Genomic DNA, 112254 nt, shown 5'->3' on the forward strand with positions numbered 1-112254 from the left:
GCGCTCTCGGAGATGTCGAGCAAGGTCACGTTGAAACCGGCCAGGGCGCAGACCTGCGCAATTCCGTTACCCATGGTGCCGGCGCCGATCACGCCAATGTTTTGCAGATTCATGTTGCCGTCCTTCCGCTCAAACCCTGCGATACCTTGGCCGAGTTGGCGGCCGAAGGCGTACTATTGCCGCGAGTCTAGAGCCGGCGGGGCGGTTGTCCTATGCCGAAACTGTTCAACGGCACTGGCGTTTTTTGCCATTTCAAATGACGGGGAGAGTAGCGTTCACATGCGGGAAAAGGACTCGGTGGCCGCCTACTTCGTGCAGGCAATGATCCACGGGATGGGTGACGATCCGCAGCGCGTGCGGACCGTGCTGGAACAGGCTGGCATCGATCCGGCGCTGGTGCAACAGCCCACGGCGCGGGTGCCGGCCAATGCCTTTGCGGCGTTGTGGCTGATCCAGATCCGTGAACTGAACGACGAATTCTTCGGGCTCGACTCCCATGGCATGCCGCCAGGCGCATTCGCGCTGATATGCCGCGCGCTGATCCAGGAACCCGATCTGCACAAAGCGATGCGCCAGTGCCTGGTCAACTTCGCCCTGTTCCTGCGCGACTTTCGCGGCACGCTGACCGTGCGTGGTAAACGAGCGGTCATCAGCCTGGACAGTCAGGCGGCGAACGATGACGCCAGCCGTTTCGGCGAAGAAACGTTCCTGGTGTTGATGATCAGTTTGTTGTGCTGGCTCGGTGGCCGGCGCATTCCCATCGACCGCGCGGACTTTCGCCACGAGCGGCTGTCCCTCAGCGACGACCGCTTGTTGTGGGGACCGAACCTGACCTTCGGCGCCGAGCGCACCGAAATCGAATTCGCCAGTCACTACCTGCGACTGCCGGTGGTCCAGGATTTGGCCTCGCTCAAAGTCTTCCTGCGCACCGCACCGCAATGGCTGGTGATCCGCTTCCGCAACCAGCACGGCCTCGCATCACAAGTCCATCAGCGCTTGCGCAACAGCCATTACAGCCATTGGCCGACCTTGCAGGCCTTCGCCCTCGAACAACACCTGAGCCCCAGCACCTTCCGCCGCAAACTGGAGCGTGAAGGTTGTTCCTATCAGGAGATCAAAGACGAAGTGCGCCGCGCGGTGGCCTTCGAGCAATTACGTGAAAGCCGCGCGAGCATCAGCGACATCGCCGAGCAATTGGGCTTTCAGGAACCGAGCGCGTTTCATCGCGCGTTCAAGAAGTGGACGGGGGAGAGTCCTGGGCGGTATCGGGCGCGTTTTCAGGGGGCGCGAGTCGAGCCTTTGGCGGAGTCTGAGGCGTGAGCCTGGTTTTTGAGCGCTTCACCACGCTTCTCGACCAGGCGGGACGTGCCTTGCTGCTGGTCTGGGGCACGTCCCGTGGGTTGTTCCTCGGCCTGGTGCTGGCAACCCTGATCGCGGGGGTCCTGCCGGCGTTGGCGGCATGGCTGGGGCAGCGGATTGTCGACGCGGTGGTCTTCGCCATGCAGTTGCATGCGCAGCAGGGCAGTGCGCCGTTGTGGCCAGTGGTGCGTTACGTGTTGTTTGAGGCGGGGGTGCTGGCATTGCTGTCCGCTACCCAGCGTGCGCTGTCGGTCCAGCAGTCACTGTTGCGGGTGCAGTTGGGGCAGAAGGTCAACACGATGATTCTGGAAAAGGCCCAGACGCTATCGCTGGTGCAGTTCGAGAATTCCGAGTTCTATGACAAGCTGGTTCGGGTACGGCGTGAGGCCTCCACCCGGCCGTTGGCGCTGGTGATGAAGTCGCTGGGGCTGATCCAGAACCTGATCGTGCTGATCAGCTTCGGTGTATTGCTGGTGCATTTTTCGCCGTGGGCGCTGGTGTTGCTGGTGGTCGGTGCGCTGCCGGTATTTTTTGCCGAGGCGCACTTTTCCGGGGATGCCTTTCGCCTGTTCACCCGACGTGCACCGGAGAGCCGGCAGCAGACTTACATCGAGACGCTGCTCTCCCATGAGGGTTACATCAAGGAGGTCAAGCTGTTCGGGTTTGCGCCGCTGTTGTTGCAGCGCTATCGCGACACGTTCGCCCGACTGTATGCCGAGGACCGGCGGCTAACCTTGCGCCGCGATGGCTGGGGTTTTGTTCTGGGTCTGTTGGGCACCTCGGCTTTTTATCTGGCGTATGCGTGGGTGGTGGTCGATACGGTGCACGGCAGCATCACCCTGGGCCAGATGACCATGTACCTGGTGCTGTTCAAGCAGGGTCAGACGGCGGTGAGCAGTAGTCTCAGCGCCATCAGTGGTCTTTATGAAGATGGTCTCTACCTGTCCAGCCTCTATGAATACCTGGCCGAACCCGTGGTGGCCGACACTGGCCATCTCACCGTCGGTGCGGTTCCCGGCGATGGCCTGCGTTTCGAGAACGTCGGTTTCCGTTATCCGGGCGCCAGCCGTGCCGCGCTGGAAGGTATCGATCTGCATCTCGTGCCGGGGCACAGTGTGGCGCTGGTGGGGGAGAACGGTTCGGGCAAGACCACGCTGATCAAGCTGCTGACCCGGTTATACCGTCCCGATCAGGGGCGTATTCTGCTCGACGGCAGCGATCTGCAGGCGTGGGACGAGGACGCGTTGCGGCGGCGGATCGGCGTGATCTTCCAGGATTACATTCGCTACCAGTTTTCCGTCGGCGAAAACATCGGTGTCGGCGACACGCTGGCGTTCAACGATGAGCAGCGCTGGCAGCAAGCGGCCGGCGAAGGCATGGCCGCGCCTTTCATCGAGCGTCTGGATCGCGGATATGCCACGCAGCTGGGGCGCTGGTTTGCCGGCGGGCAGGAACTGTCCGGCGGGCAGTGGCAGAAGATCGCACTGTCCCGTGCCTATATGCGCCGCAACGCCGATATCCTGATTCTCGACGAACCGACCTCGGCGCTCGACCCGGCGGCGGAAGCGGCCGTGTTCGAGCATTTCAGCCAGCACACGCGGGACCGCATGACCCTGCTGATCTCCCATCGTTTTTCCAGCGTGCGCAATGCCGATCACATCATTGTGCTGGATCAGGGCGCGATCCTTGAGCGCGGCGATCATGACACGCTGGTCGCGGCCGGTGGGCGTTATGCGCAGTTGTTCGACTTGCAGGCGCGGGGTTATCGCTAGGCCTCAGGATTCCTGGGAACCCTGTGTGATCGTCGGCCCGGCAATCTGCGGTTTTGCCCGCATCAAGCCTTCCAGTGCCTGTCGATACTGAGTACCGCCCAGGCTCATGCTGTTGTTGTGCGTCCCGCCGGGGATCAGCAACAGGCGTTTCGGTTGGTTGGCGGCATTGAACAATTGCTGGCTGAACCGCGATGGCATGAACGGATCAGCCAGGCCATGGACCACCAGCAACGGCATGTCGATGTCGACGATCTTGTCGATGGAATCGAATTTCTGCGACAGCAACCAGCGCACCGGCAGCCAGTTCACCGGCAGGTTGTTGCCGGCCACTTCCGCCACGGCATCGCCCAGCGAGGTGAAGGTGGACTCGATCACCAGACCGCGTACGGGCACCGGGACGTGCTCCTTTTTCGCTTGCGCGGCCAGGTCTGCCGCCAGATCTATGGCCACCGCGCCACCCAATGAGTGGCCGTAGATCAAGCGTTTGCCGGCGTCCGGTTGCATCACGGTGAAACGCTCCCACGCCGCCCGGGCGTCTTCGTAGACGCTGGCTTCCGAGGGCAGATCGCCTTTGCTCTGGCCGAAGCCTCGATAGTCGATCGCCAACACCGAATAGCCCATGGCGCGTAACTGCTCGATGCGGAAGGCCTGGCCGGTGAGGTTCCAGCGCACACCGTGCAGATAGAGAATCGACGGCGCGTCTTTACGCGCGGCTGGCCACCACCAGGCATGCAGGTTCTGTCCGGCCTTGAAATCGGCAGGCTTGATGTCGAACTCCTGAACATCCTGCGGCAAGCCGCGATACCAGCCGGCCGTGCCCGGTTCGATGCGGAACAGCAACTCGCGTTCTTTGTACTTGAGCGCGCCGCAACTCACAGGCAGGCCGACAACCAGCGCGGCCATGCACAGCAGCGACAGCCAGCGTCGACGCAGGCGAGTGAGAAGGGCAGAGGGCATCGGGTGATCCATGGGCACAGACATGAAGTTCGCGTTTTAACAGATGCGTGCCGCGGGCGGGAATAATTTCGACTTGTGGGAGGCCGCTCGTCCACCGAGCATGAGGCGCTCGATAAAAAAGATTGAATATTCACACAAAATGTTATTTAAATAACAAAACAAAAACGCCAGGTCCAAGCCTGGCCAGCCGGATCAAGGTGGGAAATGCAATGAGCAAGATCGCAGTCATCGGCAGCAACATGGTCGACCTGATTACCTACATTGACCGGATGCCGGCCCAGGGCGAGACACTCGAAGCGCCGGGTTTTGCCCTCGGTTGTGGCGGCAAGGGCGCCAATCAGGCAGTGGCGGCGGCCAAGCTCGGGGCGGATGTGCTGATGCTGACCAAGGTCGGCGACGACATGTTTGCCGACAACACCCTGGCCAATTTCCAGCGCTTTGGCATCGACACCCGCCATGTGCAGCGCGTGCCCGGTGTGTCCAGTGGCGTGGCGCCGATTTTCGTCCAGGCCGACTCCCACAACAGCATCCTCATCGTCAAAGGCGCCAACGCGCATCTCGCCCCGGCAGACATCGAGGCCGCCGCACAGGCGTTGCGGGAATGCTCGCTGATCGTCCTGCAACTGGAGATCAATGTTGAAACGGTTTACTACGCCATCGAATTCGGCCGCGAGCACCAGATTCCAGTGCTGCTCAATCCGGCGCCGGCCTTGTCGGGCCTGAGCCGTGAACATCTGGCGCAGCTGGATTTCCTGGTGCCCAACGAATCCGAGCTGGCATTGATCACCGGCCAGGTCGTGGATTCGCCGGAGTCAGCGCGCAAGGCCGCGCAGACCTTGGTCAGCAGCGGCATTCGCCATGTCATCGTGACCCTCGGCCAGCAAGGTGCGCTGTATGTCGGCGAGGAAGGCGAGTTCCAGATCCCCGGTCTGCGGGTTGCTGCCCGAGACACCACCGGCGCAGGAGATGCTTTCATCGGTTGCTTCGTCCATCACTGGAGCCGTGACCGCGATATCCGCACCGCGATGACCCAGGCCGTGGCGTATTCAGCCTGCTCGGTCACAGGACTCGGCACCCAGACGTCCTACCCGGAAGCACCCGCATTCGCGCAATTCCAGCGCAGCTTCGGCGTCTCGACGTCGGAGTGATTCAACGGCTGCACTTTCCCCAAGCTCACCACGGAGAACAACAATGACAAAGCCTCCGCTCCAACAGACGCCCGACGGTTTCTACCTCAATCGCACGCCCTGGTTCGCCTTCATCCTGCTGTGCAGCATTTTCGCGCTGTGGGCGGCGGCCGCGAGCATGAACGACGTGCTGATCGCGCATTTCAAGAAAGCGTTCCTGCTCAGCGATTTCCAGACGGCATTCGTGCAGTCGGCGTTTTACCTGGGCTATTTCTTCGTGGCGATTCCGGCCGCACTGGTGGTCCGCCGTTTCAGCTACAAGACCACCATCCTGATCGGCCTGATGTTGTATATGTTCGGCTGCCTGTTGTTCTTCCCGGCGGCGTCCACCGCCAAGTACGGCATGTTCCTGCTGGCGCTGTTCGTGATCGCGGCCGGGCTGTCGTTTCTGGAAACCGCCTGCAACACCTATTCGACATTGATGGGGCCACGGGAAACCGGTACCCGTCGCCTGAACATTTCCCAGACATTCCACCCGTTTGGTGCGATGGCCGGGGTGTATGTCGGCAGCTTCGTGATGTTCAAGGACACCGACGCGACCCGCGAACAACTCACTCAAATGAGCGCTTCGGACGCAGCGATCCAGCAATTGCAAATGATCCAGTCCACGTTGCTGCCTTACAAATGGATGATCGCGGTGCTGGTGCTGATGTTCATTTTGATCGCCATCACCCGTTTCCCTGCTTGCAAAGGCAACCAGCCCGTCAGCAAGAAAACCACCAGCCTGGGTGAAAGCCTGTCGCGGTTGCGGCGCAATCCGCGTTTCACTTTCGGTGTGCTGGCGCAGTTTCTGTATGTCGGTGCCCAGGTCGGTGTGTGGAGTTTCACCATTCGCCTGGCCATGCAATTGGGTGGCATGAACGAGCGCAGCGCTTCGTGGTTCCTGCTGACTACATTCGCCGCGTACTTCGTCGGCAAACTGATCGCCAACGTACTGATGCGCAAACTGCACCCGGCCAAGGTACTCGCGGTGTACGGCGTGCTGTGCATCCTGTTGCTGGCCTACACCATCCTCGTGCCGAATATCACGGCGGTGTATGCGGCGGTGGGCGTGAGCGTGTTCCTCGGTCCGTGCTGGCCTACCATCTACGGCCTGACCATCGACGGTTTGGGCGAAGACACCGGTGTCGGCGGTTCGCTGCTGGTGATGAGCATCGTCGGTGGCGGGGTGATTCCGATCTTCCAGGGCCTGCTGTCCGACTACAGCGGCGGCAACATGCAACTGGCTTATAGCGTGCCGTTGCTGTGCTTCATCGTGATCGTGGCCTACGCGGTGCGCTGCCTCAAGCACTCCGAGAGCGAGCGGGCGCCGGTAGGTGCGGTGGTCGCCTCATGAACACGCGAATCAATCTCTATCCGTCGCTGTTTGGCGAAGCGCGCAGGACCTTGTTGGAATCCGAGGCCTTCAAGGTCAGCGCCTGGGTTTATCCCAGTGGTGTGCTGGCCGTGGAGTTGGCGAACAGTCGCGGGCATCTGGTGGTGCTGCCATATCAGGGACAGATGATCTGGTCCGCCGTGTTCGACGGTTGCGAACTGACCATGAAAAACCTGTTCAGCCAGCCCCGACCGAGCCCGACAGTGATCGGCACCTACGGTTGTTTCATGTTTCATAGCGGCCTGCTGCGCAATGGCTGTCCGGGCCCGGAAGATGATCATCCGCTGCACGGCGAGATGCCTTGCGCGGCCATGGACCGTGCCTGGCTGGAGGTGGGTGAGGACAGCGCCGGACCTTATCTGCGCCTGGGTGGCGAGTACGAATATGTGCAAGGTTTTGGCGATCGCTATCGGGCGAGCCCGAGCGTGACGTTGCGTGGCGATTCGGGGTTGTTCGACATCGACATGCAGGTAACCAACCTGGCGGCCAAACCGATGGACCTGATGTACATGGCGCACATGAATTACGCCTACGTCGAAGGTGGTCGATTCATCGAGCCTCTGGGTTTCGACCGTGTGCGCTTGCGCAGCAGTATTCCGGCGCATGTGAAGCCGACGCCGGCGTGGAGCGCTTACATGGAGCAGTTGGCGCGGGAGCCTGAACAGTTTCAGTGCCTGGACCGGCCGGAGCTTTACGATCCGGAAATCGTGTTCTTCTTCGACGGCGTACGCGCCGACGCATCCGGTCATGCGCATTTTCTGCTGAGCCGTCCGGATGGCGCGGCGTTCTACACCGGTTATCGACCCGACCAATTCCAGCATGCTGCGCGCTGGATCTTGCACAACGCCGATCAGCAGGTGGCGGCGTTCGTATTGCCCGCCACCTGTGAGCCGGAAGGCTATCGGGCGGAGTCCGCCAAGGGCCATGTGCGCTCGTTGGCGGCGGGGGACACGGCGGCGTTCAGCGTCACCACCGGTTACCTTAGCGCGACGGAGCAACAAGCCCTGGTCAGATGATCAATTGCGCACCGCTGGCGGTAATGGCGTCGCGGTAGGCCTTGGGGATTTTCTTGTCACTGACCACGTAGTGAAAGTCTTCCAGCGCCGCGAAATGCGCTGTGCGCACGGTGTCGAACTTGCTGTGATCGGCCAGCAGCAAGCGTTGCTGGGCCTGGCGCAGGACCTTCTGCTTGACCTCCACTTCATTGAAATTGAAGCAGGTCACGCCGAAGTCCTGGCTGATCCCGGCGGCCGATACAAAGGCCCAGGTCAGGCGCACGCTATCGAGAATGCCTATTTCGCTCTGGTTCTCGAATACCTGGTTCTTGCGGTGGAACGTACCGCCGCACACCACGATGTTGCAGTTGGGTTTTTGCGAGAGTTTGAGCAGCACGTTCAGGGAATTGCACACGGCGGTGAACTCCAGCTCGTCGGGAATGAAATCCACCACGAAAGGCGTGGTGGTGCCGCAATCGAAAAACACCGTGTCGCCAGGCTTGATGAAACCGGCGGCCAGTTTGCCGATCCGGCGTTTTTCCTCGACGTGCCGGGTGTCCTGTTCGGCCACGCGGTAATCGCTGGGTTCGTTGCCATCGTGGATTTTGGTGATGTAGCCGCCGAGCAGGCGCAAGTGGTTGGTGTACTTGCTCAGGTCGCGGCGCAGGGTCATCTCCGAAACGTCCAGCAAGGCTGCCATTTCGCGCAGGTGAATGGCGCTCTGGTCTTGCAGGGCTTGTTGAATAAGCTTGAGGCGCTCGGTTTTTTTACTGTCCACAGGCATTCCGGGGTTGATTGTTGATGTTAAATAAGTAACATTAATTGTGAAATAAGTAACGTTTTTGCGCGATTGATCCTCGATTGTGGCGCAGGGGCATTTGAATACACAAACAGGAGTTTTTGCGATGGCACACCTCGAACCCCAAGCCCTGGCGCAATTCATCGATCATACCTTGCTGGCGCCCGACGCTTCCCGCGAGCAAATCGCAACCCTGTGCCGTGAGGCGCAAGAGCACGGCTTCTATTCGGTCTGCGTGAACTCCGGGCAAGTACCCCATGCGGCGCAGTGCCTGGCCGGGCAAAACGTCAAGGTGGTGTCGGTGGTCGGCTTTCCCTTGGGAGCCGGGCTCAGTAACAGCAAAGCCTTCGAGGCCGAGCGGGCGATTGCCGCCGGAGCGGGGGAGATCGACATGGTGTTGAACATCGGTTGGTTAAAGGATGGCCTGTTCGATCAGGTTCACAGCGATATCGCTCTGGTCAAACAGGCCTGCGGCAGCGTGCCGCTGAAGGTCATCCTGGAAACCTGCCTGCTCAACGACGCCGAAAAAGTGAAGGCCTGCGAGATCTGCCGTGAGCTGGACGTTGCGTTCGTCAAGACCTCCACCGGTTTCAGCCGCAGCGGCGCCACCGTGGAAGATGTGGCGCTGATGCGTCGCATAGTGGGTGCCGGGGTTGGCGTGAAGGCCTCGGGTGGGGTGCGCGATTACCCGACCGCGCTGGCGATGATCGAAGCGGGTGCCACACGCTTGGGCACCAGTTCCGGCATCGCCATCATCGGCGGCGCTCAGGCGGCGGGCGACGGTTACTGAGGAACGTTCAAGACAATCTTGCCGATGTGATCGCCGGCCTCCATTCGCGTATGTGCCAGCGATGCATCGGTCAGCGGGAACACCTTGTCGATCATCGGCAGGCAGCGACCGGTCGCCAACACCGGCCATACGTGCTCGCGCAGCTGTTGCGCGATCGCGGCTTTTTCTTCGCGGGTGCGCGAGCGCAGCAGTGAGCCGGTGACGATGGCGCGTTTGGCCATGATTGCCAGCAGATCCACGTCCTTGGCCACCGCACCGCCGAGGAACCCCAGCATCACCAGCCGGCCTTCCATGCCCAATGCCGCGATATTCTGATTCAGGTACGAACCGCCCATGATGTCGAGCACGACATCGACGCCGCGCCCAGCGGTTTTTTCCGCAATGACCTGAGCGAAGTCCTGCTCGCGGTAATTGATCGCTTCGGCCCCCAGTTGGCCAATCACTGCACATTTGTCTGCGCTGCCCGCGGTTGCGAAGGCCTCGATGCCGAACTCGCGGCAGAGCATCAACGCGGTGGTGCCGATGCCGCTGGTGCCACCGTGAATCAACGCGCGCAGACCTTTACGGGCGCCGCCCATTTCAAACAGGTTGGCCCATACGGTGAAGAACGTTTCCGGAATCGCCGCAGCCTCTAGCCAGTCCATGCCTGCGGGGATCGGCAACGTCTGGCTGGCCGGAACCACGCAATACTGCGCATAACCGCCGCCATTGGTCAGCGCACAGACTTTGTCGCCAACGACAAAAGCGCTGACACCGGCGCCGACGGCCACCACTTCACCGGCCACTTCCAGTCCCGGGATCGGGTTCATGCCGGGTTTCATCGGGTATTTGCCGGCGCGTTGCAGCACATCCGGACGATTGACCCCGGCGGCGTGCACGCGGATCAGCACTTCACCGGCACCCGCCGTGGGCACGGGGACCTGACGCGGTTGCAGGACTTCGGGGGCACCGGGTTGGGTGATTTCGATCTGGGTCATGCTTTTAGGCAAACTCATTTCATATACCTCTATGCAAAGTGTTCGATAAATGGGACCGCGCCTTGGCGCGCAGAATCAAAAGATCGCAGCCTCGTTTCACTCGACAGCTCCTACATGGAGTGCGTATCCCGTAGGAGCTGCCGAAGGCTGCGATCTTTTGATCTTCAAGGGTGGCTCATCGCAATGAGTGGATTACGACGGACCGGCAAACGCACTGCCAATTCCAGCAACAGCGCCACAACAATCGCGCCCGCCGCAATCACAAACATCAAACCATGATGCCCGCCGCTGGCGTTGAACAGCGCCGAGTAGGCGAACCCGGCGATGGCCTGGAAAGTGGCGAACGATACGGTGGCGCGGCTCCAGGCGATCTGTTGTTGATGATGTTCGGAAACCAGTTCATGAACCCGGGCCAACCCCAGCGGCACGATGCCTGGCGGGAACGAGCCGAGGATCACCGCCAGCAATGCCAGCGCCGCGAAAGCGCTGCAAATCGACAGCAGGCCGAGGGCAATTGCTTGTACCAGCAGCACCAGGCGAATGCTCATCTGCGCGCCCAGTCGATCGGCCAAAAAACCGTAGCTGACCGGCCCGAGAATGGCGCCGAACCCGTACATCACCCAGATCAGGCCACCGACATGCTGCCCGGCACCGAGGCCGCGGGCCACGTAATCCACCAGGAACACCATGGCCGGCACCAGCCCGGCCGCCATGAGCGCGTATTGGGCAAACAGCAGGTAGACCTTCGGGTTGATCGATATCGGCGTGGCATCGGCGAGCGTCGTCGTTGCACGGGGCGCGGCTGACGGCCAGCCAAACCAGCTGACCGCCGTCAGGATCAACGCCAGCACGCCAAGGCCGAGCCAGGTTTGCTGCAAGCCCAGGCTCAACAGCGGCGGCACGATCGTCCCCGACCCGGCGATGCCCAGCCCGATCCCAAGAAAAATTGCACCACTGGCCAACCCTTTGCGTGAGGCCGGGACGTGTGGCAGTACGGTTGCCGCCACCAGCACCATGATCGCGCCACCGGCAATGCCGGACAGCAGGCGCCAGCCGAAAAACCAGCTCACTGACAGCGGAAAGGCACAAGCGAAAAACGCCAGGGTCGCTGCCAGCATCATCAGGCGCAATGCGGTTTTGTTGGACGTGCGCCGCGCCAATGGATGGCCGATCAGCGCACCAATCAAGTAACCCACCAGGTTGGCGGCGCCGAGGTACACCACGTCGCTGGCGGAAAACCAGTGGGCCTGGATCAGCGAGGGAATCAACGGCGTGTAGGCAAAACGCGCCAGGCCAATACTGACCAGACTGGCGCACAGGCCGGCAAAGATCGGCAGCCAGATCCCTTGGCGTGGAGTGGTCGAGGGGCTGAGCATGAATGCTCTCCTGAAGGAATTTCTCTGGCCCCCAGCTTATCCAGATCTTGCATTGCAATAACGCAGCGATTTCGCGCTATTGTGATGCGCATATGCATCACTTGGAGGACCCTATGAATTGGGATGACGCACGGGTGTTTCTCGCGGTGTGTCGCGAGTCGACGCTCAGGGGCGCGGCACGGGTGCTGGGGGTGGATCAGGCGACGGTCGGCCGGCGCATCACTGCGCTGGAAAAGTCGTTGAACGCGACGTTGTTTTTGCGCACGTCCGAGGGTTATGCGCTTACGGCTGTTGGTGAAGCGGCGTTGAAAGCCGTGGAGAAAATGGAGCATTCGGCGCTGGAGCTGGAGCGGCGTATTCAGGGGCTGGATGATCGGTTGACGGGCACCGTGCGGGTCACCACCACTGACTCACTGGCGATCGACTTCCTGATCCCGGCCATCGCCCGTCTGCATCAGCAACACCCGGACGTGCGAGTGCAACTGGACGCCTCGACGCAAATCCTCAGCCTGGCCAAGCGGGAGGCCGACATCGCGGTGCGCAATACCCGGCCGGAAAACCCGGACCTGATCGCCCGGCGGATCGCCCGTTGGCCGTTGGGTCTGTTTGCTTCGCAAGCCTACGTCGACGCGCATGGCATCCCGGAACCGGGATCGGCGTTCGATAGGCATGATCTGGTGGTGTATCAGCCATATTTGCAAAGTGGCAAGGACATGACGCTGGTCGGCGAGTCGCTGGGGCGCGGGCGGATTGTTTCGAGCCTGAGTTCCAGTTTGCTGGTGCGACGGTCGATTGCTGCGGGGATCGGGATCGGGGAGATTCCGCTGTACGTGGGGGAGAGGGACGGGCTGGTCAGGCTGTGGCCGGAACGTACGCGACCGATGCCGTATGACGTGTGGCTGGTGACCCATGCGGACCTGCGGCATACCGCGAGGGTGCGGGCGGTGATTGACGAGATTGTGGCGGGGTTTTCCGGTACTGGTGAATGAACCCTGTAGGAGCGAGCCTGCTCGCGATGGCGGTCTGTCAGCCAACATTGATGTTGACTGATCCACCGCTATCGCGAGCAGGCTCGCTCCTACAGGGTTTTTGGTGTAGCTGTTACGGCATTTCCGGCAACTCTTGCGGGCGCAAGTCGAACACCAATACTTCGGCATCCACACCGTTGCACAACGTCAGCACCTGTTCCTTGCGAACCCGCACACCATCGCCTTCCTGCAACGGCTGGCCGTTGAGCTCGACACTGCCCCGTGCCACATGCACGTAGGCGTAGCGGTCGGCGGCCAGTTCCAGGGTGGCGCTTTCCTTGCCGTCGATCAGGGCGGCATACACCCGCGCATCCTGGCGAACCTTCAGCGAACCCTTGGCGCCGTCGGGCGAGATGATCAGTTGCAGGCGACCGCGTTTTTTCTGCGTGCTGAAGTGCTCTTGCTGGTAGCGCGGTTTGGCGCCGCTGACCTCCGGTACGATCCAGATTTGCAGGAAGTGCACGGGCCGCTTGTCCGAGTGGTTGTATTCACTGTGCGCCACGCCGCTGCCGGCACTCATCAACTGCACGTCGCCGGGACGGATCACCGAGCCGGTGCCCAGGGTGTCCTTGTGTTCCAGCGCACCTTCGAGCACATAGGAAAAAATCTCCATGTCGCGGTGCGGGTGCTGGCCGAAACCTTTACCGGCGGCGACGCGGTCATCGTTGATCACCAGCAGGTCGGAAAAACCCTGTTCTTTCGGGTTGCGGTAGTTGGCGAAGGAAAAGGTGTGGAACGACTTCAACCAGCCATGGTTGGCCATGCCACGATCAGAAGCTTTGCGAAGGGTCAGCATGATGAATTCTCCTGCGGGGACGTTGATTCGTCCGAGTGAGGAGAAGGTTAATGGTTACTGGTTGGTGCAATAAGTAGATGAAAATTGAAAGACTGTCTCGATTGAGTTGACAGTTGTAGGTCACATGAACCACCGGTGTTTGCACAAAACCTGTGCGAGCGAGCTTGCTCGCGATGGCGGCTTCACATTCAATAGGTGCGTCGACTGATCCACCGCTATCGCGAGCAAGCTCGCTCCCACAGGGAACCGCGTTCGCTAAGCCTTTTGTTCAATTACTGTGATCTTTAACCCATGAAAACCGTGGCAATGGTGCTGTTCCCCAACTTCCTCCTGCTCGACATGGCCGGGCCGATGGAGGTGTTTTCCATCGCCAACCGTTACCTGAAACCCGACGATCATTATGTGCTGTCGACCATCGGCACCGAGCCCGGTGCACTGCGGGCGTCCAACGGGGTGAGCGTGCACGCTGATGTGCACATCGATCAGGCCTGCGACGGCTATGACCTGTTGCTGGTGCCCGGTGGTCCCGGTGCCTACAACGAAAACCATCCGCCGCTGCTCGACTGGCTCAGGCACAACGTCGGCCGGTCCGCCGGTTATGGCTCGATCTGCACCGGGGCCTTCGTATTGGGGCATGCGGGGTTGCTCGACGGCTATCGGGTGACGACGCACTGGCATTACACCGAGCGGCTGATCAAGGCGTTCCCGACGGCCACCGTCGAGACTGACCAGATCTTCATTCAGGACCGCAACCTGATCACCTCCGGCGGCGTCACGGCCGGGATCGACCTGGCGTTGTCGGTGGTCGCTCGGGACCATGGCAAGAAAGTCGCCCAGGACGTGGCCAAAGTGTTGTTGGTGGTGATGAAACGCCAGGGTGGCCAGGCGCAGTTCAGTCCGTTGATGGCGGCGGTGGCGCCTCACGAAACGGCGATCACCCGGGTGCAGAACCATGTGCTCGAACACCTCGACGAAACCTTCGGCATCGAACGCATGGCCGGTCTGGCCGCCATGAGCCCGCGTCACTTCGCCAGGGTCTTCGCCCGTGAAGTGGGCATGACGCCCATGGAGTTCCTGCAAAGTGCGCGCATCGATAGCGCGCGCAACCTGCTGGAAACCACGGAGCTGCCACTCAAGACCGTGGCTTTCAAAAGCGGCTTCGGCAGCGTGCGACACATGCGTTTTTTGTTCAGTGAAAAACTCGGCCTGACCCCGACCCAGTACCGCGAGCAGTTCAGCTAGCGCCCTTGGCCGTTGTGCGCACCGTTATGGCCGGTACGCTCCTCCCGTGGCAGTTGTACCGTCACCGAGGCCTGCCAAGATAGCCGAGAACTCATTGCAAGGAAGGTACGGAGCCTGGATGGACTCGCGTGCCGAGCAGGCTCCCGGCGGGTGAACGTGCATGAACAGCATTAGAGACTTACACAGCGACACGGTGCTGCGCTTCGGCCCCTACGCGTTCCACCTGAATCAGCGACTGGTTCTGGAAGGCGATCAACCGCTGCGGCTGGGTGGGCGGGCGCTGGATATCTTGCAGGTGCTGGTCGAACACGCGGGCTCGGTGGTCAGCAAAGAGGAACTGATCGCACAGGTCTGGCCGCGCTCGGTGGTCGAGGAGATCAACCTGCGGGTGCACATTGCCGCCCTGCGACGGGCCTTTCGCGACGGGCAGAACGGCCATTGCTACATCGTCAATATTCCCCAGCGCGGCTACAGCTTTGTCGCGCCGGTACAGCAGGCATCGGAGCTCACGCCGATCTCGCTTGAAAACCTGCACAAACCCCAACATAACCTGCCGGCGCGGCTGACCCCGGTCACCGGGCGTGATGCGGTAGTCGGCAGTCTCGTGCGGCAGTTGCCGGTGCGGCGCTTCATGACCCTGGTCGGGCCGTGTGGCATCGGCAAGACCACCGTCGCGCTGCGGGTCGGTGAACTGCTGTTACAGCATTATCGCGAAGGCGTGTGGCTGGTGGACCTGGCCACCATCGATGACCCCGCGCAGTTGGTCGATCACCTGACGCGAACCCTGGGATTGAACGTCGGCACCACCCTGGAGGCGCTCGGGCAATGGCATGCGTTATTGATCCTCGATAACTGCGAACATTTGCTGGAACGCTGCCGGACCCTGATCGAAGCGCTGCTGGCCTCGGCGCCACGCTTGTCGATTCTGGTCACCAGCCGCGAGCAGCTGCTGGCGAGCGGCGAAACACTCCTGCCGTTGCCGCCGCTGGTGGTGCCGCCCGTCTCGGCGTTACGCAGCATCGAGGAGTTCATGGGGTATTCGGCGGTGCAGCTGTTCGTCAGCCGTGCCCGGGCCCGTCAGCAAGGGTTTGCTCTGCGCGAACAGGACCTCAAGGCTGTACGCGAAATCTGTCGACGGCTCGATGGTTTGCCCCTGGCGATCGAGCTGGCGGCGGCGCAGATCGACGCGCTGGCGCTGGTGGGGTTGCAAGCGCAACTGGACAACTGTTTTCAACTGCTGACCCAAGGTCGGCGCACGGCCGTCCCGCGACACCAGACCCTCAAGGCCGCGCTCGACTGGAGCTACGAACGGCTGAGCCCGGCTGAGCAAACCGTGTTGCAGCGCCTGGCGGTGTTCAAGTCAGCGTTCACCCTGGACGCGGCGATGGGCGTCGTCAGTTGCGCCACATTGCTGCCAGCGAACCTGAACGGCGTGATGGACAGTCTTGTGCTCAAGTCGCTGTTGTCACTGGAGCAGGGTAACGGCGTGAGTCGATTCCGCTTCCTCAACACCACGCGCAGTTATGCCCTGGAAAAACTTGAACACAGTGGCGCGTTGCGCTCGGTCGAAATGCGCTATGCCGGTTACATCAGTCATACGCAGCAACCGTCAGACCGGCACGTCGCTCTGTAACTCGTCGAGCAAGCGTCGTACGGCCTTCAAGTCGGGCGTGGCATGACCTTCGGTGAAGCGCTGGTAGATCGGCGCCAGTAGCGTATGGGCCTGGCGGTAGCGGCCCTGACGCTGCCAAAGTCGCGCCAGCGAAGTGGCGCTGCGCAGTTCCCAGGCCAGTGCGCCCTGGGATTTCGCCACGTTGATTGCCTTGATCAGCACGGTTTCGGCGACGCAGTTTTTTACCGGGCAATCGGCAGCCAACAACCCATCGGCGCGAGCCCGCAGAATCTCTGCGGTGCTCCAGCCGGCGGCGCCGCTGTCAGCGCGTTGCAGCAGATCATCATCGACGAACGCGGTGTCCAGCGTGACCATGATTTCCTTGATCAGGCCGACACCCGGATGGCGCGGCGCAGCGGCACGATCAATGACCTGCGCGTAGTGTTGCGCCCAGTTGTAAAACAGCTGTACCGAGTGTTTCTGCGCCTGCTCCAGCAGCAACTGCAATAACTCGCGGGCAGTGCGGGTGTTGCCGTTGTAGTGGGCGATCAGGCAACCCGCGAGCGCCAGGGTGTAGCAGATCGAGGTGCCGTGGTTGATCTGCAGGGCAATGTCCAATGCCTGGCGGGCCGTGCGCCAGGCCTGTTCCGGTTGGCCCCGCAGCCAGAGGATGCGCGCGAGGATGGTCAGGGCGGCGACGCTCTGGTCGTATTGCACGCCAAAGCCGTGGGTGAAACGGTTGATATGGCCGCTGTGGGCCATGCGCTGGATTACTTCTTCGGCATTGAGCCGGGCGCGTTGCTGATCCCCGGCAAAGTGTAGGGCCAGCACCCGCAGACGATGGGTGCTCAGCGACAGCACCGGGTCGCCATGCAGGCCCAAACGGTCGAATTGCTGGCTCTGTTCCAGGGCCATTTGATAATGGCCGCAGCTGAGGTTGACCGCCATGTGCCCGGAGACGGCGCGCAACTCGCCGACCACGTCATTGCACTCTTTGGCCAGGGTTCTGGCGGTGACGAAAGCCCCGATGGTTTCAGCGCTGCCGCCCTGGGCGTGGTAGCAGGCACTGCCGAGGGCCAGTTTCAGGGACATTTTCAAACGCGGGCACGGCTCGGCGGCCGCATCGAGCAGGGCCAGGGCCTTGCGCACGTAACCACCGTGTTCGCGAAGCAAGGACAGTTCTTGCCAGAGCGGTGTGGAGGCCGCCGTCAGCTGGATCGCCAGCGCCTGCGGTCCCCGCGCATTCAAGCCCCAATCGAGGGCCGCGCGAATGTCCTCCAGGCCTCGGGCGTAACGCTCGATCCACAGCGCTGTCGGAATCAACTCCCAATCTTCTTGCGCTTGCTGCATCAGCGTCAGGCAACGCTGCGCGTGGCGTTCGCGGGTGCCGGGCAGTTCGGTGGTCTGTTCGAGTTTTTCCAGGGCATAGCTGCGGGTGGTGTCGAGCAGGCGGTAGAACACGTCTTCGTCGCCAACGTCCACGCTCAACAGGGATTTGGCCACCAGTTGCGTGATCGAACCGAACACTTCGCCGGGCTCGATGTGTTCGCCGACGATCACCGCAGCGGCTGACGCCAGGGTAAAGCCACCGCGGAACACGCCCAGTCGGCGCAAGCAAGTCTGTTCGCAGGCATTGAGCAGTTCGAAGCTCCAGTCCAGCGTGGCGTGCAGCGTTTGATGGCGGGCGAGGGTCGTCTGGCTGCTGTGGGTGAGCAGGCGAAAACTGTCTTGCAGTTGCGCGAGCAAACCGTCGAGGCCAAGGCTGGCGACTTGCGCGGCGGCCAGTTCCAGCGCCAGCGGAATTCCGTCGAGGCGCCGGCAGATATCGATCAGTAGCGGTAATTGGGCATCGTGCAGTTCGAAGTTGTCATGACTGGCCATGGCTCGCTCGACGAACAACTGCAACGCGGAAAAACTCAAGGCCTGAGCGCGATCAAGCACGGCAATCGGAGGAGGGCAGTCCAGCGATTCCAGGCGCTGGACGAATTCGCCCTCGGCCCGCAGGCTCTCGCGGCTGGTGGCTAGAATGTGCACGTGCGGCGCGCCACGCAGCAGGTTTTCACACAGCAGCGCCACGCTGTCGATCAGGTGTTCGCAGTTGTCGATGACCAGCAGCAGCTGTCGCTCGCGCAGGAACAGGGCGAGTCCACTCATCGGTTCGCTGTCGTGCAGGGACAGGCCCAGCAGCGTGGCCAAGTGGCCGCTGATCATCAACGGGTCGTTGATCGGCGCCAGGTCCAGCAGGCGAATGCCGTCGCGGTAGCGGCCGATCAGTTGTTCGGCGACGCGCAGGGCCACGGTGGTCTTGCCGATGCCACCGGGGCCGACCAGGGTGATGAAACGCTGGCGCGGCAGTTGCGTCACCAGATTGTCGACCAGCGCCTGGCGGCCGATCAGCCGGGTATGACGCACGGGCAGGTTGTGACCGTTCGATTCAATCGTGTCGCCTGCCGGGTGCTGTTCGACATGTTCCAGCGAGTAAGGCGCGACAAAGCTGTACCCGCGCTGGGCTACGGTGACGATGTAGCGCTGGCCGGCCTGGCCGTCGCCGAGGGCCTTGCGCAGGGCCGCCATGTGCACTCGCAGGTTGATTTCTTCGACTACGCTGTCAGGCCAGACTTCGGCGATCAGTTGCTGCTTGCTGACCACGTTCCCGGCGTGTTCCAGCAGGATCAACAGGATGTCCATGGCCCGTCGGCCCAGGCGCAGGGGCTGGTCGGCCTCCATCACCAGGCGTTGTCCGGGGTAGATCCTGTAGGGGCCGAAATGCACAGCCTGTTCGAGGGCAAGGGTCAACGGGTCACTCCTGGTTGCATCCGTCTAGATCGCGGTTTTCGAGCATATTCCTCAGGTTTTTTGTCGAGCGCAATGCAGTGGCCGGCTGACTGCCGGGTGTTCGCTGCGACTGCCGGTTTCCCAGCATAGTCGGTGGGTTGCGTGTTTGTTGGGCGCGGCGTCGGAAAAGCGGCAGGAAGGGCTTTTGGCGCATTGAGGAAAATTAACAACGTTTAACTCGTCGTGCGTCCGGTCCAGGCCCAAGACTCTGCTCCTACAGAAGGTTTAACCCATCGCAAGGACACCGGGATGAGCAACGTGGTGGTGATCTATCACAGTGGCTACGGGCACACCCGGGTCTTGGCCGAAGCCGTGGCCCAGGGTGTGCAACGACATCCCGGCAGCATCTGCCGGCTGATTGCGGTCGAGGATGTCGACGAACACTGGGTCCACCTGCACCACGCTGACGCGATCATTTTCGGTGCGCCGACCTACATGGGCAGTGCCTCGGCCGCCTTCAAGGCATTCATGGAAGCGACGGCGTCCATCTATCTGGCGCAACCGTGGCGCGACAAACTGGCCGCCGGTTTCACCAATTCCGGCTGCCTGTGCGGCGACAAGCTCAATACCTTGCAGCAGATGGCGGTGTTCGCCGCTCAGCATTCGATGATCTGGGTCGGGCTCGACGTGCTGCCGGCACGCTCCGCCACCGGGCTGTTCGACGGGCAAATGAACCGGCTCGGCAGCTCGCTGGGCGCCATGGCCCAGTCCAACGTCGAGCAGTCCCCCGATTTCGCCCCGCCCTTTGAGGACCGTTGCACCGCCGCGCACCTGGGCGAGCGGGTCGCGCGACTGGCCGAGCGAATGCGCCCCACAGCCGATTGATTCACCCCCCAACCCCCACGTTAAGGAGCACGTCCCATGAGCACGTTCACCACCCGCGATGGCACCGAGATTTACTACAAGGACTGGGGCACCGGTCAGCCGATTGTCTTCAGTCACGGCTGGCCGCTGAATGCCGACAGCTGGGAATCGCAGATGATCTTCCTCGCCGACCAGGGCTACCGGGTCATCGCCCACGACCGTCGCGGTCATGGCCGTTCCAGCCAACCGTGGTCGGGCAACGACATGGACCATTACGCCGACGATCTGGCGCAGTTGATCGAACGGCTCGATCTGCAAGACGCCGTGCTGTTCGGTTTCTCCACCGGTGGCGGCGAAGTGGCACGCTACATCGGTCGTCACGGCACCAGCCGAGTGGCCAAGGTCGGGCTGATTTCCGCAGTGCCGCCGCTGATGCTCAAGACCGCAGCCAACCCCGGTGGCCTGCCTGTCGAAGTATTCGACGGCATTCGCCAGGCGTCGCTGGTGGATCGCTCGCAGCTGTACATCGACCTCGCCAGCGGTCCGTTCTTCGGCTTCAACAAACCGGGCGCCAAACCGTCCCAGGGCATGATCGACTGGTTCTGGATGCAAGGCATGATGGCCGGCCACAAGAACGCCTATGACTGCATCAAGGCGTTCTCGGAAACCGACTTCACCGAAGACCTGAAAAAATTCGATATCCCCACACTGGTTGTCCATGGCGACGCCGATCAGGTGGTGCCGTACGAAGCGGCGGGCATCGCTTCGGCAGGATTGGTGAAAGGTTCTACGCTGAAGGTCTACCCCGGTGCGCCCCATGGCTTGACTGATACCCACAAGGATCAGCTCAACGCCGATCTGCTGGCGTTCCTTAAGGGTTGATGCGCTCCGGCGCGGGCGTAGATCCGCGCCGGTTTTCGCTCCTGATGAGCTGTAACCGTCGAGAACCTGACCATGAAGAAGCTGACCAACGCCACCGGCGCCCCGGTGGCCGACAACCTCAACATCCAGACCGCCGGCCCACGCGGTCCGGCGCTGTTGCAAGACATCTGGTTGCTGGAAAAACTCGCGCATTTCGACCGTGAATTGATCCCCGAACGCCGCATGCACGCCAAGGGCTCTGGCGCCTATGGCACCTTCACGGTGACCAATGACATCACGCGTTACACAAAAGCCGACATTTTCAGCTCAGTGGGCAAGCAGACCCCGCTGTTCGTGCGTTTTTCCTCGGTGGCCGGTGAACGCGGCGCCGCCGACGCCGAGCGCGACATCCGTGGTTTCGCGGTGAAGTTCTACACCGACGAAGGCAACTGGGACATCGTCGGCAACAACACCCCGGTGTTTTTCTTCCGCGACCCGCTGCGTTTTTCCGACCTCAACCATGTGGTCAAGCGCGACCCGCGCACCGGCCTGCGCAACGCCACCAGCAACTGGGATTTCTGGACCCTGCTGCCCGAGGCGCTGCACCAGGTGACGATCGTCATGAGCGATCGCGGGATTCCCACCAGTTTCCGCCACATGCACGGCTTCGGCAGTCACACCTTCAGCCTGATCGACCGCGACAACCAGCGGGTGTGGGTGAAGTTTCATTTCGTCTGCCAGCAAGGCATCGAAAACCTGTCGGACGCCGAGGCAGCGGTGGTGGTCGGCAAGGACCGTGAAAGCAACCTGCGGGATTTGTACGAGAGCATCGAGCATGGGCATTTCCCGCAATGGAAACTGTGCATCCAGGTGATGGAAGAAGCACAGGCCAGCACCTATCGGCACAACCCGTTCGACTTGACCAAGGTCTGGCCGCATGGCGAGTTCCCGCTGATCGAAGTCGGGACCATGGAGCTCAATCGCAACGCCGAGAACCACTTCGCCGAAATCGAACAAGCGGCGTTTTCTCCGGCCAACGTGGTGCCCGGTGTCAGTTTCTCGCCGGACCGCATGCTCCAGGCGCGGCTGTTTTCCTATGGCGACGCCCAGCGCTATCGCCTCGGGGTGAACTTCAATCACATCCCGGTCAACGCCCCGCGCTGTCCGCACCACAGCTATCACCGTGACGGCGCCATGCGCACCGACGGCAACCTCGGTGGCACGGCCAGTTACTTCCCAAACAGCGTCGGCGAATGGGAGGATTCCAAGGAGTTGTCCGAACCGCCGCTGCCGCTGGAAGGCTTTGCCCAGCACTACGACCATCGGCTGGAAGAGGACCACTACGAACAACCCGGCAACCTGTTCCGTTTGCTGGACCCGGCGCGCCAGCAGTTGTTGTTCGAGAACACCGCGCGGGCCATGAACGGCGTACCGCAATTGATCCGCCAGCGGCACATCGACAACTGCACCAAGGCTGACCCGGCTTATGGGCGCGGAGTGGCCGAAGCGCTGGAGCGGCTGGTGCCGTTGGGCTGAGGACTGTTCAAAGCAAGATCAAAAGATCGCAGCCTGCGGCAGCTCCTACGGGTGTACGTATTGCCTTGTAGGAGCTGCCGCAGGCTGCGATCTTTTGCTTTTTACGTCCCGCATGACCCGGCACCGCCAGGCAAACGGATTAATGCCCTCGCTGCGGGTAAACATGTGGCAGAAGTGCGCCTGATCGCAGAAGCCGCACTCCAGGCTGATTTGCGTGAGGCTCTGGTCCGTGTGCTGGATCAACAGCTTGGCGCGGGCGATACGTTGCTGGCGAATCCATTCCTGAGGCGAGAGGCCGGTGCTGGATTTGAAGGCGCGGGAGAAGTGGCTACGGGAGAGGGCGCAGGCCTGGGCCAGTTCGGTCACCTCCAGGCTGTCGCCGAGGCGTTCGAGGATCAGTTGTTTCACCAACCGTTCGCGCTGGGGGCTGAGGCCGCCGGCGCTTTTTTTTGGCGCTTCAGTGACTGTCGCGCGGGCGGCGTTTTGCTGGAAGTGAGCCATGGCGAATGTCCGTGTCGGTAGGCTTCATTCTTGAATCCGAAGGCTCTGGCATGCGAGTTAAACGTTGTTAATTCCATGGTGGGTGCGGGCAGTCTTGAGTAAAGTCAGACACAATCGTCACCCTCGCGCCTGGCTCAATACACAAGGAACCCGTGCCTATGAACCGAAACGATCTGCGCCGCGTCGACATGAACCTGCTGGTGATTTTCGAGTCGCTGATGTTCGAAAAGAACCTGACCCGCGTCGCGGAAAAACTGTTCATGGGCCAGCCGGCGGTGAGTGCCGCCCTCGGCCGGTTACGCGATCTGTTTGATGATCCATTGCTGTTGCGCAACGGCCGGGCCATGGAGCCAACGGCCCGGGCGCTGGCGATTCTCAAGGAGCTGCAACCGGCGATGGACGTGATTTCCGGTGCGGTCAGCCGGGCCAAGGAGTTCGATCCGACCAGCAGCTGCGACGTGTTTCGCATCGGGCTGTCGGACGATGCCGAGTTCGGCTTGTTTCCGCCGTTGTTGCGCCAGTTGCAGGAAGAGGCGCCGGGGATCGTGGTGGTGGTGCGTCGCGCCAACTACCTGTTGATGCCGGCGTTGCTGGCATCCGGGGAAATATCCGTGGGCGTGAGCTACACCACCGATTTGCCGGCGAATGCCAAGCGCAAAAAACTGCGCGACATTCCCTGCAAGGTGTTGCGCGGCGATACCCGACCGGGGCCGCTGACGCTGGACGAGTACTGTGAGCGGCCGCATGCGATGGTGTCGTTTTCCGGCGATCTGAGCGGCAACATCGACCTGGACCTGGCCAAGGTCGGGCGTCGCCGCCGCGTAGTGCTCGGCGTGCCGCAGTTCAGCGGCTTGCGCGCATTGCTCGCCGGGACCGAGATGATCGCCACCGTGCCGGATTATGCGGCATGTGCATTGGTCGAGGGATGCGGTTTGCGCGCTGAAGACCCGCCGTTCGAGATTGAGGCGGCGCAGTTGTCGATGGCCTGGAGCGGGGTGCACGACAATGATCCGGCGGAGCGCTGGTTGCGCTCGCGGATCAGTCAGTTCATGTCGGTGTCGCTGGATATCCCCGAGCCTGCCTGATTTGATCTTGCGGTCTACTGGGAACCACTGTGGGAGCCAGCCTGCTGGCGATGGCTATTTTTCAGGCGACCGGGAATTTTGACTGAGTACATATCCATTTCTGCGGTAACGGCTGCTTATGGTTTCGCCCTTACGGCGACTCACTTTTTTGACAAACGCCGGAATGCCGGCCCAGCTAAAAAATAAGCAAAAAAACGCTCGCCCCTTACGTACGGCCCCTCGCTAAGGCTCGGTGTTCCTTCGCTCCGGCATTCATCCGGGGGCATCGCCTCCGGTTGGCTTCGCTTCAACCTCCTCTCGATGTGTGCGGCTTCGCCGCACGGCGCTACGCGCCCACCCCCGGATAAACGCCTCCACTCAGCCTTCCGATGGGGCGGGTGGATCAAAAGCGGCAGGCGAGCTAACGCTCGGCCTGTGGAGTGGTGAAAAGCATGGGTGTACGCCGTTGCCCTGTGGGAGCCAGCCTGCTGGCGATGGCGGCCTCACTGCCAACCAGTCTCTTCCAGATGTACCCAAACCCACTGTAGGAGCGAGCCTGCTCGCGAAAAACGCCCGGACAACGCGATCATTCAGATTGGGCACGTTATCGTTGATGTCCATCGCGAGCAGGCTCGCTCCTACAGGGACTTTCGGTCGGTCTCAGGGGCATGTTTAAAAGCCTTCTGCGTATCTTCCTGAAAGCTACACCACCTTGCGTCGTTGCCTACAACTACGCCAGAATCCGCCGGCTTGTGCGCCTTGGACCCTGATTCTATCGTTGTCGGGTCGCTGCCAATTCAGCGATCGGGTTTCGCAGCCCGGATCAATCAAGGCGCTCAGCGCCACCGTTTCCTTTCAGTTGGCGCTTTTTTTCGTCTACTGCATTGCGTTATGGCGGCTGTGCGCGGGAGGCTTTCGGGTCTGCCGGGTTCCTTGATTCCCGGTCTGCGAACCTGCGTACAGCTGCCACCTTTTTCGTTTCGCAGCGATTCGTGGCGGCTCCATTAATCAAGGAGCATCACTGTGATCAAACCAACGCCAAATCCCCCACACACTGACAACGTTTCCCCCTACGATTGCGCCGACCCCAAAAAGCTTCACGAAGCCGCCGACCGTGCGCTGGATTACCATCTCAATCCCCCGAAAGACCCGAAAACCCCGCGCCAACCCAGCACGATGTTCGCCATCGTTCCCGACATCAACACTGAATCCCTGTTGGCCCACGCCTGCGAATCCCTGGCGTCGGCCAGCATCATGGCCAGTGACCTTGCGGGGTTTCTGGACAGTCCGCATCGCAATGCGCTGCTGGGTATTGCGCAGATAATCATGCTCGGCGAACTTGCGGTGAATAGGGCACTGGACAACATAGACCCGCAGTAAAAGCAGAACCCTTGTGGGAGCGAGCTTGCTCGCGATGGCGGCAGGCCAGTCACCATCTATGTTGATTGGCCTGCCGCCATCGCGAGCAGGCTCGCTCCTACAGGGATCTACGTCGTAGCCAGAACCCAATACGCACGCAAAAAAGAGCACGTACATCCAATTTTTTCTTCCCTCGCCCCGGCACTCTGAATGCTCGTTTCGCCGGAGCCTTGCGTGATGTCTGATACCAATCCACTTGAACCAACCAGCCCCGGAGCTGATGAAGTCGTGACGCTGATCGTCAAGCATCGGGTCAAGGTTGGCTTCGAAGTGCCTTACGAAGCGTGGCTGCGCAACATCGTCAAAGTCGCCGGGCAGAACGTCGGGCATTTGGGGGTGGATGTGGTGCGCGGCAAAAGCGCCGGCCTCGATATGTACACCTGCGTGCTACGCTTTTGTTCTACCGAGGCGATGCAGCGTTGGCTCGATTCACCGCAGCGTCAGGCGCTGGTCGATGAAGCTGCGCCGATGCTCGCCGATGGCGACCAGACCGAGGTCAATCCGGTCAACGAGTTCTGGTTCTCGCCCCAAGCCGAGGACGGTTCACCACCGCCGCGCTGGAAGCAGGCCGTGGTGACGCTGCTGGTGATCCTGCCGCACACGCTGCTGGTGCCGCTGATCTGGGGGCCGCTGCTGCGGCTCAATGCCTTCCTGTCCAGTTACGTGGTCGCCACGTTCCTGATCACCCTGACCATCGTGCTGTCGGTGGTGTATGTCTTCATGCCCATGGCGACGCGTCTGTTCGCGCCCTGGCTGTCCGCCTCCCATTTGCCAAAGGAAACGCGATGAACGCCGATCTGATTCTGTTCAATGGCCAATTTCATACCGTTGACCGCGAGAACCCGTTCGCCACTGCCGTGGCGATCAGCAAGGGGCGTTTCGTCGCGGTGGGGAGCGATGCCGAAGCGATGGCGTTGCGCGGCGCGAACACGCAGGTAATCGACCTCAAGGGCCGTTGCGTGATTCCCGGTCTCAACGACTCGCACCTGCACTTGATCCGTGGCGGTTTGAACTACAACCTCGAATTGCGTTGGGAAGGCGTGCCGTCGCTGGCCGATGCGCTGCGCATGCTCAAGGACCAGGCCGATCGCACGCCGACGCCGCAATGGGTGCGGGTGGTCGGTGGCTGGAACGAATTCCAGTTCGCCGAAAAGCGCATGCCGACCCTCGAAGAACTCAATCAGGCTGCACCGGACACGCCGGTGTTCGTCCTGCACTTGTACGACCGCGCCTTGCTCAACCGTGCCGCACTGCGAGTGGCCGGTTATACCCGCGATACGCCGAACCCGCCGGGCGGTGAGATTGTCCGCGATGCCAACGGCAACCCGACCGGCATGCTGGTGGCGCGTCCCAACGCGATGATTCTCTACTCGACCCTGGCAAAGGGGCCGAAGTTGCCGCTGGAGTATCAGGTCAACTCGACCCGTCAGTTCATGCGCGAACTCAATCGTCTGGGCCTGACCAGCGCCATCGATGCCGGCGGCGGTTTCCAGAATTATCCGGACGATTATCAAGTGATCGAACAGTTGGCCAAGGATGAGCAACTGACCGTGCGCATCGCCTACAACCTGTTCACCCAGAAGCCCAAGGAAGAGCTGAGCGACTTCAAGAACTGGACCGGCAGTGTGAAGTTGCATCAGGGCGACGATTACCTGCGGCACAACGGTGCCGGGGAAATGCTGGTGTTCTCGGCGGCGGATTTCGAGGACTTCCTGGAGCCGCGCCCGGACCTGCCGCAAAGCATGGAGGACGAACTGGAACCGGTGGTGCGCCATCTCGTCGAGCAGCGCTGGCCGTTCCGTTTGCACGCCACTTACAACGAATCCATCAGCCGCATGCTCGACGTGTTCGAGAAGGTCAACCGCGACATTCCGTTCAATGGCTTGCCGTGGTTTTTCGACCACGCCGAAACCATCACCCCGCAGAACATCGAGCGGGTGAGGGCGTTGGGCGGCGGCATCGCGATTCAGGATCGCATGGCGTTCCAGGGCGAGTACTTCGTCGAGCGCTATGGCGCGAAAGCCGCCGAGGCCACGCCGCCGATCAAACGCATGCTCGCCGAAGGTGTGCCGGTGGGCGCGGGCACTGATGCCACGCGGGTGTCGAGTTACAACCCGTGGACCTCGCTGTACTGGATGGTCAGTGGTCGCACCGTTGGCGGCATGGAGTTGCATGCCGAAGGCTTGTCGCGGCAAACCGCGCTGGAACTGTTCACGCATGGCAGCGCCTGGTTCTCGTCCGAGCAGGGCAAGAAGGGCCAGATCAAGGTTGGGCAACTGGCTGACGTCGCGGCGTTGAGCGCGGACTTTTTCAGTGTCGATGAAGAAGCGATCAAGTGGATCGAGTCGGTGTTGACCGTGGTCGGCGGCAAGGTGGTGTACGCCGCCGGTGACTTCGAAAAACTCGGGCCGGCCAGTGTGCCGGTGCTGCCGGACTGGTCGCCGGTGGCGAAAGTGCCGGGTCACTGGCGGCCGAACGCACCGTTGCAGGCGCAGGTTCACCAGTGCAGGGGGCCGTGCGCGGTGCATTCCCACAGCCATGAACGGGCGCGTCTGTCGAACGCGCCGGTCAGCGATTTCGCCGGTTTCTGGGGCGCCTTCGGTTGCTCGTGCTTTGCCTTCTGACGAATACAAAAAAGCGCTGGCGGTCAGCGTCAGCGCTTCAAGTCACAACCATCCACCAAGGAGTTTCACATGAGCAACGTTCCTTACAAGCGCCTGAACAAAGACGATGCAGTGGTGCTGCTGGTCGATCACCAGACTGGCCTGATCTCGCTGGTGCAGGATTTCTCGCCCAACGAATTCAAGAACAACGTGCTGGCGCTGGGCGACATCGCCAAGTTCTTCGAACTGCCGACCATCCTCACCACCAGTTTCGACAGCGGTCCGAACGGCCCGATCGTGCCGGAGCTCAAGGCGCAGTTCCCGGACGCGCCGTTCATTGCCCGTCCCGGCCAGATCAACGCCTGGGACAACGCCGACTTCGTCAAAGCGGTAAAGGCCACCGGTCGCAAGCAATTGATCATCGCCGGTGTGGTGACCGACGTATGCGTGGCATTCCCGACCCTGTCGGCGTTGGCGGAAGGTTTTGACGTGTTCGTCGTGACCGATGCTTCCGGCACCTTCAACACCACCGTGCAGCAAGCTGCATGGGCGCGTATGTCGGCGGCCGGTGCACAACTGCTGAACTGGTTCTCCGTGGCCTGCGAGCTGCAAGGCGACTGGCGCAACGACATGGAAGGCCTGGCCAACCTGTTGTCGGAACGCATTCCGAACTACCGCAACCTGATCAACAGCTACACCACGTTTACCGCCAAGTAAGTGTTCGGCTGTCGGCTTCGGCCGGCACCCTTGAAAAGATCGCAGCCTGCGGCAGCTCCTACAGGGAAACGCATTCCAAAGTAGGAGCTGCCGCAGGCTGCGATCTTTTGCTTTCCAGGATGATGGAGTGCAGAAAAGGGTAAAAACCGCTATAACGCATTTGACCGTCAACCAAGGCGTGACAATGAACCCGTTCGAAGACATGCGTATTTTTTGCCAGGTGATGGATTCCGGCAGCTTCACGGCCGCCGCCGATCAACTGGGTCTGTCCAAGCAATTCGTCAGCCGACGCCTGATGCAGCTTGAAGAGCGCCTCGGCGTGCGCTTGCTCAATCGTTCGACCCGACGCCTGGACGTCACGCCGCTCGGGCAGAGTTACTACGAATCAGCCCTGCGCCTGCTCAGCGAAGTCGAGCAAGTGGAGCAGGGCATCGCCGGCCAGACCACCGAACCGCGCGGCACCATTCGTGTGAGTGCGCCGCTGTCGTTTGCATTGGCCCATCTGGGCTGCCTGCTACCCGTTTTTTTGCAGCGCTACCGTGACGTCACCGTGGAAGTGGATTTGAGCGATCGCCCGGTGGACCTGCTCGGTGAAGGCTACGACCTTGCCTTGCGCATCGGCACGCTGGAAGACTCGACCCTCATCGCCCGCCGCATCGCTTCGATCGAACGGGTGTATTGCGCGAGCCCGGCGTATCTGGCCGAACGCGGCACACCGGTCAAACCTGAAGATTTGCTCAACCATGACTGCCTGCCGTACGGCCACGGTCGTCAGGTGCAATGGCGTTTCACGGGGCAGGGCAAGCCGCTGGCCGTCAACGTCACCGGGCGGATGCGGGTCAACAATGGTGAGTTGCTGAGAGACGCAGCTATTGCCGGGATGGGCATTACCTATTTGCCAACCTTCATCGTCGGATCGGCGCTGAGAGATGGCAGGCTGGTGCCGGTGCTGGACGCGTTTCGGCCGGAGCCGCTGACGCTGTCGGCGGTGTATCCGCAGCATCGCCAGTCATCGCGACCGGTGCAGGCGTTGATCGGGTTTTTGCGTGAGCGCCTGGATCAGGCGGAGGGCGAATCGTAGATCGGCAATTCGCACGATCCCCTGTAGGAGCAAAGCTTGCTCGCGATTGCGGTGGTCCATTCAACAGTGATGTTGACTGACACTCCGTCATCGCGAGCAAGCTTTGCTCCTACAAGGTTTAGTGCAAGTCAGTTGATGCGTTTGTCATCCCCCGGCTCACCAGCCGCATGCAGCCCGCGATCATCACCGATTTCCCCGGCGCGATGGACGCCGTGATCATCTCCAGAACGATGAACGCCATTGTCATCACCTGAGCGATGAACGCCATTGTCGTCGCCCGAACGATGGACACCATTGTCATCACCCGAACGATGTACGCCATGATCGTCACCCGGTTCGGAATGAGTGCCGCTGCGTCCGGAGTTGGAGGCTGTGCTGCCGGAGTGTCCCGAGGCATGGTCGCTGCCGCTATGACCGCTGCCAGCGCTGTTGCCGCCGTGACCACTGCCGCTGCTGCCGCCATTGCCACCGCCGCCGTTACCGCCACCACCACTGCCACCGTGACCGCCGCCGCCATTGCCGCCGCCACCACCGCCACTGCCGCCACCACCATGGCCGCCGCCGCCGCCGCCACCACCGCCGCCACCGCCGCCGTGGCCACCACCACCTCCGCCGCCGCCACTACCACCATCTCTCGCCTGAGCACTCGACACACCGGACAGGCTGTCCGGGATCAATACGGTAGACGCCGACAAGACCGCGCCAATAGCTACTGCCAGTAAAAGCTTGTTGATGTGCATGTCGTTCTCCGTCTTTTTGTTCAGCTTGGAACGTTGATGAACATTGCAACTTGCTGCTGTATTCAGTGGGTGAACACGTCAACGTCCGGCTTTATTCAGTCGAAAGTTGAAAAAACCATGCGATGGGTGCGCAAGTCTGTCCCAGAGCGGTCAGTGGATGCTTGAAGCGAGTTCGAAAATCGGGATGTACATCAGGATCACGATCACCCCGATCAGCAGGCCGATGAAGGTCATGAGCAGCGGTTCGAACAGCCGCACGAACCATTCGATCCAGCGGCTGATTTCTTCGTCGTAGAAGTCGGCGCTGCGCTCCATCATCTGTCCGAGGTTGCCGGATTGTTCGCCGGCACGCAGCAGACGCAGGGACACCGGGGTCACCAGATGATTGAGTTCCAGCGCGGTCGACAACGATTGCCCCTCGCGCACCCGTTCGCAGGCCTGGTCCAGGCGCACGCGGGAGGCGGGCGTCAGCAGGTTGCGGACCATGCCCATGGCGGTGACGAGGGGAATGCCGCCTTGCAGCAGAATCCCCAGCGAACGGTAGAAGCGCGCCAGTTCGTACATGAAGATGCGCTGGTGCACCGCCGGGAGTTTTTCGATCAGGCGATCCACGCCACGGCGGAACGACGGCTGTCGCTGGAGCAGGGCGAGGGCGACGATGATGGCCATGAAGGCGCCGAAGAATTCGCCCTGGTGGGCGTGCAGGAACATGCCGCTGGTCATCAGGATCTGCGACAGCCACGGCAGGTTCGACCCCAGCCCTTCGAACACCAGGCTGAAGCGCGGCACCACATAACCCATCAGGAACAAGACCACGCCGCCGCCCACCACCAGCAACAGCATCGGGTAGATCGAGGCGCTGACGATCTTCTGCCGAACTTCGTCCATGCGCTGGCGATAGCTGACGTAGCGACCCAGTGCTTCGCCCACGGCGCCGGTTTTCTCGCTGGACTGCACCAGCGCCACGTACAGCGGAGGGAACACCGCCGACAACTGACTCAAGGCCTGGGAGAAGGATTTGCCTTCATACAGCAGGCGCACCAGTTCGCTCAGGGTTTTGCGGGCCTGCGGCGCCGATTCTTTTTCCGCCAGGCTTTCCAGTGCATCGATCAATGGCAGCCCAGCATTGAGCAACGTCGTCAGTTCCTGGCTGAACAACACCAGGTTGAACGTCTCGCGCTGCTTGAGGCGTAACGCTCGCCAGTGCCGCTCGGCGTGCAGGCTGACCACCCGCAGGCCCTGGTCCTCGGCGATGCGCCGGGCTTCGCTGTGACCCTGTGCTTCGACGGTCATCGACACCACACCGGCCTTGCCGACTGCTTTGAGGTGAAACCGCATGGTCGCCACCGTCATTGCCAACTGGTGACTTCGGCGTTTTCGCCTTCGCCGCCGGGTTGGCCGTCCTTGCCCATCGACAACAGGTCGTACTCGCCGTTTTCGCCGGGATAGCGGTAGGCGTAATTACGACCCCACGGGTCTTGAGGCAGCTTTTTCTGCAGGTACGGGCCGGTCCAACGGGTTTCGTCGCTCGGCGCGGTGACCAGCGCCTGCAAGCCCTGTTCGGTCGACGGGTAATGGCCCACTTCCAGGCGATACAGGTCCAGGGCTTTGCCCAGGCCTTCAATTTGCGCCTTGGCCACTTTCACTTCGGACCGGCCCAGTTGCGCAAAATACTTCGGCGCCACGATACCGGCCAACAGCCCCAGCACCACCAGCACCACCAACAATTCAAGCAATGTGAACCCGCGTTGAGGACGCGGGGCGAAATGCAGTCGCTGTTTCATGATGACCTCACACAGTCGGCAGAAGGGTCGCAACAAAGGCCTATGCAATTGCCATGCAAATGCTCATCAAGCTTCTGCTGTCCTCCTGCAACCCCCGTATTACGGCCTCTCGCGCTTTCGGCACAGTGCTTGCGTATGGCTGATAAACGACCGGCCATTGGGGCATTACCCCCATTTTTCGGGGCCGGGCAGGGGAGACAGAGCTATGAAAACTCTCACCACAGGAATGCTCGGCTTGATGCTGCTGGCCGGCGTCGTTCAGGCCGATGTGTTCGTTTCCGTGGACGCCAAGGGCAACTTCGTCCTGTCCAATGTCCACCGCCCCGGTCGCCACTATGAACGGGTGATTCGTGAGGCCGAGGCGACGGTGGTCAGCCTCGACCAGCAGCCGCAAATGATCGCCGCGCGACCCTATGCCGAGCTGGTATCCAAAGCCGCCACCGACAATCAGTTGCCGGCCGCGCTGTTGCACGCGGTGATCCAGACCGAGTCCAGCTACAACGCCAGCGCCGTATCGCCCAAAGGCGCCGGTGGGTTGATGCAGTTGATGCCCGACACCGCCCGCGAGATGGGCGTGAAAGACGTCTACGACCCCAAGGCCAACATCCAGGGCGGCGCCCGCTACCTCAAACGCCTGATGACGATGTTCGACAACGACATTGCCCTCGCCGTGGCGGCCTACAACGCCGGGCCGCAAGCCGTTCTCAGCCGTGGCGGAGTGATCCCGCCGTTCGCCGAAACCCAGCGCTATGTGCCCAGCGTTTTGCGCCAATACCGGCGCTTGCAGGGGCTGGCGGCGGATGCCCCGTTGTGATCGAAACCCTGGGGCGGGTTTCCCCAACATTGGGGCATGGTGGCCCCAGGGAAAAAGTGGGGAATAAGTGGGGGATTTCCCCCGACGTGTGAAGTGCTAATCGCAAAGCATTGAAAAACAACTGAATTTTTTATGGCATGCAGATTGCTCAAAGGGTTTTGTCGAGAATTATTCCCTGTGAGCACCCACAGTGAGGCCCGTGATCATGACCGGCATTTACCACGCTCCACAAATACTCCCCTGGTTGCTGTTGGCCGCTTCGATGCTCGGCATCGAGATTGCCGAAGCAGCTGCGCGCTGTGAACGCAACCTGGTGGCCAACGTCGTGGCGCTGGATCAGCCGCTGATGTTCAACCGCCTCGGGGCGCAGAACGTCAACGGCATGATGTTCGCCCTGCGACGCGACGTGGTCGATGACCGTCAGGTCTCTCTGGAGCAGGGCGGCGCGGCAGTGCCGGGCAAAGTGTCCCTGCGGCCCGACAAGCGTCCGCGTCCGTTGGTGCTGCGGGTGGCTGCCGGTGACTGTCTGACCGTCAACCTGCAAAACCTGCTGGCCTACCAGCCCAACCCCGGCTCCCACAGCGATGGCGGTGGAGAGGAAGAGGGTGAAGAGGAAGAAGGCATCGAAATCGGTGACGGTGCGACCCAGTTCAAGGCCGACGAACAAGTGGCTGACCGTCACGTCGGCTTCCAGGTCAACGGCATGCAAGCGGTCAACAGCATCGATGACATCGCGTCCTATACCGGGCGCAACGCCAACACTTTGGTCGCCCCCGGCGCCAGCCGTTCCTACACCCTGTATGCCGAACGCGAAGGTGCGTTCGTGGTGAGCAGCCGTGGCGCAACGTTCGGTGGCGAGGGCGCGGCCGGCAACAATGCCAATGGTCTGTTCGGCCAGGTGGCGGTCATGCCCAAGGGCGGTCGCAACTACCGCAACACCATTACCGAAGAAGAAATGCGTCTGGCCAGCACCGGGCGCACACCGGCCGGTCAGCCGATCGTTGATTACCAGGCACGCTACCCGCAACGCGAGCCGTGGATCCGCGAAGGCAAGGCCGGCAAGCCGATCATCAACATGGTCGACGGCAATGAAATCATCTCCAGCGAAGCCGATGCGATCGTCATGGGCAGCAACGCCGACGGCAGTTTCCCAAGCTCCACTTATCCGCTTGAAGCCTTGGGCAAACGCAACCCGGCCATCCCCAATCGCCTTGAGCCGTTCCGCGATTTCTCCGCGCAGTTCCAGGATGAAACCGCAGTCACCCAAGCGTTCCCCGCTTATTTCGCGGACCCGGTCATGGCCCATGTGCTCGAGCCGACTCGCGACTCGTTCATGATCAACTATGGCGCTGGTGGCATGGGTGCCGAGGTGCTCGCCAACCGCTTGGGCGTGGGGCCGATGCACGATTGTCTTTCCTGCGCTTATGAAGAATTCTTCCTCAGTGCCCACACCGTCGGCGACGTGGCGATGCTGGTGGACGTACCGGCCAACGCCGGGCTGGAAGGCATCACGCCCGGCCAGACACCGAACGCCGATCAGGTCGGGGTCAAGGCGACCACCGCGCTGTATCCGTCGGAGCCTTCGAACGTCGCCCACAGCTACATCGGTGACTTCGTCAAATTCCGCAACACGCACAACGGCTACGAACACCACATCTTCCACTTGCACGGCCATCAGTGGCTGTTCAACCCTAATGACGACAACTCCGACTACGTGGATGCCCAAGGCATCGGGCCGGGCGCCGGCTACACCTATGAAATCGCCAACGGCGGTTCGGGCAACCGTAACCGGGTCGCGGGCGATGCGATTTATCACTGCCACTTCTACCCGCACTTTGCCCAGGGCATGTGGGCCATGTGGCGGGTGCACGACGTGTTTGAAGAAGGCACCAAACTCGAAGTGTCGCAACAAGGCGCCGACGGCTTCCACAGTGAACCGTATGCCTTGCGCAGCGGTAAACCGGCGGCGGATGCACGGGCCTTGCCCGATGGCGAAATCGTTGCCGGCACGCCCATTCCGGCAGTCGTTCCACTACCAGGCAAAGCCATGCCGCCGATGCCGGGCAAAGTCGCGGTCGTGCCGAAAATCGGTGAAACCTTGGTGGCTGCCAACGACGACGATGACGATGAAGCAGGCGACGATGACGGCGAGCATCACGACGGCGGTGTCACCGGAGCAATTGGCTCGCTGGCGCTGGTCGATCGCAGCGAAGCCAACCGCAACGCCGATGGCACCCTGAAAAACCCTGGCTATCCATTCTGGATCGGCGGCATGGAAAGTTCGGTCGGCCAACGCCCACCAACTCCACCGCTGGACATGCTCGATGCCGCCACGGCGCAGGCCTTGAAGGCTAGCGGTAAAGCCTTGTGGGCCAACCTCGACCCTAATCAGTCCGGCGGCTGGAACGGCGGCTTGCCGCGTCATGCCCTGGGCGGTGTGTCCGAGGGTGGTGAAGCCGAGACCATCACCACGTCGCTGGACTTCTCCAAGACTGTGACCCGGGCCAAACCGATCTACATGCCGGAAGAGGGCACGGAAGTCGAACAAGCGGCCATGGCCTTCCACGCGAAAAAAGATCACCCAAGCTTTGCCGTACTGCCAGGCAACCAGATCGTGGCGCGCAACTTCCGCACCAACGGCGCCTTGCCGGTGGCCGGTGCGCCGTACTACGAACCGTGCATGGATGACCGGCAAAAACGCCTGACCAGCAGCGCCGGCACCGGTGAGTTCATCAGTGGCGAGCGCCTCGACGGTATGTCGTTTATCGGTGCCTCGACCTTCACCGCGGATCGTCCGCGGGTCTACAAGGCGGCGAACATCCAGTTCGACGCGGTGTACAACAAGGTCGGCTACCACTTCCCGCAAGCACGCATTCTCGCCCTGTGGGAAGACGCCTGGCCGGTGATCACCAAGCAGCGTCCGCCAGAACCTCTGGTGATGCGCATGAACACCTTCGACTGCGTGCAGTACCAGCAAACCAACCTGATTCCGGCCACCTACGAGATGGACGACTATCAGGTGCGCACGCCGACCGACGTGATCGGCCAGCATATTCATCTGCCGAAGTGGGACCTGGTGTCCGCCGATGGTTCGTCCAACGGCTGGAACTACGAAGACGGCGTGCTCTCCCCAGGCGCCGTGCAGGAACGCGTCCACGCCATCCGCGAGTTCAACCAGTGCGAAGGCACCGACCCGCGTGACGGCACCCCGGCCTGCCCGAAAGCCAAGAATCACCCGTTCTTCGGTCAATACGGCCGGGCTGATTGGGTGGGCGCGCGGACAGCCATGCAGCGCTGGTTCGTCGATCCGGTGGTGAACACCTATGGCGTCGACCGTGGCCTGGGCACCATCTTTACCCACGACCACCTCGGCCCATCGACTCACCAACAGATTGGCCTGTACGCCACCGTACTGGCTGAACCGGCCGGTTCCACCTGGTTCCACGCCGAAACCGGCGAGCCGTTGTACAGCGGCGCGCGGCAGGACGGCGGGCCGACCTCGTGGCAGGCGGTGATTTCCACCGGTGACCTGGACGGCGACGGCAAGAACGACAGCTTCCGCGAGTTCTTCCTCGAATACAGCGACTTCCAGCACGCCTATGAAGCCGGTGTGTACGTCGGCGCTGGCCCGAACGGCGTGCCGAACCCGCAAGCGTTCCCGGCCACGGCCGACAGCTTCCGCTACGCGATCAACCCACCGGTGCGTGACAACACCAGCGAGTTGCTTGAAGCGGTTGTCGAGCTGCGCGGCGGGGTGAAACCGGGCTGCCCAAGCCGCCCATGCCCGCAAGCGATCTCGGTGGATGACCCTGGCATGTTCGTCGTCAACTACCGCAACGAACCGCTGGCCCTGCGGGTGTACGACCCGAACAAGGTCGGCCCGGACGGTAAGCGCGGCATGCAGGCCGATGGCCTGGGCGGCGACCTGGCGTATGCCATGCAAAGCCGTACCGACCGTGCGATCCCGGCGATGAACCTGGCGCCGAACCTGATCACCGCGGCCACCGGCCCAACCGGCGGCACCACGCTGTTCCCGCCGCACATCAACCGTGGCGGCGCCGAACCGGGTGATCCGTTCACGCCGATGCTGCGCACCTACACCGGTGACAACGTGCGGCTGCGGGTGCATGCCGGCGGTCACGAAGAAGAGCACAACGTCACCCTGCACGGCGTGAAATGGCTGCAAAGCGGTTCCGGCTTCGGCAACAGCTCCAACTCGGGCTGGCGCGCGTCGCAGATGGTCGGGATCTCCGAGCAGATGGGCTTCAATGCGCCGGTGTCGATGATCTCCAGCGCGGCGGCGACCACTGGTGACTACCTGTACACCATGGACGCGTCCATCGAGGGTTATTGGAACGGCATCTGGGGCGTGATGCGCAACTACACCGCGCAACGCAGCGACCTGTTCGCGGTGCCGAACAATCCGAAACCGACCGGCATGCGCAACACCGTGGCGTTCGACGGCATCTGCCCACGGATTGGCGTCAACCCGAACGGCATCGGCACCCGGCCAACCGTGCAGCGCAACTATGAAGTGGTCGCGGCGCTGGCCAACGACATCCTCAGCAATCCGCTGGGCCTGTCCATCGCTGACCCGGCGGGTCTCGGCCAGCATGTCGGCGGGCCGCTGAAACCGGCGGGCGGCACCCTGGTGCTGAACTCGCGGCCAGTGAGCATTCCGCAGGTCACAGTGACCGATCTTGAAGATGGCGAGACCTTCACCATCGGCGGACAAAGCGGGCCGCTGCATGACCCGACCGCAATCCTGTATGTGCGCAAAGGCGACCTCGATCCGATCACCGGCAAGTTGAAACCCGGTGTGCCTGTCGAACCGCTGATCCTGCGTGCGGCGGCCGGTGATTGCATCAACATCACCCTGGAAAACCGTCTGCCGAGCGTGATGCCGGACCTGGCCCAGACCGCGATCATGCAAGGCCTGGCCAAGCGTGACCGCAACGACGGCATGGGCTCGACCACCTTCAACAACAACCTGTTGCGGCCATCGAGCCATGTCGGCCTGCATGCGCAACTGCTGGCTTATGACATCACCAAATCGGACGGTGCCAACGTCGGCGCCAACCCGATCCAGACCGTGCCACCGCGCGTCGGCAGCATCGGTGCGTACCCGACTCGTACCTATCAGTACTACGCCGGGCACCTGGAACGTGAAGGCAAACCGATCACCCAACTGGGGCGCAACGTCGACAACATCAACGCCACGGCGGTGGAGTTCGGCGGGTTGAACTTCACCCCGGCGGACGTCATCAAGCAACCGCAAAAAGGCCTTGGCGGTGCGATGAGTGTCCTGCCGATCGGTTCCACCTGGGTTGAAGATGCCAAGCGCGCGTCGGCCACAGTGACCGCGCCGGGCCAGACCGTCTACCGCGATTTTGCGATGGTCTGGCAGCGCGCCCTGAACACTCGCTGGGCCAATGGCCGGCCGGTGGAAGGCATTGCCTCGGAAGGCAACGGTGTGCCGAACGATCCGAAGGACAACGCGAGCATGGCCATCAACTACAAGATCGAACCGATGTGGTTCCGCTTCGGTCTGGCCCCGGATGCTCCGTTCGGCCACGCCGGCAGCCCTGGCACCTACGGCGACGTGCCGAACGCGCACATGGCCTACAGCAACGCCTTGGTCGGCGGTGATCCGCAAACGCCAGTGTTCTATGTCAAGCCGGGGCAACCGTTCCGTACGCACATCCTGATGCCGTCCGGTGGCAGTCGCGGTTCGACCTTCCAGCTCGATGGTCACGTCTGGTCGGTCAACCCGTTCGTGTCGGAGAAGAGCGATGTGGGCGGTTACCCGACGGGTACACCGGGGATTGGTTCGGTGAAGTTCGGCTACAACCCGATGTCGATGTACATCGGCGCCCGGGAAAGCGTGTTGCCGGCGGCGCACTTCAGCTTCATGCACCCGAGCGCCGGGGGCAGCAATGCGATAGCGGGGGACTACCTGTACCGCGACAACGCGTCCTTCGGTAATACCGCCGGGTTGTGGGGGCTGTTGCGGGTGACCAACGAGCCGGAACCGGCGCCTGCGCCGTAATCGAGAGATGGAGCAAGTAATGACTATCTGTGGCGAGGGAGCTTGCTCCCGCTTGAGTGCAAAGCACTCACAAAATCTGCATTGACTGCAAAAGTTTTGGGGCCGCTGCGCAGCCCAGCGGGAGCAAGCTCCCTCGCCACAAAGGTAGGCATGCTGGATAGGCAGACACAGATCTGAAGGGGAGTTTTGCCATGAACAGGACCATCACATTCGCCAGTTGTGCGCTCGTCGTCGCAGGGGCGTTGATCTGGCTCGGGGTATCGCGCACATCGCCGCCGACCTTGCTCAACCAAGTGGCGCTGCCCAACACCTGGACCGGCCAGACCCTTGAGCGCGATGGCGTGTCCGTGGCGCTCGATGTGAAGGCGCTGGCCGAGGACGGCGTGCTGCGTGAGGGTGAGTTCGCCGACGTGCAATTTCGCGTCACCGACAAGACTTCCGGACAACCGCTGTCGGGTATTGCACCCGGCGCCTGGGTGGACCCGGAAACCGTCGCCGCCGACAAGGCCCAGGGTCGCGATCAAAGCTGCAAAGCCCGGGTCGGGGTGTTCCTCAAATCAAGCATCGGCGCGCGGCCGTTGCTCGATCTCAACAGCTATTTCGTGTTGGTGATGAACCGCGATGCCAGCGTTTCGGTGGTGGACCCGTCGGTGTCGGTGGGCGGCATCACCAGCACCATGACGCGGATCGACATCAAGCAAGCGCCGATGGACTGGGTCACCCCGCGCGATAACAAACGTGTGTTCGTGTCGATGCCGACCGCGGGTGAAGTCGCGGTGATCGACACCGAACAATTCAAGTTGCTTGATTCGGTCGCGGCCGGCAGCAACCCGGTGCGCGTGGCTTTGCAACCGGACGAGCGCCTGCTGTGGGTCGGCAACAACGCCAAGGATGCGGAGCAATCCGGGGTCACCGTCATCGACACCCGCAGCCTGAAAACCCTCAAGCACCTGGCCACCGGCGGCGGCCACCACGAGATCGCCTTCAGCAAGGACAGCCGCTTTGCCTTCGTCACCAACCGCGACGACGGCACGGTGAGCATCATCGATGTCGCCAGCCTGACTCTGCTCAAACAGCTCAAGACCGGTTCGCACCCGTTGTCGGTGGTGTATTCGCCGCTGTCCGGGGCGGCGTATGTGGCCGATGGCAAGGACGGCACGGTGACGGTGGTCGACGCGGCGAGCCAGTCGGTGCGACGGGTGATCAAGCTGAAACAGGGCCTCGGCCCGATGGGCTTCAGCGCCGACGGGCGTTTCGGCATCGTGCTCAATACCCTGGAGAACCAGGCTTCAGTGATCGACGCGGCCAACGATGCGCTGATCCATGAACTGGACGTGTCCGCCGAACCCTACCAAGTGGTGTTCACCAAGGCCTATGCCTACATTCGCGGGCTGGCCTCGTCCAAGGTGACGATGATCAACCTGTCGTCCCTCGGTGAAGGCCGCAAGCCGATTACCCAGGGTTTCGAAGCCGGAACCAAGGCCCCACGGCTGGCCGGCGACCTGCCGCTGGCATCGAGCCTGGCGGTGTCGCGGGACGACAACGCGGTGTTTGTGGTCAACCCGACCGACAATACCACTTACTTCTACGCCGAAGGCATGAACGCGCCGATGTCCGGCTACCCCAATCGCGGGCAAGTGGCGCGGGCAGCGCTGGTCATCGACCGCAGCCTGCGCGAAGTCGAGCCGGGGCTGTACAGCGCGCGGATCAAACTGCCGACGGCGGGGCGGTTCGACGTGGCGTTCCTGCTCAACCAGCCGAACATCATCCATTGCTTCAGCACCGTGGTTGAGACGAACCCGAATGTCGCGCAAGTGGTCGGCACGCCGAAAGTCGAGTTCATGCTCGACAAGTCCACGGCCGCATTGGGCAGCCCGTACGTAGTGCGTTTTCGCATCGTCCAGGGCAAGCAGAAAACCCAGCGCAGCGGGGTCAAGGACGTTCAGGTGCGCTACTTCCTGGCGCCATCCTCCCGGCCTCAGGCAGTCGCGGCACTGGACGTCGGCAACGGCGTTTATGAAGCCCCGGTAACGCTTGACCAGAAAGGCGCCTGGTACCTGCACGTCCGTGCGGCGTCGTTGGGTGCGGATTTCGGCGACCAGACATTTGCCAGCGTTCGGGTGCTGCCCGGCGAAACTCATTGAGAGGACATCGATATGAAGCGATTTGCACACCGTGGACTGCTGACTCTGTGTCTGTTGGCGGTTGGTATCGGCCAGGTTCTGGCTCATTCAACCGATGAGCACGCCGGCCACACCCCGGCGAAAAGTGCCAGTTCGGAAAGCGCCCAGGTCAAGTTCGCCGACGTGGCGTTGGTGGACCAGAACGGCAAGACCGTACGCCTGGAAAAAGACCTGGTCAGCAACAAGATCGTGGTCATGAGCTTCATCTACACCAGTTGCACCACGGTGTGCCCGGTGGTGTCGTCGATCATGGGCAAGGTGCAGAAACAGCTGGGCGCACGGGTCGGCACCGAAGTGCAACTGGTGTCGATCAGCATCGACCCGCAACGCGACGACGCCAAGCGCCTGAACGACTACGCCCGCACCTTCCAGAACGGCCCGGGCTGGAGCTGGCTCACCGGTTCGCCGCAGTCGGTCAACGAAACGCTCAAGGGCCTTGGCAGCTTCAGCGGCGACTTCAAGAACCACCAGCCGCTGATCCTCGTGGGCGACGGCAACAGCCGCCACTGGACTCGCTACTACGGCTTCACCGACCCGATGGTGCTCAGCCGTGAAGTCGAGAAACTCAGCGGCCAGCGCAACGCCCACGCCAAGCACACTGCCATCGCCATGGAGCATCAACCATGAAAGCGCTCGCCCTGATCTTCCTGACGATGTGCTTCTGCATCATCAGTTTCCTGGCCTTTTCCCATGAGCAGCATGAGCAAGCGGCGCCTGCCACAGCGCCGGCAGCGGTCGCAGCGGCGCAACCGGCGGGCGGAACGCGTGATGCCAAAACCTGGTTCACCGACACGCCGTTGCAGGACCAGAACGGCAATACCCTGCGTTTCTACAGCGACGCGTTGCAGAACCGCGTGGTGCTGCTCAATGTGATTTTCACCAGTTGCACCGATGCCTGCCCGTTGATCACCCAAAAGCTCAAGGAAGTTCGTGAAGTGCTGGGCGACAAGGCGGACGGCATCACCTTTATCTCCCTTACCAGTGATCCGCAGCGGGATACTCCTGCGGTACTCAAGGCTTACACCTTGAAGCAGGGCGTCGATGGGCCCCACTGGCTTTTTCTTACCGGCGACAAAGCGCAAATGGACGTGGTCCTGGCCCGCATCGGCCAGATCATTCCGTCCCCCGAGCAGCACTCCACGCAGTTGATTGTTGGCGATGTGGCCAACAAACGCTGGAGCAAAATCCGTCCCGACGCCCCGGCCGCCGCCATTGCCCAGCGCTTGCAGTTGCTGACAATGCCCGTGGCTGGCCGCTGAGTCCGCACCATGAAAATCGCCCTGATCCTCGGCCTGCTCGTGCTCAGCCTGACTGCCCAGGCCCTGCCGCTGAGCCCCAGCGAAAGCGCCGGCAAACGCCTGTACCGCGAGGGCGTGTCAGCCAGTGGTGAGCCGATCATGGCGCGGATCGGGGCGGCGGGCACTGTGCTGCCGGCCACCAGCCTGCCGTGTGCCAACTGCCACGGCGCCGATGGGCTCGGGCGTCCCGAGGGCGGGGTGCGACCACCGGACCTGACCTGGTCGCGGCTGACCAGCACCTATGGCCAGCAGCAGATCAACGGGCGCACTTACCCGGCGTATACCGACGGCACTTTGGCCAGGGCGGTGCAGGAGGGGCGCGATCCCGGCAACAATCGACTCGACCCGGCCATGCCGAAGTTCGTGCTGTCGATGAACGATCAACGCAACCTCACGGCGTACCTCAAGCGCCTGGCCGATGACCGTGATCCGGGCCTGAGCCCCGACAGCCTGCATCTGGGCACATTGCTGCCGAGTACCGGGGCGTTGAGCGAGGAGGGCGTCACGGTGGCGGCGGTGCTAAGGGGGTGTATCGCGCGCATCAATGAGGCGGGCGGGATTCATGGCCGGCAGTTGCGCCTGACCATTCTCGATCCCGGTCCGGATCGGGCCAGCGCCGAGCAGGCACTGAGCCAACTGATCGAACAGGAACAGGTGTTCGCCCTGATCGCTCCGCTGGTGCCGGTGCTCGACTCGGAGTTGGCGCCGCGCCTGGAGCAGGCCGGTGTGCCTTTGATCGGACCTTTGTCATTGCAAGGCACGAACCCGATCAGCCGGCAGATTTTCGAACCGTTGCCGGGGCTGCGCGAGCAGATGATTGCCCTGGCCAACTATGCGGCCGCGAGCCTGCGAGTGTTGCAGGGGCCGACGCTGATCGCCTACCCGGACGAGCCCGGCCAGCGGCTGGCAGCAGAGAATCTCGCCAAGTACCTGCAAGACAACGCCTGGCAGAAAGTCCGTCTGCAAATCTATCAATCGGCGCAGGACGAATTGCCGTTGGGTTCGCGCTCGGTGTTTTACCTGGGCAATAGCGGCGGTTTCAGTCACCTGGCCGAGCGATTGAACACAGCGGGGCAGGTGCCTTACCTGTTTGCCGCATCGAATCAGGTGGCGGGTGATTTGCTGCAAGTGCCCAGTGGTTTTTCGCGACGGGTGTTCCTCGCGTATCCGTTCGTGCCCAGTGACTGGACGATCGCCGGTCGCCTGGCCTTGACCCAGTTGCGCGAACGCCAGCGACTCGGTGGCGAGCACGCGGTCCTGCAAGTCGGCGCGTTCAGTTCGATGATGCTGCTCAGCGAAGGCATGAAGCAGTCCGGGCGCGATGCCAGCCGCGAGAAACTGGTCAACGCGCTGGAAGGCCTGCATGACTTCGATACCGGCCTGACCCCGCTGATCAGCTTCGGACCGGGCCGCCGCCAGGGCCTGAGCGGTGCCCATGTGGTCACGGTGGACCTGCCCGACCAGCGTTTCTATCTGGTTGCCCCTTATAAACCCATTGCCGCCATGCCCTGACCGGAGGCCGAACATGAAACTCAACACTGTGCTGATCCTGTTGACGTTATGGGTGCCCGCTGCGTTTTGCAGCAATGGCCAGGTGGCGGCGCGGGTCAATGGCGAGGAAATTTCGCAGATGCGCCTCGAGCGTTATTTCGCCGAATACCTGGAAGACCAGGGCCGGGCAGTCGCCAGCATCCGCAGCCCCAGCGCGTACAAGCAGTTGCGCAAGGCGGCACTGGACGCCTTGATCGACAAGGAGCTGCTCTGGCAGGAAGCGGTCAAGCGCGGCGTGGTGATCAGCGATGCCACGGTGCAAAGCCAGGTCGACCAGACCCGTCAGGCGATGGGCGGCGCGCAAGTGTTCGCCCGGCGCCTGGAAGACGCCGGTTTCGATGAGGCGGCCTACATCGAATACACCCGCCGTGACCTGACGGCCCAGCAGATGTTTGCCGAACTGACCAAGGTCACCGAGCCGGACGAAAAACAGGTGCGGGCGTTTTTCGAAGAGCACCGCGCCGAGATGAAGAGGCCCGAGGAGATCCAGGTCAGGCATATCCTGATCAAAGTGCCTCAGGGCGCGGAGGCTTCCACTGTTTCATCCGCGAGACTACGCTTGGAGGCAATGCGTACGCGTATCGCTCAGGGCGAGGACTTTGCCAGCGTCGCCCGGAGCGGTTCCGAGGACGTTTCGGCCAGCCAGGGCGGTGATTTGGGCTATTTTCCACGGGGTCGCATGCTGCCGGAGTTCGACGCGGCAGCCTTTGCCCTGGCGCCCGGCGCGGTCAGTGAACCGGTGCGCACGGCGGTGGGATGGCATTTGATTTATTTACAGAACCGAATGGAGGCAGCCGATGTCACAGAGGAGCAAGGACTTGACATGGTTCGGGCTTACCTTGCCCGACAGAAACAGGTTCAGGCGCGTCTACAGGTTCTGGCGCAGCTGCGTTCCAGCAATCGGATCGAACGGATTGACGACGATTGAGCATTCCCCCAAAAGTGGGGAAAAGCATCAATCCACATCCGATCGGTTTTCCCCGCTTTTGGGGGGTGGGGTATGTGGACGAAAAGGCATTGCTTTTAAATTCAAGGACATGAATACATAAAATTACCGGCGCTCAGCCTGGCATGAAGTGTGCGTTAGACCTCGTAAGGCGCGCACTCCGCCAGGTTCGGTATTCGGACCTGCGGTTTCAAGGAGTCCACCTTGTTAAACAAAGTACTGGTTGTTGACGACGAACAACTTCTTGCAGAAAACCTCCAGGGTTACCTGCAGGCGCAAGAGTTGGACGTCCGGATTGCTCACGACGGTGCGCAAGGAATCGTTGAAGCTAACGATTTCGCACCCGATGTGATGGTGTTCGATTACCGCTTGCCCGATATGGAAGGCTTTCAGGTGCTCGATGCCGTCCGCCAGAACAGGAATTGTCATTTTGTGCTGATCACAGGGCACCCCACCGCAGAGGTTTGCGAAAGGGCCCGGCAACTGGGAGTCAGCCACATCCTGTTCAAACCGTTTCCGTTGGCGGAATTGGCCCGGGCAGTGCTGGATCTTCTAGGGAAACAGCGCGAACCCAGAGCGGGCATGAGCACATCCGAAGGATTCGTCGAACGACGCCAGAGCAGGACCGAAAATTTCCCGCTGCAGTTGTACGACGGTAGTTGGGTGCTTGCAGATCGCCGACGAAGTACCACGGCCTCCACAGCGCCAGACGACGAACAATTGCTCACCGGGGAGTAGTGGCGCGACAAGACGTTCCGGCCCCCGCCGAAATAGCTCGCCGCGCCGACAGGGCTCAAAGCCCCGGGCGTTGGAGAGCAAGCCATGGACCGTCTATCACTTGTCGTCGATGCTGTGCCGCTGGACTGTGTACCGACCCGGTTTACCAGTGAGCAATTGGCTCAGGCGCGGTCGCTGGCCGCCACTTCCGGCGAGCGGGTTCTGCAAGCCCTCGGTGAGCTCTGCGAACTGGCCCCCATGCCCTTCATCCAGTGCCTGGGCGCTACCCTGCATTACCCGGTGCTCGACACCGACAGCCTGTTTCAAGCCACGCCGGTTTTCGATCGGGTCACCCTGGCCCAATGCCTCAAGCGCGAATTCACCCTGCTGCGTCACGACGACGCGGTCATCGGCGTGTTCGCCGACCCCTTCGACACGGCCCGTCTGGCCTGGATCGACGATTGCCTGCACGGCGCGCCGTTGTACCTGGTGCACGCCGACGACCTGAAAGCCTACCTGGCCCGCCACGAAGAAAGCTTCCACGCGGTGGAGTCGCTCAACGCCCAGTCTGACGGCAGCACCGAAATCGATACCCTGCAAAGCCTGTCCTTGACCAGCATCAGCGAAGACTCCAGCGTCGTTGTGAAGCTGGTCAACTCGACCCTGTACGACGCCTTGAAAATGCACGCCAGCGACATTCACCTGGGCACCACCGGCAGCGGTCTGGTGATCAAGTACCGCATCGATGGCGTGCTCAACAACATCAGCAAGATCCAGGGCAACGAGTTCGCCGAACAGGTGATTTCCCGGGTCAAGGTCATGGCCGAACTGGACATCGGCGAAAAACGCGTGCCCCAGGATGGTCGCTTCAAGATCGGCATCAGCGGCCGGCAGATCGACTTCCGGGTGTCGATCATGCCGAGCATTTTCGGTGAAGACGCCGTGCTGCGGGTGCTCGACAAACAGGACCTCGCCGACAAGGTCTGCGGTGTGCAATTGCAGGCCCTGGGCTTCGAAGAAGAAACCCTGCGCCAACTGCGCCGCCTGGCCGCCGAACCCTACGGCATGGTGCTGGTCACCGGCCCCACCGGTAGCGGCAAGACCACCACGCTGTACGCGATGATCACCGAAATCAATCACGGCGTGGACAAGATCATCACCATCGAAGACCCGGTCGAATACCAACTGCCGGGCGTGCTGCAAATCCCGGTCAACGAAAAGAAAGGCCTGACCTTCGCCCGTGGCCTGCGCTCGATCCTGCGTCACGACCCGGACAAAATCATGGTCGGTGAAATCCGTGATCCGGACACCGCACAGATCGCCGTGCAATCGGCACTCACCGGTCACCTGGTGTTCACCACCATTCACGCCAACAACGTGTTCGACGTGATCGGCCGTTTCACCCAGATGGAAATCGACCCTTACAGCCTGGTCTCCGCGCTCAACGCGGTACTCGCCCAGCGCTTGATTCGCCTGGTCTGCGTCAGCTGCAGCGCCCCTTACACGCCGAACGAAGAAGAGCTGGAAGCCTCCGGCCTCGATCCGCAAAACGTCGCGCACTACCAGTTCGTGCATGGCAAGGGCTGCGGCCATTGCCGTGGCACCGGTTACCGCGGGCGCAGTGCGATTGCCGAGCTGCTGCACCTGGATGATGAGCTGCGGCAAATGATCGTCGAGCGCCAACCCATTTCGAAAATCAAGGCCCACGCCTGCAAACGTGGCTTGCGCCTGTTGCGCGAATCCGCGCTGGAACTGGTGCAACAAGGCCGGACCACTCTCGAGGAGATCAATCGTGTCACTTTTATCTCGTGAGCAATTTGTCGCCGTCCTCGGCGCCAGTGGTGTCGGCCTCGGCCAGCGCAAGGGCAGTCAAACCCTGTGGCTGGGTAGCGTCGGCTACATCGACGAAGGCTTTCAGGCCTGGACCGTGGCCCTGGAAACCCTCGACCGTTTGCTGGGCGAACATGCCCGCGCCGGTGCGGAATTGACCGTGGTGATCTCCGGGCACTTCAGCCGCTTTTGCCTGGTGCCCTGGAGCGAGCAGATCAGCAGCCCCGAAGAACTGCGCGGGTTTGCCCAACTGTGCTTCGAAGACCTCTATGGTGTCCCGAGTCAACCCTGGAACCTGGTGCTCTCGGCCGAACCTGCCGGCTACGACCGGGTCGCCACGGCGCTGCCGCAAGACCTGCTGGAACGCCTGCGGACTCTGGTCACGGGGCGTGGCTTGCGCCTGCGTTCGGTGCAGCCGTACCTGATGGCGGCCTTCAACCACTTCGATAAAAGCTTCGACGCCGGAGATTTCCTCTTCGTGGTCGCCGAGCCGGTGCGCAGTGTGATGCTGGTGGCGCGCGAAGGTCGCTGGGCGGCGGTGCGTTCGGTGGGCAGCAGCGACAGCGATGCCGCGCTGACCGCGCTGATCGGCCGCGAAAGCCAGTTGCAGGCGTCCACCAGCGAACGGCCACTGAATGTTTACCTGCACGCCCCGGCGCGCATCGACTCGCACCCGGACGTTCCCGGTGTGCACCTGCGGACCCTTGAAGAGGACCGGACAGCCGTACACGATTGCCTGTACGTCATGTCCCGGGCGGTGGCCTGACATGCGCGCCCTGATGCTCGACTTTCAGCCACGCCGCCGCTCGACGCCTCTGGGCTGGAGCCTGCTGGCCGCAGGCGTGATGCTGGCGCTGACCTGCATGGTGATTCAGCAACACCTCAGCGGGGAGGCCGAACAACAGCAAGGTCACCTGCAAACCGCGCAACGGGTGCTCACCGGCGACACCGGCAGCAAGGTCAGCCTGACCCCGGCGGAAACCCGCGAACAGGCACAGAACCTGGCCGAGATGCGCAAGGTCTCGCAGCAATTGCGCCGCCCTTGGGAACGCCTGTTCGCCACGCTCGAATCCATGCAACGCGACAACATTGCCTTGCTGACCCTGACCCCGGATGCCCGCAAAGGCCAGGTGCGGATCAGTGCCGAGGCGCGGGACCTGGACGCCATGCTCGACTTCCACCGCCGCCTCGAAGCCAGCGACGAGCTGTCCGATGTGTCGCTGCTCAGCCACGAAATCGTCGCCAACGTGCCGGAACACCCGGTGCAATTCAACTTGTCGGCTACCTGGGAGATTGGCGATGCAAATCCCTAGATTGATCGTCCACGAATACCTGCAAAGCCTCGGCGTTCCGGGCCTGGCAGGGTTGGCGGTGCTGGTTGTGGCACTGACTTACGGCCTGGCCGGTTTGCTGCCGGACTGGCAATCGTTGCAGCACCTGAGCCAGCAGACCCGCGAAGCCAGCGAGTACCTGGCCAAGGTCGAAGACGGCACCGTGGCCGCGCCAGTGGTACCGCAGCGCCAGCTCGATGATTTCCGCAGCAAGTTGCCGTCCCAGCCGCAGGCCACCGTGGCCATCGACAAGATCTACGCGCTGGCCGCTCAGGAGCGCATCACCCTGGCGCGAGGCGAGTACTCGCTGGGCATCGATCCGAAAACGCACCTGGCCCGTTATCAGATTCTGCTGCCGGTGCGTGGCAGCTACCCGCAACTGCGGCGCTTCCTGCACGCCTTGCTCGGCCAGTTGCCGGCGGTGGTGGTGGAGGACGTGGAGTTCCAGCGCAAGAAGATCGCCGACACCGACCTCACCGGCCGGATCCGCATGACCCTTTACCTGTCGAGGTCATGATGAATACCAAACGCGTAGTGGGTTGGGTGGCGTTCTTCGGTGTTGCGGCGGCGCTGATCTGGTTGCCCGATTACTTCAAGCAGGCCGATGACAGTGACGTGGAAGTCGCCGCCGTCGCCACGCCTGCCAAAGGCAAGACGTCGTCGGCCGCCAAAGCCGCCGCAGCGGTAGCGCCGATCAAGGACCTGAGCCCGGCCGGCGACCTGTTCGCCGCCCGCAGCTGGAAGGCTGCGCCAACGCTTGCCAGCGTCACCGAACAACCCGTCAACGTTGCTCCAGTCGTGCAGGCCCCCACTGCACCGCCGATGCCTTTCCAGTTCATTGGCCGCATGGATGACCGCACCGATCTGCAAGTGTTCTTGCAGAGCGGCGAAAAGATCTACGTCGTGCGCAAAGGGGATGTGATCGACGAAACATGGAAGATCGAGGGGATTTCCGATCTGGAACTGAGCCTGGTCTATTTGCCTCTGCATTTGTCCCAGACGTTGTCTGTGGGGAGCGCGCAATGAACAAGTCCCGTTTGCTGATGAGCCTGTGCCTTTGTGCAGGGCTGGCCGCATGCAGCTCGGCGCAGGTCGCCAAGGAAGAAGCCTCTGACCTGATCGAACAGGGTCAGTATGAAGCCGGGCTGGCCCGGATCGAGGAAGGGTTGCGCGAAAACCCTCGCGACACCGAACTGCACATTGCCCTCAACACCGCCCGTGCCCGCGCGATCACCGCGCTGCTGACCCAGGCTGAGATGGACCGCGCCCAGCGCGATTTCGCTTCGGCGCGCATGGGTTACGGACGGGTGCTGACCATCGAGCCGAACAACCGCCGCGCCCAGGACGCCATGCGTCAACTGGAACATATGCGCAGCCTCGATGAAAAACTCGAACTGGCCCGTGGCGATCTGCGCCGGGGCGACATCTACGGGTCCGAGCGCCAAGTGCGGCAGATCCTCGAACTGGACCCGAACAACGAAGGCGCGCTGGAACTGCAAGGCAACATTCGCCTGGTGCAGAGTCGCAACGTGATTCCTTATCCACAACTGCGCACTCGCCTCGACAAACCGGTGACCCTGGAATTTCGCGACGCCAACCTGAAAACCATTTTCGAAGTGCTGTCCCAGGTTGCCGGTTTGAACTTCATCTTCGACAAGGACCTGCGCCCGGACATGAAAGCCACGATCTTCGTGCGTGACGTGCGCATCGAAGACGCCGTGGAACTGCTGCTGCAACAGAACCAGTTGCACCAGAAAGTGGTGAACGAAAACACCTTGCTGATCTACCCGGACTCGCCGCAGAAGCTCAAGGATTATCAAGAGCTGGTGATGCGCACCTTCTACCTGACCAGCATCGATGCCAACACCGCGCTGAACATGATCAAGACCATGCTCAAGACCCGCGACGTGTTCGTCGATGAACGCCTAAACACCCTGACCATGCGCGACACCGGCGACGCCGTGCGCATGGCCGAGAAACTCCTGCAATCGCAAGACCAGTCCAACCCTGAAGTGGTGCTGGAAGTGGAAGTGATGGAAGTCGCCACCCAGCGGATTCTCGACCTGGGCCTGCAATGGCCGAACACCTTCGGTGTGGTCAACAGCGATGGTTCGGCGGTGACCATTCTCGATCAGCTCAAAGGCATCAACTCCAGCCGGATCACCATTTCGCCGTCGCCACAGGCCAAGATCAACGCGCAGGACAAAGACATCAACACCCTGGCCAGCCCGGTGATCCGCGTCAGCAACCGCGAGCAGGCGCGCATCCACATCGGTCAGCGCGTGCCGATCATCAGCGCCACTTCGGTGCCGTCGACTCAGGGACCGGTGATCACCGAAAGCGTGACTTACCTCGATGTCGGTTTGAAACTGGAAGTGCAGCCAACCGTGCACCTGAACAACGAAGTGGCGATCAAAGTGGCGCTGGAAGTCAGCAACGCCACACCGCTGGAACCGACCCGCCAGGGCACGATTCCGGTCCAGGTCGATACCCGCAACGCGCAAACCACCTTGCGCCTGCACGACGGCGAAACCCAGATCCTTGCCGGCCTGATGCGCAACGACCATGGCAGCACCGGCAACAAGATTCCTGGCCTGGGTGACATTCCCGGCCTGGGACGGTTGTTCGGCAGCAACAAGGACGACGTCAGCAAATCCGAGCTGGTGTTGTCGATCACGCCACGGATCGTGCGCAACCTGCCGTACCAGAGCCCGTCGGACATGGAGTTCCCTACCGGCACCGAGACCAGCATGCACATCCAGGCGCCGGATCGCTCGAAGGTCGAAGTCGAAGAGGTTCGGGCCAATGGCATGAGCGCACCGATCGCTACCACCGTTACCGTCGGGAAGCCTTGATCATGAACGCCTCGCAACGCGGTTTTACCTTGATCGAAGTCGTGGTGACGCTGTCTCTGATCGGCCTGCTGGCCGGCATGGCTGCGCCGCTGACCGAGACCGTGGTGCGCCGGGGCAAAGAGCAGGAACTGCGTACTTCGCTGTACCAGATCCGCGATGCCATCGACGCCTACAAACGGGCATTCGATGCGGGCTACATCGAGAAGTCGCTGAACAGCAGCGGCTACCCGCCGAACCTGCAAGTGCTGGTCGAAGGCGTTCGTGACGTACGCAGTGCCAAGGGTGCCAAGTTCTTTTTCCTGCGGCGCGTGCCTCACGACCCGCTGGCGGCGGTCAAGCGTGATGACGAAGGCGGCTGGGGCTTGCGCTCCTACGACAGCACCGCTGAAAACCCGCGGGATGGGCAGGACGTCTTTGACGTTTATTCCAAGGCCCGCGGCAAAGGCCTCAACGGCATCGCCTACCGGGAGTGGTGAGCATATGCGTCGGGAAAAGGGTTTTACCCTACTGGAACTGATGGTGGTCATGGCAATCATCGCGACGCTGATGACCATCGCCTTGCCGCGCTATTTCAACAGCCTGGAGGCCTCGAAAGAGACCACCTTGCGCCAGAGCCTGTCGGCGATGCGCGAAGCACTGGACCACTACTACGGCGACACCGGGCGTTATCCCGATTCCATCGAACAACTGGTCGAGCAGCGTTACCTGCGCAACCCACCGATGGACCCGATTTCCGAACGCAAGGACGCCTGGGTCATGGTTGCACCGCCTGAAGGCGTGGCCGGCGGCGTTGCCGATATCAAGAGCGGTGCCACAGGGAGGGCGCGTGATGGCAGCCTTTATTCCGAGTGGTAAGCCTGCATCAGAGGACGGCTTCACCTACCTGGGTGTGCTGTTCCTGATCATGGTGATGGGCATGGGCCTGGCCAGTGCCGGCGAGTTGTGGTCCACCGCCTCGCGCCGTGACCGCGAACGCCAGTTGCTGTGGGTCGGCACTCAATACGCCCAGGCGCTGCGCAGCTACTACCGCAGTTCGCCCGGCTTGGCCCAGTACCCGAAAGAACTGGCCGACCTGCTGCAGGACGAGCGTTTTCCGAATGCCAAGCACCACCTCCGCCAGCTGTACCCGGACCCGATTGGCGGCGGCGAATGGTTCCTGATGCGCGGCTTCGACGGACGCATCACCGGCCTCAGCAGCCCGTCCACCGACAAGCCGCTGAAGCAGGCGGACTTTCCCACTCAATGGTCGGATTTCAACGGCATGGCCAGCTACAAGGACTGGCAGTTCGTAGCCGAGAAAGCCTTCCTCGATGGCGCATCAGGCCCGGTCAAAGGCCCGTCGCAATCGCCACAGGCGGTGCAGCCATGAACCGCTTCTGCCTGGCGTTGATCCTGGTGTTGAGCACTTCGGTGGCCGCCGAAGAAGACGAAATGCTCGGGTTCATCATCGACGACACGATCTCGCACATCGGCCACGACTTTTACTACTCGTTCAGTGAACGCCTGCGGGCCACCAGCCCGATGGATTTCAACCTGGTGGTACGCGAACGACCTTCGGCTCGCTGGGGCAGCCTGGTGACCGTGGAATTTCAACAACGTTTGGTTTACCGGCGTTTCCTGCCGCCGAACACCGTGGAGCTCAAGGACGAGGCTTATGACGCCGCCGACTGGGTACGCGGGCAGATTGTCCAGCGCAAGCTGGAAGCCTTGTTGCAGGACACCACGGACCTTGAGAGGGACGAACTATGAAAACGAAAACGTTCTTGCAGCGCACCGGTTTGTGCTTGCTCGGGCTGGGCAGCTTCGGCCTGGTCCAGGCCACGGAGCTGGTCTACACGCCCATCAACCCCTCGTTTGGCGGCAACCCGTTGAACGGCACCTGGCTGCTCAACAACGCCCAGGCGCAGAACGACTATGACGATCCGGACTTGAAGGACCGCGCCACGCTGACCGGGACCTCGGCCCTGGAGCGCTTCAGCAGCCAGTTGCAATCGCGATTGCTGGGGCAACTGCTGGACAACATCTCCACCGGCAATACCGGGAGCCTGTCTACAGACGCTTTCATCGTCAACGTCCTCGACGACTCAGGGCAACTGACGATTCAAGTGACCGACCGAGCGACCGGTGAAGTGTCGGAAATCAAGGTTAATGGCCTGGCCCCTTGAGGGGATTTTGGCTGACGGGGAGCAACGGACATGAAAAAGATAATTTTGCTAGGGATGCTGTTGGCAGCACTTCAAGGCTGCAGCCTGCGCGAGCCGATCGGGGCCGAGCAGGACACCGAAACCCCGACCCTGACACCACGGGCGTCGACCTATTACGACTTGATCAACATGCCGCGACCCAAGGGTCGGTTGATGGCGGTGGTGTATGGCTTCCGTGACCAGACCGGACAGTACAAACCGACGCCCGCCAGCTCGTTTTCCACCAGCGTCACCCAGGGCGCGGCGAGCATGCTGATGGACGCGATGCAGGCCAGCGGCTGGTTCGTGGTGCTGGAACGTGAAGGGCTGCAGAACCTGCTGACCGAGCGCAAGATCATCCGCGCCTCGCAGAAAAAGCCCAATACCCCGATGAATATCCAGGGTGAACTGCCACCGCTGCAAGCGGCGAACATGATGCTCGAAGGCGGGATCATCGCCTACGACACCAACGTGAAAAGCGGCGGGGAAGGGGCACGCTACCTGGGTATCGACATCTCTCGCGAGTATCGCGTGGACCAGGTCACCGTGAACCTGCGGGCAGTGGACGTGCGCAGCGGCCAGATACTCGCCAACGTGATGACCAGCAAGACCATCTACTCCGTGGGCCGCAGTGCCGGCGTGTTCAAGTTCATCGAGTTCAAGAAGTTGCTCGAAGCCGAAGTCGGCTACACCACTAACGAACCGGCGCAGTTGTGTGTGTTGTCGGCGATCGAATCGGCGGTGGGGCATTTGCTGGCGCAGGGGATCGAGCGGCGTTTGTGGCAGGTGGCGGGGGACAATTCGGTGTCTACGCAGAACGAGACGCTGGACCGGTATTTGACTCAGGCCAAAGTGGTGCCTGAGGGGTCGGAGTCGGGTTCAGGGTCGGGTTCTAGTTCGGATGAGTGAACCGAGGCGGCCTTCGGGCCGACCTGGTTCTTGCGGATTTCGTTATTCCCTGTGGGAGCCAGCCTGCTGGCGATGGCGGCCTGATAGCCGATCGGGATTTTGTTGACCGTGTACATATCCATTTCTGCGGTAACGGCGGCTTATGGTTTCGCCCTTACGGCGAGTCCCTTTGGCAAACGCCCCAAAGGAACCAAAGGTCTCGCCCCGAACGTACGGCCCCTCGCTAAGGCTCGGGGTTCCTTCGCTCCGGTATTCATCCGGGGACACTGCCCTCCGGTCTGCTTCGCGACGACCTACATGCAGCGTGTTCGACTGCGTCGAACGGCGCTGCGCGCCACTCCCCGGATAAACACCTCCACTCAGCCTTCCGAGGGGGCGGGTGGATCAAGATCAAGAGCGGCAGGCGAGCTAACGCTCGGCCTGTTGAGTGGTTAAGAGCGACGGCGTAGGTTGTTTTGCCTTTGCCTTTGCCTTTGCCTTTGCCTTTGCCTTTGCCTTTGCCTTTGCCTTTGCCTTTGCCTTTGCCTTTGCCTTTGCCTTTGTCTTTGCTTCTCTGTAGGAGCAAGGCTTGCCCGCGATGACGGCCTCACAACCAACCAATATCTTTCAGATGCACCCAATCCAACTGTGGGAGCCAGCCTGCTGGCGATGGCGGCCTCACAGCCAACCAATCCCTTTCAGATGGACCCAATCCAACTGTAGGAGCCAGCCTGCTGGCGATGGCGGCCTGCCAGCCAACCAATCCCTCTCAGATGCACCCAATTCAACTGTAGGAGCGAGCCTGCTCGCGATGGCGGTGTGTCATTCAGCAGTGATGTTGTCTGACACACCGCATCGCGAGCTGGCTCGCTCCTACAGGGATTTTTGGTGGGCCTCGGAGGCGTGTTTAAAAGCCGTCGGCGTATCTTCCTGAAAGCTACATCACCTTGCGTCGTTGCCTACAACTACGCCAGAATCCGCCGGCTTGTGCGCCTTGTCCCTGGTCTTTATCGTTCCCGTGTCGCTGGCAATTCAGCGATCGGGTTTAGCAGCTCGGTAAATTTCAAGGCTCGCCAGTGTCACCCTATGGTGGCTGTGCGTGGGGCACTTCGGTGCGCCGGGTTCCTTGATCCCTGGTCTGCTAACCCGCGTACAGCCGCCACCCAGTCCGTTTAGCAGCGACGAGTGGCAGCTCCATTGATCAAGGAGTTTTACCATGTTCAAACCAACACCCAACCCCCCCGAAACCGACGACGTTTCCCCGTACGATTCCCCCGATTCCAAAAAGCTCCACGAAGCCGCCGACCGCGCGTTGGATTACCATCTCAATCCTCCAAAAGACCCTGAATCACCGCGCCAACCCAGCACGATGTTCACCATCGTCCCCGACATCACCACCGAATCACTGTTGGCCCATGCCTGCGAATCCCTGGCCTCGGCCAGTGTCATGGCCAGTGACCTCGCCGGGTTCGTGGAAGGCCCTCAGCGCAACGCGTTGCTGGGCATTGCGCAGATCATCATGCTCGGCGAACTGGCAGTGAACCGGGCACTGGATAACCTGGATCCGCAGGGCTGACACAACCCTTGTGGCGAGGGAGCTTGCTCCCGCTGGGTTGCGCAGCAACCCCAAATCCCGTGAGTATCTATCTCTTGATTCCACTTCAACCGGGTTTGCGACGGCTTCGCCGCCGAGCGGGAGCAAGCTCCCTCGCCACAACAATAACCGCGCCCCTGCGCAAAAAATGACTATCAGTTCTGCTAGTACCCAGCTCTCAATCCAGCGCCGATACTCGAGTTTTCAGACCCTGAAAGCTCGGAGGCGCCAATGTCTACCCCTCACATCCATCTGCTCTGCCGCAATCTATACGACCCACTGGATCGTCTGATCGGCCAAACTCACCCGGACATAGCCGCGCATCAGCGCTTCTACTGCAACAGCCGCCTAACCACCGAAATCCAAGGAGCGTTGCACTATTCCTTCGTTCAGCACGAAGACCATTTGCTGGCGCAAAAGCATTACCTGGATAACAAACACGACACCACGTTGTTGGCTACTGACCTGCAACGCTCGGTCCTGCAAGCATTGGAAGCCGGTCACCAACGGCGACCCATTGCCTACACCACATATGGGCATCGCATTGCCGAAAGCGGCTTATCCAGTTTGTTGGGGTTCAACGGCGAACGACCTGACCCCGTGACAGGGCATTATCTATTGGGGAATGGCTATCGTGCGTTCAACCCGGTGTTGTTGCGGTTTAACAGTCCGGACAGTCTGAGTCCATTTGGCAAGGGTGGGTTGAATTCGTATGCGTATTGTTTAGGCGATCCGATCAATTTGACTGACTCAGACGGACATTCTGTAATTCCGGTAGCGATTGCCGGAACGCGCTGGCGACGATTCGTACCAGCACAAGTGGCGGCAAGGGTAGAAAGGAAATTAATAGATGAGACGAGGACAATTCAACTGGCTTATCCTGCTGATAGGAGGGTTTCATTAAAGCCTGGGGTAACTGTAGAACAAGCCATCGAAGCACGTCGTCAAACTGACCGGCTCAATTTTTTAGGAAAAAATGACCGGTTGTATAACGAAAAATTTCTAAACGATTATTCTATAATAAAGCGGGAGAGTGCACTTCTGGAGAGAAATGTTGGCATACCTGCCAGCCAGAATGAACAACTTAAACTGATGAACTATATAAAAGCTGGTCGAATGAAAAAAGGCGAAGTGTATTCCTCTGAAAGATTAATTGAAGCGGCAGAAAATGGAAATTTTGATCCTGAAGTAAGGCTTAATGATCGTCCAAGTCAAACAGAGGCTATAATCTATTATCGTAATCTTCAGGGTGCACGTAACCCTAGTGCTTTCCGATATATGCAGGAGGCGAGGCGAATTAGAGAGCAGTTTTTTATTTTGTAGATGATCAAAACTGTTCCAGTAGAGAGTTTTAACAGCTATACCATTTATCTTCAAAAAAAACCGCGGCCCCCTTCAAGGGCCGCGGTTTTTCACGCCGCGCGATTACTGCTGCAACACTGTTGCCTGGTTGGCCGTACCAAACTGCTGCACGTTGGCGTTCTGGTAGTTGCCACTCTGATCAACACTGGCAATGTTGCCGGTGCCGCCCTGGGTGACGTAGGCCACGTTCATGGTGTCAGCCTGTTTGATGGTGATCATGTTGTCGTCGCCATACACCTGTGCGGTGTACGCCTGGTTGCCGAGACCTTCCTGGTTGAACTCGGTGCTGTTGCCGGTGCCGTTGGTGCTGCCCTGGGCCAGGTTGGTGGTGCCGCGCTGGTCGGAGATCAGGATGTTGTCGCTACCGTTCTGGTCGAAGTACAGCTCGTTGAACGAGTTGGTCTGGCTGACCGTGGTTTTGTTGCCGGTACCGGTCTGGTTGGTGGTCATGATGTGGCCAATGCCGTCCTGGGTGAAGCTGGCGATGTTGCCATTGCCGGCCTGGTTGACGGTGGCGCGTTGGTTGCTGCCGAACTGGCCGCCCAGTTGCGGGCCTTTCCAGTTGCTGGCGTAGACCTTGTTGTCATTACCCACCGAGTTGGCGTTGAGCACATGGCCGTCGCCAGTCTGGTAGGTGAAGTGCACGTTGCCGGTGCCCTGTTGATAGAGCGCGACGGTGGAGCCCAGCGATTCGAACTGGTCGGCGTAGATGGCGTTGAGGTCGCCGACTTGCAGCACGGTGGCCACGTTGTCCTGGCCGAAGCTCTGGTCGACGATGGCTTCGTTGGTCTGCCCGTACTGGTTGATGGTGGCCTGGGCGTTGATCTGGGTGTCTTGCCAGACTTCGGTGCCGTTGCCGTCGCCGTACTGGTTGATGGTCAGGGTGCCGCCTTCGCCATAGCGCTGGTCGCCATAGGCATAGTTGGTGCTGCCGGCCTGGTTGATGTTGATCTGGCCGCCCATTTGAGCAATCTGTTCGGCGGTCGCGTAGTTGGCGGTGCCGTACTGGATGATCACGGCGTTGTTGGCCATGCCCAGCTGGATCTGTTCGATGTTGGCTTCGTTGCTGTCACCGTACTGGTAGGTCTGGCCGGATGTGTTTTCCTGGCTGTCCTGATAGATGAACGAGAAGTTGCCGCTGCCTTGCTGCAGTTGCAGGGCTTCGCCGCCGCCGACACCGATCGATTGACTGGCATGGCTGACGTTGGCGCTGCCGGTCTGGGTCTGGGTGATGGTGCTGTTGTCTTCGTACAGTTGCTCGGCGTAACCGGCGTTGTAGTCGCCGACCTGGGTCTGGGTAATGGTGCTGGTCGCGTGGTCTTGCACGGCGGCCGCGTCATTGCCCGAGCCGAGTTGCTGCTGGGTGGCGGTACTGAACGGCGCCGCGCTCTGTTTCACATCGGCGATGTTGGCGGTACCGAACTGGTTCTGGATGGACTCGCTGTCATCGGCCAATGCCTGGGCACTGATTACGACCAGTATGGCGGCGGTTATGGGCGTCAGTTTGAACATGATGAAACCTCCAAGTGGTGCAGTGCTTTAGCGATATTGAGTGACCGAGACGCTCATTCCATTGCCTGCCTGGGTCACAGCGGCTTGCTGACCCGTGCCGGCCTGGACGATGTTGGCGTCGTTGTTGTTGCCGTTCTGGGAAATCTGCGCACGGTTGTGGCTGCCCGATTGGGTAATCGATGCGGCGTTGCCGGAACCCTGCTGGTTGATCAATGCCATCAGGTCGCTGCCTTGTTGCAGGATGTAGGCTTCCTGATTGCTGCCCGACTGCACAATCTGGCCGAGCAGCGATTGGCCGTTCTGTTGCAACAGCGCGATGTTGGCCTGGCCGTTCTGGTCGATCAGTGCTTGCTGGCCCACCGGAGGTGGCAGCTCGCCGAGATCGGCGCCGGGCGCCAGGTCATCGTTCTCCATCAAATCGTCGGCGCGTACGCCTGCGCTGCTGCAAAGCAGAAGCAGGCAGAGCAGGGCGGCGGTCGACGTTTTCATGGCCTTGTCCTTTGGTTGAGGGCTTGCCCCACCAGCCGGGTCGGCCGGTGGGGCGAGCGCTTACTGCACGGTGACGTTGATGGTGCGTACAGAGCCCGGTGTGGATCGGATGGTCGCCGTCGGGTTGACCGATGGGACGACCGCGTTCGTGACGTTCAAGGTCCAGCGCCCGGTAATTGCCACGTTGGCGGTGCCCAGGGTGACCAGACCGGTCGGCGTGGTGACCTGGATGGTCACGGTGTTGCCGAGGATCGTCGAGGACGTACCGGTGAAGTTCCAGGTAAAGCGGTTGCCGGCACGTGCGGTGACGGTGGCAGCCGTTACGTTGAAGACTTCAAGCACCAGAGGGGGTGAGACTTGCACCGTGACGGTGACCGGTGCCGACAGGGCGCCGAGGCTGTCCCGTGCGACATAGGTAAAGGTCGTGGTGAAAGGCGCGAGGATCACCGCCGGAGGCGTGTAGGTCACTGCCGTGCCATTGATGGCCACGGCGCCGCGAAGAGGCTGCGTCACGCTGGCGATAGCCAGTGGTCCGTTGCCGTCCGGATCGCTGTCGTTGCCCAACACGTTGATGTTCACTGCGGCGGTGCCCTGGGTCGAGATGCTGTCAGCCACACCCACCGGCGCCAGATTAGGCGGCGGATTCACGGTGACAGTCACGGTCGCCGCAGTGGTCGAGGCCAGGCCTTTGGCGTCTTGAGCCTTGTAGGTGAAGGTCGCGATCAACGGAGCAGTAACCACCGCCGGCGGGGTATAGATCACCGTTGAAGTGCTGCTCAATGCCACGGAGCCGCCACCGACCGCTGGGGTCAACGACGAGATGCTCAGTGGCGTGTTGTTGTCCGGATCGTTGTCGTTGGCCACCAGGTTCAGGGTGACGGGAACACCAGCGGTGGTGGTGCCACTGTCGGCGACAGAGATCGGCGCCTGGTTTTCACCGGTGTCCGGCGCAGTACCGACCACTACGACCGGCTCGGTATCGCTGCCGCCCGAGGCCGATTTGATCGTCACGGTGGCTGGTGGCTGAGTCAGGTCGGCGACGGTCAGGCGTTGCAGGGTGCCGGACTTGGTCAACCGTCCGTAGCCTTGGGCAACCATGTCCGGTACCACCACTTCGTCAGACGAGGTGGCTTCGATCAGCAGGCTGTGATTGCTCCAGTTGTAGCGAGCGGTCTGCACTTTCACCACGTCAGAGACTTTGCTGGATACCGCGGTCGGCCGGTTGGTGCTGGTCGGATCCGTTGCGGTGACTACCACCACCGGAGGTACGGTGCTACCGGTCAGGCGATGGCCGAAGAACTGGCCAGTGTTGTCGCCGAGCATGCCGGTCAGGCATGGCGTTTGTGGTGGTCCGGCAACCAGGGCCACGCTTTCGCGGAAGCACAGGACCGAATTGTTCGCCGATTTGCCGAACACTTCGACCCGGGTACCAGAAGCGACGCGACGGTAAGTCGCGCGACCGATCTCCACAGCGGTTTGCGCGCGGCTGTCGAGGATCTTGCCGGACACGGTGAAGAGGTTGGTCTGGATGGTCCCGGGCGGGCCCACGATGCGCAGGAAGTTGGTGTTGTTGGGGCTGCCTTTGATCGCCTCGGTGAGGTTCGGATCACCGACGAAGGTTTCGATGGCGCCGGTTTCCGGGTTCACTTCGGTGTAAGGGCCGTTGACACTTTGCAGGAACGGTCCGACGTCACCATTGAGCGCGCCGCTGAAGTTGCCCGGTGCGCCGATGCCGATGTCGCGGGTGATGTTGATCGCCCGACGGCCCGGGGTGGTGACGTTGACCGTTTCCACACCGTACGGGTGGGTGATGGTGTAGGTCCCGGCAACAGGCACGTTCACCCGCAGACGAATCCGCGCGAAGCTTGCCTGGTCGCCGTCGATTGGGTCTTCGGCAGAGAATGCCGCTTCGATCCCGGCCACATAGGCGTCCACGCCATACCCACCGACATCGTTGATGCTGGTTTCGGCGAGGAACCAGAAGGCTTCCGGTGGCCAGTTATCCGGGAACACGATCGGCAACGTGTCATCGAAAAAACCGGGTTCCGGATTCAGGATGCACATGTAGGTGGGAGCGCCCGGTGCGGTGGGTGAGCGCGAGCTGGTTGCCTTCGACTGACACAGTTCCAGTTTCAGCAGACTGCTGTCCTGGTACCACATGGGGAATTTCCCCGTGGCGAAGGTGTAGGGGCCGGGGTCGACGGCAGCGAGTTGCGCGAACGCACTGCCAGTTAGCGAGAGAGTCAGCCCGAGCGCGTTGAGCGCGAAGCGTGGCCACTTGTTCATGATGCCTCCTGATGCAGATCTGGGCATGAGAGCGTTCATTGCACGATGACCACTTCTTCGGTGTCGCCGCCGCCATTGGATGACGCCACGTGAACCTTGGCCGGTGGAATCGGCGTAATGCCGGTCGTCAGGTTTTTCACCGCGCCATCGCCGCTGAGGGCGCCGATGGCGACCCCGTTGCCGGTGGTGACGGTGAGGACCGGTGGCGAAGTTTCATCACTGGTCGAAGCCACGACAGTGATCTGTCCGCTGCTCAGGCTGTACTCGGCCTTTGAAATCACGACGAGGTCGGTCAGCGGCATGGACAAGGAGGTGGGTGTGCTGGTCGCGATGGCCAGATGGTTGTCAGCCGTCACCACCAGGTTGTTCGGCAACGTCGGGTTGGTGGAGGACTGTGCGTACCAGTGGCCGGCGGTGTTGGCCTCGGTCAGGTTCAGCACTGGGCTGTTGCTGTCCAGCGTCACGATGGCCGGTGGCGGTGGCGCCATCACGAAAACGTCTTGTTGCGCCACCGGTGCGCTGGCACCGGCTTTACGCGAGTACGTGCTGCGTTCGGCGATGATCGGAGTTGGGCGGACTACCGTCGACAACTTGCCGGAAATGGCCATCACCGTGGTGCGCAAGTCCAGTCCGTTGGGCCCTTCGATGCGGATAAAGTTGGTGTTGAAAGGGCTGCCGGTGAAGGCTTCTTCCAGGTTTGGATCGCCAACGAACTGCTCGGCTGCACCGGTGACCGGGTTGGTCTCGGTGTAGGGGCCGTTGACGCTGCGCAGGAACGGACCGATGTCGCTTTTGAGTGCGCCATCGTAGGTTTTCGGTGTGCCGATACCGATGTCCCGGGTCATGTTGATCGCGCGGCGACCACCGGCGGGCACGTCGAAGATGTCGACGCCGTAGGGGTGGGTGATGGTGTAGACACCGGCGGTGGGCACGTCGACCCGAATACGGATACGGCCAAAACTGACCTGATCGCCTTCTTTCGGTTCTTCTGCGGCAAAGGCGGCTTCTACGGCGCTGACATAGGTCAGGTCGATGCCTCGGGCAGCGTCGACGATGGAGCCGTCGCCGGTAAACCAGAACGCTTCATCGGGAAAGTTGGTCGGGAAAACGATGGGTTGTGTATCGTCGAAAACACCAGGAACGGCGCCCAAAAGGCACATGTAGGACGGCGTGCCGGGGACGCCAGGAACCCTTGAACTGACAGCTTTTGTCAGGCACAGATCAAGGGTTCGACCATGGGTGTCCTGATACCAAGAGGCGAAGCCACCCGTGGCTGGTACGTAGGGGCCGGGATCTACAGCAAACAGCGCAGCCTGGGCAGCGCCTTGGGCCAGAGCGCTCACGATCAGGGCGATCGTGGTTTTGGACAGTAAAGGGTGCATGAGTATTCCCTCTATCAGAGTACCTGCCCCTTGGATATGGGTCAGTTGACAGGGCTTCGGCAACTCCCATGCCAACCGCAGAAAACGGCCGTGAGAGGCCCGGCGCACAGGCGTTTGCCCGGCGCTGGGGAAGGGTTTCCCCGGATATGGGAAAGGGGCTCTTTCCCCAGGATTGGGGGTAGATGGGGGCAATGGGGCAGGGTGGGGGAAAGAAGCCCGCCGTCAGGCAAACTGCCAGCAGTGGGCTATAAACCTTGTAAGGGATTTCCGGGAACAACATCCATGACCACGCTTGCAAAGACACTGGCCACCGACAAGGCTGACATTCGCTTGAGCACGCGCAAACAGCCGTTCAACCTGCTGCGCTGGTTTTCGCTGATCAGCATGGCGGTGATCGGCACCGTGGCGGTGGCGTTGGGTTCGGTGTCAACCAAATTCGTGATTACCGAAAGCGTGCAACGCGATGCGCTGTTGACGTCGCAATTCATCCAGGCGATCGCCTCCGCCGAGGTGCGCCACGTGTCGATTCCCAACGTGCGGACCATGGGCGAGCTGCTCGACCCGCGCAAGGACCGCGACTTTCCCGAGGTTGACCCGCTGGCCCGCGCCAACGCCCGGGGCGAATTCCTCGATCACATCGAACACTTGCCGGACGTGATCCTCGCCAACATCTATGCCCCCGACCGCATGATCATCTGGTCGACCAATCCGGCCCTGATGGGCACCACGATTCATGTCGATGACGATCTGGACCAGGCCTTCGCTTCGAAGCAGCCCGTGTCGGCCAGTTATCACGATGTCGACCATGCGCGCATGGAACAGAAGTTCATCACGCCACCGGAATACATCTTCATCGAAAACTACATTCCGCTGTTCGATGCCGACGGCAACAACGTCACGGCAATGGTCGAGATCTACAAGGAGCCCAAGGACCTGATCAGTCGCATGGAGCGCGGGCTGGTGTTGATCTGGCTGGCCACGGCGTTGGGTGGCGGGCTGATTTACCTGGGGTTGTACTGGATCGTGCGCCGGGCGGCGATTCTGCTGGCGACCCAGCAAAAGCAACTGATCACCAACGAAACCTTTGTCGCCTTGGGCGAGATGTCATCGGCGGTGGCTCATAGCCTGCGCAATCCATTGGCGACCATTCGCTCCAGCGCCGAGCTGGCACTGGAATTCGACAGTGGTCCGGCGCACAAGAACATCAACGACATCATCGGTCAGGTCGATCGCATGTCGAAGTGGGTACGCGAGTTGTTGCAATCCTTGCGACCGCTCAATGACGATGCCGAACCGGTCAACCTGGTAGCGTCGTTGCACGACAGCCTCATGGCGTTCGAGCAGCAGATTGCCAAGGGTCGGGTCAACGTAGTGTTCGAGCCCAAAGAGACACCGATGGTGTTGAGCCAGCAGGTGCAGCTCACGCAGATCCTCAACAGCTTGCTGGCCAATGCGCTGGAAGCGATGGACGAAGGCGGCACGCTGGCCATTACCCTGGAGCCGACCGATGCCCGTGGCGTGTGCGTGGTGGTCAGCGACACCGGCAAAGGCATGACCGAAGAACAGCGCGCCATGGCGTTCCGTCCGTTCTTCACCACCAAGCAGGGTGGGCTCGGCGTCGGGTTGGTGCTGGTCAAGCGGATCATGGAACGCTTCGGCGGCTCGGTGACCCTCGATAGCCGCGAAGGCGAGGGCACCAGTGTCCGTCTGTCGTTCAAGTTGGTTCCCTGACAATGGGGGCGAACTTTCCCCGTTAGCGGGTGTCATTCCCCAGTCGTTTTCCCAAGGCATGGCACATTGATGTTGATAAGCCATTGTTTTGTTGGTTATTAATACTTTTGTAAAAAGCAGTTACAAATTTGGCGAGCTCCTTGCAAAACCCCCATCACCCCCTTCACGCATACGAGGCGGCTGGTGATGGACATAAAAGCGCGATATCCCTTCAAATGGTTTGGTCTGTTGACGCCTCTGAGCGTCGCTTTGACGATGACGCTAAGTACAGGGACGTTGCGCGCCAGCCCGATCGATGATGAACGACAGCCAGAACCTTCCGATCCTTCGGCTTACTACGACGAACCGGCGGACAAGGCCGGCGCCCTGAACGCTATCCTGACCATGCCCGAGGCCAACGAAGACTCCTTCGATCTGCCGGACGGCGTCAAAGGTTCACGCGATACAACACGGGTAGAAAACAAACTGCCGCCCAGTCAGCAGACCAGTTTCAACTACCCCACCAATGGCAAGCCCAGTCCGTTGTATGGTGCGCTGCCATTCACTCAGCAACTGCTGCTGTTCGAAGAATTCGGGCCGGAAAAACTTGACCCCACCACACCGGCGGCACCCTTGCCGTTTCCACCGGCGGCCATCGGCCCGTTACCGGCGCAAGACCCTGCCAGCGCAGCCCGCAGCGCACCGCCAGGCCCGGCACTCGATACGTTCCTGAAGCAGCCCGGATTGACCCCGTTCCCCAGTCAGTTCTCCAACTCGGTGGACCGCAATCCGTGGCAGGCGCAGATCGAGTACTTCCTCAACCGCCACATCGGTTCTTCCGCTGAAGGGCGTCCGCCAGGAAAGGGCTGGTCGCACCAGCGCTGGAACGAGTTCTATCCGCAAAACGCCTACAAAACCGTGCAGACCGGTGCACGGATCAACGGCGGCTTGCGTGACGCCCGGCAAATGCACGGCTATGCCATGGGTGAGTTCGGCCCCGGCGGCCTGTACCACAACGTCGCCGGCGTACCGGCAACGGACGGCACCTCCAAGGGAGTCGACGCGCGTTTCCACCCCAACATGCCGGTGCAGAACCACAATTCGGTGTGGACCTTCGACGGCACCTTGCCGCCAAAACTGCTGATGGTGCGCTACGGCCAACCGGTGCTGATGCGCCATTACAACGGCTTGCCCATCGACCCGGCGGCGAACATGGGCTTCGGTCTGCATACCATCAGTACCCACGAGCACAACGGTCACGCGCCGGCCGAAAGCGATGGTTATGCCAACGCGTTTTTCTTCCCCGGCCAGTACTACGACTATCGCTGGCCGATCCAGTTGGCCGGTTACGACAGCATCAACACCAAAGCGCAGGACCCACGCGCGGCGTTCCCTTGCTCGCCGGGCGAAACCCTGTGGACCAATGACATGAGCCCGGGCCTCAAGACCTGTGACCACGGCACCATCAAGATCCGTGGCGACTGGCGCGAAACCATGAGCACCCACTGGTTCCACGACCACATGCTCGATTTCACCGCGCAGAACGTCTACAAGGGCAACGCGGCGATGATGAACTACTACAGCGCCCTCGACCGTGGCAACGAGTCGGTGAACGACGGGGTCAACCTGCGTTTCCCCAGCGGCAGCGCCTTGCCGTGGGGTAACCGCGACTATGACGTGAACCTGGTGTTCGCCGACAAGGCCTGGGATCAGAACGGTCAATTGTGGTTCAACCCGTTCAACACCGATGGCTTCCTCGGTGACCAGGTGCTGGTCAACTGGCAGTGGAAACCAACCCTCGACGTACGCGCCCGCAGCTATCGCTTCCGCATGCTCAACGGTTCGGTGTCGCGCTACTTCAAACTGGCGCTGGTGCGGGAAATCAAGGGCAGCAGTGGCGAGTTCCAGGGGCCGAAAGGTTCTGGCGTGTCCTACGCCAGGGTGCCGTTCCACATGATCGCCAACGACGGCAACATCATGGAACACAGCGTGCCGTTTGACGGCACCATGGACCTCGATGCCGATGGCGATAAGCAAAATCACAACGCGATCCTGCCGACCCAGGGCATTGCCGAGCGCTTCGACATCATCGTCAACTTCGCGAAAAACGGCATCAAGCCAGGGGACAAGGTGTTCTTCGTCAACCTGCTCGCCCACGACGACGGCAAAGGCCCGAAAGAGCCGATTTCCCTCGCTGACGTGCTGTCCGAGAAGTACCTGGCGGTGATCAAGCAATCGAGCAAAGGACCGCAATGGGACAAGGGCGACCCTGCGATTGGCAAGGTGTTGCAACTCAACGTCAAGGCCTACACCGGTCAGGACCTGGCCATGGACCCGGCGGCGTATGAACCGGCCAAACCGGGCAAGGCTGAAGGCCTGGTGATGATCCCGCTGAAGATCCACCGCGACAACGCCGCCGACAAGGCGCTGCTGGCCAATGCCCGTCACCGCACCTTCACCTTCGGCCGTTCCGACGGCACCGATGAAGCTCCGTGGACGGTCAAGACCGATGGCGGCTTCGGCTTCCACATGGACCCGCGCCGCCTGAACGCTTCGACCCAATTGGCCAGCGGTCCCACCGATGCCGGGATCGCCGGGTTCGGCACCCTGGAGGTGTGGAACATCAAGGCCGGCGGCAAAGGCTGGAGCCACCCGGTGCATGTGCACTTCGAGGAAGGAATCATCCTCAGCCGTGGTGGCAAGGCACCACCGGAATGGGAAAAATGGGCACGCAAGGACGTGTACCGCATCGGTTCGGAAAACGATGGCCTGGACAGCGTCGAGATGGCGATCAACTTCCGCGAGTTCGCCGGGACTTACATGGAGCACTGTCACAACACCCAGCATGAGGACAACTCGATGCTGCTGCGTTGGGACATTGAGAAGCCCGGGCAATTCCAGTTGATGCCGACACCGCTGCCGAGCTGGGATGGCGTGCGCTACGTGAACTCTGCCGCACTGCCAACCTTCCGTGCCGGCGACGGCATGGGTCCACAAGTGACAGTCAAGAAATGAACCGGGAGGGTGTCGACATGAAGCCGCATACACCACGCACACGTGCCTTGGGCATGCATCTGGTACTGGTGCTGGCGACCTGTTTGCTGGCCAGCCAGCTACTGGTCGCCAACCCGGCGCCGCCGACACCCGAACCCACCCCCGCACCGGCCGCCACGGCGGCTACGGCATCCACCTCGCAATCCGCCACCCCGTGGGGTGGCGACTATTTCCCCAACACGCTGCTGACTGACCAGAACGGTCGGCAGGTGCGTTTTTTCGATGACCTGATCAAGGGCAAGGTGGTGGTGATCAACTTCATCTTCACCTCGTGCAGCGACTCTTGTCCGCTGGAAACCGCACGCCTGCGCCAGGTGCAAAAGTTGCTCGGCGACCGGGTCGGCAAGGACATCTTTTTCTACTCCATCAGCATCGATCCGTTGAGCGATACCCCAGCGGTGCTCAAGGCCTATGCGCAACGCTTCCAGGTCGGGCCGGGCTGGCAGTTCCTCACCGGGGAATTTGCCGACGTCACCGAACTGCGGCAGAAGCTCGGTTTGTTCATCGAAGGCGTCGACAACGGTCGCAGCAAAGACCACAACCTGAGCCTGATCGTCGGTAACCAGGAAACCGGACGCTGGATGAAAGCCTCGCCTTTCGAGAACCCGTGGATTCTGGCCGATCAATTGGCAAACACTTTGCATAACTGGAAACAACCGAGCATCGCGGAAAGTTACGCCAATGCTCCTGAAATTCGTCCGCCGAGTAATGGCGAAGAACTGTTCCGCACCCGTTGTGCGTCGTGCCACAGCCTTGGCCCACTGGACGGGCAGGGCATCGGCCTGCGCAGCATTGGCCCGGACCTGATCGGCGTGACACGCCAACGCGATCCGGCGTGGCTCAACCGCTGGATTCGTGAACCGGACCGCATGCTTGCCGAGAAAGACCCGATCGCCATGGAGCTGTTCGAACGCTTTGACAAGATCCCCATGCCCAACCTGCGCATGGACGAGCATTCGGCGCAGTCGATCATTGAGTTTTTGCAAGAGGAAACCGATCGCCAACATCCGCCGGTAACACCGTTGACCGCCGGTAACGAGGAGCCCGAACACCACCATGCCATTGCAGCTCCCGACCAGACCCGGGTGCAATAGTGGCGAAATACCTCCATTGCTCAGGCATTGCGATCAATGCCACCTACACTGATTCGAAACACGGCTGAAAAGGCTTGAATACCAGCAACCAGGACAGTCCCATGCAGACACTGGACGAACAAAAAAAACCTGCGCCGAGTGCACCGGCAGCAGAAGGCAAGGATTGGCGGCCGCCGTTCAATCTGGTGCGCTGGTTCTCGTTGGCGAGCTTTTTCATCATTGCCGCGGTGGCGCTGGGGCTGGGCTACATTTCCACGCGTTTTGTGGTGGAAGAGAGTATCGAGCGCGATTCAATGCTGACCGCGCAGTTTGTTCAGGCCATTGGCGAGGCCGAAATTCGTCATGCCCAGATCACGCCGACCCGGACCATGGGCGAGATGCTCGACCCGCGGGATGAAAACGCTTACCCCGATGTCGATCCAGCGGCCCGTGCATCTTCGCGCATCGAGTTTCTCGACCATGTGGAGCATCTGCCGGACATTCTGCTGGCCACGGTCTATGCGCTGGATCGCACGGTGGTGTGGTCGACCAACCCGGAACTGATCGGCGTGAAGATTGAAGACGACGAAGAGCTGGACGAGTCCTTCGAAATGAAGGAACCGGTGTCCACCAGTTACCACGAAATCGATGAGGAGCGTCCCGAGCAACGTTTGCTGCGTGAACCGCAATACCTGTTCATCGAGAACTACATCCCGATGTTCAACGCCGACAAAAGCAAAGTGATTGCCATGGTCGAAATCTACAAGGAGCCGGCGGATCTGGTGGAACGCATCCAGCGCGGGTTCAAGTCGATCTGGCTGGCGACCCTGCTCGGTGGCGCGGCGATTTACCTCGGACTGTTCTGGATCGTGCGGCGCGCGGCCATGCTGTTGCAGAGCCAGCAAAAACAACTGGTCGCCAACGAAACCTTTGTCGCGCTAGGGGAAATGTCCTCGGCGGTTGCCCACAGCCTGCGCAATCCGCTGGCGAACATCCGCTCCAGCGCCGAACTGGCCCAGGAAATCGCCAGCCAGAGCGCGCAGAAAAACATCGGCGACATCATCAGTCAGGTCGACCGCATGTCACGCTGGGTCCGCGAGTTGCTGGTGTCGTTGCGCCCGGTCAATGACGACTACGAAGAGGTCGATCTGGTGCTGGCCATCGACGATACCCTCGGCGCCTTTGAACCGCTGATCAAACGCTCGAACGTCGAGGTGCGCTTCACGCCGAAAAGCGTTCCACCGGTCGTCAGCCAACAGGTGCTGCTCACGCAGATTCTCAATAGCCTGTTTGCCAATGCCCTGGAAGCCATGCCCAAGGGCGGAGTGTTGAGTATCGAGATTGAAACACCGGCGCCGGGGCAGGTATGCATGATCCTCAACGACACCGGCAAAGGCATGACCAAGCAGCAACAGCAAATGGTCTTCAAGCCGTTTTTCACCACCAAACAAGGAGGGTTGGGCGTAGGCCTGGCCCTGGTCAAAAGAATAATGGAGCGTTTCGAAGGTTCGGTCGAACTGACCAGCCAGGAGCAGGAAGGAACCCGCGTAAGTCTGAACTTTAAAGTAGCAACGGGAGGGGAATATGGAGCACAGCATACTGCTGGTCGAGGATGATGAACTCCTCGCCGAGAATATTCAGACTTACCTGGAGCGCAAGGACTTCGAGGTGACTGTCTGCCACTCGGCTGAAGACGCACTGGATCAATTGAAGACGTTCTTGCCTGACGTGGTGCTGACCGATAACTCGTTGCCGGGCATGAGTGGTCACGATCTGATCCAGAAGCTGCGCATCAACGCGCCGGATCTGAAAGTGATCATGATGACCGGCTACGGCAACGTCGAAGACGCCGTCGTGGCGATGAAGGAAGGCGCGTTCCACTACGTGACCAAACCCGTGGCTTTGCCGGAGCTCAAGTTGCTGCTGGACAAGGCGTTGGCCACCGAACGCATGGAACGCACGCTGTCGTTCTATCAGGAACGCGAAGCGCAGAAATCCGGGGTTCAGGCACTGATCGGTGATTCCGCGCCGATGGTCTACCTCAAGGGCACCATCGCCCAATTGCTCGACGCCGAACGCCGAATGGCCAACTCCGACCTGCCGCCGGTGCTGGTGGAAGGCGAGACCGGCACCGGTAAGGAACTGGTGGCCCGCGCCCTGCATTTCGATGGCCCGCGCAGCAAAGGGCCGTTCATTGAGTTCAACTGCGCCTCGATTCCTTCCAACCTGGTGGAGTCGGAGCTGTTCGGCCACGAGAAGGGCGCCTTCACCGACGCCAAGGATCGTCGCGTGGGGTTGGTGGAGGCGGCCGACGGCGGCACACTGTTCCTCGATGAAGTAGGGGAAATGGATCTGATTCTGCAGGCCAAGCTGCTGAAGTTGCTGGAAGACCGGACCATCCGCCGGGTCGGTTCGGTGAAGGAGCGCAAAGTCGATCTGCGGGTGATCAGCGCCACCAACTGCAACCTCGAACAGATGGTCCAGCAGGGCAAGTTCCGCCGCGACCTGTTTTTCCGCCTGCGCATCATTTCGATCAAGGTGCCGCGCCTGTATGCCCGGGGTGAAGACATTCTGTTGCTGGCCCGGCATTTCCTGGGCACCCACGGCAAACGCTATGGCAAACCGCACCTGCGCTTCAGCGATCAGGCCGAAGATCTTCTGCTCAATTACACCTGGCCGGGCAATGTGCGGGAATTGCGCAACATGCTCGAACAGACCGTGCTGCTGGCCCAGAGCGACACCATTGCGGCCCATCAGTTGAATGTGTGCCTGAGCCTGGTGGATGAGCCGGCGATGTTTCAACACGAAATGCCACCCAGCGAACCGCGTCCGATCTACAACGGCACCGAGTCGATGAACCTGCCGGAAGTCGAGCGTGACATGGTACGCAAGATGCTCGACAAGACCGACTGGAACGTCACCAAGTCCGCACGGCTGCTGGGCCTGAGCCGCGACATGCTGCGTTACCGGATCGAAAAACTGGGCCTGGCGCGTCCGGACAAACGGCAGTGGTAGCGTTGCCTACAAGGCCGGGCTCTGCCCGCTCAAGCACGCCAGCATGCAGGTCGGGTCGATGACCTCCTGGTTCACGTAGACGCCGCGCTCCTCATCGTAGGTGCGAATGAACACACGAACGGTGGCATCGGCTACCGTCGGCAACCGCGAGTCGGAAAACACGTGCTCGCTGGACACCGGGATGAACGTCTGGGGTGACGTCGAAATGTAGGCCCCCGGTGGCACTGTGCTCAGTGAGGGCGGCGCGGGGTGGGCGAAGGGTTGGTCGGCCCCGTAATAGTGGAATTCAGTGGTCGATTGGTCGGTTTGCATCAGGCTGTCGTCCGCCTGTGCCCAAGTGGCGGTGGTCAGGCAAAGGGCAAGCAACAGCGTTTGTTCGGTCTTCTTCATGGCAGCACCTGCGGCATCGGATTTCGCGCATATCCCCAAGGCCATTAACTATAGCGTTCCCGTGGGCAAGCGTCGGCGGGGTGCGGTTTACAAGATCGCAACAAAAGCCTGATGGGGCTGTTTCAAACCATGATCTAGACTCGGGCCTCAATCAAAGACCCGATACTGGAGCGTGCAATGGAATTGCCAACAAAAGAAAACGCCATCGCCAGCAACCGCGAGGCCTGGAACGACTCTGCCCGCCACCACAAAGACTCTCCTGAATGGCAAGTGCACTGGAATGCGGTGGCTCATGCGGATTTTTCTTGCCTGGATGACACCCTGACCGGTGTGCTGACCGAGGTCGGTGTCGACGGCAAGGACGTGGTGCAACTGGGCTGTAACAATGGCCGTGAAAGCCTTTCCCTGTTTGCCTTGGGCGCCCGGCTGGTGGTGGGTGTCGACCAGTCTGTGGCGTTTCTCGAACAGGCGCGGGAACTGGCATCGCGTTCACCTCATGCACCAACGTTCATCGAGGCCGACATTCATCACTTGCCCGGTGAGCTGCATGAGCGTTTTGATGTGGCGCTGATCACCATCGGCGTATTGGGCTGGATGCCGGACATCGGCGAATTCTTCCGCCATGTGGCGAAAGCCTTGAAACCGGGCGGTGCGCTGGTGGTGTACGAAACCCATCCGTTCCTGGAAATGTTCGACCCCGAGGCAGCGGACCCTTATGGCTTGGCCAGTTCGTATTTTCGCCGTGAGCCGTTCGTGCAAAACGAACCGATCGTCTACGAAGGAAAAGTCGAACAACAGGCTGCGCCGTCCTATTGGTTCGCCCACACCCTGGGCGACATTTTCAGCGCTGCCATTGCGGTAGGGCTACAGATCAGCCACTTCAAGGAGTATCCGCATTCCAACCGCGAGGAACTCTATGACCGCTATCAGCAGCAGGCCGCGCAGTTGCCGATGTGTTTTACGTGCGTGGCGGTCAAGCGCTGAAGGTAAGGTCACAAGCCGAAGCAATCGCTTCGGCTTGTTTTCCTTGGGTTACGCAACCACCCGATAACACGGCACATACGCCGCACCACCAGGCAGTTTCATCCGGTGCTGGGCAACGAACGCCTTGAGCAACTGATCCAGCGGCTGCATGACCGCCGCATCGCCACGGATCTGGTACGGACCGTGTTGTTCGATCAGGCGAATGCCCTTGTCCTTGACGTTACCGGCGACGATGCCGGAGAACGCCCGACGCAGGTTGGCCGCCAGTTCGTGGGCCGGCAGGTCGCGGCTCAGTTTCAGGTTGGCCATGTTTTCGTGGGTCGGGTCGAACGGGCGCTGGAAGCCTTCGTCGATTTTCAGCAGCCAGTTGAAGTGGAACGCGTCGTTGCGTTCGCGGCGGAACTGCTTCACCGCTTTGAGACCCGCGGTCATCTGCCGGGCAACTTCGGCCGGATCGTCGATGATGATCTGGTAATGCTGCTTGGCGGCTTCACCCAGCGTGGCACCGACAAAGGCGTCCAGTTGCTCCAGGTACGGCGCGGCATGTTTCGGCCCGGTGAGGATGACCGGGAAGGGCAGGCCTTCGTTGTCCGGGTGCATCAGGATGCCGAGCAGGTACAGGAACTCTTCGGCCGTACCGGCACCGCCCGGGAAGATGATGATGCCGTGGCCAACGCGGACGAAGGCTTCCAGGCGTTTCTCGATGTCCGGCAAGATCACCAGTTCGTTGACGATCGGGTTCGGTGCCTCGGCGGCAATGATCCCGGGCTCGGTCAGGCCGAGGTAACGACCGCCGTGGATGCGCTGCTTGGCGTGGGCGATGGTCGCGCCTTTCATCGGGCCTTTCATCACGCCGGGGCCGCAACCGGTGCACACGTCCAGGCTGCGCAGGCCCAGTTCGTGGCCGACTTTCTTGGTGTATTTGTATTCTTCGGTGTTGATCGAGTGGCCACCCCAGCACACCACGATCTTCGGCTCGACGCCGGGGCGCAGGGTGCGGGCGTTTCGCAGCAGGTGGAAGACGTAGTCGCTGATGCCTTGGGAGGTGCTGAGGTCGATGCGTTGGCTGTCGAGTTCGTTTTCGGTGTAGACGATGTCGCGCAGGGCGCTGAACAGCATTTCACGGGTGCTGGCGATCATTTCGCCGTCGACGAAGGCGTCGGCCGGGGCGTTCAGCAGTTCCAGGCGTACGCCGCGGTCTTGTTGGTGAATGCGGATTTCGAAGTCCTTGTAGGCTTCGAGGATGGTCTTGGCGTTATCGACGTGGGCGCCGGTGTTGAGGATGGCCAGGGCGCATTGGCGGAAGATGTCGTAGGTGCTGCCGGATCCGGCTTCGCTCAGTTGCTGGACTTCCCGTTGGGAGAGCGTTTCCAGGCTGCCTTTCGGGCTGACCGAAGCGTTGATTACTTGTCGTTGGGTCATTCAATGATCCTTAAAACGATGACATTCGCGCAGGAACAACGAATGACATCCGAATAGTGTGTATCCATGAAAGAAGATGGCACGAACTGCGCGGTCTCGCCATGTCCCCGATTGACGATGAAAAGATGAAAAGGAGCCCCAGCATAGCTAAATCCCTCGCGGAGGCGATAATGGCCCGTTGTCTTTTTGCCTCTGACTCAAGGAAACCCGACGTAATGTTCGAAATCCAGCCGATGAACGCCGAGACCTACCGGCAACAGACGCGGCGCAGCACGCTGATCATTGCCCTGACTTTCGTGGCGTTGGCGATGGCGCTGTCCACGGCGGCGGTGGCGTTGTTCGGCGAACCCGGCGGGGACAACCTGCGGTTCAACATCGGCGGCGTGTTTGCCGCGGTGCTGCTGATGGCGGCGCTGATGCGCAAGGTGTTCTGGACCCAGGAATGGATGGCGCCAGCGGTCTATAGTTGGCAACTCAAGCGTAGCCTGATGAGCGTGACCAATGTCATGCACCACGTTACGGCTGCCGTGGACGCGGGCGATCCGACCGCGATGAAGCTGCTGCGCTTCTATCATCTGGGGTTGAACCAGATGCACCAACTGGATGGTAACTCCAGCGACCATGGGCAATTACGCCGGGAAATGCAGGAGCACGAGGCGAAGATGCAAGCATTGGGGCTTGATCCCGAGCAGACGCGACTGGATCCGGCGTGGCTGGAGGCGGTGAAGCGCACATCAGGCTAATCCCGATGGCGTGGCCGTCATGCGGCAGGCATAGTGAGTAAAAAACGAGCAGGAAGCCTCGTTTTTCACAACAATCAGGGAGCGAGTGTCATGGGGCATCCGTCCATTTACGACCGTATCGAAAAAGACCGGCCCGGTGTCGCCCGGCTCAAGGTCCGCTCGGCAGTGACGCTGCTGATTGCCGTGTGCCTGTCGATGGCGGTGATCGTCATCTGGGAAGCCTGGAGTTCGCGCCAGTACCACCTGCATGACAAGGAAGTGGCGATGTCCAACCTTGCGCAGACCCTTGCCTCGCAGGCGCAAGCGTCGATCAAGCAGGCTGATACGCTGCTGTTTGCCCTGGTCGATCGCCTGGAAAACGAGGGCGTCGACCAGACCCGGCTCAACCGTTTGCAGCGCTTGCTCAGTGCCCAGCGCAGTGAACTGAGCCAGGTTCATGGCTTGTTCGTTTATGACGAAACCGGGCAGTGGATCGCCAATTCCAATGGCGCCGAAGTCGGCGTCGCCAATAATTCCGATCGCGAATATTTTATTTTCCACCGCGATCACTCTGATCGCGGGCCGCACATCGGGCCTTCGATCAAGAGCCGCTCCAGCGGCGAATGGATCATGACCGTGTCACGGCGGATCAACCATCCCGATGGCAGTTTTGCCGGCGTGGCGCTGGCGACGATCTATCTCAGTCATTTCCTGCAGCTCTACGACAGCATCGACATGGGCAACAACGGGGTGATCAACCTGATCGCCGACAACGCCAGCATCGTCGTGCGTCGGCCGTTCAATGAGGCGGACATCGGCTCCAGTCTGGCCAAGAGCCCGCTGTTCACGCAGTTGCTGCCCAAGGACAGCGCGGGTACGGCGATGCTCAAGTCGACCATCGACGGTGTCGAGCGGGTGGTGGGCTATCGCCGGGTCGAGGGCTATCCGCTGATTGTGTTTGCCGCGTTGAACAAGGACGAAGTGCTGGCCGGCTGGCGCAAGGAATCGTTGCTCAGTGCGGCCATCGTTTCGTTGTTGCTGGGTTTTCTGGGCGTGCTCGGCTATCGCCTGATCAAGTTGATGCAGCAGCAGAACCGCATCCAGGTCGAGTTGCTCGGATACCAGGAAAAACTCCTCGGACTCAATCGCAACCTGGAGTTGCTGGCGCTGGAAGATGCGCTGACCGGATTGGCCAACCGCCGCCAGTTCGACCTGTTCATTCAAGCCGAAACGGGGCGCGCGCGGCGCAACTTGACCGGTCTCTCGCTGCTGATGATCGATGTCGATCATTTCAAGGCGTTCAACGATCGCTATGGACACCTGGCCGGTGACGAGTGTTTGCGCGCGATCGCGACCGTCATCACCGGGCATATCCAGCGCCCCGGCGACCTGGCCTCGCGTTTTGGTGGCGAGGAGTTTGCCGTGGTGCTGCCCGGCACCGACTACGTGGGGGCGTTTCTGGTGGCGGAAAAAATCCGTCGGGCGGTGCAGTCGGCGAACCTGCTGCACAGTGAAAGTCCCGTAGGTGTGGTTACGGTCAGCGTCGGCGTGTGTGGCTACGATCCGGCGTCCCAAACCCGCACCGAGGACCTGATCGGTGCCGCCGACAAGGCGTTGTACGTGGCCAAGGCCAGCGGGCGGAACATGAGCGTGATTGCCAACTGACCTTCGCCTGTTACACAAACAGGTCGATGCCCTGCACCAGTTGCCTGGCGAGGTGTGGCTGCTTGAGTTTTTCCAGCCACCAGTTCAGGGCGCGACCGTCGTGATCGCCGCGCCAGCCGGCATACAGAATGTTTGGCTCGCGCGGGTCGGCCATCTGCTTTTCCACCAGTGTCCCGTTGTCCAGCAACGAACTGACCCGATGCCTGGGCAACCAGCCCACGCCCAACCCGGCGCACTGTGCGAGGATTTTTGCGCGCATGGTCGCCACCGCCAGCACCGGTTGCCCGCCAGAAACACCGTAGGTTCGACCCTCGGTGGTTCTCGACGAATCGGCCACGACAATCGCCCGGTGCTGCGTCACCGTCGCCCTGGAAATCGGCTCCTTGGCCTTGGCCAGTGCATGCTTTGGCGAAACGGCGAACACCCATTCCATTTCCCCCAACTGCATCCAGCGCAACGACGGAATTGCCGGTGGTTCGTTGGTGGCACCAATGACCAAATCGGCGCGGCCTTCACGCAGGGCTTCCCAGACTCCTTTGAGCACTTCCTGGGTGACCCGCAGCGGTACGCCGGAACCCAGCGCATCGAACTCGCGGATCACCGGGATCAGGTTTTCGAACTCCAGCAATTCATCGGTGACGATCCACAACCGGCTCTCCCAGCCATTGGCCACTTGCTGCACCCGTTGCGTCAGGCGCGAGACATCCTCCATCAACCGCGATGCTTCGTTGACCAGCAACTCACCGGCCGGGGTCAGTTGCAAGCGATAGCGACGACGGTCGAACAGCAAGGCATCGAAACGCTCTTCCAGTTGCCGCGCGGCATAGGACACCGTGGACGGTGCCTTGCCCAGTTTGACGGCGGCCCGCGACAGGCTGCCGGTTTCGCGGATGGCCTCCAGCAATGCCAGGTCTTCAATCGACAGCATGGTTTCAGCCTTTGGTTAAAGTCAGGACTTTTGTTTGATCACTCGAAGATAGACCACCCCATTGACCAGCAACACCAAACCGGCCAGCCACAACTGAATCGCCGGAGTCAGCCCAGCCGGATAAATCACTGGCCACACATAATATTCGATGAATCCGCCGCCATAACCGCTTTGTCCGGCGGCGTGGCGCATCAGGTTTTCCCAGTGCGTCAGAGGGCAGGGCAGGTGGAAAAACTCCACCGCCACACCCCACGCAGCAGCGGGCAAGTGCCACCAGATCAGGCGGCGCCATTTGAGCACCAGCAACCCACCGAACAACACGAACAGGATGAACGTCAGGTGAAACAGCACCAGCCCATCGGCGGCGATTCGGTAGAGCATGGCGGCTCCCGCAGGCATCAGGCGAATCGCTCCATGGTACTCGGGCCAATGGCCGACGCTCTATCGATTGTTCAGTGCGCCGAGAACAGCCTTCAAGTGCGTCACCATGGCTTCGCTGCTGCGTAGCATCGGCGCGCGCAGTTCATCGTCGATCAAGCCTTCAAGGGCCAGTGCGGTTTTGACCGGGGCGGGATTGGGTTCGATGAACAGGCTTTGAATCAGCGGCAGCAGCTCGAAGAATGTGCTGCGGGCGGCGGCCAATTGATTGTCGCGAACCTGTTGGTACAGCGCGACAAAGCGCTCGGGATGTACATGCGCCGACGCGGCAATCGCGCCTTTGGCGCCGAGGCACAAGGCGCTGAAAATCTGGTTGTCCTCACCGCACAACACATCGACTTTTCCGGAAGTCAGCAACGCCAGGGTGTTGTTCAGATTGCCGCCGCAATCCTTGATCGCGACGATCCGCTCGTGGGCGACGATGTTGAGCAAGGTCGCCTGTTCGAAGGCCACGCCGGTGCGGTAGGGAATATCGTAGAGAATCAGCGGCACGCTTGAAGCGTCGGCAACGGTCTTGAAAAACGCCTCAAGTCCGGCCTGGGAGGGGCGGATGTAATACGGCGCCGGCACCAGCAAACCTGCCACCGGACGCTTGAGGATTTCGCTCTGGAATTGCAGCAATTCAGTCAGGTTGTTGCCGGCCAGGCCCATCACCACGCGGTGCGCAGGGACTTGCTCCAGCACCGCATCGAGCACCGCCAGTTGCTCATGCTTGCCCATCGCGGCGGGTTCGCCGGTGGTGCCACAGACAATCAGGCCGTCGACGCCTTTTTCCAGCAAGTGGTTGACCAGACGCTGCAGGCCGACGAAATCGATGGCGCCGTTGTGGAACGGCGTGACGAGCGGAACCCAGATACCTTGAAACGATGACATGCGCTTTCTCCTGATGGTTGACCGATTTCGTCACCGTCAGGAGCGTAGAAGGAAGTAAGCAAGGGGAGGGTGATCCGTCGCGCTCAATGTCCTGTCAGCTCATCTGACGGGACAGCGCGCCCCGGTCACATGAGCGACTGTTTCTTCGATTTGAGGGTGCGCGCAACGCAACCTTGCGCCTTGGCAATAGAGCCAATGACGGAAGAGTTGTGATTGAAGGTTGCGGACATCTTTGCTTACACCCTGATTGAGGCGCCCAGTTTTAAAAGGCCGGGCACCGTTTGTCAATCACGAAAATCGGCGAACTCCGCGCGCATCCGTCCGTTGTGCTTGGCTTTGTAGAGCAATTGATCGACCTGTTCGACGAATTCCAGCGCCGTGGCGTGCTGCGAGGCGTGGGTGGTGCCAACGCCGAGGCTCACGCTGAGCACGGATGAAACGGCGGAAAACTCATGGGCGATTTGTTGCTGGCGAATCAGGTGCAGGCATTTGTGCGCCACCAACCTGGCGGACTCGGCATCGGTTTCCGGCAGCAGCCAGACGAACTCTTCGCCGCCGATCCGCGCAATGAAATCCCGTGGCCGGTTAGCCGCCAGCGACAAGGTGCGGGCTACGTGGCGCAGGCATTCGTCGCCCTTGATGTGGCCGTAATGGTCGTTGTACTGCTTGAAATAATCGATATCCAGAACCAGCACCGACAGCGGCGATCCCGTGCGCTGGGCGGTGGCCCATTCCCGCTCCAGCACGGTGTCGAACATGCGCCGGTTGGCGATGCCGGTCAGACCGTCCTGGTAGGAATATTCTTCGAGCTGCTTTTGCAGGCGAATCAGGTGTTCTTCGGTTTTCTTGCGTTCGCTGATGTCGAACATGAACCCCACCAGCGCCTCGACCTCGCCGTCCTTGCGCACCACGTGCACCACATCGCGGATCCACACGTATTCACCGCTGTGGGTCAGCGCGCGGTAGTCCGCTTCATGGTCGACCCCGGCCCGGGATTGCGAGACGCAGAACTCCACCACGTAATCGCGATCGTCCGGGTGCATGCGCTCGACCCAGTCATTAACGCCAACCCAACTGTCCTGTTTCCAGCCCAACAGACTTTCGATCTGCGGCCCGATGTAACTGAACGTCATGGTTTTCCAGTTGATTCGCCATGGAATCGCCTTGGTCGACTCAAGCAGGGTTTTGTAGACGTCGCTGTCGGTTTCGAGTGGATTCATGAAGGGCCTGCACCTTGAAGGAAAAAATGCAGCGCCATCATGTTGCTACTACTTTGGCGGCGCAAGCGGGCAGCCGATGAATGGCACGGAGTCGCGGTATTGAGCAAGATTGTTCAAGCCATTGGCCGCGACTGCTGGCACAGTCTGGGGTCTTTCCCCTGGTTGTAGAGCGATATGTCCAACTCACACTTGCCGCGCAGTGCGTTCCTTCGCGGCGCCGCAGCGATCATGCCGCTGTCCCTGGCAACCGCGCCTTGGGGCTTGCTGGCCGGGTCCATGGCCATCGAAGCCAATCTCACGCCCCTGCAAGGCCAGGGTTTGTCGAGCATCGTGTTCGCCGGTGCCGCGCAACTGGTGGCCATCGGCATGCTCAAGGGCGGCGCCGGGATCTTTTCGATCCTGCTGACCACGTTGTTGCTCACCTCCCAGCATTTGCTTTACGGGATGAGTCTGCGTTCGGTGATTTCGCCGTTGCCGGGGCGCTGGCGCGTAGGGTTGGGTTTTTTGCTCACCGATGAATTGTTCGCCCTGACCAGCCAGCACGACAAACAACAATTCGACCGCTGGTTCGCGTTGGGTGTCGGCCTGACGTTCTACATCGCCTGGAACCTCTTCACCCTGGCCGGCATCGTGCTCGGCAGCAGCATTCCCGGCCTGGAACACCTGGGCCTGGATTTCTCCATCGCCGCCACCTTCATCGCCCTGATCACTCCGGTGGTGCGCAATGTGCCGACCGTGGTCTGCGTCGCGGTTTCGCTGTTCTGCTCGGTGCTGTTCAGCTATTGGCAATGGGGCTCGGCGCTGGTGCTGTCGGGATTGGCGGGGATGACCGCCGGGTTTATCTGCAACAAGTTCCAGGGAGCGCGCACATGATGGTCTGGGCAGTGATTTTCGGCATGGGCGTGTTGGTGTTTCTCAATCGCTACGTTTTTCTCGAACCGCGGCTGCCGGTACGCTTGAGCAGTAACGCCCGGCAGTTCCTCGGCTTCGCCGTGCCGGGCATGTTGACCGCGATCTGCGGGCCGATCGTGTTCATGCCCGAGAAACAGCTGAATCTGCAATGGGACAACCCGTACCTGATCAGTTCGCTGGTGGCCGTCGGCCTGGTGCTCTACACCCGCAACACCTTGCTCAGCATGCTGTTGAGCATGGGTTTTTTCTTTTTGCTGCGTTGGTGGCTGTAAGCCGGGCAGGCGAATCTGTTCTACGCTTGAAATTGATGACCGATCCCTTCAGGAAGAGAGGTGAACATGGCAAATGACCCCAAGCGTCCGGACCCGGATGAAGACATGGATGAACCGACGGAAGAAGAGATTGAGCGGCAGAGAAAAGCGGAGAAGACCTGGAAACATGACGACAGCCGCGAGCTGTCGGATCGCGATATCGAAATCCCGTTGAAGCCTTGATCAAAGGCTTTCCCTATGTGGGGGCGAGCAGGCTCGCTCCCACAACATTATTCAAACAGCCTCATTCCAGCGAATCTGGGTGATTCCCAATTGGCAGGCATCTGCACGCGCGGCTTCGAGGCTGGCGGGTGTCGACATTTGGTGGCTGCCTGAGGGAAGCGCATGGACTGAGGCCGAATGAATGGCTTGGCCATCGGAGAAGTTCACCGCCAGTTTAAAAAAATGCTGGCGCACGCCGTCAAATACGTAATGCACGGCATAGGGCACGAGTTCGCTCATGTATTCCTCCTGAAGCGAGCCGGAACATTGGCTCAGTAGTCGATTAGGGGATTCAGAGAGATCTGCGATGCAAACGGCGTGAAGAGACAGGGTGCAGAAATAAGACGACTGAAAAAGAAAGAGGCTCAGCGAGCCTCTTGTCTTCAGAGTGGTGCGTGGGCGGGTTCGTTCAGTTTTTCTGCCGAAAGGCCCCGACCAAGGTTCAAGCGTCGTCCAGCGGCATGAAATCTGGATGAGAGGCTCGAAAACCCAACGTCTTGTCGATCCAGGCATTCAGTTCGTTGACCATCACCGGAGGCATGCCCGGGTAGCTTTCGAGGGTTGAATTCAGGACCGCGTTTATATTGGGGATTGAACGCAAGTTACGGGTTTCTATGTATTGCCCGATAAAGCAGTCGAGTTGGTAGTGTTCTGTCTTTGTAAGATAAACACACGCCAGACCCACGACTTGATTATTTATAAAATCGTCGCGCAATTTAGTTCTCTGCAAGGCTTGTTGTATGGAATTTCCTTAGTTATTGACTCTTTGGTCAACTGGGTGATGCAACTGGAAATGCGGCGCGAATACTAGCGTTAGCGACAAAAAATGTATGCAATGCGACTCTATAGTCAGACCAGCGGTTAACTGTGCGATGCAAGTGTTAATTGACTGAAACAGGTGTTGTAACGCTAATAACTTGGTGTTCAACGGAGGGTCGTTATTTATGACTGTGTCGCTGTCGTTATTGACACTTTCAGGTCACCTCAACAATTAACTCCGCGCCTTGGTTTCTCGCGTTGCCAACCGCTTTAGTGACCTTGTGCCAGTGGAATGCATCGCTGTCTTCACCCTGCAAAAGCAACATTTGCTCGGCGCGTTCCCTGGGCGTCGCCGGGTCCAGCCATTCCCGCGCCAGTTCTGCCGAGAACACCACCGGTCGTCGGTCATGAATGTCCACCATGCCGCCTGCGCTGTCGGCGGTGATGATGACAAACCCGTCGTCGTCCCTCGGTGGAGCGCTTCCAATCGGGAATTGCCCGATCGCCGCACACAACACCGGCCCATGATCGCGCCGGCGAATCAGCCAGGGTTGCCGTGTGCCGTCTCCTGCATCGACCCATTCGAACCAGTTATCGACCGGACAGATCGCGCGGTGCGGCCAGATCGCGCGGAAGAATGGGCCGTGGGCAACTTTTTCGACCCGCGCATTGATCGGTGCTGCGCGATCCTTGGCCCAGTGCGGTCGCCAACCCCAGCGCTGCGAATCGGCATGCAAGCCGTCGTCCTCCAGATGCAACAGCGCAAGTTGCGTGGTGGGCGCAGCGTTGTAGCGGGCCAGGGGCTGATCGCCGACGTGATTGATCAGCGCGTCGGGAATGCTCAGCACCGCCACGAAATCGTGGATACCCCGGTATTGCGACAGTCTTCCGCACATCGACTGAATCCTCCGGCCAAGGCTTTCAGTCTAGTTGCCTCAGATCACGTGCGCCCGTTGCAACTCGGTCAACGACATCGCCTTGAGTTGCGCTAGCAGCGGGTCGCGCCGATCACGGGGATGTGCCAGTTGCACCGCCAGTTCCTGACGGATGCTGCTGGGCCGGTTGTCCATCACCAGCACGCGATCACTGAGGTACAGCGCTTCATCGACATCATGGGTCACCAGCAGCAGGGCGATGGCGTGGCGCTCGGCCAGTTGCAGCAGCAGGTCCTGGAGTTTCATGCGGGTAAAAGCGTCTACCGCGCTGAAAGGTTCGTCGAGCAGCAGCACTTGCGGCCGCGAGTAGAGACCGCGGGCGATGGCCACCCGCTGCGCCATGCCGCCGGAAAGCGCCTTGGGCAGGGACTGGGCAAATCCGCCGAGACCGACTTCCTCGATCAGTTGCGTGACCCAGGCCTTGTCGTAATGGTTGTCGGCGCTGAAGCCGATGTTCTGTTCCACCGTCAGCCAAGGCATCAGCCGTGGTTCCTGAAACACAAAAGCCACTTCACCGGCGCGGCTGCGCAGGGTGCCCTGGAAGTCTTTTTCCAGCCCGGCGACGATCCGCAACAAGGTGCTTTTGCCGCAACCGCTGGGGCCGAGCAGACTGACGGTTTCCCGGGGCTGCAACTGCAAATGGATGTTGTTGAGCACCGTGGTGGCAGCGAAGGTTTTGCGCTCGACGTGGATGTCCAGCAAGTGTTCGGTCATGGCTCAATCCTCTGCGCTTTGGCCGTTGAACGTGTCGCGCCAGGCCAGGAAGCGTTTCTCCAGGCTGGCGAGCAGGCCGTCGCTGAGTTTGCCCAGCAACGCCAGGACGATGATGGCGGCCAGCACGATGTCCGGGCGTGAAGTCTCGCGACCGTCGCTGAGCAGATAGCCCAGGCCTTTGGTGGCGGCGATCAGTTCGGCGGCCACCAGAAACATCCAGGCCAGGCTCAGGCCGCTGCGCAATCCGGTGAACAGGCCGGGCAGGGCGGCAGGCAGCAGAATCCGTTGCACCAAGCGGCGACGACTGAACCCGTACATCTGCCCGACCTCCACCAGTTTGCGGTCGATGTTGCGGATCGCCGCGACGCCGTTGAGGTACACCGGGAAGAACGCACCGATGGCAATCAGGACGATTTTCGAAGTCTCGTCGATGCCCAGCCACAGCAGCAACAGCGGCACCCAGGCCAGGCTCGGGATCGAGCGCAGGCCGGCGAACGTCGGTTCCAGCCAGGCTTCGGCTTCACGGCTCAAACCGACCCACGCGGCGAACAACAGCGCCAGGCTTGCACCGATGACGAAGCCCAGTAGTACGCGCAACAGGCTGGCGCTGATGTGCTTCCACAGCGCGCCTTCAGCGAGGTCTTTGAGGGTCAGGGCGATTTCGCTGGGGGCGGGCATTTGGTAGGACGGCAGCCAGCCGATGCGCACGACGAATTCCAGCACCAGAAGGATCAGTACGGGCAGCGCCAGGCCTTTGAGGCGCTGGCGCCAGGTATCGCTCAGGCGTCGCGGTGCGGGCAATGCCAGGTGCGTGGGCAGGCTTTTGCTTTTGCTGGTCATGAGGGACTCCAGTCACGACAAGATCAAAAGATCGCAGCCTGCGGCAGCTCCTGCATTGGGATATGCGTTTCCCTGTAGGAGCTGCCGCAGGCTGCGATCTTTTGCTGTTACTGACGAGCAACGGTTTCCTTGAACCCGGTGTCGATCAACTGATCGATCACCTGATCGACGTTCACACCACGGCGTACCAGTTCCTCGGAAACCAGAATCGGTGCGGCGGCTTTCGAGGCGATCACATCCTTGGCCGTCAGTTGCGGGCTGCTCAGGTCGGTACGTGACAGTTGCAGCTTGGCCACTTCCAGCGGCAGGCCGGATTCGGTGGCGAGCAGTTTCGCCAGTTCTTCAGGATTTTTTACCGCCCATTCCCGGGCTTGTTCGTACGCCTTCAGCACCGTGTCGATGGTTTGCGGATGTTCCTTGGCGTAGCTGTCGGTGACGCTGACCACGCCATAACTGTTGAAACCGGTGTTGCGGTACAGCAGACGCGAACCGGCCTGGACCTGGCTGGCGGCCATGTGCGGATCGAGTCCGGCCCAGGCGTCGACATCACCTTTTTCCAGCGCGGTGCGACCGTCCGGGTGCTGCAAGTGCACGAGTTCCACATCGTCCTTGCTCAGGCCGGCCTGTTGCAGGCTGCGCAGGGTGAACAGGTACGGATCGGTGCCTTTGGTGGCGGCGATTTTCTTGCCTTTGAGGTCGGCTACGGTTTTATACGGTGAGTCCTTGCGCACCACCAACGCCGTCCATTCGGCGCGGCTATAGACGTAAACCGATTTGATCGGGCTGCCGTTGGCGCGGCTGAGTACCGCTGCGAGGCTGGCGGAAGAAGCGAAATCCACGCCGCCGCTGTTGAGGTATTCCAGCGAGCGGTTACTGCCTTGGCTCAACACCCAACTGACCTTGGTCTGGGGCAGGGCCTTTTCCAGAAAGCCGAAATGCTTGAGGACCAGGCTGACCGGCGAATAGTAGGCGTAATCCAGATGCACTTCGGCCGGCGGCGCTTCAACCGCCTGGGCCACGGGTTGCAGGCTCAGGGCCAGGGCGCAGGCGCCAAGCAGAGACCTGACAATGGGAAAACGGAAGGTGGGTTTCATGGGCGGCTCCGGGCAAGGCGGCGAGATTCTTATGTCCAAAAAATTAATTTCATCGAATGCTTCCTGCATAAATGGAATATTGCAGGCTCTGTGCCATGTCCGCGGGTTCGCGGGTTTTCAAGGCTTGCAGCGAAGTGGAAGTAGCGGTGGGCTGTACCCCGGAAAGCAGTCTGTTGAGTCGCTGTTGCTGAGCCAACACTGCATGTCGCGAGTCATGAGCTTATGCGTAAATCGAATTTAAAAAGCCCCTTGTAAGAGCGTTATGGTCTAGCGCAATCACCTTCAAGGAGCCCCCGATGAACCTGTCCCGATTCGTGCGCGGTCTGTTGACCAGCGCGCTGTTTGCCGCGCCCATGGCCTACGCCGCCGAACCTGTCGTCCTGCATATCGGCGACCAGAACTACTACAACATTCGCGCCTCGGTGGAAGCTTCTGGAGTGTTGAAAGACGCGCCGTACACGGTCGACTGGAAGCACTTCCAGGCCGCCGCGCCGCTGGCTGAAGCCTTGAACACCGGGGCGCTGGACCTGGGCTTTCTCGGCGATTCGGGTTTTCTGTTCCTCGCTGCCAAGCAGGCACCGGTCAAGCTGATCGGCGTGTCGCGGCAGAACCCGGACACCATTGCCTTGCTGGTGCCCAAGGATTCGCCGGTCAAGACCATTGCGGATCTCAAGGGCAAGAAAGTCGCCTACTGGCCCGGCGCCTGGAGCCAGCAACTGACGCTGCGCGCCTTGGAAAAAGCCGATATGCCGGAAGACTACGTCGACTTCATCAAGCTGATGCCGATCGATGCCGCCGCCGCGTTGCCCCAGGGCAGCATCGATGCCTTCCCGGTGTGGGAACCGTACATTTCCCAGCAGATCCTGTTCTCCGGCGCCCGGCCGATTCTCACCGCAAAAAACCTGATGCCAGGCCTCAGTGCCATCGCCGCATCGACGCCGTCCATCGACAGCAAGCGTGAAGCCATCGCCGACTTTCTCGGGCGCCTGAAAAAGGCCCGGGCCTGGGTGGATAACAACACGGACGAATACGCCGACCTGTGGGCGAAGAAGGCCAATCTCGACCAGAACGTTTCCCGCCATTGGTTGCGTCAGGCCCACATGACCGTCGGCCCGGTGGATGCGCAGGCCGCCAAGGATTTGCAGAGCACCGCGGACTTCCTGTTCAAGGTCAAGGCACTGCCGACGGAACTGGCAACCGCGCCGATCATCGATGGCTCATTCCAACAGGCGCTGGCGCAGTAAACGAGCCCCGGAACCAAACACTGTGTACCCTTATCCAACCTCGGCCCGCAGCTTCCTGCGGGTCGATGAAGGATGAACGGGCGAAGGAATTTTGCCGTTTGACGTGTTGACCAAAACGGTCTGGCCCAAGGCAAAACATGAAACAGGTGTTCAAGGTTCTATTGGCGTGCGCCATGGCGGTCGGTCTGCTGGGCTGTATCGCTGCTCCCATCGAAATGACGCCGCAGACCGAACAACGGCTGCTCGCGCAACCACCGATCCGCTTTCTGCTGACATTCGATGACGGCCCCAGCGCGTCGAGTTTCTGGAATCCGACCGAAACCGTGCTCGATAGCCTGGCGAAAAATCCGCTGCAACCGGACATCAAAGCGGTGTTCTTCGTGCAGACCCGCGCCACTCGGGCCGGTAACAGTGAGATCGGCCGCGCGGTCATGCATCGCGAGCGCGATGCCGGGCACATTCTGGCCTTCCACACGGCCACGCCGTCGCACACCAATCATCGCTCGCTGGACGCGCAAGAACTGGAGCAGGCGCTCACCGATGGCTGTGCCGACATCGCCGCGATCACCGGTGCGCCGCCGACCTTGGTGCGCCCGCCATTCTGGAGTTACGACAAACGCACTTTCGCTGCCTATCAACAGCATGGCTTGCATGTGTTGCTGACCGACCTGAGCGCCAACGACGGCAAAATCTGGGGCTTCAACGCCAGCCCGCGACGCCGCTCGCACATGCTGCGTTCGATGTCTGAAGTGCGCGAGCGCATCGCCCGCGGCGAGCTGCCGGTGGTGGACGGGGTGATCCCGGTGGTGGTGACCTTTCACGACCTCAATCGCTACACCGCCCGGCATACCCGCGAGTACCTGCAGATCCTGCTCGACAGCGCTCAGGCGACCGGCGTGAAGACCGCAGACCAGCCGTTTTACAACGACACCGCCGAACTGCAACGGGCCGCAATGGCGCGTACGTTGCGTGACAGTGCTCAGCCGGTTGAATTGCCGGGGGTCTGGAACTGGATCTGGAAGGACAATGCCCACTGAAAATCTGTTCAAAGTGAGAGGCATTTAACATTTATTGCTGGCGCAAAATCTTCAAAGCGGAACTATGCTGAAACGGATCCAATCCGATTAACAGTCGCCGAGGCACCGGCCATGGTTCCTATTTCAGTCCTTTGCAGCATTGTAGAGTCCGGTTTTGAGCCGCTGGCTTGCGAATGCACGGAAACCTTGGGATTGTTGCGTATCGAGGTTTACGAGCGTCAACCCCGGTGCGTCAAACTGCGGATCGATAACGTTTCGACCGAGCAATTGACCAGCGTGCGCGCAATCTCTGATTTTGTCGGCGAGTTGCGTACCGAAATGAAGGCAGGGCGCCGGGCGTTTGCCGGTTGATCCTAGCCTCGGGGCAACAGCTCATCGATCATCCGCAAACAATGGTTCAACCCCGGCGACACATCGCCCACCCGCCGACTGAGAATGATCGGCGAGGTCGCGTTGTCTTCCAGTAACGGCGTGAAGCCGATGTCGTCGCGGTGCAGCAATTGCACCGAGGCCGGCACCAGCGTAACCCCGATCCCGGCTCCCACCAGACCGATTGCTGTTTGCAGCTCGTTGGTCCATTGCGCGACGTGGATGCTCACCCCATAAGATTCGAACAGTGCGATGACGTGGTCGGCATAGCTCGGTCGCGGATTGCCGGGGTACAGCACAAAGGGTTCTTTGGCGAGATCGCGCAGGCTGATGGGACCGGCAAGCAGCGGGTGGCCGGCGGGCAGGGCGGCGACCAGGCGGTCTTCGGTCAATACGGTCTGGATGATGGCCGGATCGTCGATGCGGATACGCCCGAAGCCGATGTCGATGCGTCCGGCCTTCAGCGCCTGCACCTGCTGCAACGTGGTCATTTCCGAAAGCCCCAGCTCCAGCTCCAACGGCTCGCCACTGCGTAAGCGACGAATCAGCTCGGGCAGCACGCCGTACAACGTCGATGGCGCAAAACCGATGCCCAGCCAGGTCTTTTCCCCCAGGCCAATGCGCCGCGTGTTGTCGCAAACCTTGTTCAGTTGTTCGAGCAGGGCGGTGGAGTGTTCATGGAAAAACCGCCCGGCGTCGGTCAGCTTCAGCGGGCGCCCGCGTTCCAGCAGCATCACACCGAGTTCGTCTTCCAGTTGCTGGATCTGCCGGCTCAACGGTGGCTGGGCGATGTGCAGCAGTTCGGCGGCGCGGGTGAAGTTGAGGGTTTGAGCCAATACCTGGAAATAACGCAGGTGACGCAGTTCCATGGAGCCTCCGTACGCGAATCGGTTGCATACCTTTAAGGTATCAAGTCAGACCAATTCTATATTGGCGTCGCGAAAAAAGCCGTACGAGAATCGATTCCAGAACTCCAAGAACCTGATGGGTATCGAAATGCTTGCTACTGCCATTGAATCGATCGAGACGATCATCGTCGATCTGCCGACCATCCGCCCGCACAAGCTGGCGATGCACACCATGCAGAACCAGACCCTGGTGATCATTCGCGTGCGATGCGCGGATGGCATCGAAGGCATCGGCGAGTCCACCACCATCGGTGGCCTGGCTTACGGCAACGAAAGCCCCGACAGCATCAAGACCAACATCGACACGCACTTCGCACCTCTGTTGATCGGCCAGGACAGCGGCAACGTTAACGCCGCGATGTTGCGTCTGGAGCGCAGCATCCGTGGCAACACCTTCGCCAAATCCGGTATCGAAACCGCGTTGCTCGACGCCCAGGGCAAGCGTCTTGGTCTGCCGGTCAGCGAATTGCTCGGCGGTCGCGTTCGTGACGCGCTGCCGGTGGCCTGGACCCTGGCCAGCGGCGACACCGAAAAAGACATCGCCGAAGCGGAAAAAATGCTCGACCTGCGCCGCCATCGCATCTTCAAGCTGAAGATCGGTGCCGGTGAGGTCAATCGCGATCTGGCCCACGTCATTGCCATCAAGAAAGCCCTCGGCGACCGCGCCAGCGTGCGGGTCGACGTCAATCAGGCCTGGGAGGAAGCCGTCGCAATCCGTGCCTGCCGCATTCTCGGCACCAATGGCATCGACCTGATCGAACAGCCGATCTCGCGCAACAACCGCGCCGGCATGGCCCGCCTGAATGCCATGAGCCCGGCGCCGATCATGGCCGATGAATCCATCGAATGCGTGGAAGATGCGTTTAACCTGGCGCGCGAAGGCGCGGCTTCGGTGTTCGCTTTGAAGATTGCCAAGAACGGTGGGCCGCGCGCCGTGTTGCGCACCGCCTCCATCGCCGAAGCGGCCGGTATCGCTCTGTACGGCGGCACCATGCTCGAAGGTGGCCTCGGTACGATGGCCTCGGCGCATGCTTTCGTTACCCTGAACAAACTGGCGTGGGACACCGAGTTGTTCGGCCCGCTGCTGCTGACCGAAGACATTCTCAGCGAACCGCTGGTGTATCGCGATTTTGAACTGCACGTGCCGAAAACCCCGGGTCTGGGCCTGAGCCTGGATGAAGAGCGCCTGGCGTTTTTCCGCCGCGACAAAACTTCCACTGCCATTCATCAAGCCTGAGGAGAGCATTATGCTGTTCCACGTAAAAATGACCGTGAACCTGCCGGTCGACATGAATCCTGAAGCGGCCAATAAATTGAAGGCTGACGAAAAAGCCCTGGCCCAGCGCCTGCAAGAGCAGGGCAAGTGGCGCCACCTGTGGCGCATCGCCGGGCACTACGCCAATTACAGCGTGTTCGATGTCGACAGCGTTCAGGAACTGCATGACCTGCTGATGCAACTGCCGCTGTTTCCGTACATGGCCATCGAAATCGACGCGATGTGCCGGCATCCTTCTTCCATCCGTGACGATGACCGCTGAGCCCAGCCTGTTCAGCTCGCTACGCTAATAATTACAAGATGAGGAACCCACCAAAATGAACGTCAAGATTTCCCACACTGCTGAAGTACAAAAGTTTCTCGAAGAGGCCAGCGGCCTGCTCAACGATCAGGGCAATCCGCGCACCAAAGCCCTGGTCTACCGCATTCTGCGTGACTCGGTGAACATCATCGAAGACCTCGCGGTGACCCCGGAAGAGTTCTGGAAAGCGGTCAACTATCTCAACGTGCTGGGCGCGCGCCAGGAAGCCGGGCTGGTGGTGGCCGGGCTCGGTCTGGAACATTACCTCGACCTGCTGATGGACGCCGAAGACGAACAGGCCGGCAAATCCGGCGGTACGCCACGCACCATCGAAGGCCCGCTGTACGTGGCCGGCGCGCCGCTGTCCGAAGGCGAAGCGCGCCTCGATGACGGCGTTGATCCGGGTGTGACCCTGTTCATGCAAGGTCGCGTGTTCAACACCGCTGGCGAACCTCTGGCCGGTGCCGTGGTGGACGTTTGGCACGCCAACACTGGCGGCACGTACTCGTACTTCGATGCCTCGCAGTCGGAATTCAACCTGCGCCGCCGCATCGTCACCGATGCCGAAGGCCGCTACCGTTTCCGCAGCATCGTGCCGTCGGGTTATGGCTGCCCGCCGGACGGTCCGACCCAGCAACTGCTCGATCAACTGGGCCGTCACGGTCAGCGTCCGGCGCACATTCACTTCTTCATTTCCGCGCCGGATCATCGCCACCTGACCACCCAGATCAACCTGGATGGCGAAAAGTACCTGCATGACGATTTCGCCTACGCCACCCGTGACGAGCTGATCGCCAAGATCACCTTCAGCGATGATCAGGCCCGTGCGGCGGCTCATGGTGTCAGCGGTCGCTTTGCCGAGATCGAATTCGATTTCACCCTGCAATCGTCTGCCCAGCCTGACGAGCAGCAGCGTCATGAGCGGGTTCGCGCACTGGAAGATTGATCGCACAATCCCTGTGGGAGCGGGCTTGCTCGCGAAAGCGGAGTGTCAGTCAACGTAGATGTTGAAGCTGACTTCGCCTTCGCGAGCAAGCCCGCTCCCACAGGGGTTTCGGTTAACTGTCTGGATTATCTCAAGCCACTGACGCAGTGTTCTAGAATGACCCGAAGCAACCTATAACAACAACGAGAGTGACCCGATGATGCAAGCTCAACTGTTGAGTCAGCGCAGCAGAGTATTCGACCATGCCGACCCGTATGCGGTGTCGGGCTACGTCAATCAGCACGTCGGTAACCACTGCATTCTCATGCCTCGCGCCGGCAGCCCGCTGGCCAGTCTCGATCATCGCAAGTTCGCCAGCCTCGACCTGTGCCGCATCAGCTACGGCGCCAGTGTGCGAGTCACCTCTGGCGCGCTGGAGAGCATCTATCACCTGCAAGTGCTGCTGCGCGGCAACTGCCTGTGGCGTGGGCACGGCCAGGAGCATTACTTCGCGCCGGGTGAACTGCTGCTGATCAACCCCGACGATCCGGTGGACCTGACCTATTCCGCCGATTGCGAAAAATTCATCCTCAAAATCCCCACCCATCTGTTCGAGTCCGTCTGCGATGAGCAGCGCTGGCGCTATCCGGGGCAGGGCGTGCGATTCCTGGAGAACCGCTATCAGCTCAATGAACTGGAAGGCTTCGTCAACTTGCTGGCAATGATCTGCCAGGAAGCCGAGTCCACCGAGCAGATCCCCAGGGTGCAGGAGCATTACACGCAGATCATTGCCAGCAAGATGCTTGGCCTGATGAAGACCAATGTCAGCCGCCTTGAATTGGGCTCGCAGACTGCCACTTTCGAAGCAATTGCCGATTACATCGCGAACCATCTCAAGCAAGACATCGACAGCGAAGAACTGGCACGCCAGGCCAGCATGAGCCTGCGTTCGCTGTACGGCCTGTTTGAACGCAATGCCGGCGTCACGCCGAAAAACTACATCCGCCAGAAACGCCTGGAACGCATCAACGCCTGCCTGAGCGACCCGACCTGCAACGTGCGCAATGTTACGGAGGTGGCGATGGATTACGGCTTCCTGCATTTGGGACGGTTTTCCGACAGCTACCGGAAGCAGTTTGGGGAGTTGCCTTCGGATACCCTCAAACGCCGGCACTGAATTCACTGAACAACCTGTGGCGAGGGAGCTTGCTCCCGCTCGGCTGCGCAGCAGTCGCAAATCCTACCGACGCGGTGTGCCTGACCGAATGCTGAGGGCCGCTGCGCGACCCAGCGGGAGCAAGCTCCCTCGCCACAGTTTTAACGTCGCGCCTCCACTTGCACAAAACGGATAAAGGTCTGCACCCCGCGGATAGTCCGCCCCATTGTCCCGTCCTAGCATTGGCACTGCCTGAACAATAACAATGGAGGCGGCGGCCATGACCCTGCGACCCGAATACGTGCATTCCCTGCTTGAAGACGATCCCGAGCAGGGCCTCTATCGCTGCAAACGCGAGATGTTCACCGACCCCCGGTTGTTCGATCTGGAGATGGAACACATCTTCGAGGGCAACTGGCTGTACCTGGCCCACGAAAGCCAGATCCCCAACATCAACGATTTCTACACCACCACCATGGGGCGTCAGTCGATCTTCATCGCGCGCAACAAGGACGGTGTGCTCAACGCCTTCATCAACGCCTGTAGCCACCGCGGCGCGATGCTGTGCCGGCACAAGTCCGGGAACAAGAGCTCCTACACCTGCCCGTTCCATGGCTGGACGTTCAACAACTCCGGCAAGTTGCTCAAGGTCAAAGACCCGGCCAACGCCGGCTATCCTTCGAGTTTCAACTGCGAAGGCTCCCACGACCTGACCAAGGTTGCGCGTTTCGAGTCCTATCGCGGTTTCCTGTTTGGCAGTCTCAAGGCTGATGTCTTGCCGCTGGTCGAGCACCTCGGCGAGTCGGCGAAGATCATCGACATGATCGTCGACCAGTCCGCCGATGGCCTGGAAGTGCTGCGCGGTTCTTCCAGCTACATCTACGAAGGCAACTGGAAACTCACCGCCGAAAACGGCGCCGACGGTTACCACGTCAGCTCTGTGCACTGGAACTACGCGGCCACCCAGAACCAACGCAAACAGCGTGAAGCCGGTGACACCAACCCGACCATGAGCGCCGGTAGCTGGGCCAAGCAGGGCGGTGGTTTCTATTCCTTCGACAAGGGCCACATGCTGCTCTGGACCCGTTGGTCCAACCCTGAGGATCGTCCGCTGTACGAACGTCGCGACGAGCTGGCGCAAGATTTCGGCAAGGCTCGCGCGGACTGGATGATCGAGAACTCGCGCAACCTGTGCCTGTACCCGAACGTGTACCTGATGGACCAATTCAGTTCGCAGATTCGCATCGCCCGACCGATCTCGGTCAATCGTACGGAAATCACCATTTACTGCATCGCCCCCAAAGGCGAAAGCGACCACGCGCGCTCAAGCCGGATTCGTCAGTACGAAGACTTCTTCAACGTCAGCGGCATGGCTACGCCGGACGATCTGGAAGAATTCCGCTCCTGCCAGACCAGTTACCAGGGCAGCGTCACGACGTGGAACGACATGTCCCGCGGCGCCGAACACTGGATCGAAGGCGCCGACGAGGCAGCCAAGGAAATCGATCTGCATCCACTACTCAGTGGCGTGCGCACCGAGGACGAAGGCCTGTTCGTGCTGCAACACAAATACTGGCAGCAGACCATGCTCAAGGCGCTGGCGGCCGAGCAGTCGAAGCTGATCGCCGTGGAGGACGTGCAATGAACATTTCCTATGAAGCGGTGCGCGATTTCCTCTATCGCGAAGCGCGCTACCTCGACGACCGGCAGTGGGACGAATGGCTGGAAATGTACGCTCCCGACGCGACGTACTGGATGCCGTCGTGGGACGACAACGACGAGTTGACCGAAGACCCGCAGCGGGAAATCTCGCTGATCTGGTACGGCAACCGCACCGGCCTGGAAGACCGCGTCTTCCGCATCAAGACCGAGCGCTCCAGCGCCAGCGTGCCGGACACGCGCACCTCCCACAACATCAGCAACATCGAGCTGCTGGAACAGGCCGACGGACTGTGCAAGGTGCGCTTCAACTGGCACACCCTGAGCTTTCGCTACAAGACCGTCGACAGCTATTTCGGCAGCAGTTTCTACACCCTCGACGTGCGCGGTGAAAACCCGCTGATCAAGGCCAAGAAAGTGATCCTGAAGAACGACTACGTTCGCCAGGTCATCGATGTTTACCACTTGTGAGGCTGCCGTCATGACCCATTCCATAGCATTCAATTTTGAAGACGGCGTCACCCGGTTCATCGACGCCAATGTGGGCGAAACCGTGGCCGATGCTGCGTACCGCCAGGGCATCAATATTCCGCTGGACTGCCGCGACGGCGCCTGCGGCACCTGCAAGTGTTTTGCCGAAGCCGGCCGCTACGATCTGGGCGAGGAGTACATCGAAGATGCCCTCAGCGCAGAAGAGGCCGAACAGGGTTTTGTCCTGACCTGCCAGATGCGCGCCCAGAGTGATTGCGTGGTGCGGGTGCCGACCTCCTCGGAAGTCTGCCGCACGCGTCAGGCCAGTTACGACGCGACCATCAGCGCCGTGCGCCAGTTGTCCGACAGCACCATTGCGCTGTCGATCAAGGGCGAGGCGTTGAGCAAACTGGCGTTCCTGCCGGGGCAATACGTGAACCTGGGCATTCCCGGCAGCGAGCAGACTCGCGCGTACTCGTTCAGCTCGTTGCAGCGCGACGGCGAGGTCAGTTTTCTGATCCGCAACGTGCCGGGCGGTCTGATGAGCAGTTTCCTCACCGGCATGGCCAAGGCTGGCGACAGCATGAGTCTGGCCGGTCCTCTGGGCAGTTTCTACCTGCGTGATATTCGTCGTCCGTTGCTGTTGCTGGCGGGTGGCACCGGATTGGCGCCGTTTACCGCGATGCTGGAAAAAATCGCCGAGCAGGGCAGTGATCATCCGCTGCATTTGATCTACGGCGTGACTCACGATTTTGACCTGGTAGAGCTGGATCGACTTGAGGCCTTCGCTGCGCGCATCCCGAATTTCACCTATAGCGCCTGTGTCGCCAGCCCGGACAGTCAGCACCCGCTCAAGGGCTACGTGACCCAGCACATCGAGCCAAAGCATTTGAACGATGGTGACGTCGACGTCTACCTGTGCGGCCCGCCGCCGATGGTCGAGGCGGTCAGCCAGTTCATTCGCGAAAAAGGCATCGCGCCGGCGAACTTCTACTACGAAAAATTCGCCGCCAGCGCGGCGTGAGGTGCTCATGGACAGATTCACAGACAGAGTCGCGCTGATTACCGGCGCCGCCCAAGGCATCGGTCGACGTGTTGCCGAACGCATGGCGGCGGAAGGGGCGAAGTTGATTCTGGTCGATCGCTCCGAGCTGGTGTTCGAGTTGCAGCAGCAATTGGCGCCGGATTGCCAGGTGCTGGCGCTGACTGCCGATCTTGAGCAGTACGAGGAATGCGACCGGGTGATGCAAACGGCTGTCGAGCGTTTCGGGCGTCTCGATGTACTGATCAATAACGTCGGCGGCACGATCTGGGCCAAGCCGTTCGAGCATTACGAAGCGTCGCAGATCGAGGCAGAAGTCCGTCGCTCGTTGTTCCCGACGTTGTGGTGCTGCCATGCCGCATTGCCGTTCATGCTGGAGCAGGGCAGCGGTGCAATCGTCAACGTCTCGTCGATCGCCACCCGCAGCGTCAACCGCGTGCCGTATGGCGCGGCGAAGGGCGGAGTGAATGCGCTGACCGCTTGCCTGGCGTTCGAAACCGCTGGGCGCGGGGTTCGGGTCAATGCCACTGCACCTGGTGGCACCGAAGCGCCGCCGCGCCGGGTTCCACGCAACACGGCCGAGCAAAGTGCCGAGGAAAAAATCTGGTATCAACAGATCGTCGACCAGACCCTCGACAGCAGTTTGATGAAACGCTACGGCACGCTGGATGAACAGGCCGGGGCTATTCTGTTTCTGGCCAGCGATGAGGCGTCGTATATCACCGGCATGATCATGCCGGTGGGTGGCGGCGATCAGGGCTGACGCAGTGCTGGACTACAAACGACGCTGAAAGGCTTTGACGATCCTGAGCGTGGCGTCGCTGGTGTTGAGGTTCTGCACTGAATCAAGCGGGAACCAGATGCAGTCGAAGATCTCGTTTTGCGGCCGAACGGCTTGGGCATTCAGCACCGATGCCTCGAAGACATGGTGGCGGGTGTTGCCGGTTTCCAGTTCCATCAGGTACAGCATGTCGTCGGCGCCGAGCCCGGTTTCTTCCTGCAGTTCACGCATTGCCGCGCCCGCGGTGGTCTCACCGGGCTCGACCTTGCCGCCGGGCAATGTCCAGCGAGACCTTGGTTTGCGCACCAGCAGAATGTGTCGGTCCAGCTCGCAAATGACGGTTGCGCGTACTTTCATGTGTTACCTGAATACCGGTTGTCATCAAACTGTCATGAAACTGCAATATTCGAGCCGGCTCCCCTTTCACCGGTATCTGGCTATTTGGAGCGGTTGAGGCGCCTGAAAGTGCCGGAATCCTGACACGACGTCTGGTCGTCATCTTCGCGAGGTGTGGGTGTAAGGTAGGTGCGTTAGCCTTGGATATCATTGCCGAGATGGAGGTGACCATGAGTGTTCCGATGCTGAACAAAATGCACATGAACGGTTATGACGTACTCAGCGTGAACAACGGCCCTTGGCGGGTCTGCACCAAAGGTGACCGGCTGGGGTCATTTGGCAGCCGGGAGGAAGCACTGGCGTTTGCGGCGTCTCTTCCGGGCTACAAGTCGCGGTCGAGCAGGCAAGCCAGCAACCAGTAAGCGCATTGACGCTACGTTAAAGCCCCGGCATGTCGGGGCTTTTTGTTGTGTCAGTGCGGTTGATTAGCGGTCATTGGGCCTTGTTGCGGGTAATGATTTTGGCCTTCACTTCTTCGGCATAGCCAGACAGTCGTTGTTCATCACCCTGAAACAAGTCGCACAGCCTCCTGACCGCTTCTGCATCGACGTCGTTGCCAGTCAGGCGCAACTGCTCTGCGATGCGTAAGAGCTCGACCGCCGACCAGCGCAGATCCGAGGCCAGGCCTTGCAGATCGCGCCGAAGCGCCTGTTCCGATTCGTTAAGCCACATGTTGACCTCCTGTAACTCTGTGCTTCGAAATTTTAGACCCATTTGTGCCGTGGGGCATTGTGTTCTTCTGAAACCGCACCGCTCCCTTTGGTCGGGAAATTTGCGCGATCGGCAAAATTCGCTGTCGTAGTGAAGTACCGATTTTTCGGCAGGGCGGGGTCAGTTCAAAATGACGACAACTGATGACTTCAGGGCGCGTGCCCATGAGCTGATCGCCGATCTGGATGCGGCCACCAGCGAAATGATGAATCTCATTTCCGAGCATCAGCTCAGTGGACCGGAATGGGATCGGGTAAGCCTGTGGCAACACGAGGCCTACGAACGATGGATGAGCTATTTGAACGAGCGGACGTACGCGGACCCCGGTGATCACAACGCCAGTCGCTGAAGTGCGATGCGGTTCATGGATATCCGCGCGGTAGCAGGCTACATTTTATTTTTTCAGGATTTAAGGAAGCTTCATGCAGAGTCGGATGTTGATGGGGGGAGCCGTTTTGGCGTTGCTGGCGGGTTGCTCGTTGCCAGCGTCCCTGGTGCCAGGCGAGCCGAATTACAACAAGCAGAGTGACAAGATTCCCAAGGACGTAGCGGCGTGCGTGTTGCCGGCATGGCAAAAGGAGATTTCCAAGACGACTCAGACATCGATTTCCAACGGCTACCGCATCACCGCGCCGAGCATCATCACGGCCGATGAAGTGCTGGATATCGTGAAATACAAGGACGGCAGCCGGGTTTCGCTTTACCAGGGGCCGCCCTGGGCCAAGTCAGGGGCGATGCGCCAGGCAGTGCGTGACTGCCTGTAGGTTTCAGTCGGAGATTTCGGTGACCTGGATAAGCTGATCGTCGCTTGTCTGGGCGCCGCCGGTGCCTTTCTTTTCCCGGCGATCATTCATCCAGTTGTCGACCTTTGCGCTGAACTCTGCCGGGGCTTTGCGTCCGACCTTGCGGGCAATGTCCAGAATGGTTTGCTGATCCAGCGCCTCTTCCATGCGCTTCTGCGCCGTCAGCATCGCGCCATGCACCGAGCAGTGGCCGTCCAGCGCCCACGCGGGGGCTTCGCCTTCGAACAGCGCACATCTGCCGCGAATCTCCCGGCATTCGAAAATAGCCTTGCGCCCGTCGATGGCGTTGACGATATCCAGCAGGGTGATTTCGTCAGCAGGGCGGGCCAGCTTGAAACCGCCGCGAACACCTTCGGTGGCGACCACCAGTTTTGCCTTGGCCAGTTTGGTGAAGATTTTCGCCAGATAGTCCAGAGGCACGCCTTGCAACTCTGCCAGGTCGCGCACGCTCGCTTCGCGGGAGTCGCCGCCATTGCCCACCAGGAAAATCAGGCAGTGGATGCCGTACTCGACACCCGCGCTGTAAAGAGACATATCGATCTCCGACTAATGTTGTCGCAAATATTACCAGCTGATCGTTAGCTGGACAATCAATGTGCCGATTTTTCGTTTTTCGTGCTGAGGCCTTTAGAAGTGCCGGTTTACGGGGGTTCCTGATGAGTATCGATTTGATCGATGCGAACCATTGAAAAAAATCTGTTGCGGCTTTTAACTCGGATCAATAGAGTCGCCGTTGTCAGGTCTGGAGCGAAAAGCGTCTTTCAACAAAAAAGCGCGCAACGACGCACTGATCCTTCAACAAAATTCAATGCCCCTGGAGTGACAAATGAAACAGCACATTTTGGTAATCGGCGCAGGTTTCGGTGGCATGTGGACCGCTTTGAGCGCCACGCGTCTGTTCGACATTCACGGCCACAGCGACTACGACGTTACGGTGCTGGCGCCTCAGGCCGAGTTGCGCGTCCGTCCACGTTTCTACGAACCGAATGCCCACCAACTGGCCGCTCCAATCGGCAAGCTGTTCGATGACGTCGGCGTGAAGTTCATCAAAGGCGCTGCCGAGACCATCGACGTTGCGCAAAAAAGCGTTGGCTACATCGACGCCTCGGGCAATAAACAAGTCTGCATCTACGACAAACTCGTTCTGGCTACCGGTAGCCGCCTCGCACTGCCGAACACTCCCGGCGTGTCTGAACATGCGTTCGACGTCGACCAGATCGAACAGGCCATACGTCTGGAAAACCACCTAAAAGCCCTGGTCAACCAGCCAGAAACCCAGGCACGCAACACCGTCGTGGTGGCCGGCGGAGGGTTTACCGGGATCGAAACGGCGACTGAAATGCCAACCCGTTTGCGCGCCATCCTGGGTGATCGGGCAGATATCAACGTGATCATCGTTGATCGCGGCGACAAGGTTGGCGGCTCCATGGGCCCGCAAATCGCCGAGAAAATCGCTGAAGCCAGTGTTGAAACCGGCGTGAAGTGGTACCTCAAAGCCTCGGTCGTATCCGTCGACGAAAACGGTGTGAACTTGTCCGATGGCCAGCGCATCGACGCCAACACCGTGGTCTGGACTACCGGTGTACGCGCCAGTTCGCTGACCGAGCAGATCCCGGCCGAACGCGATCACCTTGGCCGTCTGCACGTTGATGCACACCTCAAGGTCATCGGCCAGGACGATATCTACGCGACCGGCGACGTCGCTTACGCGGCCAGCGATGACATCGGCAACTACGCGCTGATGACCTGCCAGCACGCCATCGTGTTGGGCCGTCATGCCGGCAACAACGTGGCTGCGCAGATCCTCGGCGTGGACCCGACGCCATATCGCCAGCCTAAATACGTCACTTGCCTGGATCTGGGCGCGTGGGGTGCGGTTTACACCGAAGGTTGGGATCGCCAGGTGAAACTGACCGGGCAGGAAGGGAAGGAGCTGAAGACGCAGATCAACACCGTGTGGATCTATCCGCCGGCGGATCGTGCATCGGCTTGGGCGGCGGCGGATCCGTTGATTCCGATTGCTTGATGCGTGTTGATTAAACGAATCCCGCCCGGAGTTTCCAGGCGGGATTTTTTTGCGTGTGCGTCAGGCGAAAAAAAGGCCGCCGCAACCCGACGTTGCGGCGACCCGAGGGTGACTCCTGAATCAATGTGCGCCAGCGGCCTTGTTCAGATCGCTTTCAGTCCATTCGGTGTACACGCACGCGTCCGCCGTAGCCCAGCGCACCTGCACCGGATCACCCGCCTTGAGCGGCATGCCGGCCGCCGAGAGTGCCTTGACGGTCATCGATGTACCGCCGGAAGTCACCACGCTGCAGGTCTGGCTTTCGCCGAGGAACAACACTTCCACGACCTTGGCCGAGACTTCGTTCCAGCCGGCGGCCAGCGGCTGCTGGATCGCTTGCTGCACACTCAGGGCGACGGCTTTTTCCGGGCGCACCATCAACAACACATCCTGGTCGGTTTTCAGTCCGGCGCTCAGGCGAATCGACAGTGCCTGGCCTTCAAAAGTCGCCACGGCGTTGCCTTGGGCCTTGAGCTTGAGGAAGTTCGAGTTGCCGAGGAACGAGGCGACGAAGGCATTCGGCGGGTTCTGGTACAAGTCGTAGCCGCTGCCCAAACCGACGATCTTGCCGTGGCTGAAAATCGCGATGCGCTGGGACAGGCGCATGGCTTCTTCCTGATCGTGGGTTACGTAGACGATGGTGATGCCCAGGCGCCGATGCAGTTGGCGCAGTTCATCCTGCAAGTCTTCCCGCAGTTTCTTGTCCAGCGCGCCAAGGGGTTCGTCCATCAGCAGGATGCGTGGTTCGTAGACCAGCGCCCGCGCAATCGCGACCCGTTGCTGTTGGCCGCCGGACAGTTGCGACGGGCGACGATGGGCGAACTGCTCCAGTTGCACCAGTTTGAGCATGGCATCGACCCGGCGCTCGCGTTCGGCGGCGGCGAGTTTGCGGATGGCCAGCGGGAACGCGATGTTGTCGCGCACCGACAGGTGCGGAAACAGCGAGTAGCGCTGGAATACCATGCCGATGTCGCGCTTGTGCGGCGGCACGTTGACCAGCGACTGGCCGTTGACCAGGATCTCGCCGCTGCTCGGGGTTTCGAAACCGGCGAGCATCGACAGCGTGGTGCTTTTGCCGGACCCGCTGGAGCCGAGGAAGGTCAGGAATTCGCCGTCCTTGATGTCCAGCGAGATGTTGTCCACGGCGGCAAAGTCGCCGTAGTGCTTGTTCAGGTTACGCAGGCTGACCAGGGGTTTGTCATCTTGCTGCGCGGCATCTTTGATCACTGCACTCATGTCGTACTCCTGGGCGCTCAGGCGCTGATTTCGTTGCGCCGGCGCAAGGCAGCGGCGATGACCATGACCAATACCGAGAGGCCGATCAGCAGCGTCGAAGCGACGGCGATCACGGGCGTCAGGTCCTGGCGCAAAGTGGTCCACATTTTCACGGGAAGGGTTTGCAGGGTCGGGCTGGCCATCATCACGCTCAGCACCACTTCATCCCACGACACAAGGAAGGCGAAGAGGGCGCCGGCGACCATGCCCGGACGAATCGCCGGGAAGGTCACCTTGAACACCGCTTGCAGGCGCGAGGCGCCGCAGATCACCGCGGCATCCTCGATTGACTGATCAAACAGCTTCAGCGAGTTGATGATCGAGATGATGGTGAACGGCAACGCGACGATCACATGGCTGACGACGAAGGCGAACATGGTCCCGGTGTAGCCGAGTTTCAGGAACAGCGCATACACCGCCACGGCGATGATCACCAGCGGCACGATCATCGGCAGGGTGAACAGGCCGTAGAGCATTTCCCGGCCGGGGAAGCGGCCACGCACCAGCGCGAACGCGGTCGGCAGGCCCAGCGCGACGGCGAAGAATGTGGTCAGCACCGCGACTTTCAGGCTGGCCATCGCCGCGTTCATCCAGTCGGCGTTGGAGAAGAACTGGCCGTACCATTTCAGCGTCCAGCCCGGTGGCGGGAACACCAGCCATTGCGACGAGCCGAACGACAGCAGCACGATGAACACGATCGGCAGCAGCAGGAACAGACCGATCAGCCCGGTGGTGAAATACAGGCCGAAGCGCATGCGTCGGCTCATGGCATTGGGGGTCAGGAGCATGACGGCTTACCTCGCGTTGCTGGCGCCAACCGGGGATTCCGGCTGAAGCTTCAGGTAGAAGTAGAACAACACCAGCGTGATCACGATCAGCAACGCGGCACCGGCGCTCGCCAGGCCCCAGTTGAGGAACGACTGCACCTGCTGAATGATGAACTCGGGCAGCATCATGTTATGCGCACCACCCAGCAAGGCCGGGGTGACGTAGTAACCGAGGGACATCACGAACACCATCAAGCCACCGGAAAACAGCCCCGGCCGGCACAGCGGCAGGAACACCCGGAAGAAGTTGGTCCACGGACTGGCGCCGCAGATCGAACCGGCCTGCAGGATCATCGGGTCGATGGCCTGCATGGTCGCCTGCAACGGCAGCACGATGAACGGAATCATGATGTAGCTCATGCCGATCACCACGCCGGTGAGGTTATGCACCATCTCCAGCGGTTGATCGATGATGCCCATCGCCATCAGCGCCTTGTTGATCACCCCTGAAGCTTGCAGCAGCACCAGCCAGGAGTAGGTGCGGGCGAGGAGGCTGGTCCACATCGACAGCAGCACGATGCTCAGGATCCAGCGGCCCCAGCCACGCGGCACCAGGGTGATCGCCCAGGCCAGCGGGAAGCCCAGCAACAGGCTGAACAATGTCACCAGTCCGGCCACTGAGAAGGTGTTGAGCAAGACCCGCGCATACGCCGAGTTGGCGAACAGTTGCTCGTAGTTGCCCAGCCCCGGCACCGGTTCCAGCACGCCGCGCAGCAGCAGGCCGATCAATGGCGCGAGAAAGAACAGACCGAGGAACAGCAAAGCCGGGATCAGGTTGCTCGAACCACGCCAGCGCTGTGCCAGGGTCGGGGATTGCGTCGGGGCCTTGCCGGCAGCGCCAATGGCGCTCCCGACTGGCGCAGGTTGAGGGGACGCGGTTGCCGCCATTTTCATTTGACCAGCCATTCGTTCCACCGTGTCGCGATGGCCGGACCGTTCTTGGCCCAGTACGCGAAATCAAGAGTGATCTGATCCTTTGCATAGGCCGTCGGCAGGTTAGGGGCGAGCACCGAATCCAGGCGCGCCACGCTGTCGACGTTGACCGGGGCGTAGGCGGTCAGGTTGGAGAAGTCGGCCTGTCCTTTGGCGCTGCTGGCATTGGCCAGGAACTTCATCGCCGCGTCCTTGTTTTTCGAACCCTTTGGAATGACCAGGATGTCAGCCATCACCAGGTTCTGTTTCCAGCTTACGCCGACCGGAGCACCGTCTTCTTGCAGTGCGTGAATCCGGCCGTTCCAGAACTGGCCCATGCTCGCTTCGCCGGAGGCCAGCAGCTGTTGCGACTGCGCGCCGCCGCCCCACCAGACGATGTCTTTCTTGATGGTGTCGAGTTTCTTGAAGGCGCGATCCAGGTCCAGCGGATAGAGCTTGTCGGCGGCGACGCCATCGGCCAGCAACGCCAGTTCCAGCACGCCGGGGCTCGGCCATTTGTAGAGGGCGCGTTTGCCGGGCCAGGTCTTGGTGTCGAACAGCGCGGACCAGTCCTGAGGCTTGTTGGCGCCGAGCTTGCTTTCGTTGTAGCCGAGGACGAAGGAGAAGAAGAACGAGCCGACACCGTGATCGCTAACAAACCGTGGGTCGATCTTGTCGCGCTCGATGACTTTGAAGTCGAGGGGTTCGAGCAGGCCTTCGGCGGCGGCGCGTAAGGCGAAGTCGGCTTCGACGTCGACCACGTCCCACTGCACGTTGCCGCTCTCGACCATGGCTTTGAGTTTGCCGTAGTCGGTCGGGCCGTCCTGCACCACGGTGATGCCGCTGGCCTTGCTGAACGGATCGGCCCAGGCCTGCTTCTGCGCATCCTGGGTGCTACCGCCCCAGCTGACGAAGTTGACGCTCTCGGCGGCCATCAATGCTTGGCTGGTCACGCTCAGCAGTCCCGCAAAAAACACTGCGGTAACACGTTTGTTCAACACCATCTTCACGCCCTCATTGTTGTGTTTATGAGCGGGGCTTTCACTGCCCGGCTATCGGGAGCTGTAGGTCCGTCGAGTCAGTTCTGACTGTCCGGTCTATGGAATATCATATTATGGTATTCCAGGCTTTGTGCAAGCGGTTTGCCTTACCGGCTATCAGCCGAATCGAGATTTTTGAGGGAACGGGCGCCTTTCCGCGAACCGATTTTCGTAGGAGCAAGGCTTGCCCGCGATAGCGCCCTTAAGATCGCCATCGCGGGCAAGCCTTGCTCCTACAGGTATGGCGTTCACCCTATTGCCCGCTAAACGGGATGCTCTCGACCACCTCCAGGTCATACCCGGTCAATCCCGCATACTTCAACGGCGGCCCGAGATGCCGCAGCTTGCCCACGCCCAGGTTCTGCAAAATCTGCGCACCCGTACCCACTTCCGAATAGATCCGCGATTGCGAGCGGCTGAACTGTCGCGGCGGCTGGGTCAGTTGCGGCACTCGTTCAAGCAACGCTTGCGACGATTCGTGATTGGCCAGCACCACCACCACACCGCGACCTTCTTCTGCCACACGTTGCAATGCGGCCCACAGCGTCCAGTTGGAAGGGCCGCTGTATTCGGCGCCGACCAGATCGCGCAGCGGGTCGATCACATGCACACGCACCAGCGTCGCTTCTTCGCGACGAAGGTCACCCATGACCATTGCCATGTGGACACCGCCCTCGATGCGATCCTCAAAGGTGATCAGACGAAAGGTGCCATGCACGGTAGGCAATTCGCGTTCGCCGATGCGCTCGACCGTGTGCTCGGTGCTCAGGCGATAGTGAATCAGGTCGGCGATGGTGCCGATCTTGATCCCGTGCCGGCGCGCGAACACTTCCAGGTCCGGGCGTCGGGCCATGGTGCCGTCGTCGTTCATCACCTCGACGATCACCGAAGCCGGGGTGAAGCCGGCCAGCCGTGCCAAATCGCAACCGGCCTCGGTATGTCCGGCACGGGTCAGCACGCCGCCTTCGCGGGCGCGCAACGGGAAGATATGGCCGGGTTGCACGATGTCTGCGGCACTGGCCCCGTGAGCGACGGCGGCCGCTACGGTGCGCGCGCGGTCGGCGGCGGAAATGCCGGTGGTGACGCCGATGGCCGCTTCGATGGACACGGTGAACGCGGTGCTGAACACGCTGCCGTTGCTCGGCACCATCTGCTCCAGTCCCAGGCGCTGGCAATGTTCATCGGTCAAGGTCAGGCAGATCAGGCCTCGGGCTTCGCGGGCCATGAAGCTGATGGCTTCGGCGGTGCAGCAGTCGGCGGCCAGCAGCAGATCGCCTTCGTTTTCCCGGTCTTCGTCGTCGACCAGCAGGACCATTTTGCCGAGGCGATAGTCTTCGATGATTTCTTCAATACTGTTGAAAGCCATGCTCGAATCTCAGTGTCTGTTTTTGTCGGTATTATGGTATACCATGATACAAAACAAACTGCGAGGTCACTTATGAAGGCGTACTGGATTGCTCACGTGGACATCACCGACCCCGATCAATACAGCCAATACACCCAGCGGGCGCCGAAGGCGTTTGCCGAGTTCGGTGGGCGGATACTGGCGCGGGGAGGGCGTAGCGAAGCGATGGAAGGACGGCCGACGCCGCAGCGCAGTGTGGTGATCGAGTTTGATTCCTACGAACAGGCAGTGGCGTGCTATCGCTCGGCGTTGTATCAGGAGGCGAAAGGGCATCGCGAAGGTGTGGCGTTGGCAGAGGTCATCATCGTCGAGGGCGTGGCACCGCTTTAACAAACACCATCTAACCCTGTGGGAGCCAGCCTGCTGGCGATTGCGGTAGTTCATTCAACATCAGTGGTGACTGAACTGGCGCTATCGCTAGCAGGCTAGCTCCCACAGGGAATGGGGGTTATCAACGAATAAAGTGAATCTTGCCGCTATCGTCATTGCCGATGTAAATGCCATAGACCCCAGCCTGGCGTTCCTCGATGTAGCGCTCGAGGATCTGCCGGATCGCCGGGTAATAGATGCTGTCCCAAGGAATGTCCTCGGGCGCGAAGAATTTGTAGTCGAGGGTTTCCGGCCCGTACTGGCCGGTGATCTCCAGCGCGATGGCGCGGAAGATGATGTACACCTCGCTGATCTTCGGCACGCTGAAGATCGAGTAGGGCGAGAGGATTTCCGCGCGTACGCCGCTCTCTTCCCAGACTTCGCGCAACGCCGCCTGTTCGGTGGTTTCGCCGGCTTCCATGAAGCCCGCCGGCAGCGTCCAGGTGCCGGGGCGCGGCGGGATCGCGCGTTGGCACAGCAGGTATTTGCCGTCCTGCTCGATGATGCAGCCGGCGATGATTTTCGGATTGACGTAGTGGATGTAGCCGCAGCCGCGGCACATTAGGCGCTCGTGCGTATCGCCCGGCGGCAGTTGCTGACCGAGGTCAGCGCTGCCGCACTTTGGACAAAAGCTCGGGCTGAACATGATCAGCGACCTATGCGCGGTTCTTTCAGCGCGATGGGCTGGGTGATCGCGGGGATCGCCCCGGTCTCTTCCTGCTTGCGCTTGAGGTAGTCGAGGGCGACGGCTGCGGCGGCGCGCACGTGATCGACGCACGCCTGATGCGCTGCCAGCGGATCGCCACTCTTGATCGCCTCGACCATTTTTTCCATTTCCTGGTTACTCGCGCCGCGACGGTTTTCCTGGGACACCGAGGTCGCGCGCAGGTAGCTGATCCGCGCCTGCAACTGACGCAGCTGGGTGGCCGCGACGTGGTTGCCGGAACCTTCGAGCAATACGTCGTAGAAACCCTGCACCGAGTCGATGACCTGTTGCAGTTCGCCTTCCTTGAGCGCCTGACGGTTGACCTCCAGGGCTTTTTCCAGGGCCTTGATGTCCTTGGCCTTGGCGCGCAGGGTGAACAGCTGGACGATCAGGCCTTCGAGCACGCAACGCAGTTCGTAGATATCGACCGCATCGGCCAGTGTGATGATCGCGACGCGCGGGCCCTTGGCATCGGCGAACTCGACCAGCCCTTCGGATTCCAGGTGGCGCAAGGCTTCGCGGACCGAGGTGCGGCTCACGCCCAGGCGATCGCACAGATCGCGTTCGACCAGACGGTCTCCCGGCAGAAGCTGGAAGTTCATGATGGCGCTTCGCAGTTTATCCAGCACGATTTCGCGCAGGGTAACGGGGTTGCGATTGACCTTGAAGCTGTCGTCGAGTGGCAGGCGTTTCATGGGGTCCGCTCTTTAAGTTGGCTGTCCATGCCAGACGGGCATCAAAACAGCCGAGGGGTTAACTGGAGGCCTCGGCGTCGGCTTCGGCGAAGGCTTCACGGGCGAGCCGGAAACTGTCCACGGCTGCGGGCACTCCGCAATAAATACCGACCTGAAGCAGAATTTCGCGTATTTGCTCACGACTCAAGCCGTTACGCAAGGCGCCGCGCACATGCAGTTTGAGTTCATGCGGCCGGTTGAGCGCCGAGATCATCGCCAGATTGATCATGCTGCGTTCCTTGAGCGACAAACCCTCGCGGCCCCAGACGTGGCCCCAGCAGTACTCGGTGACCATCTCCTGCAACGGGCGGGTGAAGTCGTCGGCGTTGTCGATGGAGCGCTGCACATAGGCTTCACCCAATACCTGGGTGCGGATCTTCAGGCCTTTTTCGTACTTTTCGTTAATCATAAATTCTCCTCGCACCACAAATCCCCTGTGGGAGCGGGCTTGGTCGCGAAGGCGGTATGTCAGTCGACGTTAATGTTGAATGATCGACCGCTTTCGCGAGCAAGCCCGCTCCCACATTGGGTTTTGTGTATGCCTGTCAGGCCAGGGTCGGCAACGGGCCCAACTTGCCCTTGTGATAAATCATCGGTGTCACCGGTTGCTTGGGCATGATCAGGTTCTTCACCGCGCCGACGATGATCGCGTGGTCGCCGCCGTCGTATTCGCGCCACAGTTCGCACTCGATGATTGCCGTGGCTTTGGCAAGGATCGGGTTGCCCAGTTCGCTCAGGTGCCAGTCGATGCCGTTGGCCTTGTCCTTGCCTTTACCGGCGAAGGCGTAGGCTTCGGCGGTCTGGTCGGCGGACAGCAAGTGAATCGCGAACTGCTTGCTGTCGCGCAGCACCGGGTAGGTGTCGGAGCCGTAGTTGGGGCAGAACAGCACCAGTGCCGGGTCAATCGACAGCGCACTGAAGGCGCTGGCGGTGATGCCGACGATGCCGCCGTCCGGGCCCAGGGTGGTGACCACCGTGACGCCGGACGGGAACGAGCTCATCACGTCTTTGTAAATGCCGGGTTCGATCATTTTGCAGGACTCCTAGCGCATCACAAACGGGTCAGGCATTGGCGCCTGGGAGAGGTTGATCCACACCGTTTTCAGCTCGGTGTAGGCCAGCACCGAATCGATGCCGCTTTCGCGTCCATAGCCACTGTTCTTGAAACCGCCGATCGGCGCCATGGCCGACACCGCGCGGTAGGTGTTGACCCAGATAATCCCCGAACGCACGTCCCGGGCCAGACGATGGGCGCGGCCCAGATCGCGGGTCCAGATGCCGGCAGCGAGGCCGAACTGTGAGTCGTTGGCAATCGCCAGCGCCTCGGCTTCGTCCTTGAAACGGATGACCGAGGCCACCGGGCCAAAGACCTCTTCCTGCATGATCTTCATCGAGTTGTGGTCGCACTCGAACAGCGTCGGTTCGTAGAACCAACCGTCACCGACGTTGGTTGGACGCTTGCCACCCAGGCGCAGTTTTGCGCCTTCAGCGATGGCATCGGCCACCAAACCTTCGACCACGGCCAGCTGCTGCGCGGTGGCCATCGGGCCCATTTCGCTGCTGTCTTCCTGCGGGTTGCCGATGCGGATGCGCTGGGCGCGCTCCACCAGCCGACCGATGAATTCGTCGTAGATTTCGTCCTGCACCAACAGCCGCGAACCAGACACGCAGCTCTGCCCGGAGGCAGCATAGATCCCGGCGATGGCACCGTTGATCGCGCTGTCGAGGTCGGCGTCGGCGAAGATGATGTTCGGTGATTTGCCGCCCAGTTCCAGCGACAATTTTGCGAAGTTTTCGGCGCTGCTGCGCACCACATGCCGAGCCGTGGCCGCGCCGCCGGTGAAGGCGATTTTGCGGATTAGCGGATGGCGGGTGAGGGCAGCGCCGGTGCTCGGGCCGTAACCGGTGACGACGTTGACCACGCCCGGGGGAATCCCGGCTTCCAGTGCCAATCGGGCCAGTTCGAGAATGGTCGCCGAGGCGTGTTCCGACGGCTTGATCACGATGGTGTTGCCGGCGGCGAGTGCCGGAGCCAGTTTGATCGCGGTCAGGTACAGCGGACTGTTCCACGGAATGATCGCGGCGACCACGCCCATGGCTTCGTGCACGGTGTAGGCAAACAGATCCGGCTTGTCCAGCGGCAGGGTGCCGCCCTCGAGCTTGTCCGCCAGGCCTGCGGTGTAGTGGAAGAACTCTGGCAAATAGCCGACCTGACCGCGGGTTTCGCGGATCAGCTTGCCGTTGTCGCGGCTTTCCAGCTGCGCCAGTTGTTCCTTGTTTTCGGCGATCAGGTCGCCCAGGCGCCGCAGCAATTTGCCGCGAGCGGTGGCGGTCAAGCCGCGCCAGGCCGGGCTGTCGAAAGCGGTTTGAGCGGCTTGTACGGCGCGCTCGACATCGGCTTCGTCGGCATCGGGCAGTTCAGCCCAGGGTTCGGCCAGCGCCGGGTTGAGGCTTTCGAAAGTCTTGCCGGACAGGGCATCGACCCATTCACCGCCGATGCACATCTGGAAGCGTGCGAGTGTCATGCAACGATCCCCTTTATATGGTTTTGTCGGGCGTGCGCCGTGTCGAGAAACTCCAGCAACAGCTGGTTGACCAGGCGCGGCGATTCTACGGGCATCATATGCCGCTGCTCGGCGAGTACGGCAACCGTCGCGCCGGGAATCCGTTGGGCCAGTTGTTCGGCCATGTCCGGGGTCGAGCCAGGGTCCAGCTCGCCGGTGGCGATCAGCGTCGGCACCTGGATGTTGCCCAGGTCCTCGGCGCGGTACATGTCCTGAGTGGCAAACAATTCGTAGGTGGTCAGGTAACCCTGCGGGTCATTGCCGGCCAGCGTCTGGCGAATCGCGGCGATCTGCGCCGGATTGGCCGCTTGATATTCGCGGCTGAACCAGCGTGACAATGCCGCTTCGGCATTGGCGTCCGGCCCGTGTACGGCGGCCTGACTGGTGCGGGCGATGACACCGGCACGTTGTTCGGCGGTGCGATTGAACACGCTGTTGAGCACCACCAGACTTTGCAGGCGTTGCGGGTAATGCAGGGCAAAAGCCCGCGCCACCAACCCGCCCATGGAAAAACCGA

At 60.9% G+C, this 112254-nt stretch carries 110 protein-coding genes and 1 pseudogene (2 of these 111 only partly in view); 68 read left to right on the forward strand and 43 right to left on the reverse strand.

The genetic code is table 11. The features are described 5' to 3' along the window. On the reverse strand, positions 1-113 hold the 5' end (the start) of the coding sequence (locus tag V6Z53_RS13225; RefSeq protein WP_338585951.1) for a 3-hydroxybutyryl-CoA dehydrogenase. 739 nt of this gene lie to the left of the window's left edge; 113 of the gene's 852 nt are visible here — the first part of the coding sequence; it begins with the start codon at positions 111-113; its stop codon lies off the left edge, out of view. Between the two features lie 166 nt (positions 114-279). Between V6Z53_RS13225 and V6Z53_RS13230 the strand changes: the two genes are divergently transcribed. Together V6Z53_RS13230 and V6Z53_RS13235 are read left to right on the forward strand one after the other, a co-directional pair. Then, positions 280-1320 (forward strand): AraC family transcriptional regulator, encoded by a 1041-nt coding sequence (locus V6Z53_RS13230; protein ID WP_338585952.1) that lies wholly within the window; start codon positions 280-282, stop codon positions 1318-1320. Next, positions 1317-3131, forward strand: a complete 1815-nt coding sequence (locus V6Z53_RS13235; RefSeq protein WP_338585954.1) for an ABC transporter ATP-binding protein — start codon at positions 1317-1319, stop codon at positions 3129-3131. The genes V6Z53_RS13230 and V6Z53_RS13235 overlap by 4 nt, the downstream gene beginning before the upstream one ends. Before the next feature lie 3 nt (positions 3132-3134). Here V6Z53_RS13235 and V6Z53_RS13240 read toward each other — a convergent pair whose 3' ends face one another. Then, on the reverse strand, positions 3135-4088 hold the full coding sequence (locus V6Z53_RS13240) for an alpha/beta hydrolase (RefSeq protein WP_338585955.1): 954 nt from the start codon (positions 4086-4088) through the stop codon (positions 3135-3137). A 209-nt stretch (positions 4089-4297) separates the two neighbouring features. On the opposite strand from V6Z53_RS13240, the gene rbsK reads away from it, so the two are divergent. The 3 genes from rbsK to V6Z53_RS13255 are packed head-to-tail and all read left to right on the forward strand — an operon-like array spanning position 4298 to position 7666. Then, positions 4298-5236, forward strand: coding sequence for a ribokinase (gene rbsK, locus V6Z53_RS13245; protein WP_338585956.1), 939 nt, complete (start codon positions 4298-4300; stop codon positions 5234-5236). Positions 5237-5279: 43 nt separating this feature from the next. After that, entirely contained in the window at positions 5280-6611 is a 1332-nt protein-coding gene (fucP, locus tag V6Z53_RS13250) for an L-fucose:H+ symporter permease (RefSeq protein WP_338585957.1), read from the forward strand. Next, positions 6608-7666, forward strand: coding sequence for an aldose 1-epimerase family protein (locus tag V6Z53_RS13255; RefSeq protein ID WP_338585958.1), 1059 nt, complete (start codon positions 6608-6610; stop codon positions 7664-7666). Before fucP ends, V6Z53_RS13255 begins: the two co-directional genes overlap by 4 nt. On the opposite strand, the gene deoR is transcribed toward V6Z53_RS13255, so the two are convergent. Next, positions 7659-8429 carry a DNA-binding transcriptional repressor DeoR gene (gene deoR / locus V6Z53_RS13260; protein WP_338585959.1) on the reverse strand — a complete coding sequence of 257 codons (771 nt, stop codon included), beginning with the start codon at positions 8427-8429 and terminating at the stop codon, positions 7659-7661. The two genes, V6Z53_RS13255 and deoR, sit on opposite strands and share 8 nt — an antisense overlap. 121 nt (positions 8430-8550) lie before the next feature. Here deoR and deoC point away from each other — a divergent pair, with 121 nt between their 5' ends. Then, the gene (deoC, locus tag V6Z53_RS13265; RefSeq protein ID WP_338585960.1) at positions 8551-9234 is read left to right on the forward strand and encodes a deoxyribose-phosphate aldolase; all 684 of its coding nucleotides are present in this window, start codon (positions 8551-8553) and stop codon (positions 9232-9234) included. Here the strand turns inward: deoC and V6Z53_RS13270 are convergent. Beyond that, the gene (locus V6Z53_RS13270) at positions 9228-10229 is read right to left on the reverse strand and encodes an NAD(P)H-quinone oxidoreductase (protein WP_338585961.1); all 1002 of its coding nucleotides are present in this window, start codon (positions 10227-10229) and stop codon (positions 9228-9230) included. The two genes, deoC and V6Z53_RS13270, sit on opposite strands and share 7 nt — an antisense overlap. A 146-nt stretch (positions 10230-10375) precedes the next feature. Continuing rightward, positions 10376-11587, reverse strand: coding sequence for a YbfB/YjiJ family MFS transporter (locus V6Z53_RS13275; RefSeq protein ID WP_338585962.1), 1212 nt, complete (start codon positions 11585-11587; stop codon positions 10376-10378). A 113-nt stretch (positions 11588-11700) separates the two neighbouring features. On the opposite strand from V6Z53_RS13275, the gene V6Z53_RS13280 reads away from it, so the two are divergent. Next, positions 11701-12576: a LysR family transcriptional regulator gene (locus V6Z53_RS13280; protein WP_338585963.1), complete on the forward strand. Its 876-nt coding sequence runs from the start codon at positions 11701-11703 to the stop codon at positions 12574-12576. A 112-nt stretch (positions 12577-12688) separates the two neighbouring features. On the opposite strand, the gene V6Z53_RS13285 is transcribed toward V6Z53_RS13280, so the two are convergent. Then, positions 12689-13411, reverse strand: a complete 723-nt coding sequence (locus tag V6Z53_RS13285; RefSeq protein WP_338585964.1) for a pirin family protein — start codon at positions 13409-13411, stop codon at positions 12689-12691. A gap of 291 nt (positions 13412-13702) precedes the next feature. On the opposite strand from V6Z53_RS13285, the gene V6Z53_RS13290 reads away from it, so the two are divergent. Next, positions 13703-14653 (forward strand): GlxA family transcriptional regulator, encoded by a 951-nt coding sequence (locus V6Z53_RS13290; protein ID WP_338585965.1) that lies wholly within the window; start codon positions 13703-13705, stop codon positions 14651-14653. A 160-nt stretch (positions 14654-14813) separates the two neighbouring features. Next, complete coding sequence (locus V6Z53_RS13295; RefSeq protein ID WP_338585966.1) at positions 14814-16286, forward strand: winged helix-turn-helix domain-containing protein; 1473 nt, start codon at positions 14814-14816, stop codon at positions 16284-16286. Here V6Z53_RS13295 and V6Z53_RS13300 read toward each other — a convergent pair. Further along, complete coding sequence (locus V6Z53_RS13300; RefSeq protein ID WP_338585967.1) at positions 16263-19061, reverse strand: winged helix-turn-helix domain-containing protein; 2799 nt, start codon at positions 19059-19061, stop codon at positions 16263-16265. The genes V6Z53_RS13295 and V6Z53_RS13300 overlap by 24 nt on opposite strands. Before the next feature lie 288 nt (positions 19062-19349). Between V6Z53_RS13300 and V6Z53_RS13305 the strand changes: the two genes are divergently transcribed. The 3 genes from V6Z53_RS13305 to V6Z53_RS13315 all read left to right on the forward strand — a co-directional run bounded on the left by V6Z53_RS13305 (position 19350) and on the right by V6Z53_RS13315 (position 22301). After that, on the forward strand, positions 19350-19925 hold the full coding sequence (locus V6Z53_RS13305) for a flavodoxin family protein (RefSeq protein WP_338585969.1): 576 nt from the start codon (positions 19350-19352) through the stop codon (positions 19923-19925). A gap of 36 nt (positions 19926-19961) precedes the next feature. After that, positions 19962-20786, forward strand: coding sequence for an alpha/beta hydrolase (locus tag V6Z53_RS13310; protein WP_338585970.1), 825 nt, complete (start codon positions 19962-19964; stop codon positions 20784-20786). Positions 20787-20858: 72 nt separating this feature from the next. Further along, positions 20859-22301, forward strand: a complete 1443-nt coding sequence (locus V6Z53_RS13315) for a catalase (protein WP_338585971.1) — start codon at positions 20859-20861, stop codon at positions 22299-22301. A gap of 45 nt (positions 22302-22346) precedes the next feature. Here V6Z53_RS13315 and V6Z53_RS13320 read toward each other — a convergent pair whose 3' ends face one another. Next, positions 22347-22802, reverse strand: coding sequence for an AraC family transcriptional regulator (locus tag V6Z53_RS13320; RefSeq protein WP_338585972.1), 456 nt, complete (start codon positions 22800-22802; stop codon positions 22347-22349). A gap of 158 nt (positions 22803-22960) precedes the next feature. On the opposite strand from V6Z53_RS13320, the gene V6Z53_RS13325 reads away from it, so the two are divergent. The 6 genes from V6Z53_RS13325 to V6Z53_RS13350 all read left to right on the forward strand — a co-directional run bounded on the left by V6Z53_RS13325 (position 22961) and on the right by V6Z53_RS13350 (position 29686). After that, positions 22961-23887 (forward strand): LysR substrate-binding domain-containing protein, encoded by a 927-nt coding sequence (locus V6Z53_RS13325; protein WP_338585973.1) that lies wholly within the window; start codon positions 22961-22963, stop codon positions 23885-23887. Positions 23888-24889: 1002 nt separating this feature from the next. Next, the gene (locus tag V6Z53_RS13330; RefSeq protein WP_338585974.1) at positions 24890-25246 is read left to right on the forward strand and encodes a DUF6124 family protein; all 357 of its coding nucleotides are present in this window, start codon (positions 24890-24892) and stop codon (positions 25244-25246) included. Between the two features lie 216 nt (positions 25247-25462). Beyond that, positions 25463-26074 carry an antibiotic biosynthesis monooxygenase gene (locus V6Z53_RS13335; RefSeq protein WP_338585975.1) on the forward strand — a complete coding sequence of 204 codons (612 nt, stop codon included), beginning with the start codon at positions 25463-25465 and terminating at the stop codon, positions 26072-26074. Then, positions 26071-27909: an amidohydrolase gene (locus tag V6Z53_RS13340; protein ID WP_338585976.1), complete on the forward strand. Its 1839-nt coding sequence runs from the start codon at positions 26071-26073 to the stop codon at positions 27907-27909. Before V6Z53_RS13335 ends, V6Z53_RS13340 begins: the two co-directional genes overlap by 4 nt. A 69-nt stretch (positions 27910-27978) precedes the next feature. Continuing rightward, the gene (gene ycaC / locus V6Z53_RS13345; RefSeq protein WP_338585977.1) at positions 27979-28605 is read left to right on the forward strand and encodes an isochorismate family cysteine hydrolase YcaC; all 627 of its coding nucleotides are present in this window, start codon (positions 27979-27981) and stop codon (positions 28603-28605) included. A 184-nt stretch (positions 28606-28789) separates the two neighbouring features. Next, positions 28790-29686 carry a LysR family transcriptional regulator gene (locus tag V6Z53_RS13350; protein WP_338585978.1) on the forward strand — a complete coding sequence of 299 codons (897 nt, stop codon included), beginning with the start codon at positions 28790-28792 and terminating at the stop codon, positions 29684-29686. Positions 29687-29814: 128 nt separating this feature from the next. Here V6Z53_RS13350 and V6Z53_RS13355 read toward each other — a convergent pair whose 3' ends face one another. The 3 genes from V6Z53_RS13355 to gspG form a co-directional block, all read right to left on the reverse strand. Beyond that, positions 29815-30426, reverse strand: coding sequence for a hypothetical protein (locus V6Z53_RS13355; protein WP_338585979.1), 612 nt, complete (start codon positions 30424-30426; stop codon positions 29815-29817). Positions 30427-30576: 150 nt separating this feature from the next. Continuing rightward, positions 30577-31764: a type II secretion system F family protein gene (locus V6Z53_RS13360; protein WP_338585981.1), complete on the reverse strand. Its 1188-nt coding sequence runs from the start codon at positions 31762-31764 to the stop codon at positions 30577-30579. 11 nt (positions 31765-31775) lie between these two features. Continuing rightward, on the reverse strand, positions 31776-32210 hold the full coding sequence (gene gspG / locus V6Z53_RS13365; RefSeq protein ID WP_338585982.1) for a type II secretion system major pseudopilin GspG: 435 nt from the start codon (positions 32208-32210) through the stop codon (positions 31776-31778). Between the two features lie 205 nt (positions 32211-32415). On the opposite strand from gspG, the gene V6Z53_RS13370 reads away from it, so the two are divergent. The 23 genes from V6Z53_RS13370 to V6Z53_RS13480 all read left to right on the forward strand — a co-directional run bounded on the left by V6Z53_RS13370 (position 32416) and on the right by V6Z53_RS13480 (position 57772). Beyond that, a complete protein-coding gene (locus V6Z53_RS13370) occupies positions 32416-33024 on the forward strand; it encodes a lytic transglycosylase domain-containing protein (protein WP_338585983.1) in 609 nt (202 codons plus the stop codon). Between the two features lie 205 nt (positions 33025-33229). Then, a complete protein-coding gene (gene mnxG / locus V6Z53_RS13375) occupies positions 33230-39073 on the forward strand; it encodes a manganese-oxidizing multicopper oxidase MnxG (protein WP_338585984.1) in 5844 nt (1947 codons plus the stop codon). 191 nt (positions 39074-39264) lie between these two features. Beyond that, positions 39265-41217, forward strand: a complete 1953-nt coding sequence (locus tag V6Z53_RS13380) for a YncE family protein (RefSeq protein ID WP_338585985.1) — start codon at positions 39265-39267, stop codon at positions 41215-41217. A 12-nt stretch (positions 41218-41229) separates the two neighbouring features. Next, positions 41230-41883, forward strand: a complete 654-nt coding sequence (locus V6Z53_RS13385; protein ID WP_338585986.1) for an SCO family protein — start codon at positions 41230-41232, stop codon at positions 41881-41883. Beyond that, positions 41880-42515, forward strand: coding sequence for an SCO family protein (locus tag V6Z53_RS13390; RefSeq protein WP_338585987.1), 636 nt, complete (start codon positions 41880-41882; stop codon positions 42513-42515). The genes V6Z53_RS13385 and V6Z53_RS13390 overlap by 4 nt, the downstream gene beginning before the upstream one ends. Positions 42516-42524: 9 nt before the next feature. Then, positions 42525-44066 (forward strand): ABC transporter substrate-binding protein, encoded by a 1542-nt coding sequence (locus V6Z53_RS13395; protein ID WP_338585988.1) that lies wholly within the window; start codon positions 42525-42527, stop codon positions 44064-44066. 13 nt (positions 44067-44079) lie between these two features. Further along, entirely contained in the window at positions 44080-45033 is a 954-nt protein-coding gene (locus tag V6Z53_RS13400) for a peptidylprolyl isomerase (protein ID WP_338585989.1), read from the forward strand. A 222-nt stretch (positions 45034-45255) separates the two neighbouring features. Next, positions 45256-45789 carry a response regulator gene (locus tag V6Z53_RS13405; RefSeq protein WP_338585991.1) on the forward strand — a complete coding sequence of 178 codons (534 nt, stop codon included), beginning with the start codon at positions 45256-45258 and terminating at the stop codon, positions 45787-45789. Positions 45790-45873: 84 nt separating this feature from the next. Further along, positions 45874-47580, forward strand: coding sequence for a GspE/PulE family protein (locus V6Z53_RS13410; RefSeq protein ID WP_338585992.1), 1707 nt, complete (start codon positions 45874-45876; stop codon positions 47578-47580). After that, a complete protein-coding gene (locus tag V6Z53_RS13415) occupies positions 47561-48364 on the forward strand; it encodes a hypothetical protein (protein ID WP_338585993.1) in 804 nt (267 codons plus the stop codon). Before V6Z53_RS13410 ends, V6Z53_RS13415 begins: the two co-directional genes overlap by 20 nt. A gap of 1 nt (position 48365) precedes the next feature. Further along, entirely contained in the window at positions 48366-48911 is a 546-nt protein-coding gene (locus V6Z53_RS13420) for a PilN domain-containing protein (protein ID WP_338585994.1), read from the forward strand. Continuing rightward, positions 48898-49446, forward strand: coding sequence for a GspMb/PilO family protein (locus V6Z53_RS13425; protein ID WP_338585995.1), 549 nt, complete (start codon positions 48898-48900; stop codon positions 49444-49446). Before V6Z53_RS13420 ends, V6Z53_RS13425 begins: the two co-directional genes overlap by 14 nt. Next, a complete protein-coding gene (locus tag V6Z53_RS13430; RefSeq protein ID WP_338585996.1) occupies positions 49446-49955 on the forward strand; it encodes a hypothetical protein in 510 nt (169 codons plus the stop codon). The genes V6Z53_RS13425 and V6Z53_RS13430 overlap by 1 nt, the downstream gene beginning before the upstream one ends. Then, a complete protein-coding gene (locus V6Z53_RS13435; protein ID WP_338585998.1) occupies positions 49952-51784 on the forward strand; it encodes a secretin N-terminal domain-containing protein in 1833 nt (610 codons plus the stop codon). Before V6Z53_RS13430 ends, V6Z53_RS13435 begins: the two co-directional genes overlap by 4 nt. 2 nt (positions 51785-51786) lie before the next feature. Beyond that, positions 51787-52260, forward strand: a complete 474-nt coding sequence (locus tag V6Z53_RS13440) for a type II secretion system protein (RefSeq protein ID WP_338585999.1) — start codon at positions 51787-51789, stop codon at positions 52258-52260. Positions 52261-52264: 4 nt separating this feature from the next. After that, complete coding sequence (locus tag V6Z53_RS13445; protein ID WP_338586000.1) at positions 52265-52639, forward strand: type II secretion system protein; 375 nt, start codon at positions 52265-52267, stop codon at positions 52637-52639. Continuing rightward, positions 52614-53153 carry a type II secretion system protein gene (locus V6Z53_RS13450; protein WP_338586001.1) on the forward strand — a complete coding sequence of 180 codons (540 nt, stop codon included), beginning with the start codon at positions 52614-52616 and terminating at the stop codon, positions 53151-53153. Before V6Z53_RS13445 ends, V6Z53_RS13450 begins: the two co-directional genes overlap by 26 nt. Beyond that, a complete protein-coding gene (gene csgE / locus V6Z53_RS13455; protein ID WP_338586002.1) occupies positions 53150-53533 on the forward strand; it encodes a curli production assembly/transport protein CsgE in 384 nt (127 codons plus the stop codon). The genes V6Z53_RS13450 and csgE overlap by 4 nt, the downstream gene beginning before the upstream one ends. Next, a complete protein-coding gene (locus V6Z53_RS13460) occupies positions 53530-53949 on the forward strand; it encodes a curli assembly protein CsgF (protein ID WP_338586003.1) in 420 nt (139 codons plus the stop codon). The genes csgE and V6Z53_RS13460 overlap by 4 nt, the downstream gene beginning before the upstream one ends. 30 nt (positions 53950-53979) lie before the next feature. After that, entirely contained in the window at positions 53980-54876 is an 897-nt protein-coding gene (locus V6Z53_RS13465) for a CsgG/HfaB family protein (protein WP_338586004.1), read from the forward strand. A gap of 427 nt (positions 54877-55303) precedes the next feature. Beyond that, positions 55304-55435, forward strand: a complete 132-nt coding sequence (locus V6Z53_RS13470) for a hypothetical protein (RefSeq protein ID WP_338586005.1) — start codon at positions 55304-55306, stop codon at positions 55433-55435. A gap of 636 nt (positions 55436-56071) precedes the next feature. After that, positions 56072-56431: a DUF6124 family protein gene (locus V6Z53_RS13475; protein WP_338586006.1), complete on the forward strand. Its 360-nt coding sequence runs from the start codon at positions 56072-56074 to the stop codon at positions 56429-56431. A 249-nt stretch (positions 56432-56680) separates the two neighbouring features. Next, complete coding sequence (locus tag V6Z53_RS13480; protein WP_338586007.1) at positions 56681-57772, forward strand: RHS repeat-associated core domain-containing protein; 1092 nt, start codon at positions 56681-56683, stop codon at positions 57770-57772. Positions 57773-57874: 102 nt separating this feature from the next. On the opposite strand, the gene V6Z53_RS13485 is transcribed toward V6Z53_RS13480, so the two are convergent. From V6Z53_RS13485 to V6Z53_RS13500, 4 genes are read right to left on the reverse strand one after another with little or no spacing between them, the layout of a single operon-like run. Beyond that, positions 57875-59323 carry a curlin gene (locus V6Z53_RS13485; RefSeq protein ID WP_338586008.1) on the reverse strand — a complete coding sequence of 483 codons (1449 nt, stop codon included), beginning with the start codon at positions 59321-59323 and terminating at the stop codon, positions 57875-57877. A 27-nt stretch (positions 59324-59350) separates the two neighbouring features. Continuing rightward, positions 59351-59812, reverse strand: coding sequence for a curlin (locus tag V6Z53_RS13490; RefSeq protein ID WP_338586009.1), 462 nt, complete (start codon positions 59810-59812; stop codon positions 59351-59353). A 60-nt stretch (positions 59813-59872) separates the two neighbouring features. Then, positions 59873-62098 carry a cadherin-like domain-containing protein gene (locus V6Z53_RS13495; protein ID WP_338586010.1) on the reverse strand — a complete coding sequence of 742 codons (2226 nt, stop codon included), beginning with the start codon at positions 62096-62098 and terminating at the stop codon, positions 59873-59875. Between the two features lie 35 nt (positions 62099-62133). Then, on the reverse strand, positions 62134-63480 hold the full coding sequence (locus V6Z53_RS13500; RefSeq protein ID WP_338586011.1) for a hypothetical protein: 1347 nt from the start codon (positions 63478-63480) through the stop codon (positions 62134-62136). Between the two features lie 282 nt (positions 63481-63762). Here V6Z53_RS13500 and V6Z53_RS13505 point away from each other — a divergent pair, with 282 nt between their 5' ends. The 5 genes from V6Z53_RS13505 (at position 63763) to V6Z53_RS13525 (ending at position 72332) form a co-directional block, all read left to right on the forward strand. Then, the gene (locus V6Z53_RS13505) at positions 63763-65211 is read left to right on the forward strand and encodes a HAMP domain-containing sensor histidine kinase (protein ID WP_338586012.1); all 1449 of its coding nucleotides are present in this window, start codon (positions 63763-63765) and stop codon (positions 65209-65211) included. A gap of 186 nt (positions 65212-65397) precedes the next feature. Next, positions 65398-68205: a multicopper oxidase domain-containing protein gene (locus V6Z53_RS13510; protein ID WP_338586013.1), complete on the forward strand. Its 2808-nt coding sequence runs from the start codon at positions 65398-65400 to the stop codon at positions 68203-68205. Between the two features lie 17 nt (positions 68206-68222). Beyond that, positions 68223-69338, forward strand: a complete 1116-nt coding sequence (locus V6Z53_RS13515; protein ID WP_338586014.1) for an SCO family protein — start codon at positions 68223-68225, stop codon at positions 69336-69338. Positions 69339-69439: 101 nt separating this feature from the next. Further along, positions 69440-70933, forward strand: a complete 1494-nt coding sequence (locus V6Z53_RS13520; protein WP_338586015.1) for an ATP-binding protein — start codon at positions 69440-69442, stop codon at positions 70931-70933. Continuing rightward, a complete protein-coding gene (locus V6Z53_RS13525; protein WP_338586016.1) occupies positions 70902-72332 on the forward strand; it encodes a sigma-54 dependent transcriptional regulator in 1431 nt (476 codons plus the stop codon). Before V6Z53_RS13520 ends, V6Z53_RS13525 begins: the two co-directional genes overlap by 32 nt. Positions 72333-72338: 6 nt before the next feature. Here V6Z53_RS13525 and V6Z53_RS13530 read toward each other — a convergent pair whose 3' ends face one another. After that, on the reverse strand, positions 72339-72722 hold the full coding sequence (locus tag V6Z53_RS13530) for a hypothetical protein (RefSeq protein ID WP_338586017.1): 384 nt from the start codon (positions 72720-72722) through the stop codon (positions 72339-72341). Between the two features lie 177 nt (positions 72723-72899). Here V6Z53_RS13530 and V6Z53_RS13535 point away from each other — a divergent pair, with 177 nt between their 5' ends. After that, on the forward strand, positions 72900-73706 hold the full coding sequence (locus tag V6Z53_RS13535; protein WP_338586018.1) for a class I SAM-dependent methyltransferase: 807 nt from the start codon (positions 72900-72902) through the stop codon (positions 73704-73706). A gap of 48 nt (positions 73707-73754) precedes the next feature. Here V6Z53_RS13535 and ppnN read toward each other — a convergent pair whose 3' ends face one another. Then, positions 73755-75128 (reverse strand): nucleotide 5'-monophosphate nucleosidase PpnN, encoded by a 1374-nt coding sequence (gene ppnN / locus V6Z53_RS13540; RefSeq protein WP_338586019.1) that lies wholly within the window; start codon positions 75126-75128, stop codon positions 73755-73757. Positions 75129-75343: 215 nt separating this feature from the next. Between ppnN and V6Z53_RS13545 the strand changes: the two genes are divergently transcribed. Together V6Z53_RS13545 and V6Z53_RS13550 are read left to right on the forward strand one after the other, a co-directional pair. Beyond that, a complete protein-coding gene (locus V6Z53_RS13545) occupies positions 75344-75871 on the forward strand; it encodes a DUF3087 domain-containing protein (RefSeq protein WP_338586021.1) in 528 nt (175 codons plus the stop codon). Positions 75872-75961: 90 nt separating this feature from the next. Continuing rightward, complete coding sequence (locus V6Z53_RS13550; protein ID WP_338586022.1) at positions 75962-77515, forward strand: sensor domain-containing diguanylate cyclase; 1554 nt, start codon at positions 75962-75964, stop codon at positions 77513-77515. A gap of 10 nt (positions 77516-77525) precedes the next feature. Here the strand turns inward: V6Z53_RS13550 and V6Z53_RS13555 are convergent, their stop codons facing one another. The 4 genes from V6Z53_RS13555 to V6Z53_RS13570 all read right to left on the reverse strand — a co-directional run bounded on the left by V6Z53_RS13555 (position 77526) and on the right by V6Z53_RS13570 (position 80974). Continuing rightward, positions 77526-78443, reverse strand: a complete 918-nt coding sequence (locus V6Z53_RS13555; protein WP_338586023.1) for a LysR family transcriptional regulator — start codon at positions 78441-78443, stop codon at positions 77526-77528. A gap of 21 nt (positions 78444-78464) precedes the next feature. Beyond that, positions 78465-78824: a DUF2784 domain-containing protein gene (locus tag V6Z53_RS13560; RefSeq protein WP_338586024.1), complete on the reverse strand. Its 360-nt coding sequence runs from the start codon at positions 78822-78824 to the stop codon at positions 78465-78467. Between the two features lie 60 nt (positions 78825-78884). Continuing rightward, on the reverse strand, positions 78885-79754 hold the full coding sequence (gene dapA, locus V6Z53_RS13565; RefSeq protein ID WP_338586025.1) for a 4-hydroxy-tetrahydrodipicolinate synthase: 870 nt from the start codon (positions 79752-79754) through the stop codon (positions 78885-78887). A 284-nt stretch (positions 79755-80038) separates the two neighbouring features. Next, positions 80039-80974 carry a sensor domain-containing diguanylate cyclase gene (locus V6Z53_RS13570; RefSeq protein ID WP_338586026.1) on the reverse strand — a complete coding sequence of 312 codons (936 nt, stop codon included), beginning with the start codon at positions 80972-80974 and terminating at the stop codon, positions 80039-80041. A 174-nt stretch (positions 80975-81148) separates the two neighbouring features. Between V6Z53_RS13570 and V6Z53_RS13575 the strand changes: the two genes are divergently transcribed. The 3 genes from V6Z53_RS13575 to V6Z53_RS13585 all read left to right on the forward strand — a co-directional run bounded on the left by V6Z53_RS13575 (position 81149) and on the right by V6Z53_RS13585 (position 82380). After that, positions 81149-81847, forward strand: a complete 699-nt coding sequence (locus V6Z53_RS13575) for an AzlC family ABC transporter permease (protein WP_338586027.1) — start codon at positions 81149-81151, stop codon at positions 81845-81847. After that, entirely contained in the window at positions 81847-82158 is a 312-nt protein-coding gene (locus V6Z53_RS13580; protein WP_322618258.1) for an AzlD domain-containing protein, read from the forward strand. The genes V6Z53_RS13575 and V6Z53_RS13580 overlap by 1 nt, the downstream gene beginning before the upstream one ends. A 66-nt stretch (positions 82159-82224) precedes the next feature. Next, the gene (locus V6Z53_RS13585) at positions 82225-82380 is read left to right on the forward strand and encodes a hypothetical protein (protein WP_338586028.1); all 156 of its coding nucleotides are present in this window, start codon (positions 82225-82227) and stop codon (positions 82378-82380) included. Between the two features lie 51 nt (positions 82381-82431). Here V6Z53_RS13585 and V6Z53_RS13590 read toward each other — a convergent pair whose 3' ends face one another. From V6Z53_RS13590 to V6Z53_RS13615, 6 genes are all read right to left on the reverse strand, one after another. Then, positions 82432-82659, reverse strand: a complete 228-nt coding sequence (locus tag V6Z53_RS13590) for a hypothetical protein (protein WP_338586029.1) — start codon at positions 82657-82659, stop codon at positions 82432-82434. A gap of 202 nt (positions 82660-82861) precedes the next feature. Then, a complete protein-coding gene (locus tag V6Z53_RS13595) occupies positions 82862-83134 on the reverse strand; it encodes a hypothetical protein (RefSeq protein ID WP_338586030.1) in 273 nt (90 codons plus the stop codon). Positions 83135-83393: 259 nt separating this feature from the next. Then, complete coding sequence (locus tag V6Z53_RS13600) at positions 83394-84074, reverse strand: SOS response-associated peptidase family protein (RefSeq protein ID WP_338586031.1); 681 nt, start codon at positions 84072-84074, stop codon at positions 83394-83396. 39 nt (positions 84075-84113) lie between these two features. Continuing rightward, positions 84114-84827 carry an ABC transporter ATP-binding protein gene (locus tag V6Z53_RS13605; RefSeq protein WP_338586032.1) on the reverse strand — a complete coding sequence of 238 codons (714 nt, stop codon included), beginning with the start codon at positions 84825-84827 and terminating at the stop codon, positions 84114-84116. A gap of 3 nt (positions 84828-84830) precedes the next feature. Then, complete coding sequence (locus V6Z53_RS13610; protein WP_338586033.1) at positions 84831-85667, reverse strand: ABC transporter permease; 837 nt, start codon at positions 85665-85667, stop codon at positions 84831-84833. 107 nt (positions 85668-85774) lie between these two features. After that, positions 85775-86761: an aliphatic sulfonate ABC transporter substrate-binding protein gene (locus tag V6Z53_RS13615; RefSeq protein WP_338586034.1), complete on the reverse strand. Its 987-nt coding sequence runs from the start codon at positions 86759-86761 to the stop codon at positions 85775-85777. A gap of 296 nt (positions 86762-87057) precedes the next feature. Here V6Z53_RS13615 and V6Z53_RS13620 point away from each other — a divergent pair, with 296 nt between their 5' ends. The 3 genes from V6Z53_RS13620 to V6Z53_RS13630 all read left to right on the forward strand — a co-directional run bounded on the left by V6Z53_RS13620 (position 87058) and on the right by V6Z53_RS13630 (position 89393). Further along, entirely contained in the window at positions 87058-88005 is a 948-nt protein-coding gene (locus V6Z53_RS13620; RefSeq protein WP_338586035.1) for an ABC transporter substrate-binding protein, read from the forward strand. Between the two features lie 137 nt (positions 88006-88142). After that, the gene (locus tag V6Z53_RS13625) at positions 88143-89042 is read left to right on the forward strand and encodes a polysaccharide deacetylase family protein (protein ID WP_338586036.1); all 900 of its coding nucleotides are present in this window, start codon (positions 88143-88145) and stop codon (positions 89040-89042) included. A gap of 111 nt (positions 89043-89153) precedes the next feature. Further along, positions 89154-89393, forward strand: a complete 240-nt coding sequence (locus V6Z53_RS13630) for a DUF1652 domain-containing protein (protein ID WP_338586037.1) — start codon at positions 89154-89156, stop codon at positions 89391-89393. 2 nt (positions 89394-89395) lie between these two features. On the opposite strand, the gene V6Z53_RS13635 is transcribed toward V6Z53_RS13630, so the two are convergent. Beyond that, the gene (locus V6Z53_RS13635) at positions 89396-90280 is read right to left on the reverse strand and encodes a LysR family transcriptional regulator (RefSeq protein WP_338586038.1); all 885 of its coding nucleotides are present in this window, start codon (positions 90278-90280) and stop codon (positions 89396-89398) included. Positions 90281-90407: 127 nt separating this feature from the next. On the opposite strand from V6Z53_RS13635, the gene V6Z53_RS13640 reads away from it, so the two are divergent. Genes V6Z53_RS13640 through catA form a run of 3 tightly spaced genes read left to right on the forward strand, consistent with a single transcriptional unit; the run spans position 90408 to position 92842 of the window. Beyond that, positions 90408-91556 carry a muconate cycloisomerase family protein gene (locus tag V6Z53_RS13640; RefSeq protein WP_338586039.1) on the forward strand — a complete coding sequence of 383 codons (1149 nt, stop codon included), beginning with the start codon at positions 90408-90410 and terminating at the stop codon, positions 91554-91556. Positions 91557-91566: 10 nt separating this feature from the next. Next, on the forward strand, positions 91567-91857 hold the full coding sequence (catC, locus tag V6Z53_RS13645; protein ID WP_338586040.1) for a muconolactone Delta-isomerase: 291 nt from the start codon (positions 91567-91569) through the stop codon (positions 91855-91857). Between the two features lie 55 nt (positions 91858-91912). Beyond that, entirely contained in the window at positions 91913-92842 is a 930-nt protein-coding gene (gene catA, locus V6Z53_RS13650) for a catechol 1,2-dioxygenase (protein WP_338586041.1), read from the forward strand. A gap of 11 nt (positions 92843-92853) precedes the next feature. Here catA and V6Z53_RS13655 read toward each other — a convergent pair. After that, positions 92854-92943 (reverse strand): annotated as a pseudogene (locus V6Z53_RS13655) (metal ABC transporter ATP-binding protein); the annotation flags it as partial. Between the two features lie 95 nt (positions 92944-93038). Between V6Z53_RS13655 and V6Z53_RS13660 the strand changes: the two are divergent. The 5 genes from V6Z53_RS13660 (at position 93039) to V6Z53_RS13680 (ending at position 97912) form a co-directional block, all read left to right on the forward strand. Continuing rightward, a complete protein-coding gene (locus tag V6Z53_RS13660) occupies positions 93039-93998 on the forward strand; it encodes an AraC family transcriptional regulator (protein WP_338586042.1) in 960 nt (319 codons plus the stop codon). A 259-nt stretch (positions 93999-94257) separates the two neighbouring features. Then, positions 94258-95622, forward strand: a complete 1365-nt coding sequence (benA, locus tag V6Z53_RS13665; protein ID WP_338586043.1) for a benzoate 1,2-dioxygenase large subunit — start codon at positions 94258-94260, stop codon at positions 95620-95622. Beyond that, a complete protein-coding gene (benB, locus tag V6Z53_RS13670) occupies positions 95619-96107 on the forward strand; it encodes a benzoate 1,2-dioxygenase small subunit (protein ID WP_338586044.1) in 489 nt (162 codons plus the stop codon). Before benA ends, benB begins: the two co-directional genes overlap by 4 nt. A gap of 10 nt (positions 96108-96117) precedes the next feature. After that, the gene (gene benC, locus V6Z53_RS13675; protein ID WP_338586045.1) at positions 96118-97131 is read left to right on the forward strand and encodes a benzoate 1,2-dioxygenase electron transfer component BenC; all 1014 of its coding nucleotides are present in this window, start codon (positions 96118-96120) and stop codon (positions 97129-97131) included. Positions 97132-97138: 7 nt separating this feature from the next. Then, complete coding sequence (locus V6Z53_RS13680; protein ID WP_338586046.1) at positions 97139-97912, forward strand: 1,6-dihydroxycyclohexa-2,4-diene-1-carboxylate dehydrogenase; 774 nt, start codon at positions 97139-97141, stop codon at positions 97910-97912. A gap of 12 nt (positions 97913-97924) precedes the next feature. Here the strand turns inward: V6Z53_RS13680 and V6Z53_RS13685 are convergent, their stop codons facing one another. Continuing rightward, positions 97925-98287, reverse strand: a complete 363-nt coding sequence (locus V6Z53_RS13685) for an NUDIX hydrolase (protein ID WP_338586047.1) — start codon at positions 98285-98287, stop codon at positions 97925-97927. 209 nt (positions 98288-98496) lie between these two features. Here V6Z53_RS13685 and V6Z53_RS13690 point away from each other — a divergent pair, with 209 nt between their 5' ends. Continuing rightward, on the forward strand, positions 98497-98688 hold the full coding sequence (locus V6Z53_RS13690; RefSeq protein ID WP_338586048.1) for a DUF2188 domain-containing protein: 192 nt from the start codon (positions 98497-98499) through the stop codon (positions 98686-98688). 70 nt (positions 98689-98758) lie between these two features. Here the strand turns inward: V6Z53_RS13690 and V6Z53_RS13695 are convergent, their stop codons facing one another. Next, entirely contained in the window at positions 98759-98998 is a 240-nt protein-coding gene (locus V6Z53_RS13695) for a hypothetical protein (protein ID WP_338586049.1), read from the reverse strand. A 169-nt stretch (positions 98999-99167) separates the two neighbouring features. On the opposite strand from V6Z53_RS13695, the gene V6Z53_RS13700 reads away from it, so the two are divergent. Both V6Z53_RS13700 and V6Z53_RS13705 read left to right on the forward strand, forming a co-directional pair. Then, positions 99168-99386, forward strand: a complete 219-nt coding sequence (locus V6Z53_RS13700; RefSeq protein ID WP_338586050.1) for a hypothetical protein — start codon at positions 99168-99170, stop codon at positions 99384-99386. 73 nt (positions 99387-99459) lie between these two features. Continuing rightward, on the forward strand, positions 99460-99801 hold the full coding sequence (locus tag V6Z53_RS13705) for a hypothetical protein (protein ID WP_338586051.1): 342 nt from the start codon (positions 99460-99462) through the stop codon (positions 99799-99801). Between the two features lie 3 nt (positions 99802-99804). On the opposite strand, the gene V6Z53_RS13710 is transcribed toward V6Z53_RS13705, so the two are convergent. Then, positions 99805-100374, reverse strand: coding sequence for an Rrf2 family transcriptional regulator (locus V6Z53_RS13710; RefSeq protein ID WP_338586052.1), 570 nt, complete (start codon positions 100372-100374; stop codon positions 99805-99807). A gap of 292 nt (positions 100375-100666) precedes the next feature. On the opposite strand from V6Z53_RS13710, the gene V6Z53_RS13715 reads away from it, so the two are divergent. Continuing rightward, positions 100667-101866 (forward strand): NAD(P)/FAD-dependent oxidoreductase, encoded by a 1200-nt coding sequence (locus V6Z53_RS13715; protein ID WP_338586053.1) that lies wholly within the window; start codon positions 100667-100669, stop codon positions 101864-101866. A gap of 120 nt (positions 101867-101986) precedes the next feature. Here V6Z53_RS13715 and V6Z53_RS13720 read toward each other — a convergent pair whose 3' ends face one another. The 5 genes from V6Z53_RS13720 to ribBA all read right to left on the reverse strand — a co-directional run bounded on the left by V6Z53_RS13720 (position 101987) and on the right by ribBA (position 107325). Continuing rightward, entirely contained in the window at positions 101987-103141 is a 1155-nt protein-coding gene (locus tag V6Z53_RS13720; protein WP_338586054.1) for an ABC transporter ATP-binding protein, read from the reverse strand. A 17-nt stretch (positions 103142-103158) separates the two neighbouring features. Next, a complete protein-coding gene (locus tag V6Z53_RS13725; RefSeq protein WP_223521529.1) occupies positions 103159-103968 on the reverse strand; it encodes an ABC transporter permease in 810 nt (269 codons plus the stop codon). 6 nt (positions 103969-103974) lie between these two features. Further along, positions 103975-104901, reverse strand: coding sequence for an ABC transporter permease (locus V6Z53_RS13730; protein ID WP_338586491.1), 927 nt, complete (start codon positions 104899-104901; stop codon positions 103975-103977). Continuing rightward, entirely contained in the window at positions 104898-105923 is a 1026-nt protein-coding gene (locus V6Z53_RS13735; protein ID WP_338586056.1) for an ABC transporter substrate-binding protein, read from the reverse strand. Before V6Z53_RS13735 ends, V6Z53_RS13730 begins: the two co-directional genes overlap by 4 nt. A 289-nt stretch (positions 105924-106212) precedes the next feature. Continuing rightward, positions 106213-107325: a bifunctional 3,4-dihydroxy-2-butanone-4-phosphate synthase/GTP cyclohydrolase II gene (ribBA, locus tag V6Z53_RS13740; RefSeq protein WP_338586057.1), complete on the reverse strand. Its 1113-nt coding sequence runs from the start codon at positions 107323-107325 to the stop codon at positions 106213-106215. Between the two features lie 72 nt (positions 107326-107397). Between ribBA and V6Z53_RS13745 the strand changes: the two genes are divergently transcribed. Continuing rightward, positions 107398-107694 carry a DUF1330 domain-containing protein gene (locus V6Z53_RS13745; RefSeq protein ID WP_338586058.1) on the forward strand — a complete coding sequence of 99 codons (297 nt, stop codon included), beginning with the start codon at positions 107398-107400 and terminating at the stop codon, positions 107692-107694. Positions 107695-107815: 121 nt separating this feature from the next. On the opposite strand, the gene V6Z53_RS13750 is transcribed toward V6Z53_RS13745, so the two are convergent. From V6Z53_RS13750 to V6Z53_RS13775, 6 genes are all read right to left on the reverse strand, one after another. Then, positions 107816-108379, reverse strand: coding sequence for an NUDIX hydrolase (locus V6Z53_RS13750; protein WP_338586060.1), 564 nt, complete (start codon positions 108377-108379; stop codon positions 107816-107818). Between the two features lie 2 nt (positions 108380-108381). Beyond that, positions 108382-109134: a GntR family transcriptional regulator gene (locus V6Z53_RS13755; protein ID WP_338586061.1), complete on the reverse strand. Its 753-nt coding sequence runs from the start codon at positions 109132-109134 to the stop codon at positions 108382-108384. Positions 109135-109192: 58 nt separating this feature from the next. After that, positions 109193-109582: a carboxymuconolactone decarboxylase family protein gene (locus V6Z53_RS13760; protein ID WP_338586062.1), complete on the reverse strand. Its 390-nt coding sequence runs from the start codon at positions 109580-109582 to the stop codon at positions 109193-109195. 136 nt (positions 109583-109718) lie between these two features. After that, a complete protein-coding gene (locus V6Z53_RS13765; protein WP_338586063.1) occupies positions 109719-110204 on the reverse strand; it encodes a flavin reductase family protein in 486 nt (161 codons plus the stop codon). 12 nt (positions 110205-110216) lie between these two features. Next, positions 110217-111698 (reverse strand): aldehyde dehydrogenase, encoded by a 1482-nt coding sequence (locus tag V6Z53_RS13770; RefSeq protein WP_338586064.1) that lies wholly within the window; start codon positions 111696-111698, stop codon positions 110217-110219. Next, on the reverse strand, positions 111695-112254 hold the 3' portion of the coding sequence (locus tag V6Z53_RS13775; protein WP_338586065.1) for an alpha/beta fold hydrolase. The gene runs 274 nt beyond the window's last position; the window shows 560 of its 834 coding nt (coding positions 275-834); the start codon falls outside the window, past its right edge; the stop codon is at positions 111695-111697. The genes V6Z53_RS13770 and V6Z53_RS13775 overlap by 4 nt, the downstream gene beginning before the upstream one ends.

Origin of the sequence: Pseudomonas sp. MAG733B (assembly GCF_036884845.1) — a bacterium.
Lineage (GTDB): Bacteria > Pseudomonadota > Gammaproteobacteria > Pseudomonadales > Pseudomonadaceae > Aquipseudomonas.

What these genes read in the sequence shown, in the direction of transcription:
- V6Z53_RS13690 (WP_338586048.1), top strand. Translation starts at nt 98,497, where the DNA reads ATGAGTGTTCCGATGCTGAACAAAATGCACATGAACGGTTATGACGTA.
- V6Z53_RS13315 (WP_338585971.1), top strand. Translation starts at nt 20,859, where the DNA reads ATGAAGAAGCTGACCAACGCCACCGGCGCCCCGGTGGCCGACAACCTC.
- V6Z53_RS13600 (WP_338586031.1), bottom strand. Translation starts at nt 84,074, where the DNA reads ATGTGCGGAAGACTGTCGCAATACCGGGGTATCCACGATTTCGTGGCG.
- V6Z53_RS13745 (WP_338586058.1), top strand. Translation starts at nt 107,398, where the DNA reads ATGAAGGCGTACTGGATTGCTCACGTGGACATCACCGACCCCGATCAA.
- V6Z53_RS13550 (WP_338586022.1), top strand. Translation starts at nt 75,962, where the DNA reads ATGGGGCATCCGTCCATTTACGACCGTATCGAAAAAGACCGGCCCGGT.
- V6Z53_RS13440 (WP_338585999.1), top strand. Translation starts at nt 51,787, where the DNA reads ATGAACGCCTCGCAACGCGGTTTTACCTTGATCGAAGTCGTGGTGACG.
- V6Z53_RS13500 (WP_338586011.1), bottom strand. Translation starts at nt 63,480, where the DNA reads ATGCACCCTTTACTGTCCAAAACCACGATCGCCCTGATCGTGAGCGCT.
- V6Z53_RS13620 (WP_338586035.1), top strand. Translation starts at nt 87,058, where the DNA reads ATGAACCTGTCCCGATTCGTGCGCGGTCTGTTGACCAGCGCGCTGTTT.
- V6Z53_RS13510 (WP_338586013.1), top strand. Translation starts at nt 65,398, where the DNA reads ATGGACATAAAAGCGCGATATCCCTTCAAATGGTTTGGTCTGTTGACG.
- V6Z53_RS13520 (WP_338586015.1), top strand. Translation starts at nt 69,440, where the DNA reads ATGCAGACACTGGACGAACAAAAAAAACCTGCGCCGAGTGCACCGGCA.
- V6Z53_RS13560 (WP_338586024.1), bottom strand. Translation starts at nt 78,824, where the DNA reads ATGCTCTACCGAATCGCCGCCGATGGGCTGGTGCTGTTTCACCTGACG.
- V6Z53_RS13295 (WP_338585966.1), top strand. Translation starts at nt 14,814, where the DNA reads ATGAACAGCATTAGAGACTTACACAGCGACACGGTGCTGCGCTTCGGC.
- benB (WP_338586044.1), top strand. Translation starts at nt 95,619, where the DNA reads ATGAACATTTCCTATGAAGCGGTGCGCGATTTCCTCTATCGCGAAGCG.
- deoR (WP_338585959.1), bottom strand. Translation starts at nt 8,429, where the DNA reads ATGCCTGTGGACAGTAAAAAAACCGAGCGCCTCAAGCTTATTCAACAA.
- V6Z53_RS13325 (WP_338585973.1), top strand. Translation starts at nt 22,961, where the DNA reads ATGAACCGAAACGATCTGCGCCGCGTCGACATGAACCTGCTGGTGATT.
- V6Z53_RS13735 (WP_338586056.1), bottom strand. Translation starts at nt 105,923, where the DNA reads ATGGTGTTGAACAAACGTGTTACCGCAGTGTTTTTTGCGGGACTGCTG.
- V6Z53_RS13535 (WP_338586018.1), top strand. Translation starts at nt 72,900, where the DNA reads ATGGAATTGCCAACAAAAGAAAACGCCATCGCCAGCAACCGCGAGGCC.
- V6Z53_RS13715 (WP_338586053.1), top strand. Translation starts at nt 100,667, where the DNA reads ATGAAACAGCACATTTTGGTAATCGGCGCAGGTTTCGGTGGCATGTGG.
- V6Z53_RS13765 (WP_338586063.1), bottom strand. Translation starts at nt 110,204, where the DNA reads ATGATCGAACCCGGCATTTACAAAGACGTGATGAGCTCGTTCCCGTCC.
- V6Z53_RS13605 (WP_338586032.1), bottom strand. Translation starts at nt 84,827, where the DNA reads ATGACCGAACACTTGCTGGACATCCACGTCGAGCGCAAAACCTTCGCT.
- ycaC (WP_338585977.1), top strand. Translation starts at nt 27,979, where the DNA reads ATGAGCAACGTTCCTTACAAGCGCCTGAACAAAGACGATGCAGTGGTG.
- V6Z53_RS13590 (WP_338586029.1), bottom strand. Translation starts at nt 82,659, where the DNA reads ATGAGCGAACTCGTGCCCTATGCCGTGCATTACGTATTTGACGGCGTG.
- catA (WP_338586041.1), top strand. Translation starts at nt 91,913, where the DNA reads ATGAACGTCAAGATTTCCCACACTGCTGAAGTACAAAAGTTTCTCGAA.
- V6Z53_RS13485 (WP_338586008.1), bottom strand. Translation starts at nt 59,323, where the DNA reads ATGTTCAAACTGACGCCCATAACCGCCGCCATACTGGTCGTAATCAGT.
- V6Z53_RS13410 (WP_338585992.1), top strand. Translation starts at nt 45,874, where the DNA reads ATGGACCGTCTATCACTTGTCGTCGATGCTGTGCCGCTGGACTGTGTA.
- V6Z53_RS13425 (WP_338585995.1), top strand. Translation starts at nt 48,898, where the DNA reads ATGCAAATCCCTAGATTGATCGTCCACGAATACCTGCAAAGCCTCGGC.
- mnxG (WP_338585984.1), top strand. Translation starts at nt 33,230, where the DNA reads ATGACCGGCATTTACCACGCTCCACAAATACTCCCCTGGTTGCTGTTG.
- V6Z53_RS13275 (WP_338585962.1), bottom strand. Translation starts at nt 11,587, where the DNA reads ATGCTCAGCCCCTCGACCACTCCACGCCAAGGGATCTGGCTGCCGATC.
- V6Z53_RS13545 (WP_338586021.1), top strand. Translation starts at nt 75,344, where the DNA reads ATGTTCGAAATCCAGCCGATGAACGCCGAGACCTACCGGCAACAGACG.
- V6Z53_RS13585 (WP_338586028.1), top strand. Translation starts at nt 82,225, where the DNA reads ATGGCAAATGACCCCAAGCGTCCGGACCCGGATGAAGACATGGATGAA.
- gspG (WP_338585982.1), bottom strand. Translation starts at nt 32,210, where the DNA reads ATGAAACAGCGACTGCATTTCGCCCCGCGTCCTCAACGCGGGTTCACA.
- V6Z53_RS13755 (WP_338586061.1), bottom strand. Translation starts at nt 109,134, where the DNA reads ATGAAACGCCTGCCACTCGACGACAGCTTCAAGGTCAATCGCAACCCC.
- V6Z53_RS13505 (WP_338586012.1), top strand. Translation starts at nt 63,763, where the DNA reads ATGACCACGCTTGCAAAGACACTGGCCACCGACAAGGCTGACATTCGC.
- V6Z53_RS13610 (WP_338586033.1), bottom strand. Translation starts at nt 85,667, where the DNA reads ATGACCAGCAAAAGCAAAAGCCTGCCCACGCACCTGGCATTGCCCGCA.
- V6Z53_RS13350 (WP_338585978.1), top strand. Translation starts at nt 28,790, where the DNA reads ATGAACCCGTTCGAAGACATGCGTATTTTTTGCCAGGTGATGGATTCC.
- V6Z53_RS13570 (WP_338586026.1), bottom strand. Translation starts at nt 80,974, where the DNA reads ATGAATCCACTCGAAACCGACAGCGACGTCTACAAAACCCTGCTTGAG.
- V6Z53_RS13360 (WP_338585981.1), bottom strand. Translation starts at nt 31,764, where the DNA reads ATGCGGTTTCACCTCAAAGCAGTCGGCAAGGCCGGTGTGGTGTCGATG.
- V6Z53_RS13705 (WP_338586051.1), top strand. Translation starts at nt 99,460, where the DNA reads ATGCAGAGTCGGATGTTGATGGGGGGAGCCGTTTTGGCGTTGCTGGCG.
- V6Z53_RS13320 (WP_338585972.1), bottom strand. Translation starts at nt 22,802, where the DNA reads ATGGCTCACTTCCAGCAAAACGCCGCCCGCGCGACAGTCACTGAAGCG.
- V6Z53_RS13480 (WP_338586007.1), top strand. Translation starts at nt 56,681, where the DNA reads ATGTCTACCCCTCACATCCATCTGCTCTGCCGCAATCTATACGACCCA.
- V6Z53_RS13240 (WP_338585955.1), bottom strand. Translation starts at nt 4,088, where the DNA reads ATGCCCTCTGCCCTTCTCACTCGCCTGCGTCGACGCTGGCTGTCGCTG.
- V6Z53_RS13355 (WP_338585979.1), bottom strand. Translation starts at nt 30,426, where the DNA reads ATGCACATCAACAAGCTTTTACTGGCAGTAGCTATTGGCGCGGTCTTG.
- V6Z53_RS13435 (WP_338585998.1), top strand. Translation starts at nt 49,952, where the DNA reads ATGAACAAGTCCCGTTTGCTGATGAGCCTGTGCCTTTGTGCAGGGCTG.
- V6Z53_RS13770 (WP_338586064.1), bottom strand. Translation starts at nt 111,698, where the DNA reads ATGACACTCGCACGCTTCCAGATGTGCATCGGCGGTGAATGGGTCGAT.
- V6Z53_RS13710 (WP_338586052.1), bottom strand. Translation starts at nt 100,374, where the DNA reads ATGTCTCTTTACAGCGCGGGTGTCGAGTACGGCATCCACTGCCTGATT.
- V6Z53_RS13370 (WP_338585983.1), top strand. Translation starts at nt 32,416, where the DNA reads ATGAAAACTCTCACCACAGGAATGCTCGGCTTGATGCTGCTGGCCGGC.
- V6Z53_RS13625 (WP_338586036.1), top strand. Translation starts at nt 88,143, where the DNA reads ATGAAACAGGTGTTCAAGGTTCTATTGGCGTGCGCCATGGCGGTCGGT.
- csgE (WP_338586002.1), top strand. Translation starts at nt 53,150, where the DNA reads ATGAACCGCTTCTGCCTGGCGTTGATCCTGGTGTTGAGCACTTCGGTG.
- V6Z53_RS13460 (WP_338586003.1), top strand. Translation starts at nt 53,530, where the DNA reads ATGAAAACGAAAACGTTCTTGCAGCGCACCGGTTTGTGCTTGCTCGGG.
- V6Z53_RS13680 (WP_338586046.1), top strand. Translation starts at nt 97,139, where the DNA reads ATGGACAGATTCACAGACAGAGTCGCGCTGATTACCGGCGCCGCCCAA.
- V6Z53_RS13390 (WP_338585987.1), top strand. Translation starts at nt 41,880, where the DNA reads ATGAAAGCGCTCGCCCTGATCTTCCTGACGATGTGCTTCTGCATCATC.
- V6Z53_RS13490 (WP_338586009.1), bottom strand. Translation starts at nt 59,812, where the DNA reads ATGAAAACGTCGACCGCCGCCCTGCTCTGCCTGCTTCTGCTTTGCAGC.
- ribBA (WP_338586057.1), bottom strand. Translation starts at nt 107,325, where the DNA reads ATGGCTTTCAACAGTATTGAAGAAATCATCGAAGACTATCGCCTCGGC.
- V6Z53_RS13430 (WP_338585996.1), top strand. Translation starts at nt 49,446, where the DNA reads ATGAATACCAAACGCGTAGTGGGTTGGGTGGCGTTCTTCGGTGTTGCG.
- V6Z53_RS13475 (WP_338586006.1), top strand. Translation starts at nt 56,072, where the DNA reads ATGTTCAAACCAACACCCAACCCCCCCGAAACCGACGACGTTTCCCCG.
- V6Z53_RS13335 (WP_338585975.1), top strand. Translation starts at nt 25,463, where the DNA reads ATGTCTGATACCAATCCACTTGAACCAACCAGCCCCGGAGCTGATGAA.
- V6Z53_RS13695 (WP_338586049.1), bottom strand. Translation starts at nt 98,998, where the DNA reads ATGTGGCTTAACGAATCGGAACAGGCGCTTCGGCGCGATCTGCAAGGC.
- V6Z53_RS13530 (WP_338586017.1), bottom strand. Translation starts at nt 72,722, where the DNA reads ATGAAGAAGACCGAACAAACGCTGTTGCTTGCCCTTTGCCTGACCACC.
- V6Z53_RS13660 (WP_338586042.1), top strand. Translation starts at nt 93,039, where the DNA reads ATGATGCAAGCTCAACTGTTGAGTCAGCGCAGCAGAGTATTCGACCAT.
- V6Z53_RS13255 (WP_338585958.1), top strand. Translation starts at nt 6,608, where the DNA reads ATGAACACGCGAATCAATCTCTATCCGTCGCTGTTTGGCGAAGCGCGC.
- V6Z53_RS13575 (WP_338586027.1), top strand. Translation starts at nt 81,149, where the DNA reads ATGTCCAACTCACACTTGCCGCGCAGTGCGTTCCTTCGCGGCGCCGCA.
- V6Z53_RS13615 (WP_338586034.1), bottom strand. Translation starts at nt 86,761, where the DNA reads ATGAAACCCACCTTCCGTTTTCCCATTGTCAGGTCTCTGCTTGGCGCC.
- V6Z53_RS13760 (WP_338586062.1), bottom strand. Translation starts at nt 109,582, where the DNA reads ATGATTAACGAAAAGTACGAAAAAGGCCTGAAGATCCGCACCCAGGTA.
- V6Z53_RS13290 (WP_338585965.1), top strand. Translation starts at nt 13,703, where the DNA reads ATGAAAACCGTGGCAATGGTGCTGTTCCCCAACTTCCTCCTGCTCGAC.
- V6Z53_RS13630 (WP_338586037.1), top strand. Translation starts at nt 89,154, where the DNA reads ATGGTTCCTATTTCAGTCCTTTGCAGCATTGTAGAGTCCGGTTTTGAG.
- V6Z53_RS13400 (WP_338585989.1), top strand. Translation starts at nt 44,080, where the DNA reads ATGAAACTCAACACTGTGCTGATCCTGTTGACGTTATGGGTGCCCGCT.
- V6Z53_RS13270 (WP_338585961.1), bottom strand. Translation starts at nt 10,229, where the DNA reads ATGAGTTTGCCTAAAAGCATGACCCAGATCGAAATCACCCAACCCGGT.
- V6Z53_RS13750 (WP_338586060.1), bottom strand. Translation starts at nt 108,379, where the DNA reads ATGTTCAGCCCGAGCTTTTGTCCAAAGTGCGGCAGCGCTGACCTCGGT.
- V6Z53_RS13515 (WP_338586014.1), top strand. Translation starts at nt 68,223, where the DNA reads ATGAAGCCGCATACACCACGCACACGTGCCTTGGGCATGCATCTGGTA.
- V6Z53_RS13305 (WP_338585969.1), top strand. Translation starts at nt 19,350, where the DNA reads ATGAGCAACGTGGTGGTGATCTATCACAGTGGCTACGGGCACACCCGG.
- V6Z53_RS13730 (WP_338586491.1), bottom strand. Translation starts at nt 104,901, where the DNA reads ATGAAAATGGCGGCAACCGCGTCCCCTCAACCTGCGCCAGTCGGGAGC.
- V6Z53_RS13635 (WP_338586038.1), bottom strand. Translation starts at nt 90,280, where the DNA reads ATGGAACTGCGTCACCTGCGTTATTTCCAGGTATTGGCTCAAACCCTC.
- deoC (WP_338585960.1), top strand. Translation starts at nt 8,551, where the DNA reads ATGGCACACCTCGAACCCCAAGCCCTGGCGCAATTCATCGATCATACC.
- catC (WP_338586040.1), top strand. Translation starts at nt 91,567, where the DNA reads ATGCTGTTCCACGTAAAAATGACCGTGAACCTGCCGGTCGACATGAAT.
- V6Z53_RS13495 (WP_338586010.1), bottom strand. Translation starts at nt 62,098, where the DNA reads ATGAACAAGTGGCCACGCTTCGCGCTCAACGCGCTCGGGCTGACTCTC.
- dapA (WP_338586025.1), bottom strand. Translation starts at nt 79,754, where the DNA reads ATGTCATCGTTTCAAGGTATCTGGGTTCCGCTCGTCACGCCGTTCCAC.
- rbsK (WP_338585956.1), top strand. Translation starts at nt 4,298, where the DNA reads ATGAGCAAGATCGCAGTCATCGGCAGCAACATGGTCGACCTGATTACC.
- V6Z53_RS13555 (WP_338586023.1), bottom strand. Translation starts at nt 78,443, where the DNA reads ATGCTGTCGATTGAAGACCTGGCATTGCTGGAGGCCATCCGCGAAACC.
- V6Z53_RS13285 (WP_338585964.1), bottom strand. Translation starts at nt 13,411, where the DNA reads ATGCTGACCCTTCGCAAAGCTTCTGATCGTGGCATGGCCAACCATGGC.
- V6Z53_RS13385 (WP_338585986.1), top strand. Translation starts at nt 41,230, where the DNA reads ATGAAGCGATTTGCACACCGTGGACTGCTGACTCTGTGTCTGTTGGCG.
- V6Z53_RS13280 (WP_338585963.1), top strand. Translation starts at nt 11,701, where the DNA reads ATGAATTGGGATGACGCACGGGTGTTTCTCGCGGTGTGTCGCGAGTCG.
- V6Z53_RS13465 (WP_338586004.1), top strand. Translation starts at nt 53,980, where the DNA reads ATGAAAAAGATAATTTTGCTAGGGATGCTGTTGGCAGCACTTCAAGGC.
- benC (WP_338586045.1), top strand. Translation starts at nt 96,118, where the DNA reads ATGACCCATTCCATAGCATTCAATTTTGAAGACGGCGTCACCCGGTTC.
- V6Z53_RS13230 (WP_338585952.1), top strand. Translation starts at nt 280, where the DNA reads ATGCGGGAAAAGGACTCGGTGGCCGCCTACTTCGTGCAGGCAATGATC.
- V6Z53_RS13700 (WP_338586050.1), top strand. Translation starts at nt 99,168, where the DNA reads ATGACGACAACTGATGACTTCAGGGCGCGTGCCCATGAGCTGATCGCC.
- V6Z53_RS13685 (WP_338586047.1), bottom strand. Translation starts at nt 98,287, where the DNA reads ATGAAAGTACGCGCAACCGTCATTTGCGAGCTGGACCGACACATTCTG.
- V6Z53_RS13420 (WP_338585994.1), top strand. Translation starts at nt 48,366, where the DNA reads ATGCGCGCCCTGATGCTCGACTTTCAGCCACGCCGCCGCTCGACGCCT.
- V6Z53_RS13445 (WP_338586000.1), top strand. Translation starts at nt 52,265, where the DNA reads ATGCGTCGGGAAAAGGGTTTTACCCTACTGGAACTGATGGTGGTCATG.
- V6Z53_RS13450 (WP_338586001.1), top strand. Translation starts at nt 52,614, where the DNA reads ATGGCAGCCTTTATTCCGAGTGGTAAGCCTGCATCAGAGGACGGCTTC.
- V6Z53_RS13725 (WP_223521529.1), bottom strand. Translation starts at nt 103,968, where the DNA reads ATGCTCCTGACCCCCAATGCCATGAGCCGACGCATGCGCTTCGGCCTG.
- fucP (WP_338585957.1), top strand. Translation starts at nt 5,280, where the DNA reads ATGACAAAGCCTCCGCTCCAACAGACGCCCGACGGTTTCTACCTCAAT.
- V6Z53_RS13720 (WP_338586054.1), bottom strand. Translation starts at nt 103,141, where the DNA reads ATGAGTGCAGTGATCAAAGATGCCGCGCAGCAAGATGACAAACCCCTG.
- ppnN (WP_338586019.1), bottom strand. Translation starts at nt 75,128, where the DNA reads ATGACCCAACGACAAGTAATCAACGCTTCGGTCAGCCCGAAAGGCAGC.
- V6Z53_RS13640 (WP_338586039.1), top strand. Translation starts at nt 90,408, where the DNA reads ATGCTTGCTACTGCCATTGAATCGATCGAGACGATCATCGTCGATCTG.
- V6Z53_RS13525 (WP_338586016.1), top strand. Translation starts at nt 70,902, where the DNA reads ATGGAGCACAGCATACTGCTGGTCGAGGATGATGAACTCCTCGCCGAG.
- V6Z53_RS13340 (WP_338585976.1), top strand. Translation starts at nt 26,071, where the DNA reads ATGAACGCCGATCTGATTCTGTTCAATGGCCAATTTCATACCGTTGAC.
- V6Z53_RS13580 (WP_322618258.1), top strand. Translation starts at nt 81,847, where the DNA reads ATGGTCTGGGCAGTGATTTTCGGCATGGGCGTGTTGGTGTTTCTCAAT.
- benA (WP_338586043.1), top strand. Translation starts at nt 94,258, where the DNA reads ATGACCCTGCGACCCGAATACGTGCATTCCCTGCTTGAAGACGATCCC.
- V6Z53_RS13310 (WP_338585970.1), top strand. Translation starts at nt 19,962, where the DNA reads ATGAGCACGTTCACCACCCGCGATGGCACCGAGATTTACTACAAGGAC.
- V6Z53_RS13380 (WP_338585985.1), top strand. Translation starts at nt 39,265, where the DNA reads ATGAACAGGACCATCACATTCGCCAGTTGTGCGCTCGTCGTCGCAGGG.
- V6Z53_RS13395 (WP_338585988.1), top strand. Translation starts at nt 42,525, where the DNA reads ATGAAAATCGCCCTGATCCTCGGCCTGCTCGTGCTCAGCCTGACTGCC.